Annotated in this window: 90 protein-coding genes, 2 tRNA genes and 1 pseudogene (2 of these 93 cut by a window edge); 54 read left to right on the top strand and 39 right to left on the bottom strand. The window is 38.1% G+C overall.

All coding sequences use genetic code 11. From position 1 onward, the window contains the following. The 5 genes from ccsA to K5G00_RS00700 all read left to right on the top strand — a co-directional run. Positions 1–1884: the 3' portion of a cytochrome c biogenesis protein gene (ccsA, locus tag K5G00_RS00720; RefSeq protein ID WP_238763360.1), read on the top strand. It extends 1185 nt beyond the left edge of the window; the window shows 1884 of its 3069 coding nt (coding positions 1186–3069); the start codon falls outside the window, past its left edge; the stop codon is at positions 1882–1884. A 251-nt stretch (positions 1885–2135) separates the two neighbouring features. Next, positions 2136–3923, top strand: coding sequence for an AMP-dependent synthetase/ligase (locus K5G00_RS00715; protein ID WP_238763358.1), 1788 nt, complete (start codon positions 2136–2138; stop codon positions 3921–3923). Positions 3924–4076: 153 nt separating this feature from the next. Then, positions 4077–5762 (top strand): hypothetical protein, encoded by a 1686-nt coding sequence (locus tag K5G00_RS00710; RefSeq protein ID WP_238763356.1) that lies wholly within the window; start codon positions 4077–4079, stop codon positions 5760–5762. A 58-nt stretch (positions 5763–5820) separates the two neighbouring features. Then, a complete protein-coding gene (locus tag K5G00_RS00705) occupies positions 5821–6381 on the top strand; it encodes a hypothetical protein (RefSeq protein WP_238763354.1) in 561 nt (186 codons plus the stop codon). Beyond that, complete coding sequence (locus K5G00_RS00700) at positions 6378–7565, top strand: permease (protein WP_238763352.1); 1188 nt, start codon at positions 6378–6380, stop codon at positions 7563–7565. Before K5G00_RS00705 ends, K5G00_RS00700 begins: the two co-directional genes overlap by 4 nt. Before the next feature lie 56 nt (positions 7566–7621). On the opposite strand, the gene K5G00_RS00695 is transcribed toward K5G00_RS00700, so the two are convergent. The 4 genes from K5G00_RS00695 to K5G00_RS00680 form a co-directional block, all read right to left on the bottom strand. Further along, positions 7622–8062, bottom strand: a complete 441-nt coding sequence (locus K5G00_RS00695) for a hypothetical protein (RefSeq protein WP_238763350.1) — start codon at positions 8060–8062, stop codon at positions 7622–7624. A gap of 121 nt (positions 8063–8183) precedes the next feature. Beyond that, entirely contained in the window at positions 8184–8594 is a 411-nt protein-coding gene (locus tag K5G00_RS00690; protein ID WP_394800848.1) for a rhamnogalacturonan lyase family protein, read from the bottom strand. 139 nt (positions 8595–8733) lie between these two features. Then, entirely contained in the window at positions 8734–8931 is a 198-nt protein-coding gene (locus K5G00_RS29985) for a rhamnogalacturonan endolyase family protein (protein ID WP_238763342.1), read from the bottom strand. Positions 8932–8987: 56 nt separating this feature from the next. Next, positions 8988–9638 carry an NAD(P)H-binding protein gene (locus K5G00_RS00680; protein WP_238763340.1) on the bottom strand — a complete coding sequence of 217 codons (651 nt, stop codon included), beginning with the start codon at positions 9636–9638 and terminating at the stop codon, positions 8988–8990. A gap of 180 nt (positions 9639–9818) precedes the next feature. Here K5G00_RS00680 and K5G00_RS00675 point away from each other — a divergent pair, with 180 nt between their 5' ends. From K5G00_RS00675 to K5G00_RS00665, 3 genes are all read left to right on the top strand, one after another. Then, complete coding sequence (locus K5G00_RS00675; RefSeq protein ID WP_238763338.1) at positions 9819–10655, top strand: sugar phosphate isomerase/epimerase family protein; 837 nt, start codon at positions 9819–9821, stop codon at positions 10653–10655. Positions 10656–10748: 93 nt separating this feature from the next. Then, on the top strand, positions 10749–12476 hold the full coding sequence (locus K5G00_RS00670) for an apiosidase-like domain-containing protein (protein ID WP_238763337.1): 1728 nt from the start codon (positions 10749–10751) through the stop codon (positions 12474–12476). 13 nt (positions 12477–12489) lie between these two features. Then, positions 12490–13884: a putative collagen-binding domain-containing protein gene (locus K5G00_RS00665; RefSeq protein WP_238763335.1), complete on the top strand. Its 1395-nt coding sequence runs from the start codon at positions 12490–12492 to the stop codon at positions 13882–13884. Positions 13885–13905: 21 nt separating this feature from the next. On the opposite strand, the gene K5G00_RS00660 is transcribed toward K5G00_RS00665, so the two are convergent. From K5G00_RS00660 to K5G00_RS00650, 3 genes are all read right to left on the bottom strand, one after another. Continuing rightward, positions 13906–14895 carry a sugar phosphate isomerase/epimerase family protein gene (locus tag K5G00_RS00660; protein ID WP_238763333.1) on the bottom strand — a complete coding sequence of 330 codons (990 nt, stop codon included), beginning with the start codon at positions 14893–14895 and terminating at the stop codon, positions 13906–13908. Positions 14896–14962: 67 nt separating this feature from the next. Continuing rightward, positions 14963–15943, bottom strand: a complete 981-nt coding sequence (locus K5G00_RS00655; protein WP_238763331.1) for a family 43 glycosylhydrolase — start codon at positions 15941–15943, stop codon at positions 14963–14965. Further along, complete coding sequence (locus K5G00_RS00650) at positions 15940–16779, bottom strand: alpha/beta hydrolase (protein ID WP_238763329.1); 840 nt, start codon at positions 16777–16779, stop codon at positions 15940–15942. Before K5G00_RS00650 ends, K5G00_RS00655 begins: the two co-directional genes overlap by 4 nt. Positions 16780–16957: 178 nt before the next feature. Between K5G00_RS00650 and K5G00_RS00645 the strand changes: the two genes are divergently transcribed. Beyond that, positions 16958–17452 carry a response regulator gene (locus K5G00_RS00645; RefSeq protein ID WP_238763327.1) on the top strand — a complete coding sequence of 165 codons (495 nt, stop codon included), beginning with the start codon at positions 16958–16960 and terminating at the stop codon, positions 17450–17452. Positions 17453–17512: 60 nt separating this feature from the next. Here K5G00_RS00645 and K5G00_RS00640 read toward each other — a convergent pair whose 3' ends face one another. Further along, a complete protein-coding gene (locus K5G00_RS00640; protein ID WP_238763325.1) occupies positions 17513–19183 on the bottom strand; it encodes a peptide MFS transporter in 1671 nt (556 codons plus the stop codon). A gap of 270 nt (positions 19184–19453) precedes the next feature. Here K5G00_RS00640 and K5G00_RS00635 point away from each other — a divergent pair, with 270 nt between their 5' ends. Both K5G00_RS00635 and K5G00_RS00630 read left to right on the top strand, forming a co-directional pair. Then, positions 19454–20974 carry an NAD(P)H-hydrate dehydratase gene (locus K5G00_RS00635; protein ID WP_238763322.1) on the top strand — a complete coding sequence of 507 codons (1521 nt, stop codon included), beginning with the start codon at positions 19454–19456 and terminating at the stop codon, positions 20972–20974. Positions 20975–21045: 71 nt separating this feature from the next. Beyond that, a complete protein-coding gene (locus K5G00_RS00630) occupies positions 21046–22155 on the top strand; it encodes a DUF4831 family protein (protein ID WP_238763320.1) in 1110 nt (369 codons plus the stop codon). A gap of 76 nt (positions 22156–22231) precedes the next feature. Here the strand turns inward: K5G00_RS00630 and K5G00_RS00625 are convergent, their stop codons facing one another. Next, positions 22232–23758, bottom strand: coding sequence for a peptide MFS transporter (locus K5G00_RS00625; protein ID WP_238763318.1), 1527 nt, complete (start codon positions 23756–23758; stop codon positions 22232–22234). 233 nt (positions 23759–23991) lie between these two features. On the opposite strand from K5G00_RS00625, the gene K5G00_RS00620 reads away from it, so the two are divergent. Continuing rightward, positions 23992–25458, top strand: coding sequence for an aminoacyl-histidine dipeptidase (locus K5G00_RS00620; protein WP_238763316.1), 1467 nt, complete (start codon positions 23992–23994; stop codon positions 25456–25458). 64 nt (positions 25459–25522) lie between these two features. On the opposite strand, the gene K5G00_RS00615 is transcribed toward K5G00_RS00620, so the two are convergent. Both K5G00_RS00615 and K5G00_RS00610 read right to left on the bottom strand, forming a co-directional pair. Beyond that, positions 25523–25948 carry a VOC family protein gene (locus tag K5G00_RS00615; RefSeq protein WP_238763314.1) on the bottom strand — a complete coding sequence of 142 codons (426 nt, stop codon included), beginning with the start codon at positions 25946–25948 and terminating at the stop codon, positions 25523–25525. Between the two features lie 50 nt (positions 25949–25998). Continuing rightward, positions 25999–26259 carry a TfoX/Sxy family protein gene (locus tag K5G00_RS00610; protein ID WP_238763312.1) on the bottom strand — a complete coding sequence of 87 codons (261 nt, stop codon included), beginning with the start codon at positions 26257–26259 and terminating at the stop codon, positions 25999–26001. Positions 26260–26487: 228 nt separating this feature from the next. Here K5G00_RS00610 and K5G00_RS00605 point away from each other — a divergent pair, with 228 nt between their 5' ends. The 8 genes from K5G00_RS00605 to K5G00_RS00570 all read left to right on the top strand — a co-directional run bounded on the left by K5G00_RS00605 (position 26488) and on the right by K5G00_RS00570 (position 34814). Further along, entirely contained in the window at positions 26488–27207 is a 720-nt protein-coding gene (locus K5G00_RS00605) for an ATP-binding protein (RefSeq protein ID WP_238763310.1), read from the top strand. Then, positions 27188–28363, top strand: coding sequence for a radical SAM protein (locus K5G00_RS00600; protein WP_238763308.1), 1176 nt, complete (start codon positions 27188–27190; stop codon positions 28361–28363). Before K5G00_RS00605 ends, K5G00_RS00600 begins: the two co-directional genes overlap by 20 nt. A 2-nt stretch (positions 28364–28365) precedes the next feature. Further along, complete coding sequence (locus tag K5G00_RS00595; protein WP_238763306.1) at positions 28366–29940, top strand: polyprenyl synthetase family protein; 1575 nt, start codon at positions 28366–28368, stop codon at positions 29938–29940. 52 nt (positions 29941–29992) lie between these two features. Then, positions 29993–30790 carry a prenyltransferase/squalene oxidase repeat-containing protein gene (locus tag K5G00_RS00590; protein WP_238763304.1) on the top strand — a complete coding sequence of 266 codons (798 nt, stop codon included), beginning with the start codon at positions 29993–29995 and terminating at the stop codon, positions 30788–30790. A 9-nt stretch (positions 30791–30799) separates the two neighbouring features. Continuing rightward, a complete protein-coding gene (locus K5G00_RS00585) occupies positions 30800–31744 on the top strand; it encodes a hypothetical protein (protein WP_238763302.1) in 945 nt (314 codons plus the stop codon). Then, complete coding sequence (locus K5G00_RS00580) at positions 31731–32414, top strand: ABC transporter ATP-binding protein (RefSeq protein WP_238763300.1); 684 nt, start codon at positions 31731–31733, stop codon at positions 32412–32414. The genes K5G00_RS00585 and K5G00_RS00580 overlap by 14 nt, the downstream gene beginning before the upstream one ends. A gap of 1 nt (position 32415) precedes the next feature. Continuing rightward, positions 32416–34212 carry a prenyltransferase/squalene oxidase repeat-containing protein gene (locus tag K5G00_RS00575; RefSeq protein WP_238763298.1) on the top strand — a complete coding sequence of 599 codons (1797 nt, stop codon included), beginning with the start codon at positions 32416–32418 and terminating at the stop codon, positions 34210–34212. A gap of 128 nt (positions 34213–34340) precedes the next feature. Beyond that, positions 34341–34814 carry a hypothetical protein gene (locus tag K5G00_RS00570; RefSeq protein ID WP_238763296.1) on the top strand — a complete coding sequence of 158 codons (474 nt, stop codon included), beginning with the start codon at positions 34341–34343 and terminating at the stop codon, positions 34812–34814. A 76-nt stretch (positions 34815–34890) separates the two neighbouring features. Here K5G00_RS00570 and K5G00_RS00565 read toward each other — a convergent pair whose 3' ends face one another. Then, the gene (locus K5G00_RS00565; protein ID WP_238763294.1) at positions 34891–37173 is read right to left on the bottom strand and encodes a S9 family peptidase; all 2283 of its coding nucleotides are present in this window, start codon (positions 37171–37173) and stop codon (positions 34891–34893) included. A gap of 464 nt (positions 37174–37637) precedes the next feature. Here K5G00_RS00565 and K5G00_RS00560 point away from each other — a divergent pair, with 464 nt between their 5' ends. Next, positions 37638–38651, top strand: a complete 1014-nt coding sequence (locus K5G00_RS00560; RefSeq protein ID WP_238763292.1) for a D-isomer specific 2-hydroxyacid dehydrogenase family protein — start codon at positions 37638–37640, stop codon at positions 38649–38651. Positions 38652–38831: 180 nt separating this feature from the next. Here the strand turns inward: K5G00_RS00560 and K5G00_RS00555 are convergent, their stop codons facing one another. The 10 genes from K5G00_RS00555 to K5G00_RS00510 form a co-directional block, all read right to left on the bottom strand. Continuing rightward, positions 38832–39929 carry an alanine racemase gene (locus K5G00_RS00555; protein ID WP_238763290.1) on the bottom strand — a complete coding sequence of 366 codons (1098 nt, stop codon included), beginning with the start codon at positions 39927–39929 and terminating at the stop codon, positions 38832–38834. Positions 39930–39939: 10 nt separating this feature from the next. Next, positions 39940–41364: a nicotinate phosphoribosyltransferase gene (locus tag K5G00_RS00550; RefSeq protein WP_238763288.1), complete on the bottom strand. Its 1425-nt coding sequence runs from the start codon at positions 41362–41364 to the stop codon at positions 39940–39942. Positions 41365–41586: 222 nt separating this feature from the next. After that, positions 41587–42861 (bottom strand): adenylosuccinate synthase, encoded by a 1275-nt coding sequence (locus K5G00_RS00545; protein WP_238763286.1) that lies wholly within the window; start codon positions 42859–42861, stop codon positions 41587–41589. A gap of 171 nt (positions 42862–43032) precedes the next feature. Next, on the bottom strand, positions 43033–43470 hold the full coding sequence (locus K5G00_RS00540) for a Fur family transcriptional regulator (protein WP_158863930.1): 438 nt from the start codon (positions 43468–43470) through the stop codon (positions 43033–43035). A 66-nt stretch (positions 43471–43536) separates the two neighbouring features. Beyond that, entirely contained in the window at positions 43537–45768 is a 2232-nt protein-coding gene (locus tag K5G00_RS00535) for a RelA/SpoT family protein (protein ID WP_238763284.1), read from the bottom strand. Between the two features lie 22 nt (positions 45769–45790). After that, on the bottom strand, positions 45791–46171 hold the full coding sequence (locus K5G00_RS00530) for a D-glycero-alpha-D-manno-heptose-1,7-bisphosphate 7-phosphatase (protein ID WP_317235530.1): 381 nt from the start codon (positions 46169–46171) through the stop codon (positions 45791–45793). 78 nt (positions 46172–46249) lie between these two features. Beyond that, entirely contained in the window at positions 46250–46831 is a 582-nt protein-coding gene (locus K5G00_RS00525) for a D-sedoheptulose-7-phosphate isomerase (protein ID WP_238763279.1), read from the bottom strand. Between the two features lie 87 nt (positions 46832–46918). Beyond that, positions 46919–47380, bottom strand: a complete 462-nt coding sequence (locus K5G00_RS00520) for an NUDIX hydrolase (protein WP_238763277.1) — start codon at positions 47378–47380, stop codon at positions 46919–46921. Next, complete coding sequence (gene miaA, locus K5G00_RS00515) at positions 47377–48285, bottom strand: tRNA (adenosine(37)-N6)-dimethylallyltransferase MiaA (protein WP_238763275.1); 909 nt, start codon at positions 48283–48285, stop codon at positions 47377–47379. The genes K5G00_RS00520 and miaA overlap by 4 nt, the downstream gene beginning before the upstream one ends. Before the next feature lie 100 nt (positions 48286–48385). Beyond that, positions 48386–48901 (bottom strand): plasmid pRiA4b ORF-3 family protein, encoded by a 516-nt coding sequence (locus K5G00_RS00510; RefSeq protein ID WP_238763273.1) that lies wholly within the window; start codon positions 48899–48901, stop codon positions 48386–48388. Positions 48902–49278: 377 nt separating this feature from the next. On the opposite strand from K5G00_RS00510, the gene K5G00_RS00505 reads away from it, so the two are divergent. Continuing rightward, positions 49279–50526: an ABC transporter permease gene (locus K5G00_RS00505; protein ID WP_238763271.1), complete on the top strand. Its 1248-nt coding sequence runs from the start codon at positions 49279–49281 to the stop codon at positions 50524–50526. A gap of 76 nt (positions 50527–50602) precedes the next feature. Here K5G00_RS00505 and gap read toward each other — a convergent pair whose 3' ends face one another. Further along, complete coding sequence (gap, locus tag K5G00_RS00500; protein WP_238763269.1) at positions 50603–51604, bottom strand: type I glyceraldehyde-3-phosphate dehydrogenase; 1002 nt, start codon at positions 51602–51604, stop codon at positions 50603–50605. 913 nt (positions 51605–52517) lie between these two features. Here gap and K5G00_RS00495 point away from each other — a divergent pair. Then, on the top strand, positions 52518–58901 hold the full coding sequence (locus K5G00_RS00495) for a T9SS type A sorting domain-containing protein (RefSeq protein WP_238763267.1): 6384 nt from the start codon (positions 52518–52520) through the stop codon (positions 58899–58901). Positions 58902–58970: 69 nt separating this feature from the next. After that, positions 58971–59711, top strand: a complete 741-nt coding sequence (locus tag K5G00_RS00490; RefSeq protein ID WP_238763266.1) for a nitroreductase family protein — start codon at positions 58971–58973, stop codon at positions 59709–59711. On the opposite strand, the gene K5G00_RS00485 is transcribed toward K5G00_RS00490, so the two are convergent. Genes K5G00_RS00485 through K5G00_RS00470 form a run of 4 tightly spaced genes read right to left on the bottom strand, consistent with a single transcriptional unit; the run spans position 59712 to position 63012 of the window. Beyond that, positions 59712–60437, bottom strand: coding sequence for a LytR/AlgR family response regulator transcription factor (locus tag K5G00_RS00485; RefSeq protein WP_238763264.1), 726 nt, complete (start codon positions 60435–60437; stop codon positions 59712–59714). It abuts the gene before it with no gap. Between the two features lies 1 nt (position 60438). Then, complete coding sequence (locus tag K5G00_RS00480) at positions 60439–61500, bottom strand: sensor histidine kinase (protein ID WP_238763262.1); 1062 nt, start codon at positions 61498–61500, stop codon at positions 60439–60441. Then, positions 61501–62211 (bottom strand): glycosyltransferase, encoded by a 711-nt coding sequence (locus tag K5G00_RS00475; RefSeq protein WP_238763260.1) that lies wholly within the window; start codon positions 62209–62211, stop codon positions 61501–61503. Positions 62212–62253: 42 nt separating this feature from the next. Beyond that, the gene (locus K5G00_RS00470) at positions 62254–63012 is read right to left on the bottom strand and encodes an SDR family oxidoreductase (RefSeq protein WP_238763258.1); all 759 of its coding nucleotides are present in this window, start codon (positions 63010–63012) and stop codon (positions 62254–62256) included. Positions 63013–63123: 111 nt separating this feature from the next. Between K5G00_RS00470 and K5G00_RS00465 the strand changes: the two genes are divergently transcribed. From K5G00_RS00465 to porT, 3 genes are all read left to right on the top strand, one after another. Next, complete coding sequence (locus tag K5G00_RS00465) at positions 63124–64164, top strand: AIR synthase-related protein (RefSeq protein WP_238763256.1); 1041 nt, start codon at positions 63124–63126, stop codon at positions 64162–64164. Continuing rightward, complete coding sequence (gene ubiE / locus K5G00_RS00460) at positions 64164–64895, top strand: bifunctional demethylmenaquinone methyltransferase/2-methoxy-6-polyprenyl-1,4-benzoquinol methylase UbiE (protein WP_238763254.1); 732 nt, start codon at positions 64164–64166, stop codon at positions 64893–64895. The genes K5G00_RS00465 and ubiE overlap by 1 nt, the downstream gene beginning before the upstream one ends. Positions 64896–64961: 66 nt before the next feature. Then, positions 64962–65723, top strand: coding sequence for a type IX secretion/gliding motility protein PorT/SprT (gene porT / locus K5G00_RS00455; RefSeq protein WP_238763252.1), 762 nt, complete (start codon positions 64962–64964; stop codon positions 65721–65723). Here porT and K5G00_RS00450 read toward each other — a convergent pair. Then, positions 65706–66497, bottom strand: a complete 792-nt coding sequence (locus K5G00_RS00450) for a TrmH family RNA methyltransferase (RefSeq protein WP_238763250.1) — start codon at positions 66495–66497, stop codon at positions 65706–65708. The genes porT and K5G00_RS00450 overlap by 18 nt on opposite strands. Before the next feature lie 90 nt (positions 66498–66587). Between K5G00_RS00450 and tamL the strand changes: the two genes are divergently transcribed. The 24 genes and pseudogenes from tamL to K5G00_RS30110 all read left to right on the top strand — a co-directional run. After that, the gene (gene tamL, locus K5G00_RS00445) at positions 66588–68918 is read left to right on the top strand and encodes a translocation and assembly module lipoprotein TamL (protein ID WP_238763248.1); all 2331 of its coding nucleotides are present in this window, start codon (positions 66588–66590) and stop codon (positions 68916–68918) included. Positions 68919–69041: 123 nt separating this feature from the next. After that, positions 69042–70412, top strand: coding sequence for a sodium-dependent transporter (locus K5G00_RS00440; protein ID WP_238763246.1), 1371 nt, complete (start codon positions 69042–69044; stop codon positions 70410–70412). A 175-nt stretch (positions 70413–70587) separates the two neighbouring features. After that, complete coding sequence (locus tag K5G00_RS00435) at positions 70588–71442, top strand: helix-hairpin-helix domain-containing protein (RefSeq protein WP_238763244.1); 855 nt, start codon at positions 70588–70590, stop codon at positions 71440–71442. Between the two features lie 118 nt (positions 71443–71560). Next, positions 71561–71752: a 30S ribosomal protein S21 gene (gene rpsU, locus K5G00_RS00430; protein ID WP_158863888.1), complete on the top strand. Its 192-nt coding sequence runs from the start codon at positions 71561–71563 to the stop codon at positions 71750–71752. Positions 71753–71789: 37 nt separating this feature from the next. After that, entirely contained in the window at positions 71790–72674 is an 885-nt protein-coding gene (locus K5G00_RS00425) for a tyrosine-type recombinase/integrase (RefSeq protein ID WP_238763242.1), read from the top strand. 12 nt (positions 72675–72686) lie between these two features. After that, positions 72687–72989: a ribosome hibernation-promoting factor, HPF/YfiA family gene (gene hpf, locus K5G00_RS00420; RefSeq protein WP_238763240.1), complete on the top strand. Its 303-nt coding sequence runs from the start codon at positions 72687–72689 to the stop codon at positions 72987–72989. Between the two features lie 256 nt (positions 72990–73245). Then, positions 73246–73318 (top strand) — tRNA-Gly (locus K5G00_RS00415). 61 nt (positions 73319–73379) lie between these two features. After that, positions 73380–73451 (top strand) — tRNA-Thr (locus K5G00_RS00410). A gap of 35 nt (positions 73452–73486) precedes the next feature. Then, positions 73487–74674, top strand: a complete 1188-nt coding sequence (tuf, locus tag K5G00_RS00405; protein WP_238763238.1) for an elongation factor Tu — start codon at positions 73487–73489, stop codon at positions 74672–74674. 132 nt (positions 74675–74806) lie between these two features. After that, the gene (gene secE / locus K5G00_RS00400) at positions 74807–74998 is read left to right on the top strand and encodes a preprotein translocase subunit SecE (protein WP_158863880.1); all 192 of its coding nucleotides are present in this window, start codon (positions 74807–74809) and stop codon (positions 74996–74998) included. A 20-nt stretch (positions 74999–75018) separates the two neighbouring features. Beyond that, entirely contained in the window at positions 75019–75567 is a 549-nt protein-coding gene (gene nusG, locus K5G00_RS00395) for a transcription termination/antitermination protein NusG (RefSeq protein ID WP_158863878.1), read from the top strand. A 20-nt stretch (positions 75568–75587) separates the two neighbouring features. Beyond that, on the top strand, positions 75588–76031 hold the full coding sequence (rplK, locus tag K5G00_RS00390) for a 50S ribosomal protein L11 (protein ID WP_238763236.1): 444 nt from the start codon (positions 75588–75590) through the stop codon (positions 76029–76031). Positions 76032–76045: 14 nt separating this feature from the next. Next, positions 76046–76741, top strand: a complete 696-nt coding sequence (rplA, locus tag K5G00_RS00385; protein ID WP_158863874.1) for a 50S ribosomal protein L1 — start codon at positions 76046–76048, stop codon at positions 76739–76741. A 12-nt stretch (positions 76742–76753) separates the two neighbouring features. Beyond that, positions 76754–77272: a 50S ribosomal protein L10 gene (gene rplJ, locus K5G00_RS00380; RefSeq protein ID WP_238763234.1), complete on the top strand. Its 519-nt coding sequence runs from the start codon at positions 76754–76756 to the stop codon at positions 77270–77272. A gap of 32 nt (positions 77273–77304) precedes the next feature. Next, the gene (rplL, locus tag K5G00_RS00375) at positions 77305–77685 is read left to right on the top strand and encodes a 50S ribosomal protein L7/L12 (protein WP_158863870.1); all 381 of its coding nucleotides are present in this window, start codon (positions 77305–77307) and stop codon (positions 77683–77685) included. Positions 77686–77796: 111 nt separating this feature from the next. After that, on the top strand, positions 77797–81606 hold the full coding sequence (gene rpoB, locus K5G00_RS00370) for a DNA-directed RNA polymerase subunit beta (protein WP_238763232.1): 3810 nt from the start codon (positions 77797–77799) through the stop codon (positions 81604–81606). A gap of 50 nt (positions 81607–81656) precedes the next feature. After that, the gene (gene rpoC, locus K5G00_RS00365) at positions 81657–85916 is read left to right on the top strand and encodes a DNA-directed RNA polymerase subunit beta' (RefSeq protein ID WP_238763230.1); all 4260 of its coding nucleotides are present in this window, start codon (positions 81657–81659) and stop codon (positions 85914–85916) included. A gap of 22 nt (positions 85917–85938) precedes the next feature. Beyond that, the gene (locus K5G00_RS00360; protein WP_158863864.1) at positions 85939–86265 is read left to right on the top strand and encodes a DUF3467 domain-containing protein; all 327 of its coding nucleotides are present in this window, start codon (positions 85939–85941) and stop codon (positions 86263–86265) included. A gap of 378 nt (positions 86266–86643) precedes the next feature. After that, positions 86644–87519, top strand: coding sequence for an electron transfer flavoprotein subunit beta/FixA family protein (locus K5G00_RS00355; protein WP_238763228.1), 876 nt, complete (start codon positions 86644–86646; stop codon positions 87517–87519). 25 nt (positions 87520–87544) lie between these two features. After that, positions 87545–88564 carry an electron transfer flavoprotein subunit alpha/FixB family protein gene (locus tag K5G00_RS00350; RefSeq protein ID WP_238763226.1) on the top strand — a complete coding sequence of 340 codons (1020 nt, stop codon included), beginning with the start codon at positions 87545–87547 and terminating at the stop codon, positions 88562–88564. A gap of 24 nt (positions 88565–88588) precedes the next feature. Further along, the gene (locus K5G00_RS00345) at positions 88589–90298 is read left to right on the top strand and encodes an acyl-CoA dehydrogenase family protein (protein WP_238763224.1); all 1710 of its coding nucleotides are present in this window, start codon (positions 88589–88591) and stop codon (positions 90296–90298) included. A 228-nt stretch (positions 90299–90526) separates the two neighbouring features. Then, on the top strand, positions 90527–90817 hold the full coding sequence (locus K5G00_RS00340; RefSeq protein ID WP_238763222.1) for a hypothetical protein: 291 nt from the start codon (positions 90527–90529) through the stop codon (positions 90815–90817). A 423-nt stretch (positions 90818–91240) separates the two neighbouring features. Then, positions 91241–92926: a 7TM diverse intracellular signaling domain-containing protein gene (locus K5G00_RS00335; RefSeq protein ID WP_238763220.1), complete on the top strand. Its 1686-nt coding sequence runs from the start codon at positions 91241–91243 to the stop codon at positions 92924–92926. A 404-nt stretch (positions 92927–93330) separates the two neighbouring features. Continuing rightward, positions 93331–99609: pseudogene (locus K5G00_RS30110) on the top strand (thrombospondin type 3 repeat-containing protein); the annotation flags it as partial. A gap of 99 nt (positions 99610–99708) precedes the next feature. Here the strand turns inward: K5G00_RS30110 and K5G00_RS00325 are convergent. The 3 genes from K5G00_RS00325 to K5G00_RS00315 form a co-directional block, all read right to left on the bottom strand. Next, on the bottom strand, positions 99709–100035 hold the full coding sequence (locus tag K5G00_RS00325; RefSeq protein ID WP_238763216.1) for a TfoX/Sxy family protein: 327 nt from the start codon (positions 100033–100035) through the stop codon (positions 99709–99711). An 8-nt stretch (positions 100036–100043) separates the two neighbouring features. After that, entirely contained in the window at positions 100044–102740 is a 2697-nt protein-coding gene (locus K5G00_RS00320; RefSeq protein ID WP_238763214.1) for a PAS domain S-box protein, read from the bottom strand. Between the two features lie 454 nt (positions 102741–103194). Beyond that, a complete protein-coding gene (locus tag K5G00_RS00315; RefSeq protein WP_238763212.1) occupies positions 103195–104091 on the bottom strand; it encodes a 3-keto-disaccharide hydrolase in 897 nt (298 codons plus the stop codon). Positions 104092–104505: 414 nt separating this feature from the next. On the opposite strand from K5G00_RS00315, the gene K5G00_RS00310 reads away from it, so the two are divergent. After that, positions 104506–104700, top strand: coding sequence for a hypothetical protein (locus tag K5G00_RS00310; protein WP_238763209.1), 195 nt, complete (start codon positions 104506–104508; stop codon positions 104698–104700). Between the two features lie 337 nt (positions 104701–105037). Here K5G00_RS00310 and K5G00_RS00305 read toward each other — a convergent pair whose 3' ends face one another. The 4 genes from K5G00_RS00305 to K5G00_RS00290 form a co-directional block, all read right to left on the bottom strand. Continuing rightward, on the bottom strand, positions 105038–105646 hold the full coding sequence (locus K5G00_RS00305) for an NAD(P)H-dependent oxidoreductase (RefSeq protein WP_238763207.1): 609 nt from the start codon (positions 105644–105646) through the stop codon (positions 105038–105040). A gap of 143 nt (positions 105647–105789) precedes the next feature. Then, complete coding sequence (locus tag K5G00_RS00300) at positions 105790–106635, bottom strand: class I SAM-dependent methyltransferase (protein ID WP_238763205.1); 846 nt, start codon at positions 106633–106635, stop codon at positions 105790–105792. Positions 106636–106879: 244 nt separating this feature from the next. Then, positions 106880–107641: an alpha/beta fold hydrolase gene (locus K5G00_RS00295; protein WP_238763203.1), complete on the bottom strand. Its 762-nt coding sequence runs from the start codon at positions 107639–107641 to the stop codon at positions 106880–106882. Positions 107642–107665: 24 nt separating this feature from the next. Beyond that, positions 107666–108769: a glycoside hydrolase family 43 protein gene (locus K5G00_RS00290; RefSeq protein WP_238763201.1), complete on the bottom strand. Its 1104-nt coding sequence runs from the start codon at positions 108767–108769 to the stop codon at positions 107666–107668. Positions 108770–109513: 744 nt separating this feature from the next. On the opposite strand from K5G00_RS00290, the gene K5G00_RS00285 reads away from it, so the two are divergent. Together K5G00_RS00285 and K5G00_RS00280 are read left to right on the top strand one after the other, a co-directional pair. Then, entirely contained in the window at positions 109514–110857 is a 1344-nt protein-coding gene (locus K5G00_RS00285) for a rhamnogalacturonidase (protein WP_238763199.1), read from the top strand. Between the two features lie 113 nt (positions 110858–110970). Then, positions 110971–112425 (top strand): aminoacyl-histidine dipeptidase, encoded by a 1455-nt coding sequence (locus K5G00_RS00280; RefSeq protein ID WP_238763197.1) that lies wholly within the window; start codon positions 110971–110973, stop codon positions 112423–112425. 55 nt (positions 112426–112480) lie between these two features. On the opposite strand, the gene K5G00_RS00275 is transcribed toward K5G00_RS00280, so the two are convergent. The 4 genes from K5G00_RS00275 to K5G00_RS00260 all read right to left on the bottom strand — a co-directional run. Continuing rightward, positions 112481–113080 carry a carboxymuconolactone decarboxylase family protein gene (locus K5G00_RS00275; protein ID WP_238763195.1) on the bottom strand — a complete coding sequence of 200 codons (600 nt, stop codon included), beginning with the start codon at positions 113078–113080 and terminating at the stop codon, positions 112481–112483. A gap of 11 nt (positions 113081–113091) precedes the next feature. Beyond that, positions 113092–114138: an AI-2E family transporter gene (locus K5G00_RS00270; RefSeq protein ID WP_238763193.1), complete on the bottom strand. Its 1047-nt coding sequence runs from the start codon at positions 114136–114138 to the stop codon at positions 113092–113094. Positions 114139–114197: 59 nt separating this feature from the next. Continuing rightward, the gene (locus K5G00_RS00265; RefSeq protein ID WP_238763191.1) at positions 114198–114446 is read right to left on the bottom strand and encodes a hypothetical protein; all 249 of its coding nucleotides are present in this window, start codon (positions 114444–114446) and stop codon (positions 114198–114200) included. Positions 114447–114525: 79 nt separating this feature from the next. Beyond that, positions 114526–115343 carry the 3' portion of a saccharopine dehydrogenase C-terminal domain-containing protein gene (locus K5G00_RS00260; RefSeq protein WP_238763189.1) on the bottom strand. It continues 514 nt past the right edge of the window, so the window shows 818 of its 1332 coding nt (coding positions 515–1332); its start codon lies beyond the right edge, outside the window; the stop codon is at positions 114526–114528.

Genomic DNA, 115343 nt, shown 5'->3' with positions numbered 1-115343 from the left:
TATAAATTTTTTCAGTCCTCCTACGATCAGGATGAACAGGGAACAATCCTCTCTGTTAATCACGATTTCGTTGGGACCTGGGTTACCTATATCGGGTACGCTCTTTTAATTATTGGAATTATTCTTTCACTGCTAAACAGATATTCATATTTCAGATTTTTAGCGCGTAAACTTCAACAGATTTCTGTAAAAACAGTTGTTGGAATTACATTGTTAACGGGCATATCAGTTTCAGCCTCGGCACAAACCGGGGTTGGTGCGGGGATTCCTGATATTCATGATCAGGTTGTAATAGATTTTAGTGAATTGTGGGTTCAGGGAGTTGACGGACGAATTGAACCAATTTCTACGCTTAACAGTGAAATCATCAGAAAGGTAAGCCGCAAATCGTCGTTATATGGGAAAACAGCTGATGAAGTAGTTTTAAGTATGATGACTTACCCTGAGATTTGGAGAACATTACCAATTGTGCGTGTTTCTGCAAAAGAATTGGCTGCAGAAATTGGAGTAAGCGGGAAATATGCAAGTATTCAACAACTTTTTGATTCGGAAGGAAATTACCTGATTGCGGATAATGTAAGAGCCGCATACAGCAAAATGCCTGCTTTTAGAAATCAATTGGAAAAAGAATACATCTATCTTGATGAGCGGGTGAATATTTGTTTTATGGTTTTTGGGGGTTCTCTTTTTCAGGTTTATCCCCGGGAACACCGCGATGATCCGTGGTATGCACCTGGTGCTGAAGCCACTGAATATTCAGGTGGCGATTCTATTTTTATAAAAAGCGGGTTCCAATTATTATTGCAGTCCATTGCCGGAAAACAAAATGCTGATGCGGTGGAGGTGCTGCAGGCTATCGGAAATTTTCAGCAGAAATATGGCGCTGAATTACTGCCGTCGCAAAGCAAAAAAGATATTGAGATTTTTTACAACCAGACAGATCCTTTTAAACGAATCTTTCCGTTTTACCTGATGTTTGGTTTTTTACTTCTGGTTGTACTGTTTATCAATATTTTCAGGCAAAGACCTCTGCCAAAATTTATTCGTATCATTTTCTTTGGGTTAATAGTCGTTTTGTTTTTGATTCATACCACCGGTTTAATAACGCGTTGGTATATTTCGGGTCACGCACCATGGAGTAACGGCTTCGAGTCGGTGGTTTATGTTGCCTGGGCTGCCATGCTGGCCGGTTTAATTTTTGGCAGAAAATATCCAATGGTTGTTGGAACGGCAGCGTTCCTCTCCGGTATTGCGCTGTTTGTTGCCCATTTAAGCTGGATGAACCCAGAGGTAACCAATTTGGTTCCGGTATTAAAATCGTACTGGCTTGCTATTCATGTGGCGATTATTACTGCCAGTTACGGTTTCCTTGGCTTAAGTATGTTTTTAGGCGTTATGACAATGATTTTAATCGTTCTTCGAAAAAAATCAAATGCCGGAAAGGTTTCAGGCTTTATTGAGCAGCTTACAACCATAAACGAAATGTCGGCTACGGTTGGATTGTATTTTTTAACCATCGGAACTTTCCTTGGAGGCGTTTGGGCAAACGAAAGCTGGGGGCGTTACTGGGGCTGGGATCCAAAAGAAACATGGGCGTTAATCAGTGTGGTTATCTACTCTTTTATTGTTCATATGCGTTTAATCCCTTCTTTAAAAGGTATCTATAATTACAGCATGGCTTCGATTGTTGGCTTTGCATTTATTTTGATGACTTATTTTGGTGTAAACTATTTTTTATCAGGCCTGCATTCCTACGGTAAAGGAGTAGTAGATGGTATCAGTCCTGCAGTTCCCGTTTCAATAGTGTTGTTGGCAGGTTTGCTTATTTGGGCGTATATAAAAGATTCACAATTTGAGAAGGAAAAAGCTCGAACTTCCAGTTGAGTCTTTGATTTGAACCAAAGCTATTTTTAAAAAGTGTGTGTAAATTAATTTTTAGTTTACATAAGATTTGTTTTTTTGAATAAAATGCTCTAAAATTCGATGCTGAAAAATGTAATTGTCTGTTTTTCAGTGAAAAAGTTTTGTTTTGACTGATTCCAAATAAGTTGGAAACTATTCCAGAGTATGAAATAACAGGCCAGACGAAGTGTCAAAACTGTTATATTTGACCATTTGACTTAACAATATTTAAAATGGGAATAGTGGTAACGCGTACATTTGACATCCTTGAGCGCTATTTAGAAGAATTTCCACGGGAAGATGCAATTGCCGGGAAAAAAGACGGTAAATGGTATACTTATTCAACGGCTGAATACAACGAAAAGTCTCATCAGTTTGCCATGGGGCTAATTGCATTGGGACTGAAAAAAGGAGATAAGATTGCGACAGTCACTACAAACCGGCCTGAATGGAATATCGCCGACATGGGAATGGCAATGATTGGTGTTATTCATGTTCCAATTTATCCCACAATAGGAGAGGATGAATACAAATATATTTTGGAACATTCGGAAGCTCAGATAGTCATTGTAGGAGATAGAAAACTGTTTGAAAAAATAAATCCACTTGCCAACCGGATTGCAGCGATTGACAAGGTTTTTACTTTTGAAGAAGTTGAAAGAGCAAAAAATTATCAGGAAATCCTTGAATTGGGGAAGGCCCAAAAGGATAAACTGGGCGATTCTTTGAAAGAAATCAAAAAATCTGTTTTACCCGATGATTTGGCTACTCTGATTTACACATCGGGAACGACAGGTGTTCCGAAAGGTGTGATGCTCACACAAAACAACCTGGTTTCAAATTTTGTTGCTCATTCCAAGATGCACCATCTCGGGAAGGATCATCGGGTTATTAGTTTTCTTCCGCTTTGCCATGTTTACGAAAGAAGCGTGAACTATCATTTTCAATATAAAGGCATGGGAGTTTATTATGTTGGTAACCTGTCGCAAATCATTCCTGCCTTAAAGGAGATAAAGCCTCACATGTTTAATTCTGTCCCAAGGTTACTCGAAAAGGTCTATGACGGATTTGTTTCAAAAGGGAAAGAGTTAACCGGGATTAAGAAGGCGATCTATTTTTGGGCACTTCGCTTACCAAAACATTTTGAATTCAATAAAAGATATAACCCGTGGCTTGCACTAAAGATCAAACTTGCCGATAAGCTGGTTTATTCCAAATGGAGAGAAGCGTTGGGTGGAAATATAGTATATGTTGTTTCCGGAGGAGCTGCTTTACAACCAAGAATTGCCCGCGTTCTGGGAATGGCCGGAATGTGGAATCTGGAAGGCTACGGTTTAACAGAGACCTCACCTGTTATCGCTGTAAATAATCCTGCTCTCGGCGAGATGAAAGTGGGGACAGTTGGGCCGATTTTGGAAGGCTACGAGGTGAAAATTGCCGAAGATGGTGAGATTTTGTGTAAAGGTCCGGGAGTGATGAAAGGTTATTACAAAGCGCCTGAATTAACTGCCGAAGTGATTGATGATGCGGGCTGGTTTCACACAGGTGACATTGGAATTCTGGATGAAGGTAAATACCTGAAAATAACCGACCGGAAAAAAGAAATATTTAAACTGTCGGGTGGAAAATATATTGCTCCGCAAATGATAGAAAACAAGCTTAAAGCCTCGCATCTGATTGAACAGGTTATGGTAATCGGAGCCAACGAAAAATTTGCAAGTGCTTTGATCTCTCCTAATTTTCCTTTGCTCCATGAATGGTGCTCTGATAATAAAATACTTTTTGAGAATAATAAGGAGCTAATTCAAAATCCGGAAGTAGTCGATAAGATTCAAAAAGAGGTGCAGCTGATTAACAAACAACTGGGTTCTCATGAGCAAATAAGCCGTATTCGTTTGGTTTGGGAGGAGTGGACTCCTGCAAGTGGAGAGTTGTCTCCTACATTAAAACTACGCAGAAATATGGTCGCTGTAAAATACCAGCATTTGATTGAGGAGATTTATTCGGTCGGCAAAGGTTAAAAAAGCTATTCAGCATAAATGTATGGAAAGAGGCTTTCGTTACTGATAGTCTCTTTTTATTTAACATTGTGGTAAATGCAAAATGCAGGTAAAAAAAATTAAGTTTTATTTTATCTTTGAGTCTTAATACCGTAATCAACTAAATTTTATATCATGTACAAAAGCAGAATTCTTATATTTTCTATTATAATATTTACTGTTGTTAATGCTCTTGCTCAAAAAAGGGGACAACCTCCTGTAAAGGCACCTTTTGAAAAGCTGGACTTATATTGTGTAAATGATTGGTGGGTGCATGCTGAAAAGATGAAAAACAATCCGAAAAGAATAATTGATGTTGATGTACCACGCGATAAAGTTGTTTGTTTTGGAATGTACACTGTACAAAATGGCGTGATGAAAATGACCGCCCAGCTTTTCCCTTTGTACCCGGACGAAAGCAGAGAAGTGATTTTAGAATTAAAAGAAAACGGAAAATGGCACAAAGTTGCCAGTGAAAAGGTCAACGATATTGGGTGGTCGGCGCTTTTCAGGATAGATAACTGGGACAATTCAAAAGATGTAAAATACCGGTTGCGACATGGAGAGAAAGCGTCTTTCGAGGGCTTGATCAGAAAAGATCCGGTTGAAAAAAATGAAATAGTAGTTGCATCATTAAATTGTAACTCAAACCAAACCCGGGGAGCAAGAGAAGAATATATCAGGAATCTAAGCTATTTAGATCCTGATATATTGTTTTTTGCAGGAGATCAAAGTTATGATCATAAGGAACATACGGCTGCGTGGTTACTTTTCGGTATTCAGTTTCGCGATATTTTCAGAGATCGGCCATGTATTACTATTCCGGATGACCACGATATCGGACAGGGAAATCTTTGGGGAGAAAGTGGCAAACAATCGCTTAGCCAGGCAGGTAGCGATGGTGGGTATTTTTTTCATCATGAATATATAAAAATGGTTGAACGTTGCCAGACCTCGCATTTACCGGATCCTTATGATCCCACCCCTATCGGGCAGGGAATAGGTGTTTACTACACTAATCTCACTGTTGGGGGAGTCGACTTTGCCATAGTTGAAGACCGAAAGTTTAAAAGCGGTCCTGCAGGCAAAATTCCGCAACAGGGACCTCGCCCGGATCATATCCGGAATCCTGATTATGATCCTGCAACAATTGATTTGGAAGGTCTTGTTTTGCTGGGAGAAAGACAGCTGGAGTTTCTGGATGATTGGGGTACACAGTGGGAGGGCGTAGCTTTAAAAGCGGTGCTTTCGCAAACAGGATTTTGTGGCGGTGCTTCGCGTCACGGTAATTTTAATAATTTGTTACACGCTGATTTAGATAGCAATGGATGGCCACAAACCGGCCGGAATAAAGCTTTGAAAGCCATCAGAAAAGCCGGTGCCGTACATTTAGCCGGAGACCAGCATATCGCTACCATCATTCACCATGGAATTGATGAATTTGGAGACGGCCCTTTTGCTTTTGTTGCGCCGGCAATTATAAATAATTATTACAGTCGCTGGTGGCATCCTGCCAATGACGAAAAAGGAGAAAACCAGGAACCCGGTAACCCCTTGCTGTATAACGGAGATTATCTTGACGGGATGGGGAATAAAATTACAATGGTTGCTTATGCAAACCCGGACGATGAATTTACCAGGGGCGGATTTGGATTGGTTCGTTTTGATAAAGCCGGGAAAAGCGTAACCTTCGAAAGCTGGGACAGGACTGCAGATGTAACAAAAAAGGATGCCAGGCAAATGCCCGGATGGCCCAGAACAATCAGGCAGGAAGGAACCAAAGATGGTTATCCGGTTTGGAAAATGGATCCATTAAAGTAATTAGTTTGAATTTGGGAGACAGAGGTACCGGAATATCTGTTTCAGAAAATCAGAAGGGATGAAAAAGTGGGGAATTGCCATATTGATAATTATTTTAATTGGTTTATTGTATTTTATCGAATTCAGCAAAATACAATCAGGCAACGAAAGTTCTGACGCAATGCCAACTCTTGATGACCTCACCTTTAATGAAGCAGATCAGAATTGGGAGTACTTCTATAAGGTCCGTGCGAATATTGTCGACGGAGAGAATGCAGAGTTTTCCATACCCAAAGAATTGCTTGAATCTCAGGGTAAAAGAATGGAGCTTACAGGTGCCGCCGTTTTTTTTAGTCCCGGGTGCCGCGCTGTGGATAACAAAATTGCTGTCCACACTTTTTTCCTTTATCCTACACTTGGATTGGCAAATGCATGCGTTCACCTTCCCGAAGTAGCCATGAGGTGGACCCTAAGAATAAATCTTAAAGAAGAATGGTTGGTTACAAGAACCGATATGATTCAGGCGGTTGTTAAGGTGCGGGGAACTTTCAGAATTGACACCCGAAAACCTTATGAATCGGCATTTTTTTTCGATGAAGCTGAAGTCGAATTTGTTTCGGAAGAGGAGGTGGGGCTTTGATATCAATACTTTTTAATACACTACTGGAATCGGCTCCGTATGTTGTTCTTGGTTTTTTTATTGCCGGGATAATGCGCTTTTATGTGCCCTCCAACATTTTAAAACAACATCTTGGAGGAAGGGATTCATCTTCACTTTTTAAATCTGTTGGAGTTGGTTGTATCCTCCCCCTGTGCTCCTGTGGTACCATTCCCCTGGGAATCGGACTTTTCAGAAGCGGTGCAACAATTGGCAATATGCTTGCTTTTATGACTTCCACACCTGTTCTTTCGCCTGTGCTAATTACAGTTTCGTTAAAATTGTTAGGTTGGAAACTGACGGTTACACTCGTTTTGGCAGCTGTTTTGGGGTCGTTGTTAATGGGGACAATTGGCAATAAAATTTTCAAAAAGCCTCAAAAAAAAATAAGTCGTCAAAAAAATTCTTCAAAGTATGAAAGAAGTGTTCGGGAAAAAGCACACAAATCAAAGTTATCAGGTACATTAAAATGGTCTTTTTTTGAATTGGGTTCTGATGTGAGTGTCGATATTTTAATCGGACTTTCAATTGCGTCATTGTTGCTTGCCTTTCTACCTTTGGAATGGATTTCAGCCTGGCTGGGGCAACAGGAATTATCAACCCTGATTTATGTGATTTTACTTGGAATTCCGGTGTATGCATGCAGCATTCCATCAATTGTGGTGGTGCAGGGATTGTTATTGCTTGGTGCTACACCCGGGGCTGCCATCGCATACATGATAGCGGGGCCAGCCACGAATCTTGGTGAACTAAATGCAATTAGAAAATCGATGGGAGGTAAACCTGCAACTTTCTACGCGCTTGCTTTAATCGTACTGGCGTTGGCTGCCGGTTTGATTACAGATCAGTTTGTTTTTCCTGATTATCAGTATCATGCATACCGTGTGCAAGGAGAACTGGTGGTAAAACAATGCTGCGTTCCGTTAATTTTTGGAGATTCAGTGGGTGGGCCAACTGAATATTCCATCCCGGCCTGGCACTGGCCTTTTGGGATTATCCTCGGTTTAATCATTATTTATGGTACCATTAAAAAAATACGATTTTTTGTTATTAATCCCTGTAAAGGCTGCAATTGGAAAACCTACGGTGCAGATGGCACATGTGGCTCAAAGTGTCATGTCCGCAGAAAGTATGAATTTTTCCGAAGGTTTCAGGCATCCGGCTAAAACCTATTCTTCTGGCAGCCTTATGTTTTTGAACTGATATTTTTTGACAATTTGATTTACATGAGGGCTCTGTTCCAGGGAATAGCGGCTAAAATCAAAATCAACCCAATCGTATAAAATATTGCTGCTAGCCTGTGTTTTTTTGATGGAGATACTGCTTTTTTTGATTTTGAACGACCGATATGCACGATTGCCAGCGCAATTATCATCATTAAAATATGTTCCACGGCGTAGAAACGTAAATCGGGATTGCTCATAGCCGCGCCAAAATCAGCAAATGCAGCTTTGGTTAACGGACTGACAAAGGCATATAAAATAATACCAACTAAAAACTGAACGTCCATAAAAATAACAAGGAGCAGTCCGGTTAAATTATCTGTTTTTTTCCAGTCTCTCTTTCCAAACCAGCCGGCGTAAGCTAAAACAATTGCCAGAACGAGGGCAAGCAATACTAACCAGCGAAACATATTATGCGTGTGAAGTAATCCTGTGTACATAGTCTTTAATTTATTTTGAATAGAAACAGGATTTTATTTGTTTGGTTCAAGTTTTTCTTTGAATTGGATATTATTTACGTTTTCTTGGGGATATAATCGACTGTGGCAAGTTCTTTTTCTGTCAATCTCTCGCGCATAGAAATTTCGGTCCATCCAGAATCTTTCCATTTTCATTCGCATAGTTTTTTGGCTGGTCACCAATGATTTTTCCAACACCGTCCTTTGTTCCGTCTGTCGTTTTGCATACTATTTCTGCTTCTCCGTCACAGTCTAAATCATACACTATAAATTCAGTGTAATGAGCTCCTGCCCGAATGTTCTTGCCGAGATTTATTTCCCACAGAAATGTTCCGTCCATTTTATAGGCCTGTAAAATGAGGTCGCTTGTAGGTTCGTTGTGCGAATTTTCGTGGTTTCGACCAGCTTGGTGTAGTACAATTTCGCAATCGCCGTTTCCGTCCAAATCGCCTGCCGATGTATCATTGTGATGATACCTCTCGGAAGTTTTTAGAAGAACATCAAAAAGAAGGATTGGGATAAACGTTGACTTTTAACGCTTGCCGGATATTTTCTTTTTCATTTAAAAATGGAATAATTGACTACGAATCATTTATTTTTCCTTCCGGAGCAATGAAACAAGTTTTGTTAGCTACCGGTTTTTGTGTTATTTTCTAATTGATCCGATAAATATTAAAAGCAGTATTTTTTGAATCATTGCCCAATAAACGCCAGCTGAGAAAAATGCTGTCAGCGTTTTTTACAGCAATGGCACCGCGATCCGGATTTCCCATTATTATTTGCGCAAAGGTGCCGTTTTTTGAAAACCAGACAATGGCAAAAGCAGCGAGATGAAGAGACGTTTTTTCCACATGGTTTTGAATGTTAGCCAGAGCATTAAAAATAATGATTTTTTTAAGGAAATCTGCTATTCAGCTAACCGGAGAACCTCATCGGCTTCCCAAATTGTTTTTTTCGACGTGGGTTTTAAAATTGCGTTTATCATTGCCTGTGCAACCGTTTTATCTTTAATGGGCCGATACTTTTTGAATACAAATTTAGTAAGTAAAAGGAGGATGGGGATTGAAATGATTTCTGCCGTACGCTTTTCTTTTCGATTTCCTGTTAATGAGGAGGGCCTTAGAATTGTGAGGTTTTTAAACCCTATTTTTGAAACAGCTTCATCAAGTTCTCCTTTCATCCGCGTATAAAAAATTCGTGAGTCTGTATTTGCTCCCACAGACGATACCAATACATAATTCTCGATGCCATTTTCTTTGGCTTTTTTGGCAAAATTCAGGTTAAATGTAAAATCTATTTCGTATTCTTTTTCCTTGCTGCCAGCCTGTTTTAAAGTGGTTCCCAGTGCCGAAAATAAAACGTCACCGGTCAAATGTGTCTTCCATGTTTGCTCATCGCCAAAATCAACAACCTGCTGTTCCAGTTTTGGATGTTGAATATTTGAGTCACGCCGGACAAAAATACGTACTTTTTCAAATTGTTCGTTTTCTAACAACAACGGAATGAGTTGGCTTCCTACTAAACCTGTTGCCCCGATAACATTTGCTATATATTTCATTTTTCGTTTTCTTTTGAGAACACCAATCAATACTAATAGTAAATGTCTTTAAAAAAACAAAAGAATAAAAGCGGTTACCCACTTTTTTGATTATTTTAATAACGAATAATTTGAAATTTGATTTATAATTTTTAGTAGATTTGCGTCATTCAAAAACCAACTTGACAAAAGTTTTTAATCATGAAAAAAATAGAAAAGATCTCTCTCGTTATTTTATTGTTCTTAAGTTCCGTTATCGTTAACGGTCAGGAACGTCCTGGTCCTCAGCCTGCACCCGAAACAGGTGAAAAGTTTAAACTGGGGATGGCTGGTTATACATTTGTGAATTTTGACCTGGAAACCACCTTGGAAACACTGCAACGTTGTGATGTACATTATCTGTGCATCAAAGATTTTCATCTCCCTTTAACGAGCACCGATGAAGAAATTGCTGCTTTTCATGCCAAGCTGAAAGAATACGATGTTACCGGTTATGCGGTTGGTCCATTGTATATGAGGTCGGAAGAGGCCATTGATAAAGCCTTTGAATATGCAAAAAGAGTTGGTGTAAAAACCATTGTTGGGGTGCCTACCTACGAATTGCTTCCATATGTAGATAAAAAAGTAAAAGAATACGGGTTCAATTACGCGATCCATTTGCATGGTCCTGATATTGAGGTTTTTCCTGATGCTGAAGATGTTTGGGACAGTGTAAAAGATTTGGATCCGCGCATGGGGATGTGTCTGGATATTGGCCACGATACACGAAACGGAAAAGACCCTGTGGCAGATTTGAAAAAATACCACACCCGTGTGTTTGATATGCATCTGAAAGATGTAACCGGAACGACAAAATTAGGCTATTCACTTGAAGTTGGACGTGGAATAATTGATTTTCCTGCACTGGTTAAAATGATGCGCAAGGTTGGTTATTCAGGTGTTATCAGTCTTGAACATGAAAAGGATATGAAAGATCCGTTTATGGGAATTGCAGAATCTATCGGCTATTTCAGAGGCGTGGTTGCCACTACAAAATAGAAAAAAATATTTCGAAAAAGGAGGGCCGGGTTTATATACCTGGCCTTTTTTGTTATATTTAGTTTTCAATTATTTAACCAATTAAACTTTAAAATGAAAAGAGCTTTTATCTCCGTACTTCTATCTTTGATTTTTATTACGCATGGTTTTGCGCAAAACACGATTGAAATTCAAGCTCAGGAAACCGACGCTTTTCCCATAATCTGGTCAAAATTTGAAATTCCTTTCATAAGCTCAAAAACGTACGATAATCCCATCTACGACGTCCGGGATTTTAAAGTGGTTTTTACCGCACCGTCGGGCAGGCAAAAAACGGTTCGGGGATTTTGGGATGGTGGAACCGACTGGAAAGTTCGGTTTATGCCCGATGAAATTGGAAAGTGGACCTGGAAATCGGAATGTACCGACACAGAGAATCAGGGATTAAATAAAGTGGAAGGAGATTTTACCTGCAATGGCAATAATCATCAGGAACTACTTTTTCAAAAAGGTACAATTCAGCACGAACCCGGAAAATACTACCTGTCATACAGCGATGGAACACCGTTTTTCTGGCTGGCATGTACGGCATGGAACGGTGCTTTAAAATCAACCGATGAAGAATGGCAGCATTACCTTAGTCAGCGAAAAGAGAATCATTACAATACCATTCAGCTGGTTACAACCGAATGGCGCGGCTGCGACAAAAATGCAGAGGGACTAACAGCCATTGAAGGAACGGGCCGGATTAAAATTCATCCGGAATTTTTTAAACGCATTGATAAGAAAATAGATGAAGCAAACGACAAAGGTCTGCTGGTTTCCCCGGTAATTTTATGGGCGCTTCTGATGGGACAAGGTCGTGAGTTGAGTCCGGGCTACACATTGCCGCTCGAAGAGGCTGTATTACTGGCAAAATATATTGTTGCGCGTTACCAGGGAAATCATGTGGTCTGGACACTGGGTGGCGACGGAAAATATTATGATGATCTGGAGCTAAAATGGAAGGAAATCGGGCGGAGGGTTTTTAACGACATCGACCATGCACCGGTTACCCTGCATCCTCACGGACGTTCTTTTGTAGGTGATTTGTATGCTCAGGAAGATTGGTACGATTTAATGGGATACCAATCGTCACATTCCAATCAGGAAGGTACCGTAAACTGGATTAACAAAGGACCCGTGGCGAAAATGTGGAGCAAACTTAAACCAATGCCCTATATTAATTTAGAGCCCAATTACGAAGAAATCGGTTTCCGAATTGACGCAACAGATGTAAGGAATGCAAGCTACTGGAGCATATTTGCTAATCCAATCGCAGGTGTAACTTATGGCGCAAATGGAATTTGGCCCTGGTTGCAACCTGGTGAGCGCATTTTAAATCACGGTGATACAGATGGTGTTACCGGCTGGAGAAAAAGTATAGAATTCCCCGGAAGTATACAAATGGGATATTTGGCCGAATTTGTAAATCAATTTGATTGGTGGAAGCTGTTTCCGGCAAATGAGATTTTGGAAAGCCAACCGGGCGAGGAGAAATTTAATCATTGGATTTCAGTTGTAAAATCGGCCGATGATAAAATAATAGTAGTTTATGTTCCAGACAAGAGTGATGTGAAACTATTTAATTCGAAGGGCTATGAATATTCTGCTCAATGGTTTAACCCGGCGACAAATAAGTATACAAAGGCAGATATTCTTCAACAGGAATTTGAAGATGTGAAGCGCGTAAATTTTGATTCGGGAGAAGCAGAAACAGTAACTGTCGCAAAAATTTCTAATACGATTCAATTTGCCCATAATTTTGAAAATGATATGATTATAGTGCTAAAGAAAAAATAAAAATTAAGCTGGTATGAAAATGAAGTGGATGTCTTTTTTTGTTGTTTTTCTTTTGGTACTATCTTTTGGGTGCAACAAAATTTCAAAAGACTTAAGAATTCAACCTTGGACTGAAGATCCCTGGTATTGGCAATATAAAGGAGAACCAGTAATGCTGCTTGGAGCCAGCAGCGATGATAATTTGTTTCAATGGCCAAATGAGATATTGATTCCCCATTTGGATTCGATGAAAACGGTTGGGGCAAATTATGTTCGAAATACGATGAGCGACCGGCAAGATAAGGGATTTGAATTGTATCCGTTTTTGCTGGTGGAAGATGGAAAATACAATTTGGATCGATGGAACGATGAGTATTGGCAAAGATTTGAAAACTTTCTTAAGGAGACTCAAAAAAGAGACATTGTTGTTCAGATTGAGGTTTGGGACAGGTTTGATTATTCGCGTAACAACTGGCCTCCCCATCCTTTCAATCCTAAAAACAACATTAATTATTCCATTGAGCAATCGCGGTTAGACTCGGTTTATCCCGATCATCCGGGAGCAAATAAACAACCTTTCTTTTTTACAACGCCCAAACAGCAAAACAATAAAATACTGCTAAATTATCAGTTAAAGGTTGTGGATAAAATGCTTTCGTATGCCTTAAATTATAATCATGTTTTGTATTGCATGGATAACGAAACTTCGGCAGAAGAAGAGTGGGCTGTATTTTGGGCGGAACATATTCTGGGAAAAGCAAAGGAGATTGGTAAAGAGATTTGTGTTACAGAAATGTGGGATAACTGGGACTTAAAATCGGAACATCACAAACGAACCTTTGACCACCCGGAAAGATATGCTTTTTGCGATGTGTCGCAGAACAACCAACAAAAAGGACAAGTTCACTGGGATAATTTTCAATGGGTGAAAAGCTATATCTTGTCAAATCCCCGACCGCTAAATACGGTAAAGACCTATGGCGCCGATGGCGGAAGACACGGAACTACCAAAGACGGACTGGAACGCTGGTGGCGACATGTTTTGGGTGGTGCTGCATCGGTACGTTTTCATCGGCCACCTTCAGGTCTGGGATTATCGAATTTATCAATGAATTCAGTAAAAGTAGCCAGAGAGATTGAAAATACCGTAAAATTATGGCAACTCCGGCCAGCTAATAATTTGCTCTCTGAACGTGGGGAAAACGAGGCGTATTTGGCAGCCTGGCCCGGTAAAAATTATGTTTTGTTTTTTACCAACGGCGGTGAAGTGAATCTCGACCTTTCAGAATTTGAAAAATCTTTCAGCCTTCAATGGTATAATGTGCGGAAAGGAAAACTGTTATCCGAAGAAAGGATTCGTGGCGGAAACCTTGTTCAGTTGAAAGCACCCGGGGATTTGGAATGGGTTGCTGTAATTTCAGGAAATTAAAACCAGCTTTTGTTGAGTAAATTAAAACTGTTTCATATACTCCAAAAAGATTTTTGCAGTTTTATCCATATTTTCGATGGAACCACCGCCGTCAAGCACCTCACACATTTCGTAAACCACCCATCCCTGGTAACCGATTTCTTTTAATGTTTCAAACCAGGTCTTGTAATCGATAATTCCTTTCCCCATCGGCACAGCGCGCATAGCTGCCTGTTCTGCCTTGTAATTGGTAAGGTTGTTTACATAGTTAAATCGTGGATGCACAACATAGTCGGCTGCAATCGTATTTATAATAAAGGGCTTCATTTTTATGATTGATTCCCTGAGTTCTCCTTTTGAAAGGCCTTCCAGTGTTGGAGACCAGGCGTCCCATCCGGCCAGAACATTGGGCATGTCCACCTCTTTTAATAACCAGTGCATTGCGTCGTGGTGAAGTGCAATGTCGTGATGGTTTTGTACAGCAAGCGTAACATTATATTCGGCGGCGAGTTTCCCCGCCATTTTTAATCCTGAAACCACTTCAGCATATTGTTTGTCGTAGGGAATTCCGGGACGTTCATAACCGGTAAATATACGTACCATGTTTGTTCCCAGATCGCTCGCCAGTTTAGCAATTTCGCCTACCCAGGCAGCCTGAATTTCAGCGTTTGGAATCCCGGGCTTATCAATCCCGGCAGTAAAATCGGTATAGCCCGCCAGCCCCACCAGGGTTAGTCCCAGAGAATCAATTTTAGCTTTTAGCTTTGCGCGTGCTGCTTTATCGTAATCGTGTGGCGATACATGCGGGCGTTTGGCGACAAGCATCACCCCTTCATATCCAAGTTCTTTTGCCTTGACCAGGAACTCATCTACAGTTAACTGTGTTTGACCACGCCATACGCCCAGATAACTCACCGAGTGTAAACAGGTTTTTACTTTAAAATTGGCAGGATTTCCAGTAGGAGCCTTTTGTGCAACAGATGCTATGCTCAAAAACAAAAAAGCAAAAATTATTGAATATATTTTTTTCATAATAAACAGTTTAGTTTGGTTCTCAAATTACTAATTTAAACTAGGTATTACAACCTCAAATAAAAAATCACATTTTATCCTTTAGGTATGGTCCGTTTTCATTCCAGAAAACTTCAATATTCGAAATATACCAGGTTTTTCCGTTGTCATTGTTTCCCTGGAAGAACAGATACGTTTTTCCACCGGAAGTTTCAAAAATATGTGGGTGGCCTGATTCGCTTTCGTTCCATTCACCTTTTTTTCCGTTTCGCAAAAAGGGTTGGTCTGAAATTTTCTCCCAATGGATTCCATCGCTGCTTTTTGCGACGCCAATTTGTTGTGGGGCATTATTGTATGAACCTGCATAAAACATATATAACTCGTTGCCTCTCTGAATAACGGAAGCTCCTTCAACACATTTTCCTTCCCAGTCGTATTGAGGGATCATAATCGGTGCATTTTTTGCTTGTTTCCAGGCTTTTTTTGTAAAATTTGAAGATCCTGGCGCCGTTGCAACTCCCTGCATCTGAATTTTGTAATCAGGATCACGGGTGGCAAAATAAAGAAAGTACTGATTCTTAAATTTTATCACTTCGGCGTCGATAGCCCGCCCACAGTTCCAGTCACCTTCAGGTTTAAAAATCGGGTTGGATTTGTCTCTTTCAAATGTAATTCCGTCATTTGAAATTGCATGGCAAATCGCATCGTCTTTTCCATTGCCATAAGTTTGGTAAAACAAGTGTACTTTGTTGTTGTAGACTCTGGCACACGGGGCGCAGAGACCTTTGCTTTCATATTCTCCGACTGGCGTAATTTCACCCACTTTTCCCCAGTGGATAAGATCAGTACTTTCTGCGATTCCTATGTTCCATCCATTTTCAGCGCCTGTTTTATTTGAATAAGGGGGAATTGAAAAGTACATCAGGTATCGTCCCTGTAATTCAATAACATGTGGATCTTTTGCAAAGGGAACTCCTTTTCTGGATATATCTCCATACATCATTTTTTCCTGTGCGACACCCGAAAAAAAAGAAAAGCTCACCAACAGAAAAGATACAATTTTTTTCATTTGTTAAGTGCTTTAATTTCCTGTAATAATATTTCAAAAGCCGGCGAAGCCATTCCTCCATGGTCAAAAGAATCCAGTTCGTAGAGTTTTGTTGTTGTATTCCCGGCTACTTTCATCATTCTCCACATGTAAGCATTTTCTTCGTAACGTCCAAGCATTTCCCGTTCCCGATCGCCGGTAATCAGAATCAAGGGAGGAGCATCCTTTTTAACGTAGTAGAGCGGAGCAAATTCATCAACCACAGGTTGCGTATCCGGGATACCGCGTTCTTTTCTAACTGTCATATGCGTAATGGTATGCCCGCTGAACGGAATAAGCATCGCAATTTCGTCGGCGTCAATTCCGAACTTGGCCAGCCATTTTTTATCCAGTCCAACCATGCTGGTAAGATAACCGCCCGCCGAGTGGCCGGAGACCACTATCTTTTCCGGATCGCCACCATATTTTTTAATATTTTTAAATGTCCAGGCAATAGCTGCCGCAGCATCTTCAAGATATTCAGGACATTTTACCCGGGGATGCAAACGATAGTTTACAGCCACAACGGAAATCCCCTTTTCTTTTAATTTTTCAGGAATAAATTTGTTTCCGGAGGTAATTCCACCTCCATGAAACCAAACGACCGTTGTATAGTTTTTTGTGTCAGGGTAATAAATATCGAGCCGGCAACGCTCATTTATATATGCATCCTTTTGCAGGGTTTCGGTATCTCTGTATAAAATATCTTTTTCAACCGTATAGTTTACTGATTTTGTTTCCTGCGCGTATAAAATCTGGCTAAAACTAATAAGGCCCAAGAGAAGAAATAATGGGAATAATTTGTATTCTTTTTGCATGATAGTTTGATTTTGTGTCACCAATATATAAAGATTTCTATGGAATTTAGTTGAAATACAGATTTTAATTCTGACACAGTTTTTCCCAATCTTAGACAATCATCCGTTTCGTATTCTTTTAAACAAATAATTGTTTTATTTTTAAATAATTACACATCCGTTTTTGTGATTTTTAAATATGCTTGAAGAAAACGAATATTTGATTTTTGTTGTTGAGAACAACAAAATATACAATCGTTTGGTTACCGAATATCTTAAAAGAAATGGTTTTCCTAACGTTAAATCACTCGTGTCGGGAGAGGAGTGTGTTCAAACTATTGAAGAGGGAATAAAACCGGATATTATTATTCAGGATTATTCTTTGGATGGGATCAACGGGCTGGAGGTATTAAAGCAGGTTAAAAAAATTAGTCCTCATTCCGAGTTTATTTTTCTTACCAGTAACGAGAATATGGAAGTTGCAGTGAATACCATCAAGTTCGGAGCTTTCGATTATATTGTAAAAGATAAACTGGCGTTGGAAAAGGTAGTTTACAAAATGCGCAAAATTATTTCCATGTTTAAACTACAGAAAAAGCACGGACAAACAAGAAAGGTTATGTACTTTTTTCTGGCTATGGTTGCTTTCCTGATTATTCTGGCATTTTTTTATTTTGTGATTGGAGTTTTCTGATAATTCGATGTTTTATAGGAAATTAAAAAGGTTGTGCAGAAAACACAACCTTTTTTTGAGTTATTTTTTTTCTGTGTACTCTTTCATTACACGGTTCAGCCAGGGCAGCATTGAAAAAATAAGAATTACTGAAACCATAGCTAAAAGTGCGTTGGTGAGAAAGAAAAATGCTTTGTTGTCATACGTTTGCCACATTCCGGATAATACTCCCGACAGTTTATTCCCGATTGAAGTTGACAAAAACCAGCCTCCCATCATTAATGCTGTAATTCTTGGCGGACTTAGTTTTGAAACCAGTGACAGTCCCATCGGGCTTAAGCACAGTTCTCCAACCGTTATTACGGCGTATGTTCCAAAAAGCCAGCCAGCCGACGCTTTTACTGCTCCGTTTTTGGAAGCAATAACTGCAAGAATCATCACAACTGCTGAAAGGGCTGTGATGACCATTCCCCAGCCAATTTTGGCAGGTGTTGTTACCGGGCCTTTTTTTCTTTTTCGCGCCAGAAAATTAAAAAAGCCAACAACCAAAGGTGTAAACAAAATGATAAACCCGGGATTTATGGATTGAAAGAGTTCCGTTGAAATCAGGTTTACTTTTCCCGTTTCCGGCCAATTTTCTTTGGGGAGATTGTCAAAATAAGGATCAGGCTTTAATTCAGTTACCGGGTGCCCAAACGCATCCAAAACCGGCGCTCCGTGTAAATCGGTTTGCTCAACTTCCCGCATATCTGTTGTTACCACCTGGTTAAGACTTAGCGTTTTTATCGGCTCTTCCAAAAGCTCGGGTACTTGTCGGTTGGTATAGTTTTCAGCCCAAACAGTTAAAGCCGCTCCGTTTTGATGAAAGATAGCCCAGAAAACGATAACCGAACCAAATACAGCCAGCAAGGCCTTAATTGGTTGTTTCTCTTTTTTTTCAGCCGTACGGTAGATATTAAAATAAAAGATTACTACAACCAGACTAAAGAATATAAAAGCATCGGTTGAATCGGAACTAAAAATATTACCGGGTATCATCCATCCAACGGTTCCAGCAACTGCAGCGGGCAGAAATAAGGTGTAGAGTATTTTTTTCATCGGCATATCGTCTTTGGTTGGGGGTGATACTTTATCAACCATTTTTATATTGTCAGTAAAAAACTGGCCTGTCCAAAACCAGATAACTCCGATTAACATTCCAACTCCCGCAGCAGCGAAAGCCCATCCCCATCCGTAGTTAATCCTCAGGTAAGCGGCAATAAAGTTGCAAATAAAAGCACCAATATTAATCCCCATATAAAATATATTGTAACCGCTGTCTTTTAAATCACGGTATTTGGGATTCGAATCGTAGATTTTACCCACCAGTGCAGAAATATTGGGTTTAAACAATCCATTCCCCATAATAATTAGAAGAAGTGATACAAAAAATGCAGTTTCATTGTTAATTGCCAATCCAAAATAGCCGGCTGAAAATAACAAGCCTCCAATGGTTATTGACAACCGGTATCCCAGGTATCTGTCAGCAAGAAGTCCTCCTATAAAGGGGGTTAAATAAACCAGCGCCAGGTATGAACCGTAAATATCACTGGCTTTTACTCCCGAGAAACCCATTCCCGGAAACTGACTGTCTTTGCTTTCAGTCATATATAAAAAGAAAATACCGATTAGAAGGTAAAAACCAAATCTTTCCCACATCTCGGTAAAAAAAAGGACCATTAATCCTTTCGGGTGTTTTTTTTGTTTTCCCATAATTATTCGTTTAGCATTATTTTGATTTCTTTCCCAAGTCAGCAAATATAAAAATCTTTTATCTTCAGAACATGAAATAGATCAGTACATTCCGACAAAATAGCATAGCTAAAGATTTTCGCGGCTTTTAACCCGGTTGATTTCTGTAATAATTTTTTTCGATTCATGGATTTGCATATTCACCGGAGCCTTATAATTTGCTTTTAATTTTTGTATTTTTATTTGTTTATAATAATAGTTATTTATTATTGAAATTTTTAAAGCACACGAATGAAACTTTTTACAACAAAACAAATAGCAGGAATAGACAAGTTTACAATTGAAAATGAACCCATTTCGGATATCGATCTAATGGAGCGGGCCGCACTGCAAATTACCCACTGGCTGGTAAAACGTTTTTCAACAGAACAGAAAATGGTATTTTTTGCCGGCCCGGGAAATAATGGAGGCGATGCGCTGGCTATTGCCCGTCAACTAGCCAATTTGGATTTTGTTTGCGAAGTTTTTTTACTCGATTTTGGGAAAGAGTTAAAAGGGTCACCGGCAATGAACTGGAAAGGCCTGGAAGAACAAAACAAAGTTAAGCTGGTGAAGTTTAAGGATGAAAGTGGATTTCCTGAACTTGGTTTAACTGATGTAATTCTGGATGGGATGTTTGGTTCCGGCTTGTCGAGGCCACTTGAAGGTTTTTCGGCAGCAATTGTTGGGAAGATAAATCAGCTTGAAAATACCAAAATAGCTATCGATATTCCCAGTGGCCTGATGGGCGAAGACAATTCATCAAATATTCCCGGAAATATTATAAAAGCTGATTTTACACTCACATTTCAGTTTCCAAAAATTAGTTTTCTTTTTTCTGAAAATGAAATATACACCGGAAGATGGGAAGCGCTTCCCATTGGTTTGCATCCCGGTGGAATGAAACAAACTCCCTCGAATATATTTTTTATTGAAGAAGAAAATGTAAAAAAGATTATTGTCTCCCGTTCAAAGTTTGCACATAAAGGCAACTTTGGACACGCATTGTTGATTGCCGGCAGCTTTGGAAAAATGGGGGCTGCCGTCTTGGCTTCCAGAAGTTGTTTAAGGGCAGGAGTAGGTTTGTTAACCACGCATATTCCACGTCTGGGGTACTCTGTCATTCAATCTGTAGTGCCTGAGGCAATGACCAGTATCGATCAACATGATGCAATTTTCACAGAGTTTCCTGATTTATCATCCTTTTCAGCCATTGGAGTTGGACCAGGAATAGATAAAAAAAGAAATTCGCAAAAAGCGCTTTGTGAACTTCTCGAAAAAGCCAAAGTCCCTTTGGTAATCGATGCCGACGGTTTAAATATTCTCTCGGAAAATAGCGAATGGCTGCAGAAGCTGCCTGGAAAATCTATATTAACTCCACATCCCGGTGAGTTTAAAAGGCTTGTTGGCAATTCATCCAATTCCTATGAAAGAATTCAACAACAAAAGGAGTTTGCACAAAAGTATCATACGATTGTGATTTTAAAGGGAGCTTATACAGTTATAGCGATGCCCAATGGACAACTGTTCTTTAATTCCACAGGGAATCCTGGAATGGCAACAGCCGGAAGCGGCGATACGCTGACCGGGATTTTGCTTGGATTACTGGCACAGGGAATTTCTTCCGAAGAAGCAGCAATTGCCGGTGTGTATCTGCATGGGCTTGCAGGAGACCTCGCTGCCCGGGAAAAGTCAGAGCCTGCCCTGATTGCGGGAGATATCACGGATTACCTTGGGAAAGCATTTATTGAATTAAATAAGGAGACAAATTAACTTTCAGAGAGTGATTTTTTCTTGAATTGCATAATAAATTCTCTATTTTTAGGTCTTTAAATAAAAAAGATATGAAGAAATTATTGATAAGCATTCTGGTTATTTCGATCGTTATTCCTGCTTTTGGACAAAGAAGAAAAAAGGATGACGAAGAAGCTGTTCCGACCTTTGTAGAGGGAATAGTATATGCCTTACCCCGGACAGGAGTGAGGGTATATGTAAAGGTCGTTCAGGAAAAATTTGTTCCCGGCCCTTATGCAGCATATGCCGAACAGTTGTTGGGAATTACAAATGCAAAAAACAGAGAGGCTGTGAAATGGAGTTTTGAAGACGTGAAAATGGAAACATTTGCTGAGCCTGATCCTGACCAGGTTTATAAAGCCCTGGGAGATGCTTCCTTTTTGCTTAATCTGACACCAGACGGACGTTTGGCGGGTATCAATTCAGAGTTTACTGCTGAGACTGGACCAACAGTGAAAAGCAACGAATTTATTACTACGCCAAAATATGATGATGGATTTTCATTTGAAAATTTTAATGACTCTCCGATGTATACAACAGGAGATTCCACAAATAATTTCAGACCGGTGAGAAAAACTGTTGAGGAGAAAGCGAGCGACGCCGCTTTGCGGGTGTTGGAATGTCGTTTAAATCAGTATGATATCGTTTCCGGTTTGCTTGATGAATTTCATCCCGACGGGGATGCTTACAGAATTAGTCTGAATGAATTAAAGCAGATGGAGAAAAATTACCTGAGTTTATTTACGGGGAGAACCACATATAGCCACGAAGTGTTTAGTTTCGATTTTGTCCCAACAGCTTCAGGTGGTAACGGTGAAATTATTTTTCGGTTTTCCGATGAAAAGGGAGTTGTTCCTTCCACTGATCTTTCCGGAAAACCTGTAATGTTAAAAGTAGAACCTCAGAATGACTTGGAAAAGAAGTATACAGGTCTTGTAAAATCGGATAATCCTGTTGCTGGTGAGAGTGGCGTATACTATCGTATGCCGGGAGTTGGAACAGTGAGTTTAATTTATGAGCTAAAAATCATTGCTTCTGTGCGGACAGCTATTGCACAGTTTGGTTCTGTTGCACCAGTGCCTGAAGAATTATTATTTGGCGATTATAGTTTGAAAATTCATCCGGAAACAGGTGCAATTGAATCGGTTTCGAAGAAATAATTTCGGAGAGATGTGAAAAAAATAAGACATAAAAAAACCGGCCAGCGCCGGTTTTTTTATGTCTTATTAAAATGTGTTATTTGATTCCGTGCATCATTCTTTTTAACATGGGCGCCATCAAAAACAGAATCGCCGCGATAATTGCTGACTGAATTGCAATTAACCAGAAAACCTGAATTTCCATTCCTAATACATCCTGCAGGCGAATCGATATTGCTTTCATTTGTGAAGCAACAAAGTTTCCAGCTGCCCATGAACCCATCCAGATTCCCATCATGGTTGATACCAGTTTTGGCGGGGAAAGTTTGGTAACCATCGACAGCCCAATCGGCGATAAAGAAAGTTCACCCCATGTATGGAACATGTAAACCATACCCAGCCACAACGGGCTCACCAATCTTACTTCTTCTCCGGATGTTGATTTTGAAAAAGCAATGGCCATAATTACAAAACCTAAAGCCAAAAAAGCCATTCCCAATCCAAATTTTTGGGGAGTACTGGGATTAAGCCTAACTCTGTCGAGTTTTACCCACAAAATGCTAAAAAGAGGAGCAAAAGCAACAATATAAAAAGCGTTTATACTTTGAAACCAGGTAGCTGGAATTTCCCAGTTTCCAACCATCCTTTGGGTATTGTCGCGCGCAAATATGTTAAATGTGGTTCCTGCCTGTTCAAAACCACTCCAGAAAAAGACATTAAACAAGGCCAGGATTAGAATAACTCCGACTCTCGACCATTCTGTTTTTCCTGATGTTCCTTTGAAAATACTGGATAAAAGGTAGAGTGTGCCACCAATAGCTACAACGTAAATAATGGTTTTACTTACCGCTGACGGCAAAACGCCCCAACCTACAATGACACCAAAAATAAGGCCTACCAAGCCTACGACATAAATCAAAATGCTTATCCAGTCTTTTATTATCAGGCGTACCCTTTCTGCTTTTACCTTTGGAGGCATTCCTATATAGCCAAGTGTGTGGCTGCGAACAAAAAACCATACTGTTCCAAGTATCATTCCAACACCCGCCGACAAGAATCCATATTGCCAGGCCACCTGTTCGCCCAATTTTCCGGCAACCAGTGGTGAAAGAAATGCACCAATATTTATCCCCATGTAAAAAATGGTAAAGCCACCGTCTTTTCTTGGGTCGTTGTTATCGTACAGTTCACCAACCATGGTTGAAATATTGGGTTTAAAAAAGCCATTACCTGCTATCAAAATCCCCAGTCCTGAGAAAAATAATGTTTTTCGTAATTCAACATCTACATCAGCTCCGTGAAGCCAGGCGCTTGAAGCCAGCAGAAGCTGACCAATGGCCATTGTTAAACCGCCAATATAAATTGATTTGCGTTGCCCAAGCACCTTGTCGGCTAACATTCCCCCGATAATAGGAGTTACATATACCAAACCGGTGAAAATTCCATAAATAGTAAATGCATCAAGTTCCGCCATTTCGAAACCACCGGAAGCAAACGTCGCAGTTAAAAAAAGCACTAACAGTGCTCTCATTCCATAATAACTAAACCTCTCCCAAAGTTCGCTGGCAAATAAAGTTGACAATCCAATCGGATGTCCGAAAAATGCCTTGTTCTTATCACTCATATTAATTTTTTTTGAAAGGGCTAAATGTATCAATTATATCATAACAAATCGTGGATGCATATCAGGTTTTACATTCTTTAACTGAAATTTTATACATTTTGCAAGGATTTTTTGCGAATTTTGACAAATTATTAATTTTTCCTTTTGTTTTGTTATCACATAAAAAAATAAGTATTGTAACAATTTTTGGTATTAAAGAAGCAGCAACAGAAATAAAATATTAAATCATAATCATGAATAATGAAATAAAAAGTATGGAGCCCCGGGAAGTCTGGGGCATTTTTGATCAGATGACAAAAATTCCACGACCCTCCGATCACGAGGAAGAAATTCAGAGTTGGGCGCATAATTTTGGGAAAAATTTGGGTTTGGAAACCTTTAAAGATGATGCAGGGAATATTATAATCCGTAAGCCTGCTTCACCTGGAATGGAAAAACGGAAAGGTGTAATTCTTCAGGGGCATCTCGATATGGTCCCGCAAAAAAACAGCAATAAAGAACACAATTTTGAAACAGATCCAATTGAAGCTTTTGTAGATGCTGACTGGGTAAAAGCCAGGGGTACAACATTGGGAGCAGATAACGGTATCGGGGTTTCTGCAGCCTTGGCAGTATTGGCTTCAAAAACAATTCAACATGGGCCTGTTGAGGTTTTACTTACAGCAACCGAAGAAACCGGCATGGACGGAGCAAACGGATTAGCTCCGGGCGTCCTTCATGGCGATATTCTTATTAATATGGATTCGGAGGACGAAGGTGAATTGTATGTAGGCTGTGCCGGCGGAGAGGATGCCAGTGCTTTGTTTTCCTACACAACAGAAGAAGTGCCCGCCGGTTTCACCGGGATGAAACTAAATGTAACCGGTATGAAAGGGGGACATTCGGGAATGGATATTTCACTGGGAAGAGGAAATGCCAATATGGTTTTTTTTCGTATTCTGAATGCGGCATACGGGAAACTTGGTGTGCGCCTGGCGAGTATTGATGGAGGAAGTTTAAGAAATGCTATTCCTCGTGAGGCTTTTGGTTTGCTTGCAGTAAACGAAGCGGATGTTGCAGATTTTGTAGCCTTGGTTGAAGAAATATCGGATACAATTAAAACCGAACTGGCTGTTACCGAACCCGATTTAAAGATTACTGTTGAGCAGGCAACAGTCCCTTCAGATTTGATAGATAAAAAAACACAGGTTCGTCTTACTTTGGCGGTTATCGCCTGCCCCAACGGGGTAGTTCGAATGAGCGACAGTATGGAGGGGTTAGTTGAAACATCAACAAACCTGGCTATCGTAAAATCGGATGCTTCAAAGAAAACCATTTTATGTGCTGCGTTGATGCGCAGTTCGGTAGATTCGGCAAAAGAGGATTTGGCTTCAAGAATCAGAGCCGTTTTTACCCTTGCCGGAGCTGAGGTGTCTTTTTCCGGTGCCTATCCCGGGTGGAAACCCAATATGGATTCACCCATTTTAAAAACGATGCAGGACGTCTACAATAAAAATTTTAAAAAGATACCTGAAATAAAGGCAATCCATGCCGGACTGGAGTGTGGAATTCTTGGAGGAAAATATCCGAACTGGGATATGATCTCGTTTGGTCCTACCATTCGTTTCCCCCATTCTCCTGATGAAAAAGTAAATATTGAATCCGTAAAAAAATTCTGGGACTTTTTGGTGGTGACACTCGAAAACATTCCTGAAAAATAACCAAACTAGGAAAGAATGCCGTCTTTGTAAAAAGGTGGCATTCTTTTTGGCTTGTAGATCGCAGCTATTCCAAAACCAAACTTCCCTTTTCATCAAACTTCCAGAATGGAGCCCAGGCAATTTCCCATGGATGATTGTCGGGGTCTGCAAAATAGGCATCAAAACCTCCCCAAAAGGTTTCGCGCGGTTCTACCAGAATTTTTGCGCCATTTTCTACGGCTGTATTAAACGTTTCAATTAACGCTTCTTTTGAATCCTGATTGATGGCCAGTGTTACCCCCGAAAAGCCGGATCGTTCAGATGGGATTTCGGCATCCTTCGCCAGTTTGTCGAGTGGATATAACGCAAGCACAATTCCTCCGTGATTAAAGAAAACAATATTTTCGTCACTTCCGTTGGCCGGTTCCCAGCTGAAAGCATTTTGGTAAAAAAAACTGGATTTTTGCAGGTCTTTTACACCTAGAGTAACAATATTTAAACGTGGTTTCATTTCGCTAAAGTTTTAATTTGTGATTTCTGTGTGTTCTTGGTTATAGCTCTTTATTTCAACTTTTTCATTCTAAAAAATCCGCGCAATTCTTCTTTCCGGTTAGACGATAAATTGTGCCAGCGGATTCCCTGGATGGCTCCCTCCAAAGCACAGAGTTTGCTAAAGCAAGCCGTTTCGTCATTGGTCAGAATGCGGACAAAAGCGCTTTCTGTTCCTACCTCCCGCAGCTCTTCGGCGGAAGTAATTCCAACCTGTTCCAACTCATTTTCCAAAACTTTGCTGATGTTGGGTAAATCGCTTAGTTTTTCCATTTTGTTTTTTATCAAATATACAATCTGGCAGGATATAAATTTGACAGTTTTGATTTAAAAATTAGCTTTTGTTCTAAATTTGTCCCATTCAAACTCTTTTCTGTCGTATTCATTTTACATTTGTCTAAAATTTTGGTTATTTAGTTGCGTTAACCAAAGGAGGTTATGGAAAAAAAATCATGTGTTCTTTTTTGTCGCTGTAAAGCTCAGGTCATTTCTCCGGAAACAATGAATGTAATCCTAGGTGGCGTAAAAAATCTCGATGTAGATCTTTTTGAGTTGCAGGATTTATGTGCTTTGACCATCAACGAAAAAGAGGTGTTAAATACCATTGGAAAAGAATTTCAGCAAAAGATAATTGTGGCCTGCTATCCGCGGGCAATTAAAAATATGTTTCTGCAAAACGGGATTGATTTTGGTGATTTTGAGGTGCTGAATTTTAAAGAATTGTCGGCTGACAAGATTTTATCGAAGTTGGAGAATGATTTTAAAATTGAAAAAGGCGAAGCTCGTTATCAGGTTCAGATTACCGATTTGGATGTGCCGGCGTGGTTTCCCGTAATTGATGAATTGTTGTGTTCTAATTGCGGAAAGTGCGCTCGATTTTGTTTGTTTGGCGTTTACAGTTACGATAAAAAAAAGTTGAATGTAGTTGATCCGCTGGCCTGTAAAAATGGTTGCCCGGCATGCGGAAGAACCTGTCCGACTTCTGCGATTATGTTTCCTCGTTTGGCTGAAAACACAGTGCTGGCAGGAGACGAACCCAACGGAAAAAAGGTGTCGATTGATAAAGGAAGTTTGCTTACGACATTGAATGCGCGCAATCAGAACCGCCGGAACATTTTCCGGCAGGGAGTTGTTGAACAAGCAGAGGAAGAACGCCGAAAAGCACTGGCCGAGTTTAAACTGGGAATGGATTTTACAAAGAATGATAAAAAGGATTCTTAAAAATACAGATAGAAGGTGTTTGTACAAATTTGTGTACAACATGGGAGTAAAAGGTTCGCTGAGTTTTGCGCGTTATCAAAAAAGACTGAAGAACGGCGATTTTTTCCCGGCTTTTCATTTTATTTCGGTTACCGACGATTGTAATCTGAATTGCCAGGGCTGCTGGGTGACACATAAAAAGAAAAATGCCCGCATGTCGCCGGAAACATTGAACCGGATTATCAAAGAGACCAAAGCAAAAGGTTCCTATTTTTTTGGAATTTTAGGTGGCGAGCCATTAACATACAAACCTCTTTTTGAGGTTCTGAAAAAGCATCCGGATTGTTATTTTCAGTTGTTTACAAACGGGACATTACTTACGCCGGAAGTGGCGGAAGAGTTGCGGAAATTGGGAAATGTAACACCGCTTATCAGTTTTGAAGGTGATGAAGTGGTGGCGGATGTTCGCCGTAGGGGAAAGAATGTTTTTCGCCGGACCGTGGAAGCGGTTGAAAATGCCACTAACTCAGGATTAATTACCGGTGTGGCTATGAGTGTTTGTAAATCCAACATGGATTTGGCACTTTCTGCTGATTTTATCAAATCGCTGATTCAGAAAAATGTGGCTTACCTTTGGTATTATATTTACCGCCCGGTAGGAGCCGATTCAACTGTTGAACTTGCGCTGGATAAAGCTGAAATTCAGAAGCTTCGGCAATTTATGGTGGATGCACGCTCGCAGTTTGATATTGCGATTATTGATGCATATTGGGATCAGGATGGAAACGGACTTTGCCCTGCAGCAACCGGATTGAGTCATCACATCAATGCATCGGGTTTTGTAGAACCTTGCCCGGTTATTCAGTTTGCCGCTGAGAATGTTGAGGATAAATCGCTTGAGAAAATATATAAGGAATCGGTTTTTCTGGAAGCTTTAAGAAATGAAATTTCTAAGAAAACATCGGGATGTGTAATTATGGAAGACCCTAAATGGCTGGTTGAAACGACCGAAAAATACCATGCAAAAGATTCTTCAGGAAGAGAAAACGAGGCCGAACGTTTAAAAGCGATGCCACTTGTTCCAAGCCACGGTTCCGGAACTCCTGTTCCTGAAAAAGGGTGGATTTACCGCTTTGCAAAAAAACGAGCATTTTTTGGATTGGGAGCATACGGATAAAAATGGCAGTAAAAAAAAGACGCATATTAAAAGTTCCAAAAGACAAGCAAATCCGTGAATTGTTGCGGAAAGAAGTTGCTGTGTTTGCTGCTGAAAAAAATATTTTGCCACCGGCTTCATTTGAGTTGCTGGAGAGCGGTTCGAAAGAACTTTTGACGCATTTAAATCTGGATGAAGAATTTCTGGATTTTACCATTGTTTTACTGGGAAATGAAACATGGCGCGACGTAGTGAATGCAACACCTTTCAATCGACGACTTTTATTGTTGCCACAGTGTCTGCGAAATAATCTGCAATGCAAAGGTGTGTTTGATGAGTTGGGATTAATTTGCGCAGGCTGCAAAGGTTGCCAGATTGACGATATTCTCGGAAGGGCAGAGGAGTTGGGATATTCAACACTTGTGGCCGAAGGAACTACGGTTGCCATTGGTTTGGTGGAAGAAGGTTCTATTGATGCAGTGATTGGCGTAAGTTGTATGCCGGTGTTGCAAAATTCGTTTGACCCGGTTTCACGCGCTGCAGTTCCGGTAATCGGGCTGCCACTTTTGTACGATGGTTGCAAGAATACTTCCCTCGACTATGAATGGCTTTTTTCAGAAATTGAGCAGATTACAGATAAAACAGAATTTCAGCCACTTTCCGTCTCGATGATAAAAAATCAGGTACAGGAATATTTTTTGGAGGAAAGTTTAGCCCGATTTTTTCAGGGGAATACAGATACCGAGAAACTGGCTTTAAAAACGATGGCGCTGGGCGGACAACGCATGCGGCCGCTGTTGGCCTTGCTTACGTATCAATCATATACAAAGGAAATTTCCGAAGAAGTGCAATCGGCGCTGGCTGTGATTATTGAGTGTTTTCACAAAGCATCGTTGGTACACGACGATATTCAGGACGAGGAGGATTTTCGTTATGAGCAACCGGCCTTGCACAAAACTGTTGGAGTGCCCGTTGCAATTAATATTGGCGATTATTTAATTGGCAAAGGTTATCAGCTACTGGCCAGTGTGCCTTGCGATGCAAAAGTTAAAGCGGATTGTTTAAAAGTGGTGGCTACATCGCATTTAAATCTTTCGGAAGGGCAGGGCGCAGACATTCTTTTGCAGCAAAACATTGCGCAAAAATCGGTGGATGAAATTCTGCGGATTTTTGAACAGAAAACCGGTGAAGCAGTGAAAGTAGCATTAATGACTGGCGCGATTACTGGAAATGCCGCGGAATCCGAACTTCAGATCTTATCTGAATTTGCTGAATATTTTGGAATTGCCTATCAAATTCGTGACGATTTAAATGAGCTCCGCGAAACCAATCACCTGAAACATGCTTTCGATTTTCCATTTTTGTTGTCGTTGTTGAAACAAAGTATTAACGGTCATTCTCCTACTTTTTCAGACATTATCAAAACCGAAAATTTTGATGTTTTGCTTGAGAGTTTTGAACAACACAACACCGAAATTACAGCCGACAAATACCTCGCTGACTACGTACAAAAATGTTACACGAAACTGGATAAACTTCAAAATAAGAAATTACGCCTAAGTTTATACGGAGTTATGGGAAAAGTTTTTAAATCCTAAGGTGAGTGGCCCGAATTCATACCAACCCGTTTATCGTCAGTTTATTTCTGAAATGGAAAAAGGATTTTTGTTGCTCAATAAAGCGAGTAGGGCAGAAGTCGCTGAATTCATAAGAACACAACAACATAAAAACGGAGCTTTTACAGATCGCGCCGGAAGTCCCGATTTGTATTATTCGTTGTTTGGATGCTGGCTCTCCAAAGGGTTAAAATTGAATGAGCAGTTAACAAAATTAAGTCAACATATTTCGACTTTTCAGCACGATGAAAAAAAGGTAATCGATAAATTTTCTTGGTTGTTAATTCTTTTGTCGCTGGAGGAGGAGAAATTTCAAAAGCCATCCTTTTTTGAGTTGCTTCGTTGGCTTTCAAAAAGTGGAAAGAATGTAAATACAGCCTACCGATTTTTTCTGTTTGTGCTCAGTTTTGATGCTTTGTTCGGAAAAAACAGCGTCGTCTATTTTTTCGTGCGGATATTTTTGAAATTCTACAAACTACCCGAAGATTTACCGTGTAGTTTTTCTGCCGCGCTGTTAATGGCTAAATTTTTAACTGGGAAAAATGTGAAACATGAAGCTGAAAACTTGTTGCATTATTTTGAAAAAGGGGAAGGATTTAAAGTTTTTCCGGAACAACCGAATGCTGATTTGCTTTCGACGGCAGTTGCGCTTTTTACTTTGAAAACAATTGGACAGGATTTACGGGTACTTGCACCCGATTGTCTGGATTTGGTTCAGGGAAATTATGAAAATGGCGCTTTTTTATCGGGCGACGGAGATTCTTCCCGCGATTTGGAATATACTTTTTATGGTTTGCTAACTTTGGGAGCGCTTTCAAAAAATGAGCATTGATTTTATTGCATGATAAAAGCTCTATTAACTATACGACTAAAACAAATATCCAGAGGAATCGTCGGAATCGGCCTGTTTCGGATGCTTTTTTTAATTGCGCTGCTTGCCTTTGCCGGTTTTGCTTTGTATGTTAAAAGCGCTGATGAGGTGGTCTCAAAATACATCAGTATCGGATTTTTACTTTTAGTGTTTTACGTTCAGGTAAAAAGGGAAGACAAATTGTTTCTGAAAACGCATTTCTCTTCGTATAAAATGTTGCTATTTTCAGAATATCTTGTGTTAGCACTTCCGGTAATCATTTGTTTTTTGATTCATAAACAATGGATTGCATTAAGTTTTCTGGCGGGTCTGGTAATTGTTCCGAGCATCGATTTTAAAACAAGATATTCCAACTTAAATACCAAGCTTCAAAAGTTAATTCCAGTCGATGCTGTTGAATGGAAATCGGGAGTTCGGAAACATTTTTTTGTGATTGTGCCACTATGGATTATTGCAGCGGGAACCAGCTTTTTTATTGGAAGTGTGCCTATCGTAATTTTTGTTTTTGGGATTTTAATTCTTGGTTTTTTTGAAAAGTGCGAGCCCTACCAGGTTTTATTGGCTTATGAAATAAACGCCTCAAAGTTATTGAAGTTAAAAATAAAGCGACAAATTCAGTTGTTCTCAATTCCTGTTTTGCCGTTGCTTGCTTTATTCGTTTTGTTTCATCCTGAAAACTGGTACTTTTCCGTGGCTGAATATTTGATTTTTTGTAGTCTTTTGGTTTTCGGCATTACAGCAAAATATGCTTTTTTTAAATCAAATGAAAAATCTCCTGCAGCTCAAACTTTCGTTGCAATTGGCACGGTTGGAAGTATTATTCCTGTTTTTCTTCCTGTCGTTTGGTTTTTAACGGTTTGGTTTTATATAAAGTCAGTAGATAATCTGAATTTTTACTTAAATGATTACAATTAGCAATCTTACCATATCATACAACGGAAAAAAAGTTATCGACGATTTGAATCTGTCGATGAAAGAGGGTTTTATTCATGGCATTGTTGGCTTGAACGGAGCGGGAAAAACTACGCTTTTAAATACGTTGTTTGGGTTAAAAAAGGCAGATGCAGGAACGATGCTTTTTGATGATCATAAATTGAATAAGAAAGCCGTTGCGTATTTGGTAACTGAGAATTTTTTCTACTTGAATATTACCGGGCGTGAGTATTTAAATCTGTTTAAAAACGATGCTTTTAAAACGGAAGAATGGAACCGGCTTTTTGGGCTTCCTCTCGATCGGATTATCGATGGTTATTCAACCGGAATGAAAAAGAAACTGGCCTTGTTGGGAATTCTGAAACAAGATAAGTCGTTAATGATTTTGGATGAGCCATTCAACGGATTGGATATCGAAACAAACCGGATAATTCGAATGATTTTGTTGCGTTTGAAAGAGAAAAATAAGACCATAATTGTAACTTCTCATATCATTGAGACTTTGACAAATTTGTGTGATTTTATTCATTATTTGGAGGGAGGTGTTATAAAATTTACGAGAGATAGAAGCGGTTTTTCTGAATTTGAACAGGAAGTTTTTGCGAAGATTGAAAATGACAATCTTGAACTGATTAATGAATTGACGAAGTAGAATGGACAGCAAAATATTACAAGATAAAATAAATGAAGTTGGGCGATTTGTAGCCTCGGAATTAAAGCCCGAAGGTTTTTGGGAAGGACAGCTTTCTTCGAGTGCACTGGGTGTTGCTGTAGCTGTTGCGGCTTTACATTTTGATGATGCAAAACGGAATTCTAAAGAAATTCAGAAAGGGATTTTGTGGCTGCGAAAAAATATAAACCCCGACGGAAGTTATGGAGACACGCCGGAAAGTCCAGGGAATGTAAGTACAAGTTTACTGGTTTATGCGGCTTTGAATTTATATTCTGCAAAAGAAAAGTCGGTAAAAGAAACGCAACGAAAAATTGCTGTTTATTTGAACTCGTTGAAAATTGATGTGAATTCGCCGCAAGTAGCTGAATTTATTTTGGCGCATTACCAAAAAGATTACACGTTTTCGGTACCTATTTTGGCCATGTGCGGACTTTGCAACGTTCCGGGCGAAGACGCGTTTAATCACATTCCTCAATTGCCTTTTGAACTTTCTTTATTGCCCCGGCGCTTTTACCGATTGCTGAATTTAAGCGTGGTGAGTTATGCTATTCCGGCCTTGGTAGCCGTTGGAATTGTAATTTTTAAAAAGAAAAAATCGAATCTTTTTTGGCGAATAATTCGGAAGTTTTCTATTCAAAAAGCAATGAAGATTTTGCATAAAATGTTGCCTGAAAGTGGTGGCTTTCTGGAAGCAATTCCTTTGACTGCCTTTGTTGCTTTAAGTTTGATAAATTCAGGTTTTGCTGAAACCGAGGTGGTAAAAAAGGGAATTCAATTTTTAAAACGAACGCAACGTGAAGACGGCGGCTGGCCAATTGATGTGGATTTATCAACCTGGGTAACTTCGCTTTCCGTAAAAGCATATCGTGAGAATCTGAACGGATTTTTAACGACTGATCAGCAAGATAAAATTGCGGATCATTTTAAATTGATTCAGAATATTCGAGTTCATTCGTTTAATGGAACTGGCCCGGGAGGTTGGGGCTGGACCAACTTCTCAGGTTCCGTTCCTGATGGAGATGACACGCCCGGAGTTATTCTGGCACTGTTAAAACTTCAACCCAAAGAAATGGTGAAGAATGAAGTGTTAGCTGGTGCAAAATGGTTAAAAGAATTGCGAAATAACGATGGTGGTTTTCCAACTTTTTCGAGAGGTTGGGGCAAATTACCGTTTGACCAGAGTTGTTCGGATTTGACCGGGCACTGTTTATTGGCGGTTTCCTTAGTTCTGGAAACTTACAGGGATGAAATGGAAAGCAAAGATGTTCGAATCCTGGAAGACATTTTTACCAGGGCGTTGAGTTATCTGGAGAAGGAGCAATCGGAAAACGGAAGCTGGCTACCGCTTTGGTTTGGCAACCAAATGAACGATGGACATTTGAATCCGGTTTACGGAACAGCAAAAGTAGTGACGTATTTAAAAGATGCTGCGACACATCAATGGCATTCTGAAAAAATAAAACAGAAGTTGGAAATGATGATTCAGAAAGGAAACGATTTTCTGATTTCGCTTCAAAATAAAGACGGTAGCTGGGGCGGTGATAAAAATATTCCGGGTACCATTGAAGAAACTTCGCTGGCGATTTCAGCAATTATTTCAGAAGGAAACAAGGAAATTTGTGAATCCGGTTTGTTTTGGCTTGAAAAATATATTCAGAGAAACGGATTTAAATCAGCACCCATTGGACTGTATTTTGCCTCGCTTTGGTACGACGAAAAAATGTACCCGGTAACTGCGTATTTGGAAGCTTTAAACAGGGTATCTGCAATAAATTGATGATAAGCTGTTTTAAAATATAATCAAATATTCCGCTTAATATTTTTTTAACATTAATTTTAGAAACGGAAATCAGAGCTAATAAAAAGACTGATTAATCTTTTTACCGTTTAAGCTGTTAATGAAATATGGGAAAATTTAATCCAAAAAATTTTCGGGCCAGTTTAATTTCTGAATTTCAGAAGTTAGATGATATTCTGGAAACCTTTCAAAATCAGTTTAAAGATGAGGTTTGGCATTCAGTAAACGAAGCTTATCCGGGTGTTGTTTATAATGAAGAGTTAGAGGAACTGATTTTGACCTATGCAAATCAAATATTTAGTACTGCCGAGTCTGTGTGCGACAAGGATAAGAATTACAACGAAGTTCGTTTAGCGGATGAGGTTAACATTATGAATAAGATGGTGGATAAACTTTCTGAGGAAAATAAAGATAATCGGGAGCTGGCATCTCGAATTCACCAAGAAGCAAAAAAGATGATGGTGAATTTTTATCCGAATGTGATGGATTTGTCTGCAGATGGGTTTCGTTTGCTTGAAAAATATTCGTTGATGTACAATATTTTTTTTGTTGGAGGTTTTTCGAAATTTACAGCGCTTTAGAATTGAAATTTGTTTATACCACAAGTATAAAGAGAAAGGCTTTCGCTGCAAATGAAAGCCTTTCTCTTTTCGTCTGTTATCTGTCGATATCAATATCCGTTTTTATGAGTCGTTTCCCAAAATCGCTGCTGTTCATTTTTGGGGGCTTAATATTCATGACATGATTTATAAAGTAGTTACAAATTCTTCGTTCGCCATATTCACCTCCCCATTCGTGACCTTTTCCGGGAAGCATCAGGAAATCGAATTCTTTGTTGGCTTTTATCAGCGCATCGCAAACCTGGTAGGTCGAAGCGGGATCAACATTTTTATCCATCTCGCCAACTACCAGCATTAAATCGCCTTGCAAACGGTAAGCATTGTCAACATTTGAACTGCCTGAATATTCCGGTCCTATGGGCCATCCCATCCATTGTTCGTTCCACCAGATTTTGTCCATCCGGTTATCATGGCATCCACACACAGAAACCGCCACTTTATAAAATTCGGGGTGAAAAAGAACTGCTGCAGTTGAGTTCTGTCCGCCGGCTGATTTTCCATAGATTCCAACTTTGCTGATGTCCATAAACGGATATTTTTTTGCTGCGTCTTTCATCCAAATAATACGATCGGGGAAACCCGCGTCTTTGATGTTCTTCCAGCAAACATCATGGAATGCTTTTGAACGGTTGGAAGTCCCCATTCCATCGATCATAACCACAATAAAACCAAGTTCAGCCAACGACTGGCGACAGCGGTTGTAGTAAACGCTAAAATCTTTGGGAACAAAACTTCCGTGCGGGCCGGCATAAATATATTCGATTACCGGGTATTTTTTTGAAGCATCAAAATCAGATGGTTTTAGGAATACTCCCCAGATATCGGTTTCGCCATCGCGGCCTTTTGTTGAAAATACCTCTGGTTTTTTCCAGCCTGTTGCAAGTAGTTGGCTGATATCTGCTTTTTCAAGCGGCATAATCTCTTTTCCTGTTTCCGCATTGCGTAAAATCGTAGTTGGAGGCACATCTACCTTAGACCATGAATCGACCATGAATTTATGATTCGGAGAAAAACTAACACGGTGGTTTCCGTTTTCCGGTGTCAAAAGTTTCTGTCCGGAACCATCAAAATTAATGCTGTAGTAGTATAAAAAATAAGGGTCGCCACCTTCTTTTCCGCTGGCAGCAAAAACAATTTTTTTGTTAAGCGTATCAACAAATTCTACGCGGCGCACAACCCATTCTCCCTTTGTGATTTGATTTTTCACTTTTCCGGTTTCGCCATCATATAGATACAAATGGTTCCATCCGTCGCGTTCCGAAGCCCAAATGATCTCTGTTCCGTCATTTACATCATAACGGTATTTTTTGCTGCTATAATCGATGAAGGAGGGTTGTGTTTCATTAATCAGCACGCGGCAATTTCCGGTTTTTGCATTCATCTCAATTACCTGGTAAACCTGGTGTCCGCGTTTGTTGTATTCAAAAGTCAAACTTTCGCTGTTGTTTCGCCATTGTGGCCTTCCAATATTGTATTGGTTGGGAATCATTTCTTTGCACGAAGCTATCATTGTTTTCCTGGTTACATCAAAAACGCAGGGATAACTCTGAGGAAGAGCATCACCCGGTTTATAATATTCGATGGACGAATACTTGGGTTGAATTTGATCTTCCGGTGAGGATTCAATATAATTTACCATATGCTTTTCTGCCGGTTGATAAAGGCTGGAGACTAGTTTTTTTGAATCGGGCGACCATTGGATAAATGACGAATAATAAAGTCCGATACCGCCGTCGTAACTTAGTTGTGTTGTTTCTCCGGTTTCTTTGTTTTGAACCCAAACATTATAGTCCTGAACAAATGCAGTCCATTTGCCGTCAGGAGATTCTACCGGATCGTTACCTCGCAGGTCTCGCCGTCGCATCGACCATGCCGGACGCCCAGGCTTTTTGTATGGTTCCTTAATGGATAATTTGTAAGATGGTAATAAACCAGTCCAAACATTTTGGTCATATACAAACGTAAACTCCTTTAAATTATCAGACGGATGAATGTCTGTTATTTCTTCACGTGTAATGCTTTTTTTACTGATTATTGAAAGTTCTGAAATAAGTTTATTTACGTCAAGTAGTTCTGTCTTTTTCTTTCGCTCTGCTAAAACGGTATAATACTTTTCTCCGTCTTCTGTTTGAACGCTGTACCAAAACGACGGAGAATCTTCAAACCAGTGCGGCTCAAAATAGCCGTGAAGAACTTTGTCCTTTGTAAGTTCTTTAAATGCGTTGTAACGGTCGAATTTTTCCGCAATATTTTGCGCTTTTGCCGCTGAAAAAAAAGTCAGGCATAAAAGCATCGGAATAATTTTTGTAAAATATTTCATCTTTTCAAATTTTGTGTTTAATCTGTTCTTTTTGGAAACTTATGATTTTCTAATTGTTAATTTTATGAATATGTATTTGTTTTTTTGTTAGCTTATTTGTTTATTTTTTTGCTCTTTAAAAATATACAGACGTTTTTTTTGTAAGAATGATATTTATTAGTGATTGGGGCAAAAGATAATATGGACAACACTTTTTCCAAGAAAATATGCTTCGGGTCGGAATTTGCATCAGTATTTGTAAAAAGAAGATCATCTGGCTTAACGATAATTGTTGGCAGAAATTATTTCCAATTTTTGATTCCTGTTGGAAAAAAAGATGAAAATTGACAATATAAAAAATTCCGCAGTTGCTGTAGCCCAAAAGTGAGAAGACTATTTAAACAAATTATTAATCCCGCACTTGTTTTAATGCGATAGCCATTCGCTGGTTTTATTTTTGCCTGCAAGTTTAAAGTAATTGGTTAATGAAAATTGAGACAATGGGAAGAACTAAGATTCAGATTACAGCTTATGAGCTTAGAGATGACGAAAGAATATTTTTTGAAGAACAGGCAAAAGCACTTAACATTCATGTGCTTTACACTTCCGGGGTGTTGAGCGACAGCTCACTTGATTTGGCAGAAGGAAGCATCGCCGTAACTATTTTAGGGCATAGTTTGATTGATAAAGGCCTGTTACAAAAGCTACACAAGATGGGAGTTAGAAGTATTGCTACCCGTACCATTGGATACAATCATATTGATGTGTCGGCTGCCAAAAGCTTAGGGATTAAAATTAGTACCGCCCGTTATGCGCCAAACGGAGTCGCCGATTATACTGTAATGCTGATTCTGATGTCCTTGCGCAAATATAAGCAGGCTATGTATCGCGCAAATATAAACGACTATTCTTTACCAGGTTTGCGTGGTAAGGAACTGAGAAATCTTACTGTTGGTATAATCGGGACAGGAAGTATTGGTGAACAGGTAATTAAAAATCTCTCCGGATTTGGATGTGAAATTTTGGCACACAGCAATTCAAAAAAAGAACATATTGAAGGACTGGCAAGCTATGTATCTTTGGATGAGTTATACAAAAAGTCGGACATAATAAGTTTTCATATTCCGTTAAAGGAAGAAACCCGCCGGATGGTAAATGCTGATGCAATAGAAAAAATGAAGGATGGCGTTATTTTAGTGAATTGCGCCCGTGGTGAGTTAATGAATATACCAGATGTTGTTAAGCGAATTGAAATGCAGAAAATTGGTGCGCTGGCCTTGGATGTTTTTGAAAATGAAACCGGGATATACCACCTCGACCGTAGGAATGATATTATCAGCAATCGCGATATGGCTTACATGCGACAGTTTCCCAATGTGATTATGACACAGCATATTGCATTTTATACTGATGCCGCAGTAAGCAGTATGGTGAATTGTGCACTGCAAAGCATTATTTCTTTTGTCGAAACCGGAGCCAGTAGGTATGAAATTATATAGAAAAGTCCGGGAGGGAAATATTGTCGTTTGCCGTTGATTGGGATTTTTAAATCAGAGTCAAAAAAGAATAAATGTAGACTGTTTTTGGAGTAACTTTTTTTAGTGTTTTTATTATCGCAGGTTGATAATACTCATATTTTGAATATTGTACAATATCCAGGGGCTATATTTTTTCAATTTCTATGAGTTTACCGTAAGAATTTCTTCTCCTTCGGTTGTGAGATATTTTTTTGCCAGATTGGCCGTAAGACAGGAGTGAACAGGAATAACCTCAACCAGATCGCCTACCTGGAAATTTTTAAATTGTGCTTGTGTAACTTTCAAGATTCCGTGTTCCTGGGAGAGTTTTGCAACATAATTCAAAGGCGGAAGTAACTTTTTTTCACCATCTTTTTGAATGACAATTCTTCCGAACATTTTTTTTCCATCGATGTTTGCAATCGAATCCTGTGATAAATGAACCGCCCCTCCATAGATAACAATTTCGTTACGTGAAAGCTGTTTGGCTACAACGGGACAAATCATTCTTACAGCGATGTCCTTGTAATCACACACTCCAAGGTTTTCCATCATCAAATCGTAAAAAATGAAATTCCCGGGTCTGATTTCATCAACATCGTTAAAATTAGTGCACAGGGTGTTTGAAGGTGTATCCCCCATACTAATTTCAATTTTTGGAAAATCAGTTTTATATCTCTGTTTGAGTGACTTCATTTTTAACAAAGCATCGAAATGGCGGCTAAAAATCTCGTTGGTTGAGCGTGCCTGGTATGTGTGCCCTGTATGTGTTAAAAAGCCTTTCAAAGTGATTTTTTTATTCTGAGAAAAGCAGCTGATAATATTTTCGATGATACCGGTTTTTGAAGGTGCTATTCCGGTTCGGTTATAACCGGTATCTATTTTAATATAAACTCCTATCGGATACCTTATTTTTTTAATAAGAATTTGAGCTGCATCGAGGTTTTCAACAAGGATATTTAATTTTATATTAGCCGCCAGACGATTAATGTTTGTTATCTCGAGCACATTAACCGGGAATGCAATTGTAATATCCTTCCAGCCGTTTGTTGCAAAATATTCCGCCATATTTACCGACGAAACCGTTATGGCGTCAACATCAAAAAGCTTAAACCACTCACCTATTTTTGCAGACTGGTGTGTTTTAAAATGAGGCCGAAAGCGCATTTTGTTTTCGCTCGCTTTTTTAGCCATCCTTTCAATGTTACGCAAACAAATCTCTTTATCTACAACAAATGTTGGTCGAATAATCTCGGTCATAGCAGCTAATTCATTTATTTGTTTTTAATTGTGTCGCTAAGTTATTTCTGGTTTCCATCAGTTTTTTTGAAATTCCTACTTTGTATAAATGAGGGCTGATAAAACGTTTATGTTCATTGGGAAGGAGTTTTGCTCTTTCCAAAAGATAGTTGTGAATTTCAACAAGAGATTTCTTTTTGAGTAGGATGCTTCCGTTTTCAACAACTTTGTGAAGTAGTGGCTCAAATGAACAATCCTGAACAGAGGTGAATTTTTCAGGGTAAACCGGATGGTAGAGTATCTTCACATCTTCAATGTTTTCTTCTTCAAGTAAAACGGCGTCTCTGTAAAAGTTTCCTTCACTGTCGGAAAAACGGTAAACCTGTTTTTTGCCCGGCAAAGTTACTTTTTCTATATTTTCAGAGATTTTCATTTTTGGTTTGTCTCCAATTTTTGCCAATTTATAAACTCCGTCTAAGGCTGCGTCGGGTTTTCCTGTCGCAAGTTCGGTGCCAATACCAAAAGCGTCGATAGCTGCATTTTGTTCACTTAAAAGACTTTTAACGACCAACTCGTTTAATTGATTTGAAGCTATAATTTTTACATAATCGAAACCAGCTTCATCAAGCATTTTTCTTGCATGAATACTTAAGAATGCTAAATCTCCGCTGTCGAGCCTGATACCAAATAAACGGTTTCCGGCTTTTTCCATTTCCCTTGCAACCTTAATCGCATTTGGAATTCCCGATTTTAGCGTATCAAAAGTGTCGACCAGTAAAATTGTGTTTTCGGGATGAATTTTAGCATAAGCACGAAAAGCTTCCAACTCAGTATCAAAGCTCTGAACCCAGCTATGCGCCTGTGTTCCGCTTACAGGGATATCAAAAAGTCTTGCGGCCAGCACATTTGAGGTGGATGAAGCCCCGCCAATAAATGAAGCGCGGCTGGCATGAATAGCCCCTAATCCCTGTGCCCTTCGCATTCCAAAATCTGAAAATATTTTTTTGCCTGAAACCAGTTTTATACGAAAAGCCTTGGTGGCAATTAACGACTCAAAATTCAAAATATTTAAAAGTAAACTTTCAATAAGTTGGCATTCAATTAAATTTCCATCGATGCGTAAAACCGGTTCGTTTGGGAAAATAACTTCGCCTTCATTTACGCTAAAAATATCGCCGCTGAACCTGAAGTCTTTCAAATAATTAAGGAACTCAGTTTTTAGTCCTTGTTTTTCCAAATATTCAATATCTGAATTTTCAAAAGAGAAACCGGACAAAAGACTAAGAAAATTTTCCAGACCTGCAAAAACAGTGAACCCGCCTTTAAATGGATTGGTACGGAAAAAATAATCGAAGGTGGCAGTCTGCTCCTTTTTTCCACAAAAAAAATAGCCTTGTGCCATTGTTAATTCATAGAAATCAGTATACAATCCATACTGTCCTATTGTCGGGTACATAAAGTTCTTTTTTAGAATGCTTAAATATAACTAAGTTTCAACGGGAATAAAAGAATGTAATACTAATAATTTATGAAGTTTTACTGGCTTCTGTGAATTTTTTTACTAATCTAAGAGTAGCTAAACGCGTTTCTTTCTGTTTAATTCCAAAGCTGAAAATAAAAAAATCCTTTATTTTAGAAAATAAAGGATTCGTATTTATTTGATAATGACTTGTTTCTGTTATTTTTCAAGGAAAATCGTTTGTTCACGATTTGGTCCAACCGATGCAATTGAAACCGGAATTCCCATTTCTTCTTCAATAAAAGAGATGTAATTATTCAGTTCTTCGGGAAATTCATTCTGGCTTTTGATTTTTGTTAAATCGGTTTGCCAACCGGGAAGTTCAACATAAATTGGTTTTACATCGTCTGTCAGTTCAAAAGGGAAATGTTCTACAACTTCACCGTCAATTTCGTAACCTACGCAAACCTTTATGGTTTCAAATTCATCCAGTACATCTGCTTTCATCATAATTAGTTCCGTTGCACCATTTAACATTACCGCATATTTTAACGCAACCAAATCGAGCCATCCGCAACGACGCGGTCTTCCCGTTGTTGATCCGTATTCATGGCCGGCGTCCCGCAATTTTGTTCCTGTTTCATCAAATAGTTCGGTAGGGAATGGGCCCATTCCAACACGAGTGCAATAGGCTTTGAATATACCGAATACCCCACCTATTTTTTGTGGTGCAATTCCGAGTCCCGTGCAAGCGCCTGCGCAAATTGTATTCGAACTGGTTACAAACGGATAAGAACCAAAATCGATATCAAGAAGTGTTCCCTGAGCACCCTCAGCAAGAACCGATTTATTTTCCAGCAGGAGGTTGTTGATCATGTGTTCGCTGTCAACTATCTCGAACGATTTTAACATCAGGATCCCTTCAAACCAGTCTTTTTCACATGCGTTAAGTTCTGCTTCAAAATCGTATTTAAAGAACTCTTTTAGCATAACCTTGTGGTTCTCGATCCGGGAGCTGTATTTTTCTTCAAAATTGATAAAAAGGTCACCAACGCGCAAGCCTTCCCTTCCAATTTTATCTTTGTAGGTAGGACCAATTCCTTTTAATGTTGAGCCAATTTTTGTTTTCCCTTTCTTTTTTTCTGAAGCCGCATCAAGAATACGGTGAGTGGGTAAAATTAAATGTGCTTTTTTTGAAATATAAAGGTTTTTGGAAATGTCGAATCCAATTTTTTTCAAGGATTCAATTTCTTTTTTAAATACAATAGGATCAATTACAACCCCATTTCCAATAATATTTACTTTATTTTCTCTGAAAATCCCTGACGGTATTGTGTGTAAAACCTGTTTTATATTGTTGAATTCCAAAGTGTGCCCTGCGTTAGGTCCGCCCTGAAATCGGGTTATTACATCGTATTTAGGTGTCAATACATCAACAATTTTTCCTTTTCCCTCGTCGCCCCATTGCAGGCCTAGTAATACATCTACCTTCATTAGTGATTTGATTTTATTTTACACACAAAACCGTGAAAATTTAATCTCTCCGATAAAATTTTCACGGCTTTCTATTTAAGCACTTAAAAGTACAAATATTTTTTGTTTACATGAATAAAAAAACTTCTTACCAACAGGATTTTATATAATGGTAAAATGGAACAGTTTTTTCTATTTTATATTCTCCCCGTAAATATAGAGTGTATGATGCGACAGTTTAAAATTATTTTTCAGACATGCATCTTCAATTATTTCTCTTATTCGCGGATCATAAAATTCAACCACCTTCCCATTGCTTGTATCGATCAGGTGGTCATGTTGCATGGTTGCAAAAGCCTTTTCAAATTGAGCAATATTTTTTCCAAACTGGTGTTTAACCACCAATTTGCAATCCAACAATAAATCAATCGTATTATACAAGGTAGCTCTACTCACCCTGTAATTTTTATTTTTCATTGAAATATACAGAGACTCAATATCAAAATGCCCTTCTCTTGAATATATCTCTTCAAGAATTGCGAATCTTTCCGGTGTTTTCCGATGCCCGTTTTTTTCAAGGTAATCGGTAAACATATTTCTAACAGTCTCTCTGGTTTTCTGGCTATTCATAATTAAACCAATTTTAAATAGGCATCAAAAATAAAAATTTTTTTTGATTTTATAGAATGATTCTAATTAATCGTAAAGTTTTTCCACTCGGGAAACTGTGTCAATTCCTTTTATCCTGGTTAAGCGGCTAATAAGGTTATTTAAATCGTCGGTATTATGGATATAAAGGAAGAGATCACCTTCAAAAATTCCCTCATTTGTGTCGAATTTAACAGAACGCATGTTTATATTGTGTTCCTTTGAAATTACATTTGTGACTTCATTAACTATCCCAACTCTATCAAAACCATCCAGCCGGAGACGGGTTAAATATGACTGACGTTTAAATTTTGTCCACTCAGCAGTAATTATTCTTTCGCCCTGGCTTGAAAGAAATTTTTCCACTTCTTTGCAGCCGGTTTTATGGATGATAATATGTTCGTCGGAACTGATGTATCCGATAACCTTTTCTCCGGGAATTGGATTGCAACATTTGGCCAGCGAGTATTTTACATTGTCCTGACCTTCTTTTAGTATAAAGGGCTTTTTCCTGTCGATACTTTTGCCGGTTTTTTGAGTGTCTTTTTCTACATTTTCCGGTTCATCTTTTTTCTTTCGGCTAAAAGTGATGTTCCAGTATTTTACAAGTTTGTTTTCAGACTTTTTACCCAGAATTTCATCTACTCCTTCCATTTCCAAAAAACCCATTCCAACTTCAGAATATAACTGTTCCTTGTTGTTGAGGTTAAAATGTGCAATTATTTTTTTTAAATTATTGGATGTGAGCGGAGCATTGGCGTTTTTTATCGCCTCTTCAACAATCTCTTTTCCTCTCTCAATGTGTTCTTTTTTTTCAAGCTTAAAAGCGTCTTTAATTTTAGCCCGGGCTTTTGCTGTGGTGGTAAATTTTAGCCACTCCAGTTTTGGAGTTTGGTTTTCTGATGTCAATATTTCAACCTGATCGCCATTCTGCAGCACATGACTTACAGGTACAAGTTTCAGATTTATTTTTGCACCAATACATTTGTTTCCCAAATCAGTGTGGATATCGTAGGCAAAATCAATAATGGTTGATCCCTGCGGCAAAGTTATCATATCACCTTTTGGGGTGAATATGTTGATTTCAGTAGAATATAAATTGAGTTTGAAATCATCAAGAAATTCGAATGCGTCTGATTCAGGATTTTGAAGGTGGTCGCGGATCCGCTCAATCCAGGTTTCCAGTTCACTTTCGTATGTGCTTATGTCTTTGTAGCGGTAATGAGCTGCAAAACCACGTTCTGCGATTTCATCCATTCGTTCTGTCCTTATCTGAACCTCGACCCACTTACCCTGTGGTCCCATAACGGTAACATGCAACGATTCATACCCGTTTACTTTTGGCATGGTAATCCAATCGCGAATCCGGTCGGGTTTGGGTTTGTAGATGTCTGTTACAATGGAGAGTACGTCAAAACATTGCCTTTTTTCTGAAATATTGGACTTGGCTTTTATCACTATCCGAATGGCAAGCAAATCGTATATTTCGTTAAACGACACACCTTTCTTTTTCATTTTTTGCCAAATGGAGTAAGTCGATTTTAAACGATGAGAAACCGAGCACTCTATGTTTTCAACGTTAAGTTTCTCGTTGATTGGCTTTATGAATTCGTTGACAAGGTAATTTCGTTTTTCTTCCTGGTTGTGAAGCAGATAAATAATCTGATTGTACTCTTCAGGATGTTTGTATTTAAAACTGAGTTCTTCCAGTTCATTTTTGATGGCATAAAGCCCTAAACGATGGGCAAGCGGGACATACAGAAACAATGTTTCACCTGCAATTTTAATTTTTTTGTGAGGCATCATCGAGTCGAGCGTCTGCATGTTGTGTAAACGATCAGCAATTTTTATCAGAATAACTCTTACATCGTCAGACAACGTCATCAGCATCTTTTTGAGTGTTAGTGCCTGACGGGAGTCAAAATCGCCTGAAAGTTTGGTCAACCCATCTACAATTTTAGCCACTTTTTCGCCAAACATATTTTCAATGTCGGCAACGCTATATTCGGTGTCTTCAACCACATCGTGCAAGAGTGCCGCACAAATTGAAGTTGCCCCCAAGCCAATATCTTTTGCGATAATTTTTGCTACAGCAATAGGATGAATAATGTAGGGCTCGCCGGATTTTCGTTTTATGCCATCGTGTGCAGCATTGGCAAAACGAAAAGCTTTTTCAATTCGCTGCATACGCTCCTCGTCAAACTTGTCCTGAATTACTTTCAGAAAATCCTGATAGCGATCTTCTATATAACTTATTTCTGATTTTGTGAAATGCTGCACTCTTAATCGTATTAAAAACTAGTTATTCCCTTAAAACATCCTGAATATATAAATTCTTTCCTATTCCTGCTTTTTTGCCCGCTAAAAAATCTCTTTTTTTGTCGCCAATCAACACTGAATTAACAGGACTGATATTATAGGTCGCAATTGCTTGTAAAATCATTCCGGGATTTGGTTTTCTGCAATCACATTCACCCGTGATTTCCGGGTGGTGGGGGCAATGATAAACATTCGTAATGTAAATCCCTTCTTGTTTAAACTGGTTTATCATCCAACGAGTCAGTACTTCATAGTCAGTTTCTGTGTACATCCCACGTGCTATTCCGGATTGATTTGTAACAATAAAAATCAAAAAACCTTCTTTCTGGTAGTCGGAAATAAGATCAAAAATGCGGGTATAAATTCGAAATCTTCAATCTTGTAAACATAATTTTTTTCGATGTTTATTGTCCCGTCTCTATCCAGAAAAAGTGCTTTGTTTTTACCCCTCATGCCCAAACATCTCTTTTTCCACAACTTCACAAATTACATGCCCTATTAAAAGATGCATTTCCTGAATTTTGGGAATGATAGTGGACGGAACCTGAATTAAAAAGTCAGATAGTTGTGTTATTCTGCCCGCGTTTTTTCCTGTAAAACCAATAGTAATAATTTTATTTTCGCGAGCTGCATTAAAAGCCTGAACAATATTTTCAGAATTTCCTGAAGTGGTAAGACCGATTAAGATATCGCCCTCTTTACCAGCTCCGGCCACATAACGGGAATAAATTTTGTCAAAAGAATAATCATTGGCCACAGCAGTTATGTATGAGGAATTTACATGTAATGCTTCTGCGGGCAATGGGTGGCGGTCTATGTAAAACCGGCCTGATAATTCAGCAGCCAGGTGCTGTGCATCTGCTGCGCTTCCGCCATTTCCGCACAACATCACTTTTTTTCCGGTATTAAAACACCGAACAACTTCGTTTACAACATTGTGAACCGACTCTTGCAGCTTAGAATCGCTTGCAATTGCTTTGATAATTTTACCTGTCTCAGATAAAGATGTCTGTAACTTTCTCATTTTAACCCCCTGTCTTAAAAATCAGGTGAATTGTCACCTGATAAGTGAATAAAGTTCAAAGTAAAATTCCGCAATTTTTAATGAAACTCAAATAGCAAATGCCAAAATTAATTTTTCAGCAACGATTTTATCAATTGGGAAAGTCAAATTATTTTCTGAAAGCTGGTTAATTTTTACCCACCGAAAACTTTGTTTTCCATTTTCCATTTTTTCAAAATCGAAGGGTTTAGTTGAAATTTTGAATTTTATTGGTTTCTTTAGCTCCGCCCTGTAATAAATGCTTATGAGTTGATGGTTTTCGTAGAAAAGCGCTTTTTGATAAAAGTCGGTGGTGTAGAAATGTTGCAGTTTTTTTATCTCCTGATTATTACATTCTTCTCGAAACTCTCTTTTTAAACAGTCAACAGGTCCTTCTCCAAATTGAAGCCCGCCGCCGGGGAATTTTGTCATTTTTATCCCCAGTTGAAATTCATCAGTAATCAAAACTTCATTATTCTCGTTGATAATTAAACCATAAACACGAATTACAAAATTGCCGGCTCCACTCATTTTTTTGAAATTTGCTTTTTGATAGTCTCAATTATTTCTTGCTGCTGGTGAGGTTCAAACCATTTAGTTTGAGTATCTTTTTTAAACCAGGTAATTTGTTTGCGGGCATAGCGGCGTGAGTTTCTTTTTATCAGTTCAATTGCTTTTTCTCGTGATATTTCTCCATTGAAATGAGCAAACCACTCACGATATCCAACAGTGTTCAAAGCATTGTAATGTTTTAGGTGGTAAACACTTCTTGCTTCATCTTCCAGTCCGGCCTCAATCATTTTATCAACTCGTTGGTTGATTCTGGCGTGTAATGTTTCTCTTTCGCAATTCAGCCCTATTTTCACAATTTGAAACGGGCGTTCTTTTTGGGGGCTGGTTCTGAACGATGAAAAAGTTTTCCCTGTCGTTAAACAAACTTCCAGCCCGTGGATAATACGTGCTGGGTTTTTTAGGTCTACAATATTATAATAATCCGGGTCTAGTTTTTTTAATTGTAACCTCAGGCTTTCAATACCCTCGGTTTCGAGCCTGCTTTTTAATTTTTGTCTGATTTCCGGATCAGCATCGGGCATAACATCGATACCTTTGCAAACTGCATCTATATACAACATCGAACCACCAACCATTATTACATTGTTGTATTTTTCAAACAGGTTTTTCAGAACACTTAATGCTTCGTTTTCATATTTGCTGGCGTTGTAGTCGTCGGAGACTGAGTGAGAATGGATAAAATGATGTTTGGCTAACGAAAGCTCTTGGGATGAGGGCACAGCGGTTCCGATGGAAAGTTCCCTGAAAATCTGGCGCGAATCTGCTGAAACAATTTCAGTGTTAAAACACCTTGCCAAAGTAATCCCTACCTTCGTTTTCCCGATACCGGTAGGACCTGTTATTATTATTAATGTTTTAAGCATTTTTATGTGGCAAAGAAAGAACAAAAAAAAGACTGCTCAAAATGAATTGAACAGTCTGAAATTTGTTACTAAATTAATTTAATCTCTACAATCTTGAACTTTAAAAGTCATCCATCTCACCAAAAATCTCGGTGTAATCTTCTAATTCACCAAAATCCATATAAACTTCTTCTTCTCGAATTGTTGACAGTTCTCTTTCGTTGGTTTCATTACCAAGAATTTGAACTGGAGATTTTCCTTCTTTAAGGGTGACTAACGGTTCATTCAGATTTCGTTCCATAATAATTCCAGTTAGTTCTATATAAAATGATCTGTCGTTAAAAAAATCAAAAGTGTAGATGAGTTTTTGTTCTTTTGAATTTATGAGTTCAGATAATTTAGTTTTCTGCATGATAAAATAGGCTGCTCCGTTAAATCCCAGATCAAGCATTGATATTTCTTTTTGCTTCCTCCACATTTTATCGGAAATAAAAAACGAAGCCAACTGATAAGATTCAAAACCCAAACAATTTTGTATTGTCTTATGAAAATCGAAAAAAGTATGCTTTTCGTCTAATTGGATTTCCAAATGAAAATCTGTGGATTCCTGAGACTGTATTTTAAAGTGATAAATCATAAACTTTAAAATCTATGGAGTTCAAATTTTAAAGGAATTTTTGCAAAATGCAAGTAAAATGAAGTTCGCTTGTTAGATAAAATTGATGAGATGGATATTTAACAGAATAAATAATATTGTCTATTTTTTAATCAAAAAACTGATATAGAACATATTTAGCTTTATCTTTTATCGAATAAATGACTAAAATTAGACGTGAAAAAGCTTTTTTTAAAAAATGTTAAAAAAGTTTAAGCAGGGAAAATTATCGAACAAATCCGTCGTCTGTTCGTCAAAAATCGTTAAAATTCAATTTGATTTGTTTGTAATTTAACAGGTATTTTAGCAACTAATAGTTGAAATGAATTTTCTAACTTGCACATGAAAAACAGAAAAGGATGCGCAAAACAACTTTATTTGCTGAAAATATCAGGATTGCTCTTCATTCGATTCGTTCAAATATTTTGAGAACTGTTCTTACTGTTCTTATAATAGCTGTCGGGATTACTGCACTTGTTGGGATATTAACTGCAATCGACTCTATAAAAAATTCAATTACAAAAGAATTTACTTTTATGGGTGCCAATACTTTTTCTATAAGCAGCAGGGGGATGCGTGTTCAGGTTGGCAACCAAAGATACAGAACAAGGAATTACAGCTATATCTCGTTTTATCAGGCTAAAGAGTTTAAGGAAATGTTCGATTTTCCGGCAACAACTTCTATATCCGTAAGTGCAACTGAAGCTGCAACTGTTAAATATGCTTCTGAAAAAACAAATCCAAATATTTCAGTGCGTGGAATTGACGAAAATTATTTGTTTACTGCCGGATATGAAATTGAAGAGGGCAGAGGTTTTACGGTACAGGATATTAGTGGTGGCAGAAACGTAGTTTTAATCGGCAGCGATTTGGCGAATCGTTTATTTAAGGGAGGCGTTAATCCTTTGGAAAAGATAATTAGTATTGGTGGCGGAAAATACAGGGTTGTTGGTGTATTAAAATCAAGGGGGAGTGGATTTGGAGGAGGTGGAGATTTGGTTTGTTTCCTTCCATATAGCAATACAAGGAGCTATTTTGCCCGTCCTAAAATGAATTTTAACGTTCAGGTTAAGGTTGAACAACCTGAATTAATTGAAGCAGCAACAGGACAAGCTGAAGCAACGTTCAGAATAGTTCGGGGACTAAACCCGCTGGATGAAAGTGATTTTAATATTGAAAAGAGTGATAACCTGGTAAATATATTACTTGAGAATATTAAAAATATTACATTGGTTGCAACAATTATAGGTCTGATAACTCTTTTGGGCGCAGCAGTTGGCCTTATGAATATTATGCTGGTTTCGGTTACTGAACGTACACGTGAAATTGGCGTCAGAAAAGCGATTGGTGCAAAAGGAACCACGGTAAAACAACAATTTTTGGTTGAAGCTATTATAATTGGTCAGATTGGTGGTTTCCTCGGAATTATTCTCGGCATTGTTATGGGGAATATCGTTTCAGTAATAATTGGGGTTTCTTTTATTATTCCCTGGATGTGGATCGTTATGGGAGTAATTCTTTGTTTTGTCGTTGGAATTATTTCGGGCTACTATCCTGCGCAAAAAGCAGCACGCCTTGATCCGATTGAGTCTCTTCGCTACGAGTAAAAAGATTTTTGTTAAAAACAAAAAAGGATGTCTTGTAAGACACCCTTTTTGAATTTATATAAATCAATTTTTTGATTTATTTTACTGAGTCCATGTATTCAATCAATTCACAAACTTTTGCCGAGTAACCCATTTCATTGTCGTACCATGAAACAACTTTTACAAAGTTAGGAGTCAATGAAATACCAGCGCCTGCATCGAAGATAGAAGTGCGTACATCACCAACAAAGTCGTTAGAAACAACAGCATCTTCAGTATATCCAAGAATTCCTTTTAATTCGCCTTCAGAAGCATCTTTCATTGCTGCGCAAATTTCTTCATAAGAAGCACCTTTTTCCAAAGTAACAGTTAAGTCAACAACTGATACGTCAGGAGTAGGAACACGGAACGCCATACCAGTAAGTTTTCCATTCAATTCAGGAATAACTTTACCTACAGCTTTAGCCGCACCGGTAGAAGATGGAATAATATTTTGGCCGGCACCACGACCACCTCTCCAGTCTTTCATAGAAGGACCGTCAACAGTTTTCTGAGTAGCGGTTGTAGCGTGAACAGTAGTCATCAAACCTTCTTTTATACCGAATTTGTCATTTAGTACTTTAGCTACAGGAGCCAGACAGTTTGTAGTACAAGAAGCGTTTGAAACAAAAGTCATGTCGTTGGTGTATGATTTATTGTTTACACCCATAACGAACATCGGAGTATCGTCTTTTGAAGGAGCTGACATTACAACTTTTTTTGCACCGGCGTCGATGTGACCCTGAGCTTTTTCTTTTGTAAGGAATAATCCTGTTGATTCAACAACGTATTCAGCACCTACAGCACCCCAGTTAATATCAGCAGGGTTTCTTTCGGCGGTAACGCGGATTTCATTACCGTTTACAATCAGTTTGCCATCTTTTACTTCAACAGTACCATCGAACCTGCCATGAGTAGAATCATATTTTAGCATGTATGCCATATAGTCAACGTCGATAAGATCGTTGATAGCTACTACCTGTACAGTTCCTTTGGCAACTGCCTGACGGAAAACAAAACGGCCAATTCTTCCAAAACCGTTAATACCTATTTTAATCATAGTTGAGAAAGTTTTAATTATTTAATTGAAAATTATCCTAAATATTTAATTTACAGGATTTAAATTCTGTTGTCATCTGTATTGCAAAGTAAATACTATTATTTAATTGTATCAAATCGAATTTTTATTTTCAAATGAAAAGCTTTTAACCTTAATGATAATTTAAAAATTGTACCATATCAAGATTGCAAAATTTGTGTCCATTATTGCGTCGTTTTGCAAATACGAAAATCTCAAAGGGGTATTTTTTGTTTAATTGTTTTGCTGTTAGAGTTTTATGGAGTTTTTAGAAATTATTCTGGAAATTATTCTGGAAAAATTAGAAGATTTTAACTCGTCGGTACACATCCCGGTTTATCAATTTGAGTCTGAATTTGGGTATAAGCGGGGCATTTACATGTTTTGCACGAAATAAAAAAGAAAAACAAGGGTAAAACAATAACTAGAAATAATTTAGAATGATTATTTTTTATTTGTTTAAAAACAGATGTTTTTTTGCCAGCTACAAATTTGAATGATTTTAGAAGCATAATTTTCACTTGAATTACAATTAAAAAATATGAAATCAGCGCTTAAACTTTGATGTAATAGCGAAAAAAAAAAGAATTTATTGCAGAAAATTCAAAAAATAAATTTAAAATTGTAGAATTATTAAAAATTAGGCTGACCTTGAATTAAAGTAGCACTTAAAATCGTTCAAACCTTAATGTTCTTTAATGAAAGGGCTATGTATAACAGGTGTTAAAATATTCTATTTTATGCAACATTTAGTTTGTACATTGCTGATAAATTTTATACGTTTGTAGAGTTTAGTAAAAAACGAAAAAGACACTATTGGTGTGGAATTGATATAAAGAATTAAATAAATTAAATCACAATCAATCAATTAAGTTCAATTTTAAAAAGAAATGCTATGAGAAAAACATTTACTCAGCTTATTAGTACAGTGCTGTTGGGGATGTTGGTATTACTGACACCTCGTGGGGTTATGGCGGTAGACGGCGAACCTCAGACAACACTGGAAACTTATGCGGAACAAGGGGTCACGGCTTGTTATAGTCTGGATAACCTTTATGACGTTGAAGTTTCAGTACGCGATTTCGTAAAAATTAAGGAAATGGAAGTGTACCTGACTTATCAGGGTGACATTTTCGATTTTGTTGATTTTACATTAGACACGGATGTGTCTACGCAACTTTCAGGTTTGATGGTTGAAAAAATCGCAGGTACCAGTGTAGATACATTGAAGTTTACCTGGTCGTCGACAACTCCAACCGATATTCCTAATGATGCAACGCATCTTATTAATGGTAAAGAAACAACTGTTATAGGTTTACTCCAATTCAAAGTAAGGAATTTCGGGTACAATACAGCTTTTGATTTTGCCACAACATTGGAATGGGTTGAAGCAAAAAGCGAATATCTTTATGCTGCAGGAGGTTCAGAACAAGTTTTAACAGGTGCTTACACTGACGGAGATTTAACTGTTTCGGTAACTCAGGATTTAAGAACTATTACTGTAACACCCGACGCTGAATCAATGTGTTCTGGCGATCCGGTAAATGTTACTGTTGAGCCTGCAGGTTTTGAATACGCCTTTAATTCTATGGCTGAAGCAGATTTTTCTGCTGAGAATGTAGGTAATTCTGCTCCCGGAGACAACTATGTGGTCGTAAAAGATGAGAACGGTTGTGTATCATTGGTTAAGCATTATACTATTGCAGATCCTGAACCAGTAACTTTTGAATATGTTGAAACTCCTGCCGCTTGTAATGGTGGTAACGGTGCGATACAGTTTGTAAATGTTGATGGCGGAAGCGGCAATTATAGTTATATTGTTATTCCACAGGAGGAGATAATGGAAGTTGGTTTAGCATATGTAGTTGGTGGTGGAGATGAAACCGTTTTGGAACCTTATACATTTAACACACCAAAAATTCAACGTCCGGCAGGGATGTATTTTATTGCTGTCCAGGATGATAATGGTTGTGTTGATTTGTTTGATTTCAATGACAATGAAACAATTGATGAATCTTGGGAGCTAGCCACGATTTTCGAACCTTTTCCAATTGGTGCTAATGCATATGTTGAAAATAATGTTACTTGTAACGGAGGAAACGATGGCGTTATCGAAATAAGCACTTTAAGTGGTGGGATTCCTTTTGAGGATGAAAATGCCGGACCAGATTTTTACAAAGTTTCTGTGAATGGCGGACCAATCCAGAATGTGCCGGTTTCTAGTAATGGTTTGGTATTGGCTGACGAATTAACTGCTGGTCCTTATGTTGTTACTGTGATGGACAGTGCTTGTATCCAAACGATATCGCTTACTGTTACTGAACCTTATGAAACAGCATTCCATGTTGACTATGACGATGTTGCATGTAATGATGAAACTCCTGACGGAGCCATTTGGGTAGATTATGTTTGGATGGTTGATCCGGCAGGAAACGATACTTTAACCGAAGCTGATCTTTCGGGATATACTTTTGAGGTTTTCGATCCGCAAGGTAATTCTCTGGGAAGTGATGATGTAGTAGGTGGTATTGTAGAAAATTTAGCGCCAAACTATTACAGCGTTGTATTAACAAATGCTGACGGTTGCGAGTTCGATTATAAAAACGAAAGCAACCTGAATAAAAATATTGTTCCTTTAATGGATCCTGAAGAGATTTCTTACGACGTAAAAGTTGATGCGGTTGTTTGTAAAGGATCATATACAGGGAAAATTACAGTTTATAGTTACAGCGGCGCAGATAACTACCTGTTCAGTTTGGAACCGGATGCTGATCCATTAGTAGCTTCTGACTGGCAAACATCTCCTGTTTTTGAAGATTTACCAGCGTGCGATACTACAGTATATGTAATGGATGCCGATAATCCTGACGCATGCGTTATATCTCAGCCTGTTTCGGTAACTGAACCAGCTGTTGGTTTAGATGCTAATGTTGGTAGAATCGTTTCTCCGTCATGTCCTGGAGGAAATGATGGTAATGCTACTGTTTTTGCTGGTGGTGGTTGGCCATTCCATGATGCAAATGGAGAGCCTTATTATGAATATGCATTAGATAACTCTCCTGATTGGGTAACGAATCCTAATTTTGCTGTAACAGAAGGAGAAGATGAAGATATGCACGTGATAAGAGTAAAAGACTCTTTAGGATGTATCATTACAAGCGAGCCTTTTGCTGTAGATTCTGTAGATCAGATTCTTATTAGTGTTTACGATGAAGATGATGACAATTACATCTATTGTAACGCAGGTACAGAAGAGTTGACTGTAGTTATCGATCAGGAAGCTCATGAATATTACGATACTCACGAATATACCTACTATATTGCTGACAATGAAGATATGACAGGTGCTGCAACATTTGTACCTGAAAATGCTGGTTTTGAGGCTACTCCTGATAAATTTGGAGCAGGTACTTATTATATAGTAGTAGAAGATCCTGAAATGTGTGCTTCCGAGCCGGTAATGATTACGATAGAAGAAGGCGAAGAACTTGAGTTAGTAGAACAAACTCAGGAAAACGCTACTTGCTATACGTGGTGGGACGGACAAGTTACCTTAAAAATGACTGGTGGAAGTCCTTTCGCTGATGGTACCCGGTATAAATATGCAGTAAAAAATAACAATATATTTAACACAGGTGCTACAATTTTATGGAATGATTTCTATAATGAAGATGCTGCTAACGATAGTACAGTAACTATTCAGTTGCAAAAAGGCAAATACTATATTGGAGTAATAGACTCATGTGGTACAATAGCCGGACCATACGAAATTGAAGTTACAGGTTATGAAGAAATTGCGATTAGCGATTATGATGTAACACCTGTTTCCTGTTACGAAGCTGCTGATGGTGAAATTGACCTGGCAGACTATGTAACCGGAGGAAATGAAACATATACTTATACTTTGTCTGGAGGTAATTTGGCTGACGATGTTGAACAAACTACTCCGTTATTTACAGGGCTGGAAGCTGGTACGTATACTGTATCGGTAACAGATACTCATGAATGTCCGGCAGACGAGGTAATTGTAGTTGTGGAAACACCCGACCCACTTGTTGTGACATTTGATTCACTGTATGTAAGTTGTGCTGGTGAAGAAGATGGCGAAATTACGATTATAATTGCTGGTGGAACTGGTGGTACTTATGGAGTAGGTGGTTCAGATCCTGATTATGAAGAAGACGGAAAAAGCTACCGGGTTGTTATTAACAACACAGACTCAGAAGGTACAAGCTACGGAACATATACTTTCCCTGATGATGTAAATCAGAGAACTTTCCAGGTTGCTGCTGGCGAATATGAAATATATGTTTATGCTGCTGATGAAAGTTGCGCTTTTGGTCCTGCTATCGTAACCATTGAAGAGCCGGATGTTTGGGATGTTACTGCTATGCCAACAGACCCAAGCGACTGTGAAGAAGAAGATGGTTCTATTGAAGTAACTGTTAACGCAGGTGGATGGGCCGGAATGGATTATGAATATAAATTAAATGACGGAAACTGGATGTCCGATGCTAATAACGACAGCGTGTATACATTTGACGGTGTTGGGTTCGGAACGCATTGGGTATATGTTCAGAATGTTCCTGGTCAGGTATGGGATTCAGAAGATCCTGAAATCAAAACAACAGCATGTATCGACTCATTTACTGTTGTAATCAGTGAAGCATCACCATTTACTTATACTGTTGACGTAGAAGACGTAACTTGTTATGGAAAAAACAACGGTAAATTCATTATTACTAATGTTGAAGGAGGAAATGGTACTGAAGGTTATCAGTTCCAATTGGTTAATTCAGAAAATCCAGCTGTTGATGAAGATAATTGGTTACCGTTAGATATTAACGGACAAGATAGTTTTGCTACTGAGTTTACTTTCGATACTTTGGCGTATGGACATCATACTTTGTATATACGTGACGATGCCGGTTATACATTATCTAAATGTCAGGCTGCAGAATCATGGCAAATACGTCAACCTGATAGTTTGATGATTACTGATACCGAATTGTTAACTGATATCGTTTGTTTAAGCGACAGCACTGCATCATTCGAGATTCATGTAACAGGAGGTACCGAGCCTTATATGTTTGCTTATACCAAATCTCAGGTAACTCCGGATCCGGAACATCCTTACCAGAATATGCCGGATTCAGAAGCTGATGTATGGCAGTTGAGCCCTGTATTTACTGATATTCCTGCAGGAACGTATATTGCGTGGGTTAAAGATGCAAATGGTTGTGATGTTGTAGGTGGTGAGTTGAATTTACAAGGTGAAGAAATGGATCAACACCGTGTGAGCGTTGGTGCAGACCTGATTCCGGTTGTAGCTGAAGACGTATGGTCAGAAGCAGCTGATTGTTTCAACGAACCGTCAGGTACAATCACCGTTTATGATGTTGAAGGTGGAAATGGCGGACCATGGAGTTTTAATGTTGTAGGTTTGGCATGGGACGGAACTACAGTTGTTGATACGCTTTATTCTCCGGATGACTATACAATGCAAGAAGGCGCTTATATGTTAGAAGGTCTTTTAGCTAGTACAACTGGTTATTACAATAATAAAAACGAATCGTCAGCTCTTAAAAGTGCGAGCGAAATAGATCCAGCTGTTAATAAATACGCTGTATATGCAATTGATGCATCTGGATGTCCGACTTTCATTGACAGTATATATGTAGGACAACCTGAAGAGTTCAAGATTGACCTTGTTGTTCAGCAAGACGCATTTGTTTGTCATAATGATTTATCAGGAATTGTTGATATAATTACTGTAAGTGGAGGGGTAGCTCCATTTGAATACCAAGTATACCGTGACGGAGCTTTGGTTCGTAACTGGACCGATAATCCATCTCACGTAGTACAAGCTGGTCATACTTATAAAGTTGTTGCTTTAGATAATAACGACTGTAGAACTGAAGTTGAAAGATACATCGACAGCCCGGACTCTATTGAGGTGGCAATGGATCGTAAATATTGTTACGGAGATGATATGCCAGCTGTTAGTATCAGTGTGACAGGTGAAGAAGGTCGTGAATATCGCGTTCTTTATCAGGAGATATTGGACGGAGATGATGATGATGAATGGATCGTTTACAACGAAGGAACAGATGCTGAATGGTTCTTAGGTTCAGTTGATGTTAACGATATTTTCGAATTTGATGGAGAAGGTACAGACGATCACCATTATTCTGTTAAAGTTCAAGACGATTATGGATGTGAATCTGAAGAAAGTATATTCACGTTCGACCCAGTTACATCTGAACTTGAAATCGATGACTTAACTATCGGTGAAACAGTTGATTGTGAAACACCAATCGAAGTTGTACCTGATGGAGGTTCAGCACCGTACACATTGTATGTAAACGATGTCGCGATGGAAGGAATGACTGCTACTTTGGCGTCCGGAGTTTCAGAAGTTAAAATTGTAGACAGTCACGGATGTGAAGTTGTAGAAATGGTCGAAGCAATTTGTGAAATGACAATAGCTGAGGTACAGAGCGAAGCAGCTGCTTCAGAATATGTTGACGAAGTTGTTAAAATTTCGGGTACTGTTTCTGCTATTGGTGACGGAGAATTCTACGTACAGGATGATAACGCTGCTTGGAGTGGTATTTTAATTGTTTCTGATAGCGTTGTCGCTGTTGGTGATGGTGTTGCTGTTACAGGTCTTGTTGCTGAAGTAGATGGAGTAACTGCCATTACTGATGCTACTGTTGAGGTAGTAGCTGCCACATTAACTGTTGAAGCTATTGAAGTGTTACCGGAAGATGTAGCTGATGAAATGTACGAAAGTGTATTGGTATATGTACATGGTGTTCGTGCGAACGCTGCTGATTCTGAAACAGGAATATGGACTGCGTACACAGAAGAAACAATTGTTGTTACAGTTGATACTGTGTTGTACATGTCTGTACCGGTTGAAGGTCACTTCTACGATGTAACAGGTATCGTGAACGGAATGAGCGATGCTTTCTATATTGAACCAAGAATGGAAGATGACGTAGTTGATCTTACTGAGACTGGTATAGAAGGACCTATTACTGGAGGAACTATAGAATTTAAGGTTTATCCTAATCCATTTGATGACAGGATTACTATAGACAATAACGATAAATTGACGAGAGTAATTATTAGTAATATTGCCGGTCAAAGAGTTATGGATATTGAATATCCAAGTCATGAAATCCGTACTGCTAAATTGGTAAGCGGTGTTTACTTAATCAGAATGTTTACTGAAGAAGGAAATACTCAAACCAAAACGATGATTAAAAGGTAATACCGAATTGATTGATTAAAAAGGGGAAGCTTTTAGCTTCCCTTTTTTATTTTATATAGAAAAGAAAAAATGGAATTGTTAAACAAACATGTTACAATTAGAAAGTTCAAAGAAAATGCTATTGAGGATGAACTTTTAAAATCGATTATTTACTCTGGCACAAGGGCATCTACTACAGGAAATATGCAATTGTACAGTGTTGTGCTTACTAAGGATAAAACTCAAAAGGAGAAGCTTGCTCCTTTTCATTTTAATCAGCCTGTTGCAAAACAAGCTCCTGTGCTTTTAACATTTATAGCGGATTTTAATCGTTTTGTAAAATGGTGTGAGTATCGGGATGCACAACCCGGCTACAATAATTTTTTGTCGTTTTTTACTGCTGCTATTGATGCTTTGCTGTTTGCTCAAAATGTTTGTATTGCAGCTGAGAACAAAGGACTGGGGATTTGTTATCTTGGTACAACAACTTATAATGCACAGGAGATTAGTGAAGTATTGGAATTACCTAAATTGACGTTTCCGGTTACTACAGTTGCATTGGGATACCCCGATGAGCAACCGGGTTTAACAGATCGTATTCCTCTTGAAGGTATTTTACATAACGAGAAATATGAGGATTATCCAAAGGAAATGATTGATGAGCTCTATTCATTTAAAGAGAACTTAGAAACGTCAATACAATTTATCAAAGAGAATAAAAAAGAGACATTAGCGCAGGTTTTTACGGATATTCGCTATAAAAAGGCTGATAATGAATTCTTTTCGGAGAAGATGCTGGGCTTTTTGAAGCTGCAGGGATTCTGGGGCTAATTATTCAGCAAGAAATGTATTTATATAGTTTAAGAACTCTTGTCGGTAGCTATTCCCGATTGGAAGTTTTGTTTTGTTGATAACGACCATGTTCCCTTCAACCAAATCTATTTTTGATAATGAAATGATAAATGATTTATGCGTTCTGTAAAATTGTTTTTCAGGGAGCAGTTCAATTATTTTTTTCATGGAAAGGTTGGTGACTATTTTTTGGTCGGTTAAATGGATTCGAATATAGTCTCCCAAACCCTCTATGTACAGAATATCAGTATAGTTAACCTTGATGGTCTTTTTATTCGATTTTATAAATAGAAAATCGTTGTTGTCCTTTTTTTCAATGTGATGAGAACTCGCTGCTTCCCGTTTCAGTTGCAACAGTTCTTCAGCCTTAAAAATAGATTTACAAAAACGGTCAAAAGAGAATGGTTTTTTCAGGTAGTCAATAGCATCGAGTTCAAAACCTTCCAAAGCATATTCCGAGTATGCAGTGGTGAAAATCACGAGCGGAGCATCTTTTAAGTTACGTAAAAATGAAATTCCTGAAAGCTTCGGCATATTTATATCCAAGAAAATAAGGTCAATCTCTTTTTCCTGTAATGCTTGATGAGCACAGATTGCATCATTACAAGTTCCTTCAATTTTTAGGGAGGGAAGCTTTTTCGCATATTGTTTGATAACATTCTGCGCCAATGGTTCATCATCGATTATTAGTGCCTTAATTTCCATTTTATTTAAGTTTTAGTTGAAGGTGTACTGAGAATATCTGATTTTCTTTTTTTGTTGTTAATGAATAGTCGTTTTGATGATATAACAATTTTAGTCTTTGTTTTACATTACTGATTCCGATTCCGGAGTTCTTTCGGTTCCAGTTTTCCCTTTCTTCAAAATTGTTGGAAATAGCAAAATCCAAAATGCCTTCTTTTTCAAAATTAAATTTAATTTCAATAAAGTCCTCTCCTTCATTTCCTGGCAATCCATGTTTAAAAGCATTGTCAATAAATGGTTCGAATAGTAAAGGTGCGATTTTTGATGATGGTATTTTTCCTTCTATTTTATACTTGATTTGTATATTTTCGGGAACCCTGATTTTTTGAAGGGTGATAAAATTATTTACAAATTCTATTTCTTTTTCCAGGGAGATATATTTTTCTTTGGATTCATAAATTATATGTCGCATTAAATCAGACAGTTGAAGAATCAAATCAGGTACTTTATCCGATTTTACTAACGCTAGTGAATAAATATTATTAAGAGAATTAAAGAGAAAATGCGGATTCAACTGGCCTTTTAATGTTTTTAATTCAGCTTCCAGTTTTTGTTGCTCTATTTTCGCCAGTTTAAAGTTTAAATCCTGGAGTGAAAACCACTCTTTTATAAATTTAAGAAAGGAAGTAACCGCCACATAAATCATAGATGCAAAAAAGTAAGCTGAGTGCAGATTTACGTCGAATGATGTAAAGCGCTCTTTAAAGTTTAAAGCATTTCTTAAAGGAAAAAGGAGTAAAAATTGGATAATTAGACTCGAAAGCGTGAGAAGAATAATGAGCCAGAAAATGTAGAAAATATAATTCTTCTCTTTTAAGAATTTAGGAATTAGGAAATATAAATTGACATAAACCGCAACTGCAAATCCAATATTGGTAATCAGAGCTTTTGCCAGGGTTACAAGGTCAAAATGAACACGTTTTTCGTTAAAATAGAAGAATGAAAGCATTAATGCAATGCTGGCCAGCCAAAAGATAACATGGCCTCCAATTTTTAGTCGGTTATATAACACAGTCCTTGGCATCTATATTCGGTCGCGTTTGTTAATTATTTTTTTCAGATAATATAAAACCGGGTTCGTATATTTGAGATTCTTCCATGGACGGCTCGAATGAGGAAGGTGTAAAACCTCTAATCCTTTAGCCAGGTAGTTTTTGAAACCAAGTTTTTTTGATTGTCGGCTTATAAACACGTCAAACCAGTCCTTATTTTGCGAAAGATTTTGAAAATCGAATCTTTCAAGCAGAGGTGTTGAAATGAGTGTACAACAGAAACTTAAACTGTGCGAAGTGTCAACTATATGATTACTTTTCTTTTTCTCAAAGGTATAGGGGAAATTATACTTTCCTGATTGGTCAACGGTTATGGCTCCGAAAAGACCAGTTTTTTCGTGTTTCCCGGAGAGTTTTATTAAGTCGTCTAAAGTGTTTTTTTGAATTACAACGTCTGATTCAACGATAATTAGAGGACTATTATTTTCCAAAGCCTTTTTCTGCGCCATTTGAAGCACCAGTTTATAGTTTGGCGAAGGAGTAGAAGTGACATCTTCCAGATGAATTAGTTCAAAACCTAGTTTGGTCCTTATTTTTTCCAAATATGATTTTGTTTCGGGTTTACTAAAATCATTAAAAACAAAATATTCAAAATCTCCTTTTGCTTTTGAAATGGCTTCAATGGTTTTTTTTGTTGTTTCCAGCGAATCTTTTACCGGAGTTATGACAATAGCTTCTGACATTTTTTATTTTTCTGGAATACAAAGGTAGCACAATTTATGTGTTTATTTTCTGTAAAATTCACGGCTGAACGCCTGTGCTGTCGGCATAACGAGAATATCATCTATGTTTACATGTGCCGGACGGGTGAGAATAAAAAGTATAGTTTCAGCAATATCCTTTGCAAAAAGTGGCGTAAACCCTTCATAAACCTTATCTGCCTTTTCCTTGTCTCCTTTAAACCGGACGAGCGAAAATTCAGTTTCAACAGCGCCGGGTGAAACTGAACTTACTTTGATGCCGTGTTTTAGCATATCAAGTCTCATTCCCTGTGTAAGCGACTGAACGGCATGTTTGGTTGCGCAGTATACATTTCCCATTGGGTAGGTTTCTTTTCCGGCAATTGAGGAGATATTTACAATATGCCCTGAATTTCTCTCTGTCATTTTTGGTGCAATAAGTCTGGTAATATATAGCAATCCCTTGATGTTTGTATCGATCATTTGTTCCCAATCGTCAACTAACCCTTCCTGGACAGTACTCAGTCCAGCAGCCAACCCGGCATTATTTATAAGCACGTCAATGTTCATCCATTCTTTTGGTAAGCTTTTAAAGGCATCCGTCGTCTTCTCCCGGTTTCTTATGTCAAAAACCAGTATATGAACTTTGCATTCTGAGTTGCGTGTTATTTCATCTGCCAGCTTTTTTAGTTTTTCTTTCCGGCGGCCTGTGAGGATTAGATTAAAGTCGTTTTTTGACAAAAGTCTCGCTGTTTCTTCTCCGATTCCAGCTGTTGCTCCGGTTATTAATGCTGTTCTTTTCATATTCTTCCTATATTCTAATTATCCCCGAAATTAAAAAAAAGCTCTATTTTTATGGAAAAATCGTGTACTTAATTACCTTTGCTTTGCTGAATTATGTAATAACTGAGCTGTATGAATGAGATTGTTGAAAAAGAAAAGGAATTTACTATTGATTCCATTCCGGAACCAGAAAATATTGAGGATGTTATTTTTTCCTTAATGGTTAATCCAAATTTGTCTTCGATAAATTATTTTAATGATTTTAGTGAGATGAATATCTCTCCCGATTCGATTGGAGATAGTGATACTGACGAAACAGGGTTGTTTGATATTGATGCTTCGGGAACTTGTATGGCGATGAGTACACATGCGTTTCATCATCATTTGGAAAATGATCCGCAAATTGCAACAGAAATTTTGGTTTCCAGGGCGGCACGTAAGATGTTATGTTTTGGTGCAACTCCAATTGCAATAAGCGCATTTTTGTACCATATCGATTTTGCTGATCCGAATGGGCAGTTTATTGCATCGGGGGCAAAAAAGGGGTTGGAGAATGCAGCTCAAAAGTTCAACCTCAAAATCTCGGATAGGAAAATAAGATTTGATCATTTCTCAGAACACGGCCCGGTTCCCCCAACGATTATTGTTAGTATGATGGGGGCAATTGAAAAACGTGAGCAGATAACGTCGCATAAATTTGATAAAAAAGGCAACAATATTTTTATGATTGGCCGTTCGGTAGATGATGTCGGCTCATCTGAATATCTTGAATTTTATCACGGAATAGTAAATTCTCCGCTTCCTTCTTTTAATATAGATAATGAGTTGAAGATTCAAAATGCGCTTAGAAAATTACATGAAAAGGATTTAATACAAAGTGCAAGTCCGATTGGTAAAGGCGGACTTTTCTTTACTTTGCTTCGCTCTGCAATACCTAACGGACTTGGGTTTGACATAACTACAGACGCAGAGATTAGATTGGATTCTTTTCTTTTTGGAGAGTCAATGGGGAGAATTTTAGTGGATGTGGATTCTGAGAAAGAAGACGATTTTGTAGACGTTTTAACTGAATTTAAAATTCCGTTTTTTACTCTTGGCCATGTAACAAAAGGTGAAATCAGAGTAGACGACATTTCTCTTGGATTTATTGATAAAATGACCACTGGTGTTTAATGGCAGCTCTTCCTTATAAAGATTCAGATCAGGGGAAAAAAGTGCAGGTTGAGGAGATGTTTGATAATATCTCTCCAAAGTATGATCTTTTAAATCATCTGCTGTCAGCAAATATCGATAAAATTTGGCGGAAGAAGGCGGTTAACAGGCTTCGTTCATCCAACCCGAATATGATTATTGATATTGCAACCGGAACTGGTGACTTTGCAGTAGAAGCCACTAAAATTAAAAATTCAAAGGTTACCGGTATCGACATTTCTGAAGGAATGTTGGAGGTTGGCAGAAAAAAGATTCAAAAAAAAAATCTTACTCAACGTATTGAATTTATTAAAGCCGACTCTGAAAATCTTCCCTTTTCGGATAATACTTTTGATGCTGCATTAGTAGGTTTTGGTGTTCGCAACTTTGAAAACCTTGAAAGGGGTTTACGAGAAATAAGCAGGGTGCTGAAACCAGGCGGTGCGTTTGTTGTATTGGAATTTTCAAAACCGCGCAAGTCACCATTTAAAGAGATTTATTATTTTTATTTCACTAAGATTTTACCGGCGTTGGGGAAAATTGTTTCGAAAGATAACCGGGCATATACATATTTGCCGGAATCGGTAAATGAATTTCCCGATGGCGATAATTTTCTCATGATATTAAATAAGGTTGGTTTTAATGATGCAAAAGCTTTTCCGCAAACTTTTGGAATCGCAACGATTTATCAATCGTTTAAAGTAAAGAATTAACAAAGGAATACAATAAATTGTGCATTTCGTTGTTCTTTTCAAAAGAAAAAGTAGTTAATTAAATCAGTGAAGAAATTTATCATTTTCATATTATTTATCCTGTTTGCTTGTTTCGGTTTCTCGCAACAGCAAAAAGTAAATTTTCTAACTACTTTTGACGATAAGTTGGTTCATTTTGGCTTTACACTTGGAGTTAATACACTTGACTTTGCCGTTGTGAATTATAGGTCGATTGGCGATAATCCCGGTTTTGAACCGAAAATCTGGCAGCTCGATAATCCACAGATAACCGGTACCAGACCGGTTCGCTCCGATGTTGCTGAAGTTGTTCCCGGTTTTACGGTAGGGATTGTTTCCAGTTTACGGTTAGGCCGCGATTTTAATCTCAGGTTTCTGCCAGGCTTATCTTTTGGTGAGAGAAAGTTGACGTACAATATCGACGTGTGGGATATTTATAACGATCAGCCGATGACCTACTACTCCGTCAAATCAACCTATCTCGATTTTCCTTTGCTTATAAAATATAAAGCCCGCAGAATAAATAACGACAGGCCTTATGTGATTTTTGGCGGTGCCTACCGGCAAGATATTTCAAGAACAGCGGAGGAAGATTTAGTCAGCTTAAAAAGTGGCGGTTTATACGCCGAAATGGGGGTAGGATGGGATCATTATTTTACTTTCTTCCGGTTTTCCATTGAAGCAAAAGTTAGCTTGGGGTTAAACAACCAACTTGGTCCGCCTCCGGCTGATACTCAACGGCAATATTATTCGCAATCAATAAAATCACTGCGATCAAATATCTTTACACTTTCATTTCATTTCGAATAACATTCCGGCTAACTGCTGACGTCTGAATTCGCTACAAACTATTCCGGTAGCTACTGCAACATTTAATGATTCTGCTTTATTATTATTGATTGCAAAATGAGGAATCATAATTTTTTTATCAACTCCATATTCATTTTCTTTTCTTATCCCGTTTCCTTCATTGCCCATAATTAGAAGTGTTCTTTCCGGGAGCATTTCTGCGTAAATGTTTTCTCCTTCCAAAAAAGTCCCTGTAATTTTTATATTTGAACTTTTCGCCAAACTATATATTTTTTCAAACGGGCTGTAAATAACTTGCGTTCTGCAGATTGATCCCATACTTGACTGAACAACTTTTGGGTTAAAAATATCTGCTGTATCGGGCGAGCAAAAAATGTATTCAATGCCAAACCAGTCACTTATTCTGAGTATTGTGCCTAAATTCCCCGGATCCTGAATACCATCAAGAAAAAGCGATAAATTATTTTCCAGTTTTCCTGGTAGTTTATTTTGGGGTGGAATTTCACACAGAGCAATACAATTTTGAGGACTTTTTTGAAAACTGGCTTTTTTAATTTCCGCAGTGTCTGCTTCTGTTACTTCTTGAGCGTGATTTGAATTAATTTTATTGCTGGTAATAAACGATTGTGTTGCAAATAGATGTATAATATTTATTTTTGATTGGATAACATCCAAAACATTTTTATCTCCTTCAACCAGGAATAAATTCTCTTTTTTTCGGTATTTTTTTTGTGAAAGTGAATGAATAAGTTTAATCGTATTTTTACTAATCATCTAAAAAATTGTATTGTGTTGAAATATTAGTAGTAAAGTTACTGTTTCTTAATAAAACACTTCATTATTTTTGGGAAATAAAACAATTGGATGAACAGACGCGAGAATCTTAAAAAACTGGGATATCGACTTGCAATAGCAGTGATTGCAGGTATTTTTTTATTGGCATGTTCACCGGTTAAGTTCGTTCCCGAAAATAGTTACTTGTTAAATAAAGTTGAAGTAGAGGTTGATAATGCCGAAATAAACAAGGATGAAGCAAAAGCTTATGTCAGGCAAAAGGAAAATTATAAGATTCTTGGATTTGCAAAATTTCATCTATGGCTTTATAATCTCTCTTCAAAAGAAAAAAGTGATGGATGGCTAAAACGTATTGGGGAGCCGCCACAGATTTATAATGAGGCTTTGGCTATTCAGTCAGAAGGACAATTAAAGCAATATTTAAATAACAGAGGATATTTTCATGCAAGTGTAGACCAGAACGTTGAATACAATGATAAAAAACAAAAAGCCAACGTAACTTACTCGCTTGAAACAGGAGAAATCTACCGAATCCGGGATATCAATTATCATTTTAGCAATATTGAATTGCGTAGGCTTTTTATGAGTGATAGCTCCAGGACACACATAAAACCAGGTACTGCTTTTGATTATTATATGCTTGATAAGCAGAGGTCTTCAATCGTTGACTTGTTTAGAAATAACGGATATTATTATTTTGCAAAAGAAGATGTTAGTTACCTTGCCGACAGCAGTAGGTTTGAAAAGGAGATTGTACTCGATTTATATGTTGGCGATAACCGCAATAGCTCCGATGATTCAGCAAAAGTTTTCACTCCCTATTTTTTTAATAACTTTTATGTTTCAGTATTGCCGGGTACCGCACCTTTGAATGATGTCCAGCAGTTAAATTCATTTACTGATACACTTTGGACGGATAACTTCACCGTTTATAGAAATAATCAAATAAAATACAAACCGTTGTTGTTTGAGAGGTCCTTGCAAATGAAAAAAGGAGATCGCTATAGTATTTCAGATGTTGAAAGCACTTTCAATTCATTTAATCGTCTTCGGCAATTTCGCTTTATTGATATTCAGTTTCAAGAGCCTCAAATGGAAAAAGATACCAATTTGCTTGATTGTTTTATTCGTTTAGCTCCTTTAAGTAAACAATCTACATCTTTTGATATTGAAGGCACAAATACATCTGGTAACATGGGGATTGCAGGTAATATAAATTATCAGCACCGTAACTTGTTCCACGGTGCGGAAGTGTTGAATATAAAATTACGAGGTGCGATGGAAAGGCTTGCAAACAGAGAGTCGGAATATTTTAATACACGTGAAGTAGGAGTTGAGTCCAATATAACAATTCCCAGACTTTTAGGTCCGGGGAATATTATTGGATCTTTTAAAAGTTTTATGCCAAAGACTGTTTTTACGTTGGGATATAATTTTCAGCGAAGGCCGGAATACACAAGAACAATAGCGAATGTTAAGTTTGGCTACGAATGGATGAGATCTGAAACATTCAGGCAAACCTTGAACCTGCTCGATTTTAATATGGTCAATTTATACCAGTTCGATCCTGAATTTATTGCAAACATAGAGGATTTGTATATCAAAAGTAGTTTTACGGACCATCTCATTCTTGCATCCAACTATTCTTTTACTTATAATACTCAGGGTTTAAATTCGAGTAAAGGGTATAGTTATTTGAAATTAAATGTTGAATCTGCCGGGAACCTTTTAAGCCTTGCATCATCTTTAACCAATCAGCCCAAAGTGCAGGTGGTGGATACTTTTGGGGTAGGAACAAGCGAATATTATCGGATTTTTAGTACACGTTTTGCTCAGTATGTCAAGTCTGATGTTGAGTTTCGGTACGGCTATACAATTGACAAATATAATACTTTGGTTGCAAGAGCCTTTTTAGGGGCAGGCGTTCCCTACGGAAATTTTGATGTTTTGCCCTTTGAAAAGAAATATTTTACCGGTGGTGCAAACGGGATTAGGGCCTGGCAAGTGCGTTCGCTTGGGCCAGGTACATACAAGGCATCTAAAGATACATATCCCAACCAATCTTCAGATATTAAACTGGAAGCTAACCTTGAATACCGTTTTAAATTGATTAGCTTTATAGAAGGGGCTTTATTTTTGGATGCAGGTAATATTTGGGCCATAAATAAAAAGGATAACAGAGAGGGTGCCCTTTTTGAGTTTGATAAATTCTATAAACAACTGGCTTTTGGGACAGGAACCGGTTTACGATTCGATTTTAATTATTTTATTTTCCGACTGGATTTGGGGATGAAATTACGGCAACCTTCTGATCGTTTTACTGATGGTTGGATTATTGGCAACAGATCGTACAAAGCTGACGATTTTAACCTTTCATTTGCTATTGGTTATCCATTTTGATAATCTTTTTAAAAACAATATGCGTTACACTGTTTCAGGAATAAAATTTTTTGCATTTTTGGGACTTTAAATTTTGGATTATGAAAATAGTCCGCCTTTTTATTTCATTTTAATAGTTAGGTTATGTCGGAAAATAATAAACAGTTACAATTACGCGATTCATTTGGTTCTAAGTTTGGTGTAATTGCAGCTGCTGCTGGATCAGCCGTTGGATTGGGGAATATCTGGAAATTTCCATACATAGCCGGGATTTATGGAGGCGCTGCATTCTTGTTTGTTTATTTGGCTTTTATTGTTGCCATAGGGTTGCCGGTAATGCTCTCTGAGTTAATTATAGGTCGTGGGTCCAGAAGAAATGCCTTTGGTGCGTTTAAAGTTTTAGCTCCGGGAACACCCTGGCGCTACATTGGGATTTTGGGTGTAAGCGCTGCATTTCTGATTTTGTCGTTTTACGGTGTCGTAGCAGGTTGGAGTGTTCAGTATATTGTTTTGTCGCTGGAAAACGGATTCTCAAATAAAACGCCCGACGAAATATCTTCACTTTTTACTACCTTAATTGAATCTCCGATAAAACCAGTATTATTGCAACTTTTCTTTATGTTGTTAACAGGTGCAATTGTAATTATCGGGATTAAAAAAGGTATTGAAAAATACACTAAAATTTTAATGCCCATTCTTGTTGTAATATTAATCTTCTTATGCATAAAAGCAGTATCTCTTGAGGGAGCCAAAGCAGGGCTTTTATTTTTGTTTAAACCCGATTTTTCAAAACTAACAGGAGACGGTATTTTAAGTGCACTGGGGCATGCTTTTTTTACATTGAGTCTTGGTATGGGAACGTTAATTACTTATGGTTCTTATATTAAAAATGATAATAACCTGGTGAATACAGTTATAAATGTTACGGTTGCCGATACTGTAATTGCTATTCTAGCTGGGGTTGCCATTTTCCCTGCCGTTTTTGCTTTTGGAATTGAGCCAAGTGAAGGACCAGGATTGATTTTCATTACGCTACCCAACGTGTTTCACCAAATGCCTGGCGGATATATTTTTTCAATTTTGTTTTTTGTTCTTCTTTCTGTGGCTGCTCTCACGTCGGCTATTTCAATTTTGGAAGTTGTGGTAGCCTACTTTAAAGAAGAATTTAATATGGGAAGAAAGGCTTCAACAATTTTGGCCACGATACTTATCTCAATACTCGGTATTCTTTGTTCCTTGTCAATGGGGGTTCTTTCTCCATATACATTTTTTGGTCTAAACATATTCGATTTAATGGACTGGATATCTGCAAATCTTCTTTTGCCAATAGGTGGATTGTTTATTGCATTGTTTGTAGGTTGGTTTTTGGGAAGAAAGAAAGTGAAAGAAGAGGTTTCCAAAGGTGGGAGCTTATCTGGAATATTTTTGTCAGCATTTTTGTTTTTGGTAAAATTTATAGCTCCGATTGCCATTGCAATTGTTATGCTGAATAAAGTAGGTTTATTGAGGTTCTAAATTTGTCCTTTTTCCCATTCATTTAAATAGTTATTTGCCATATTCTGAATAGGTATTTAGAAGAATAATTACTATTTTTCGAATAACCTACGCTTATTGTAAGATGAGTAAATTCTCAAACAAATGGCTTAAATCTTATTTTGATTTCTCCAAAAAAGATCGAAACGGAATAATAGTGCTAAGTATATTGATTCTCACAGGTGTCATTATAAGTATTATTATTGACTATTTCCCTCCAAAAAACAATACAGATATTGCGGAATTTGAGATGGCACTGGAAGAATGGGAAAACAGTCAAATAGACACAGAAAATACACTATCGCTTTTTCTATTTAATCCAAATACGATTTCTGAAAAATTGCTTGATTCGCTTTTATTGCCAACTTATGTAAAAAGAAATCTTGTTAACTATAGAAATGCAGGAGGAAAAATTAAACGAATTTCTGATTTCAGAAAAATTTATGGGATGAACGATAGTATCTATTCTGTTATTAAAGATTATATTATTGTTCCGAAAACAGAACAGGTAGCCAAAAAGTATATCCCAAATACAACGAGTAAACATGAAACCGAAAATTTGAATTTGGTTGAAGAAAACGAAGCGACAAGTTTTCAACAGTCATCTCCTGTATTCGTTGTTGAACTAAACAGTGCCGATTCAACCGAATTAGTCAGATTGAGTGGAGTCGGGCCGGTGTTTGCTTCTCGTATAGTGAAGTACCGCAATTTGTTGGGTGGTTTTTACAGAAAGGAACAATTGCTTGAGGTTTACAATTTCCCGGAAGAAACCTATGAAACTTTGGCTAACAATATTTCCGTCGACAGTTCCGCAATTAATCAAATTCGGCTAAACTTCGCCGATTTTTCTGATTTGTTGAGGCACCCCTACTTGAACAAAAAGCAGGTTCAAACGATTATTAATTACAGAACAACGAATGGGACGCTTAAATCAGTTGAGGATTTATTTTTAATGAATCTTATTGATTCTGTAACATTTATAAAGGTAAGTCCCTATTTAAGCTGTCGTTAAAAAGATTTAAATCAAATTTATTACATAGGAATTATTATTTTTTTCCTTTAAATTTGATAAACAGTGAATAATTTCTAAATTTGCGCCTCGATTTTAAAAAATGTAAACCGAAAAGGATATGATAATTATTCCGGTAAAAGAAGGCGAAAATATTGAAAGAGCTTTAAAAAGGTTCAAAAGAAAGTTTGAAAAAACGGGTGTGATCAAAGAGTTACGCGATCGTCAGAAGTATACAAAACCTTCGGTAAAAAGAAGGGAAGAGTTGAAAAAGGCTATCTACGTGCAAGGGTTACAGCGTCAGGAAGACTAATTATTTAGTGGTTCCTGGTTAATTGTGAAGGAGATTAATGAACTATCAGGAATCGTTTATTAACTATCTGAAGTATGAGAAGAGATATTCTCCTCATACTGTTACTGCATATAAAAATGACCTCGATCAATTTGTGTTGTTTTGCACAGAAGTGGTCGGGGAATTTGATGTTAATAGGGTCGATTCGAAATTGGTAAGGAGCTGGATTGTTTCGTTAATGGGAAAAAATACAGCTCCTCGTTCTGTAAGCAGAAAAGTTACCACTGTTAAAATCTTCTTCAAGTATTTAATGAAGGAACAGGTTGTTGTTGCTAATCCGGCTGTTAATTTGCCACTTCCAAAGATTAGAAAAAAATTACCCAATTTTTTGGAGGAAAATAATCTGCATCATCTTTTAGATGACGGTTTTTTTACTTACGATTTCAGAGGTGTGAGGGATAAGCTGATAATAACTTTGTTATACGGCACAGGAATAAGGTTAGCTGAACTTCTACATCTTAAAGATTCTGATTTTGATACAAGAGGATATTTAATTAAAGTTTTGGGAAAACGGCAGAAGGAAAGAATAATTCCTTATCCACGGAGTATAAACAACCTTTTTTTTCAGTACATAGAAATTAGAAATGAAACAATTGGATTTTCGCCGGAATGCCTATTGGTAACAGAGAAGGGGAAACCAGTTTACGAAAAGTTGATTTACAGGGTGGTTAAAAGTAACCTCGAAAAAGTTACTTCGTTAGAGAAAAAAAGTCCGCATGTATTACGACATACATATGCAACTCATTTGTTAAATAAAGGTGCGGATTTGAACGCTGTAAAAGAATTGTTAGGACATGCGAATTTGGCAGCTACACAGGTTTACACGCATACAACCTTTGAAAAGCTGCACGATATTTATAAACAAGCCCATCCAAGGGGTTAAAAACGTTTTATTATGGAAGTAAAAATTAATTCAGTACATCTTTCACCAGATAAAAAGTTGGTGGATTTTATTAATAAAAAAGTAAGCAAGTTGGATACTTTTTTTGATGGAATCATTAGTGCTGAGGTTACACTCAAAGTTTTGAAACCCGAGGTTTCTAATAATAAAATTTCTGAGTTAAAACTTTCGATCCCTTCCAACGGATATTTATTTGCAAAAAAACAGGCAGATACCTTCGAAGAAGCTACTGATTTAGTAGTGGATGCTATACGTAAACAGTTGACAAAATATAAGGAAAAACTCAAAAATAAATAATTTGAAAAATTGCTGTTTTTATTTTTAGTTTTTTAAAATAATATTTTTACATTTGCAAACCCTTTTGGGGGCGTTCCAGAAACTGCTGAAATTAAAGTAGTTTGCTTTTGTAGATGGGAGTTTTACGATTTTAAAAATCGGCTCATTTTTGAAAGGACAGCAAAAAATTGATTTTATTTTTGGTAAATTATTTTTATTTGTTTGTAGTTTCGAGAAATTATGTAATTTTGCACGGCATTTTTGCAAAATAATGATTGCGGGAGTAGCTCAGCTGATAGAGCATTAGCCTTCCAAGCTAAGGGTCGCGGGTTTGAATCCCGTCTCCCGCTCATATTTAGGAGATTGGAGTTATAAATAATATTTTTAGCTCCCGTCTCTTTATGTATTAATGCCGGAGTAGCTCAGGGGTAGAGCGCATCCTTGGTAAGGATGAGGTCACGAGTTCAATTCTCGTCTTCGGCTCAATTGATTTAGAAAAATAATTAAAAATTGCAGTTATGGCTAAAGAACATTTTAATAGGGACAAAGAACATGTCAATATTGGTACAATCGGCCACGTTGATCATGGTAAAACTACCCTGACCGCCGCCATTACAATGGTTTTGGCAAAGAAAGGTCTTTCTGAAATTAAATCATTCGATTCAATCGATAATGCTCCTGAGGAAAAGGAAAGGGGTATTACTATTAACACTGCTCACGTTGAGTATCAAACAGCAACTCGTCACTATGCGCACGTTGACTGTCCGGGACACGCCGACTATGTGAAGAACATGGTAACTGGTGCCGCTCAGATGGACGGTGCTATCATTGTTGTAGCTGCTACTGATGGTCCTATGCCTCAGACTCGTGAGCACATCCTTTTGGCTCGTCAGGTAAACGTTCCTAAGTTGGTTGTATTCATGAATAAAGTGGATATGGTTGATGATGAAGAACTTTTGGAACTGGTTGAAATGGAAATTCGTGAATTGTTGGATTTCTATGAATTCGACGGCGATAATACTCCGGTTATTCAAGGTTCAGCATTAGGTGCAATGAACGGTGAGGCAGAATGGGAAGATAAAATTATGGAGTTGATGGATGCAGTTGATAGCTGGATTCCGCTTCCTCCACGTGATATCGACAAACCATTCCTGATGCCAGTTGAAGACGTATTCTCTATTACTGGTCGTGGTACTGTTGCTACAGGTCGTATTGAAACAGGTGTTATTCATACAGGTGATGAATTACAGTTGATTGGTTTGGGTGCTGAAGGCCGCAAAACAGTATGTACAGGAGTTGAAATGTTCCGTAAAATTTTAGATGACGGTCAGGCTGGTGACAACGTAGGTTTGTTGCTTCGTGGTGTTGACAAAAAAGAAATCAAACGTGGACAGATATTGGCAAAACCTGGTTCAATTACACCTCATACTAGGTTTAAAGCTGAGGTTTATGTATTGAAAAAAGAAGAAGGTGGACGTCACACTCCGTTCCACAATAAATACCGTCCTCAATTCTACCTACGTACACTTGATGTAACAGGAGAAATTCATTTGGAAGAAGGTCGTGAAATGGTTATGCCTGGTGATAACGTATCAATTGAGGTTGAATTGATTTACCCGGTAGCTATTAATGTAGGTTTACGTTTTGCAATCCGCGAAGGTGGACGTACTGTTGGTGCTGGTCAGGTAACTGAAATTATTGAATAATATATTACACATATATTCAGAAGTAGTCTTGGGTCAAAAACCCAGGACTACTTTACGGTTGATACTCAGTTGGGGAGTGGTTGTAAACAGTAAGTTCGATTCTTACCTTCCGTACAAAAAAGAATCTGAAGAATGAAACTAAAAGTATATTTACAAGAGGCCTACGATGAATTGGTACATAAAGTAACATGGCCTACTTGGAAAGAGCTACAAAGTAGCGCATTGGTTGTAATGGTTGCTTCCTTAATTATATCACTCGTAATTTTCGTTATGGATCTGTCATTCAGAAACATAATGGATTTTATTTATGGATTATTTTATTAATCAAAAATCCTTAGAATAAAATGAGCGAAAATAGTAAAAAATGGTATGTTCTTCGTGCTATAGGTGGTAAAGAGAAGAAGGTAAAAGAATATATCGAAAACGAAATCGCAAATGGAGATCTGAAGGGTTTTGTTGATCAGGTTCTGATACCTACGGAAAAGGTTTATCAAATCCGGAACGGTAAAAAAATCAGTAAGGAAAGAAACTTTTTCCCGGGATATGTTTTAATCGAAGCTGCGTTAGTGGGTGAAGTTGCACATACACTAAGGAATTTTCCAAATGTTATCGGGTTTCTTGGCGACACCAAAGGTGGAGATCCGGTTCCGATGCGGCAAAATGAGGTTAACCGAATTCTGGGAAGAGTAGATGAACTTGCTGAAACCGGAGAGGAATTGAATATTCCTTACGTGGTAGGAGAAACTGTAAAAGTAATCGACGGACCATTCAACGGCTTCAATGGAACCATTGAGGAAATCAATGAAGAGAAAAAGAAGCTGCAGGTAATGGTGAAGATTTTTGGACGTAAAACTCCTTTGGAGCTTAGCTTTATGCAAGTGGAAAAGGAATAGTAACGCTTTAATTTTTTGTTATGGCGAAAGAAATTGCTGGATTAATTAAATTACAGATTAAAGGTGGTGCGGCTAACCCTTCACCACCGGTGGGGCCAGCATTGGGTGCCAAAGGGGTAAATATAATGCAGTTCTGCAAACAGTTTAATGGTAGAACACAGGATCAGGCAGGTAAAGTGCTCCCTGTTATCATAACGGTTTATGCAGACAAGTCGTTCGACTTCATTATTAAACAGCCTCCGGTGGCAGTTCAATTGCTCGAAGTAGCAAAGCTTAAAAAAGGATCGGCAGAACCACACGTAAGTAAAGTTGGTTCTGTTACCTGGGAACAGGTAAAACAAATTGCCGAAGGCAAAATGGTCGATCTGAATTGCTTTACTGTGGAATCAGCTATGAGAATGGTTGCTGGTACTGCCAGAAGTATGGGAATCACTGTAAAAGGTGCTTCACCATTCAATAACTAAATAAATCTTTTACGATGGGCAGAATTACGAAAAATAAAAAAGCTTCTCAGGAGAAACTCGAAAAAGGAAAAGCTTACACAATTGAAGAAGCGTCGGAATTGGTAAAGGAAATTACCTTTACAAAATTTGATGCCTCTGTTGATATTGATGTAAGACTCGGAGTTGATCCAAGGAAAGCTAACCAGATGGTTAGAGGCGTAGTTTCTTTACCCCATGGAACTGGAAAAGAAGTTCGCGTTCTGGCTTTGGTAACTCCTGATAAAGAGGACGAAGCTAAAGAAGCCGGAGCTGATTTCGTAGGATTAGATGAATACGTAGATAAGATTAAAGGCGGTTGGACGGATGTTGATGTTATCATTACCATGCCTCCTGTTATGGGAAAAGTCGGACAGTTAGGACGTATTTTAGGCCCCCGTGGCTTAATGCCTAACCCAAAGAGCGGAACCGTAACAATGGAAATTGGTAAAGCAATCAGCGAAGTAAAACAAGGTAAAATTGATTTCAAGGTCGATAAATTTGGTATTGTTCATACAACTATTGGTAAAGTTTCATTTACCGCAGATAAAATTAAAGACAATGCCGTTGAATTTATGAATACCATCATGAAATTAAAACCGGTTGCCGCAAAAGGTACTTATGTAAAAAGTATTTATCTCTCCAGTACCATGAGCCCTGGTATTCAAATAGAACCCAAGTCGATTGCAGAATAAAAAGGAGTAAAAATGAAGAGTTCAGAAAAACAAGTTATTATTAATAATTTACAAGAACAAATTGATTCTTACAGCCATTTTTATCTGACCGACATTAGTGGTTTAAATGCTGAGAATACCAGCGATTTAAGGAGACAATGTTTTAAACAAGAAGTAAAACTGGTTGTTGTTAAGAATACACTACTACGTAAAGCTTTGGAAAGTTCAGCTAAGAACGCCGAAGAAATTTACGATGCACTTAAGGGCAATACAACAGTAATGTTTTCTGAAAATGCAAACGTGCCAGCCAAGTTGATCAAAGACTTTAGTAAAAAGCATAAAAAGCCGGTGTTAAAGGCTGCTTATGTTGAAGAATCAATTTACGTGGGAGCAGATCAATTGGAAGCACTTATTGCAGTTAAATCTAAAAACGAGCTTATTGCAGATGTTGTTGCTCTGTTACAATCACCAATGAAAACTGTTCTTGGACAGTTACAGTCGGGTGGTACTATTATACACGGTGTTCTTGATACACTGAAAGAGAAAGAATAATTTTTTTGAAATAATTTAATAAAAGTAATAAAATGGCAGATTTAAAACAGCTTGCAGAAGAGTTAGTAAACTTGACTGTTAAAGAGGTTAACGAATTAGCTGGAATTCTCAAAGATGAGTATGGTATCGAACCAGCGGCTGCAGCAGTTGCAGTAGCAGGTCCGGCAGCTGGTGGCGGCGAAGGTGAAGCTGCTGCAGAACAAACTGAATTTGATGTTATTTTAAAAGCAGCCGGACAGTCTAAACTGGCTGTAGTTAAGCTCGTTAAAGAACTTACTGGATTAGGTTTGAAAGAAGCTAAAGCAGTAGTAGATGAAGCTCCAAAAGCTATCAAAGAAAAGATTTCTAAAGACGAAGCAGAAGCTTTGAAAAGTCAATTGGAAGAAGCTGGAGCAGAAGTTGAAGTTAAATAATCGCATTAAGACCTTTTTAAAAGGGTTATCTGGTTTAGAATCTTACCAGCGTAGGATTCTAAACCTTTTTGTGTATTTATATTTTATATAATTATTAACCTGTATAAATACATGTCAGTATATACAAAAAACGAGAGGATAAATTTCTCCTCAACACAAACGAGGTTTGATTATCCTCACTTCTTAGAAGTACAAGTTAAATCATTTAAGGATTTTTTTCAGTTAAGAACCACTCCTGATAACAGAAAGTCGGAAGGCCTGTTTCGTGTTTTCGAGGAAAATTTTCCCATCACTGATACACGGAATAATTTTGTGTTGGAATTTCTGGATTATCAGGTAGATCCGCCAAGGTACACAATTGCAGAGTGTGTTGAGCGCGGCTTAACTTTTAGTGTGCCTTTAAAGGCAAAATTAAAGTTGTATTGTACCGATCCGGAACACGAGGACTTTGATACTGTTGTTCAGGACGTATACCTCGGAACTGTGCCATACATGACCGACAGAGGTACCTTTATTATAAATGGTGCTGAAAGGGTTATCGTTTCGCAGTTACACAGGTCTCCCGGTGTGTTCTTTGGTCAAAGTTTACATGCCAACGGTACAAAACTTTATTCAGCACGTATTATACCTTTTAAAGGTTCGTGGATTGAGTTTGCAACCGACATTAACAGTGTTATGTTTGCTTACATCGATAGGAAGAAAAAACTTCCTGTTACCACATTACTGCGTGCCATCGGTTATGAAAGTGATAAGGATGTTCTTGAAATATTCGACTTAGCCGATGAAGTAAAGGTTTCGAAAACAGGACTGAAAAAAGTTGTTGGTAGAAGATTAGCTGCCCGTGTATTAAAGTCGTGGATTGAAGATTTTGTTGATGAAGATACAGGCGAAGTTGTTTCTATCGAGCGTAACGAAGTTATTATTGATCGTGAAACAATTATCGAAGATGATCACATCGAAGAAATCTTGGAATCTGGAGTCAAAACAATTCTGTTGCATAAAGATGATCAGAATCAACAGGATTTTGCTATCATTTACAACACACTCCAGAAAGACCCATGTAACTCGGAAAAAGAAGCAGTCCTTCATATCTATCGTCAGTTGCGTAATGCCGAACCACCGGATGAAGCAACTGCACGTGATGTTATCGACAAACTTTTCTTTTCAGATAAAAGATATGATCTCGGGGAAGTTGGACGTTACAGGATTAATAAAAAATTAGGACTGAACGTTGATTCCGAGAACAGAGTTCTGACTAAAGAAGATATTATTGAAATTATCAAGCATCTTATTCAGTTGGTAAACTCAAAAACAGACGTAGACGACATCGACCACCTAAGTAACCGTAGGGTTAGAACTGTGGGCGAACAAATGTATAACCAGTTTGGAGTTGGTTTGGCACGTATGGCTCGTACCATTCGTGAAAGAATGAATGTGAGGGATAATGAGGTTTTCACACCTATCGATTTGATTAATTCAAAAACTTTATCATCCGTTATTAATTCATTTTTTGGAACCAACGCGTTGTCGCAGTTTATGGATCAAACCAATCCACTTGCTGAGATGACGAACAAACGCCGTATGTCGGCACTTGGGCCTGGTGGTTTGTCTCGGGAAAGAGCAGGCTTCGAGGTTCGTGACGTACACTACACTCACTACGGGCGACTTTGTCCTATTGAAACACCGGAAGGACCAAATATCGGTTTGATTTCGTCGTTGTGTGTATTTGCTAAAATAAATGACCTTGGTTTTATCTCTACTCCTTACCGTAAGGTGGAAGATAGCAGAGTTGACCTAAGCGACGATGGTGTAGTTTATCTGACTGCTGAGGAAGAAGAATCACAGATTATTGCACAGGCAAATGCTCCTATTGATGAAAACGGGTATTTTATTAATCAGAAAGTTAAATCAAGACTTGATGGCGACTATCCTGTCGTAGATAGAGAAGATGTAAAATTGATGGACGTTGGTCCAAACCAGATCGCGTCTGTAGCAGCTTCTCTGATTTCGTTTCTTGAGCATGACGATGCCAACCGTGCTTTGATGGGATCGAACATGATGCGTCAGGCAGTACCTTTATTACGCCCGGAAGCACCTATTGTAGGTACCGGACTTGAAGGAAGAGCTGCAGCCGATTCTATGATTCTGGTTAAAGCTGAATTTGACGGTGTTATTGAATACGTAGATGCCAATCAGATCATTGTCCGTTACGACGTTACTGATGATGATCGTTTTGTAAGTTTTGATCCGGAAGTAGTTACATATACTTTGGATAAATATACAAAAACAAACCAGGGTACTACGGTTGATCTGAAGCCAATTGTAGAAAAAGGGCAACGTATCAGGCAGGGCGAAATCCTTACAGAGGGGTACGCAACAGAAAAAGGCGAACTTGCATTGGGGCGAAACCTTATGGTGGCGTTTATGCCATGGCAAGGGTATAACTACGAAGATGCGATTGTAATTTCAGAAAAGATGGTTCGTGAAGATGTGTTTACTTCTGTTCATGTTGATGAATACAGTCTTGAAGTTCGCGACACCAAACGAGGAGTTGAAGAATTTACATCGGATATTCCCAATGTTAGTGAAGAAGCAACACGGAATCTGGACGAAAATGGTTTGATTCGGGTTGGAGCCAATGTAAAACCCGGAGATATTCTGATAGGTAAAATTACGCCAAAAGGAGAATCAGATCCGTCACCGGAAGAAAAGTTATTACGCGCAATTTTTGGTGATAAAGCGGGAGATGTAAAAGATGCATCGCTAAAAGCTTCTCCTTCATTGTCGGGTGTTGTAATCGATAAAAAACTGTTCTCCCGGGTTACCAAAGACAAAAAAGGTAAAGCTACCAAAGCATTGTTGGATCAGATTGATGAGAAGTTTGATCGCGATATTGCAGCATTACGTGTAAAACTAGAAGACAAGCTTTTTACTCTTACTGCAGGTAAAACTTCTCAGGGAGTTAAAGACTATTATGGAACTGAAATTATTTCCAAAGGAGTAAAATTCACGCTGAAACAGTTACAGGAGCTTGATTATTTGAACGTTAATCCATCAAAATGGACAACAGATAAAGATAAAAATGATCTGATCTTCAGGGTGATTAACAACTTCATAATGAAGTATAAGGAAGCTGAAGCCGTTTCACGCCGTGAAAGATACAATGTTACAATTGGTGACGAACTTCCTGCAGGGATTATTCAGTTAGCAAAAATATACATAGCAAAAAAACGTAAACTTCAGATTGGTGATAAAATGGCCGGTCGACACGGAAACAAAGGTATTGTATCTCGTGTTGTTCGACAAGAAGATATGCCATTCCTTGCCGATGGAACACCTGTTGATATTGTATTGAATCCGCTGGGTGTGCCTTCAAGGATGAACCTTGGACAGATTTATGAAACTGTGTTAGGCTGGGCCGGAAAAGAATTGGGAATTAAGTTTGCTACGCCAATTTTTGATGGTGCATCAATAGAGGAGATTACAGAATACACTGATAAAGCAGGTGTGCCAAGATTTGGTGAAACCAGGCTTATCGATGGTGAAACAGGTGAACCATTTGACCAGCCGGCTACAGTTGGTGTTATTTACATGATGAAACTGGGGCACATGGTGGAAGACAAAATGCATGCTCGTTCTATCGGCCCATACTCACTTATTACTCAGCAGCCATTGGGTGGTAAAGCACAGTTTGGTGGTCAGCGTTTTGGTGAGATGGAAGTTTGGGCGCTTGAAGCATTTGGCGCTTCTCATATTCTGCAGGAAATCCTTACCGTTAAGTCCGATGATGTAATGGGTAGGGCTAAAGCATACGAATCGATCGTTAAAGGTGAACCAATGCCACAACCGGGTATTCCTGAGTCACTAAACGTATTGTTACACGAACTCAGAGGTTTAGGCCTCAGCGTAAGGATGGAGTAAAATCCACCGATAATGAATTGGTTCTGTTATAATGATTTTTAATTAGTATTATGGCATTCAGAAAAGATAATAAAGCAAAAAGTAGTTTTTCTAAAGTTTCAATAAGTCTTTCATCTCCTGAAGAAATTCTGGAAAGGTCGTTTGGCGAAGTATTGAAACCGGAGACAATTAACTACAGAACATATAAACCTGAGCGGGATGGTCTTTTTTGCGAGCGGATTTTTGGGCCCGTAAAAGACTACGAATGCCATTGCGGTAAATACAAACGAATCCGCTATAAAGGAATTGTTTGCGACCGTTGTGGTGTGGAAGTTACAGAGAAAAAAGTGCGTCGTGAAAGAATGGGGCACATTTCGCTGGTTGTGCCTGTTGCACACATTTGGTATTTCAGATCGTTACCAAACAAAATTGGTTATTTGTTAGGTCTTCCAACCAAAAAACTTGATTCCATTATTTATTATGAACGATATGTTGTAATTAATCCTGGGGTTAAATCAATTGATGGAGTGAAAGAGCTTGACTTCCTGACAGAAGAGGAATATCTTGATATTTTGGATACGCTTCCAAAAGACAACCAGTTCCTTGACGATGATGATCCAAACAAATTTATTGCGAAAATGGGAGCCGAAGCTTTGTATGAAATATTAAGCAGGCTCGATTTGGATGATCTTTCTTATACACTTCGTCATAAAGCAAATACCGAAACTTCGCAACAGCGTAAAAACGAAGCGTTGAAACGTTTGCAGGTTGTTGAAGCATTCAGGGCAAGTAAAAACCTGAACCGTCCGGAGTGGATGATTGTTCGCGTTGTTCCTGTAATTCCTCCTGACCTGCGCCCGTTGGTTCCGCTTGATGGTGGTCGTTTTGCAACATCCGATTTGAATGACCTTTACCGAAGAGTAATCATTCGAAACAACCGTTTAAAACGATTGATTGAAATTAAAGCGCCTGAGGTAATTTTAAGAAATGAAAAACGAATGCTGCAGGAAGCTGTGGATTCGTTATTTGATAATTCAAGGAAAGTAAATGCCGTAAAAACCGAAAATAACCGCGCATTAAAATCACTTTCCGATAGTTTAAAAGGGAAACAAGGTCGTTTCCGCCAGAATCTTTTGGGAAAACGTGTTGACTATTCTGCACGTTCTGTAATTGTGGTAGGTCCTAAATTACAAATCCATGAATGTGGTCTTCCAAAAGATATGGCAGCTGAGTTATACAAACCTTTTGTAATTCGGAAACTGATTGAAAGAGGGATTGTAAAAACGGTAAAATCGGCCAAAAAGATTGTTGACCGAAAAGATCCTGTTGTTTGGGAAATTCTTGAAAATGTATTAAAAGGGCATCCGGTGATGTTGAACCGTGCGCCCACATTGCACCGATTGTCAATTCAGGCTTTTCAACCTGTATTAATAGAGGGGAAAGCAATTCAGCTGCACCCGCTGGTTTGTACAGGATTTAATGCCGACTTCGACGGCGACCAGATGGCTGTTCACTTACCGCTCGGAAATGCGGCGATTCTGGAAGCACAATTATTGATGCTTGCTTCGCACAACCTTTTGAACCCCGCTAACGGTGCTCCGATTCAGGTTCCGTCGCAGGATATGGTTCTTGGTTTATATTATATGACCAAGCCGCGTAAAGGCTCAAGAGGGGAAGGAATGACATTTTATTCTGCCGAAGAAGTATTAATTGCTTATTACGAAAAAGTAATTGATCTTCATGCAGTAATTAAAGTTAAAGTTGAAGACGTAGACGAAAATGGCGCGTATTTCAAACATATTATCGAAACTACTGTCGGTCGTGTTCTTTTCAATGAGTATGTTCCAAGAGAAGCTGGTTATATAAATCAGTTACTTACTAAAAAGTCACTTCGTACAATTATCTCAGATGTATTTAAGAAATCTGGAAATGCGGTAACTGTTGGATTCCTCGACGATATCAAAAACCTTGGATACAATATGGCTTATCGCGGTGGCTTATCGTTTAACCTCGATGATGTTATCATTCCTGAAGATAAGGAAGGAATTGTTGGCGATGGTTATGCAGAAGTAGAAGAGGTTATCAGCAACTACAATATGGGATTCATTACCAATAATGAAAGATATAATCAGGTTATTGATATTTGGACTCATGCAAACTCAAAGCTTACTCATTCAGTGATGAAGACGTTGAGCACAGATAAACAGGGATTTAACTCTATTTATATGATGCTTGACTCTGGTGCCCGTGGATCGAAAGAGCAGATTCGTCAGCTTTGCGGAATGAGGGGATTGATGGCAAAACCACAGAAATCAGGATCAACTGGTTCCCAAATTATTGAGAACCCGATTTTGGCCAACTTTAAAGAAGGTCTTTCGGTGTTGGAGTACTTTATTTCAACTCACGGTGCGCGTAAAGGTTTGGCTGATACCGCATTAAAAACTGCTGATGCTGGTTATCTTACACGTCGTTTGGTTGATGTTGCTCAGGATGTTATCATTTCTGAAGATGACTGCGGAACATTGCGTGGTTTGGTAGCAACTGCAATTAAAAACAACGAGGAAGTTGTTGCTTCGCTTTTCGACCGAATTATTGGCCGTACATCAGTTCATGATATCTATCACCCGTTAAACGGAAATCTGATTGTTAAGTCAGGTGACGAAATTACCGAAGAAGTAGCAAATGTAATCGAAGAATCTCCGATTGAGAGTGTCGAAATTCGTTCGGTTTTAACTTGTGAATCAAAAGTTGGGGTTTGTGCAAAATGTTACGGCAGAAACCTGGCTACAGGTAAAAAAGTTCAAAAAGGTGAAGCTGTAGGGGTAATTGCTGCACAGTCGATTGGTGAACCCGGAACACAGCTTACATTACGAACATTCCACGTGGGTGGTATTGCAGGTAACATTTCAGCACAATCGCAGGTTGAATCAAAATACGATGGTTATGTTGAAATTGAAGAACTTCGTTCGGTTGAGCGCAAAGACGATGAAGGAAAAGGAATAGATATCGTAGTAAGTCGTTTGGCTGAATTAAAAATTATCGATAAAAATACAAATATTCCTTTGTCTACTCACCCCATCCCATATGGTTCAAAATTGTATGTGAAAAATGGTGAGGAAATAAGAAAAGGAAAATTGATATGCGAATGGGACCCGTTTAATGGTGTAATTATTACCGAATTTGACGGAACCATTGAATTTGAAAATCTTATTGATGGTATTACTTTCAGGGAAGAATCAGATGAACAAACTGGTTACAGTGAGAAAGTAATTATCGAAACCAGGGATAAAACCAAAAACCCGACGCTGAAAATCATGGATAAAAAAGGCGAGATGATACGCTCATACAACCTTCCGGTTGGTGGTCACATTGCCGTATCCAATAATCAGGAAGTTAAAGCGGGTACTGTTTTGGTTAAAATTCCTCGCGCTGCTGGTAAAGCAGGTGATATCACTGGTGGTTTGCCACGTGTTACCGAGTTATTCGAAGCTCGTAATCCTTCAAATCCGGCAGTAGTTTCGGAGGTTGATGGTGAGGTTTCTCTGGGGAAAATCAAACGAGGTAACCGCGAAATTATCGTTACGACCAAAAATAACGACGTTAAGAAATATCTGGTACCACTTTCAAAACAGATTTTGGTTCAGGAGAACGATTATATTCGGGCGGGAACATCGCTTTCCGACGGAGCTACAACTCCTTCTGATATTTTGGCTATTAAAGGTCCGACAGCAGTTCAGGAATATATTTTGAATGAAGTGCAGGACGTTTACCGCATGCAGGGTGTGAAAATTAATGATAAACATTATGAAATCATTATTCGCCAAATGATGCGGAAAGTTGAAATCGATGACCCGGGTGATACCCGCTTCCTTGAAAAACAGGTTGTTGATAAAAACGAGTTTATCTCTGAAAATGACTGGATTTATAACAAAAAAGTTGTTATCGAGTCCGGTGACGCAGAAGGTTTGAGGTCAGGTCAGATTATCTCTGCCAGAAGATTAAGAGATGAAAATTCTCAGTTGAGGAGAAGAGATAAAAAACTGGTTGAAGCGAGGGATGCAATCCCCGCAACTTCAAGCCAGATTCTTCAGGGGATTACCAAAGCGGCGTTGCAAACACGCAGTTGGTTATCAGCAGCTTCCTTCCAGGAGACAACAAAAGTCCTCAATGAAGCAGCGATAAACGGTAAAACCGATTATCTCGACGGATTGAAAGAAAATGTAATTTGCGGTCACCTAATTCCAGCCGGTACAGGGTTGAAGGAATATAAAAATCTTGTAGTGGGGTCAAAATCAGAATATGATCAGTTGATCGACTTGAAAAGATCCTAAATAGAGTAAAAAGAGCAACATCATGGATGATAAAAAACAAAAAGGACAACAATTAAATATTGAATTGAGTGAGGACGTTGCACAGGGGGTGTATTCGAACCTTGCAGTTATAACACATTCAAGTTCAGAATTTGTTGTTGATTTTGTTCGGATAATGCCGGGAGTGCCAAAAGCAAATGTGAAGTCACGGATAATTTTAACTCCGGAACACGCCAAACGTTTGTTAATGGCTTTGCAGGATAACATAAAAAAATATGAGTCTATTCACGGACCTATAAAAAATGTGAAACCTGGCAATGATTCAATGATGCCGCCCATGAATTTTGGCGGGCCAACTGCTCAGGCTTAATAAAGGATTTTATAAAATATGTAAGAGGAATCATTTTTTTGGTTCCTCTTTTTTTATAATAACTGCTGCAAACCCTTTCTTTCTTAATTAAAATAAATATAAATAACAAAGTATCGCATTAGGCGGGAATTTTAGAAATATTTGTTTGATTGTTTTAAAGTCAATATTTAAAAGGGTTTAGGGCTGTGTTTTTCAAATAGAAAAGCATGAAAAACCGCGTTTTGTTTGGCAATGAAGCAATTTTTCTGAACCTCGGTTTAGGTGTCTTGATTTCTTTAGAGTGAATATTTATATTTGCCTCTCTTCTTGCCAAAAGCAAAAGAGTTTCGTGTTTTCCTCAAAGCAAAAATTTAGAAAACTTAATTAAATCAAGTATAGATGAAAGCTTACAACATTATTGTTTTGGCCAAACAGGTTCCTGATACGAGGAATGTTGGCAAAGATGCAATGAAAGCTGACGGGACGGTTAACCGCGCTGTACTTCCGGCTATTTTTAACCCGGAGGATTTAAATGCGCTGGAACAGGCTTTACGGATTAAAGATAAATTTCCCGGAACAACAGTTAAAATTCTTACAATGGGACCGGGACGTGCCGCAGATATTATTCGCGAAGGTTTATATCGTGGCGCTGACGGAGGTATTTTGCTTACGGACAGGGCATTTGCCGGGTCTGATACTTTAGCTACTTCGTACGCCCTGGGGCAGGCTTTAAAAAAGATTGAAAACGTAGACCTGGTGATTGCAGGTCGTCAGGCAATCGATGGAGATACTGCACAGGTAGGGCCACAGGTTGCTGAAAAGTTAAATATGCTTCAGGTGACTTATGTTGAAGAAGTAAAGGAACTTAAGAATAATACGATCGTATTAAAACGCAGGTTGGAAAGAGGTGTGGAAACTGTAAAATGTCCGCTGCCTCTGGTGATTACAGTAAATGGTTCAGCTCCGGAGTGCAGGGCACGAAATGCCAAGTTGTTAATGACCTACAAAAGAGCAAAAACAGTTACCGAGTTGCAAAAAGAAAATGAGGACTATACACATCTGTATAACGATCGGCCGGAGTTAAATATTCCGGAATGGACGGTTAACGACATTGAAACAGACAAATCTCAATTGGGGTTGACTGGTTCTCCAACCAAAGTAAAATCCATTGAGAATGTCGTACTTCAGGCAAAAGATTCCAAAATTATTTCAGACAACGATGCAGATATTGAAAATATGATGCTTGAACTTATTGAGAGTCATACCATCGGGTAGTTGTACCTTTGTAAATTAGAAAGAAATGAATAACGTATTTGTTTATTGCGAAATAGAAGACGGCCAGGTAGCCGAGGTAAGTCAGGAATTGCTGACCAAGGGTAGAACGCTGGCTAATGAATTAAAATGTAAACTGGAAGCGATTGCCATTGGCCATCAACTTGAAGGTATTGCTGATCAGATAATTCCTTATGGCGCGGATACGCTGTACCTGGCAGACGATAAAAGGTTGTATCCTTACCAAACGTTGCCACATACTTCAATCATCGTAAACCTGTTTAAAGAAGAAAAACCTCAGATTGCCCTTATGGGGGCTTCGTCCATAGGCCGCGATCTTGGTCCCAGAGTGTCTTCTGCATTGCACAGCGGTTTAACAGCCGATTGTACGAGTTTGGTCATTGGCGAACATTACGATAAAAAAGCGGACAAAAAGTATGAGAATTTGCTGTACCAGATTCGTCCTGCTTTTGGAGGAAATATTATTGCCACCATTATAAATCCGGATTGCCGTCCACAAATGGCAACGGTTCGCGAAGGTGTAATGAAAAAGAGCATTATTGATCCGAAATACAAAGGGAAAACAGTAAAACTTGATGTGTCGAAATATGTGAATGATACCGATTTTGTTGTCGAAATCATTGAGCGGCATATGGAAAAAAGTAAGTTGAATATCAAAGGTTCTCCTATTATTGTTGCCGGTGGTTACGGCGTTGGTTCTAAAGAGAATTTCCAGCTTTTACATGAACTTGCCGAAGTATTAGGTGGCGAAGTTGGTGCATCCCGCGCAGCAGTCGATGCGGGCTATGTGGAACACGAAAGGCAAATTGGTCAGACTGGTTTAACGGTTCGTCCAAAATTATATATCGCTTGTGGTATTTCAGGGCAAATCCAGCACCGTGCGGGAATGGAACAATCGGCCCAGATTATTGCAATTAATACCGATCCTGAAGCGCCGATTAATTCCATAGCAGATTATGTGATTACCGGAGATATTGCTGACATCGTTCCAAAGATGATCAAGTATTATAAAACGAATACAAAATAGTGTTGACATTTAATATGAACTAAAATGGCAAATTATTATACAGATAACAGCGACCTAAAATTCCATTTGAACCACCCGTTGATGGAAAAGATTGTTCGCTTAAAAGAACGGGATTTTTCTTTTAAAGATGAATTTTCATTTGCTCCGATGGATCATGAAGATGCTCTCGACAGCTACGATAAAGTGCTGGAGATTGTGGGTGAGATTTGTGGAGACATTGTTGGCCCGAATGCAGAAAGTATAGATGCAGAAGGACCCCAGGTAGTTGACGGACATGTTATATACGCCCGCGGGACACAGGAGAACATTGATGCACTAAACAAAGCTGGGTTGATGGGAATGTCATTGCCTTATAAATATGAAGGTCTTAATTTTCCGATTGTACCATATATTATGGCGGCTGATATCGTTTCGCGTGCCGATGCAGGCTTTGTAAATATTTGGGGATTGCAGGATTGTGCTGAAACCATCAACGAATTTGCTTCGGAAGAACAAAAGGAAAAATATCTGCCGCGTGTGTGCAAAGGCGACACGATGGCAATGGACCTGACCGAGCCTGATGCAGGTTCCGATTTGCAGGCAGTTCAGTTAAAAGCTACCTGGGATGAAAAGAAGAATGTTTGGTTGTTAAATGGAGTAAAACGTTTTATCACCAACGGCGACGGAGAAATTTCTCTTGTGTTGGCGCGTTCAGAGCCAGGAACAAAAGATGGGCGTGGACTTTCGATGTTTATATACGATAAACAGCAAGGTGGAGTAACCGTTCGCCGTATCGAACATAAAATGGGAATCATTGGCTCACCCACCTGTGAGCTGGTTTTCAAAGATGCTCCGGCTGAGTTGGTTGGTTCACGGAAATTGGGGTTGATTAAATATGTAATGGCATTGATGAACGGCGCTCGTCTTGGAATTGCTGCCCAATCAGTTGGTGTTAGTGAGGCTGCTTACCGCGAAGCAATAGAATATGCCAAAGAAAGAATGCAGTTCGGAAAGGCAATTATTCGTTTTCCTGCTGTCTACGAAATGCTCTCTATGATGAAAGCTAAACTGGATGCCTCAAGAACCTTGTTATACGAGACAGCACGTTTTGTTGATATGTATAAAACATACCAGCATATTTCCGAAGAACGTAATCTGGAAAAAGAAGAACGTGCAGAAATGAAAAAATATCAGCGTTTGGCCGATGTATACACCCCGCTAGTAAAAGGAATGGCAAGTGAGTACAGCAACCAACTGGCTTACGATGCTGTTCAGATTCATGGCGGTTCGGGTTTTATGAAGGATTATCCGGTGGAACGTATTTACCGCGATGCCCGAATTACCTCAATTTATGAAGGAACAACACAGTTACAGGTAGTAGCTGCTATTCGCGGTGTAACAACCGGTGTTTTTCTGAACCAGATTCGGTACTATGAATCTCAGGCGGTTTCACCTCAACTTGAATACCTGAAACGTTCGCTGATTATTCTTACTGATGAGTATGAGCAGGCAGTGAAAAAAGTAACTTCAACAGACGACAACGAGTTTGTCGATTTCCATGCCCGCCGTTTGGTTGAAATGGCCGGACACATTATCATGAGTTATTTGCTGTTGCTCGATACAAACCGCGATGATTCATTCCTGCGTTCAGCCAAAAATTACATTACTTTTGCCAAGGCGCAGGTAAAATCACATGCTGAATATATCCGGGTTTCTGAGTTAAGTGATCTCGGAACTTATAAATTCGAATTGTAGTATTTTAAAATACATATTCCCTTAAGAAGCTGCTTTTGTCAACGTATGAAGGCGGCTTTTTTTATGGTTCCCATTTGGCACCATCTTTGTCTTAATTCAGAAAAATCAAAAATCATGAAAAAAGTTTGTTTTATATTGTTAGCAATTTCCATTGCCGCTATCGTAAATGCTCAAAATTCGGATTCTCTGAAAATAAAAGTAACCGGAGATTTTATTTATATTGATTAATTGTGCAGAACCGCAGCAGATAATAATTTTGATGATGAAACCCTGGTTGACATGGTGGTTGTTAAAAAAGAACTAATTACATCGATTGTCGTTCAGTTAGACCCTCCCGGAAGGAAAGAGGAAGAAAATATGGTTGTGGTTACTACCAGTGAAAAAATTGTTTATCCGGAAGCCGGAGTTGATTCAAAAGCTATGAGTAATGCCTATAAACCTTATAAATTTTTCTTTGATAATGAATCTTTAGCAAAATCGTTTGCTTTGGAGATAATGAAGATTTGTGCCAAAGATTAATAATTTTTTTAGATTTAGGCACTTATTTTTATAAAAAACCGGAAGGTTGACTTTTCCGAAGAATCTGTTAAAGCCACATGCAGAGTACATTTGGGGTCTGAACTAAGTGACCTAGGAGCTACAAATTAGAATTGTAGAGCTTGATAATAAGCTATTAGTACAGAGTATTTAGTATTATTATAAAATGGCAAAGCCACTTCATCTTTTGAGGTGGCTTTTGGGTTTTTAATGTAAAGACTAAAACGTTTGAGATATTTGTCCAAGTCTTCTTAATCTCGGAAAATGAGTTTGAGTTGGAGAAGAAGATGGAAATTATTATTTCATTAACAATGAAATCTATCGTTTTATGAGGTCGTGAATAGATAAAGAATTATTTTTAGAGGCATTATTACCCGAGAGTCAAAGAGGACTAGCCCAATTTAGATGGATTTGTTTTATAACCATATAGTTAGAATAATTTTTGTTTTTTTTTGTGTATCTCCTGTTGAACTGTTTGCTGACAGGCAATCTGATTACTCAGAATCACTAACATCAGTTCAGTATTTAATTGAAAATAGAATTCAGGATATCTCAGACCTGGAGTTGACCAATGCACCATTTACAACCTATGGAAATGAACTATTAAATCCAAATGAATATTACTGGTTCAAACTCACATTTAGTAATCAGGTTTTAGAGTGTGAGTCGTATTTTATTCATTTTAACGATTTTTTTTCTGAAATTCAACTGATACAACTTTTCCCTCAAGGCAGAATCACAAAATACATTGGCGGAACTCATATTCCGCTTTCAATCCGTTCTTTTAAAGGTTTCTTCAAAGACAAAGTTTTATTGGAAAGAGCTAAAGGAAATGTAACCGTAGTTTATTTAAAAGTAAAAAGAGAAGGTTACGAAACATATTCGTTTCCTTCTGTTAAAATAATTCCGGTAAAAAAATATCAATATTTCAGAACTAAGACCGATATAATTCAAAGTTTTTTCACCGGCGTTATTGCTATATTATGCCTCTTTAATTTGGTTCTTTTTCTCTTAACCCGCGAAAAACTTTATTTGAGTTATTTTGTCTATATAGCTATTGCAAGTTTATATTTCTTTTTTTATTACGACTATATCGAATTATTTTGGTTTCCTAAGCACCCTTTGGTAAATAAACTCTTCTTTTTTAGCATTGTTTTAGGGCAGCCGTTTTACTTCTTTTTTCTCTACTATGCTTTAAACGAAGGAAACCAGAGGGACTACAGGAAGTTGATTTTTAGATATGCCTTTGTAGTTTTATCGTTAAGTATTATAATTATTATTATTTCGCTTTTTAGATATAATATAGCTGTTCACATTGGTGATGTCTTGTCGGTTTTGAATGGTATCACAATTGTTTTAATATTTTTCCTACTTGTTCGTAAAGTGCCGCTTGCTGTAAAAATAATTCTTTCAGGTTCATTATTTTTGGCGGCAGGTGGAGGTGCGGCTATAATTACCAACTTGTTTTATATATCTGCCGAGCACATATACATATACCAGGCAGGGTTTTATATTGAAATACTATTATTTGCAATCGCAATAAACTTTGCTCATTACAATGAACGGCTGATTAGAATAAAAAGACAACTTGATATTGCTTATTTAAAAAATGAAAAGCTTGAAAAGGAAAGAGAGCTTGAAGAGCTGAACAAGACTATCGATAAAAAGAACCGCGATTTAACCTATAAAGCCATCGTTATTTCACAAAAAGAATCGATGCAAAAAACTGTTTTGAAGCAGCTGTCAAAGCTGAAAAACCAGGAAAAAATTCAAAAGAATCAGCTGCTGGAATTAATGTCAAATTTGAAATCAAACACAAACAATAATCACTGGAACGAGTTTGAAAGTCATTTTGCCGCTGTTCATCCGCATTTTTATAACGCGCTAAATAAGAAATATCAAAACTTAACTGCCAGCGAAAATAAACTTTGTGCATTTATAAAAATGAAACTTTCTTCAAAAGAGATAGCGTTAATTACAGGAAAAAGTCAGCAAAGTGTTGATGTGGCCCGAAGTCGGCTGCGCAAAAAGATGGGATTGGAAAATCATGAAAACTTATATGCCGTGGTTTCTGAAATAGAAATTAAGTAGATTATTTATTTTTTTCTGTTTTTATTCGCAATCTTTAATAGACCAGGACAAAATTCCCAATATTTCTCAATTATTTTCAATTAAACAGCAAAAGTTAAGATTTTGTTAGGTATGTTTTGCCTCCTCTAATAGCCAATACTGCTAGATTTACCGTGGTTAAATGTGTGAGTTTGTAATTAAGAAAAATAAAAACCGGGAATCATGGATCTGTCATGCCTTTTTTTAGGGGGTAGTATATTTCGTCCTTTTTGTTATTCAACAAATCGGAAATTTTTCACGAATCAATATCCTTTTCAGGTTCTGATCAAAATAAGTTTATCAGTAGTAAATAAAATCTGAGAGATAAGCTTGTACAATATTGAATAATGTAAAAAATATTTTGTTTACCAATAATATCTAAAAATATGAAAAATTTATTTACCCATTCATTTTTTCTGCGCTTATGCGTAATAGTTATTTGCTTTTTGGGACTTACAAAGAGTATGGTCGCAGCTGAACCTAATTACGACCTATATATAATTGATAATCGTGACGGAGAACTCTCTCTTGTTGCTGATATAGGACCAAGTATATATGATGCGTCCGAATACATTACCGTACAATTTGTTATTTCCAGTAAATCCAGACCGTTATCAAAAACAACAGCTTTAGATACTCTGGATAATCCATATTTTCCGTATTACCGTTTTACAGATGTAGATGTTACCGATTTTTATCCGGGTGAAGAAATAAGCGTTACAATGAAGGTTAATTACTGGTACATGAGATTTAATATATATCATACATCCCATCCTTTTTCTGTTTCAAAAAATCATACTCTTCAAGTTCCGGCTGTTTATATCGAAGAGTGCTCGTCATGTTACAGCGACTTTATTAAAGTTAAGGTACACGACAAACATTTATGGGCCTATGAGAAATCGAGTAAAATGAGGCTTTACAAAGAAAATGCCGATGGAAGTACAAAATGGCTCGCATTACTGTTTGATAATAACTCAGGAGTAAGCAATGTTGAAGTTGATGAAGAAAACGACTGTTTCTATTTTTACCATCGAGGTCTGTCAGCAGGAGATATTTTTAATTATGAGCTTCAGGCGTGTTATTATAAAATTTTGCCCAATTATGGTGACCAGTTAGATGTGGATGGTTGTGCGATGCGTCATTATACCGATTACTATCCTTATGAAGACTACGATGACGATGACCATGAAACGGGCGAATGTTTTGAAATGAATCTACAGGCTAGTACCGATAAGTCACAATCAATTGTTCTGAATTGGAATAAAACAACTGCACCGGAAGTTACCGGCTACGTTGTTGAACGGCGAACCTATGATTATGTATATGATAATTACCGTGAAAGTTACAATGACTTACCTTCACTAACAAGCGCTGCAGACGAAAGTTCCTCGATCGTGCCCGGTTACTATTATAATTATCTCGTTACCTCCATACCAGAGGGCTATCTTCGCGACTCAACAAATGGAAGGCTTTTACCTGACGGCATAATATCAGGAAAAGTAGTCACCAATTCTGAGAGTGGGCTGCCCAATGTTAAAGTGATTGCCAAACGTATAGGCACTGTTGAGTCGGATACCACCACTTATTATTCTACAATGACAAACGGGCAGGGAAAATTTTCAATTGATAAAGTTTACTATAACGAAAGTTCTGATTTTGTAGTCTATCCTGTATTGGAAGATCATAATTTTGATCCTTCAAAAGATACTGTTTCATTGACAACTGCTCATAACCAGGAAACAGGTATGAGATTTAAAGATACCACGTCGCTTATAGTACAGGGAAAGGTACTACAAAGGACACCTGCTGGAAATTACCCTTTATCCGGCGTAGATATTTTATTGGACGATGACAACAGTCAGGGGTTTGTAACTGATTCGGCCGGTAATTTTGCAGTGGCAATTTTAATGGCAGGGCAGCATAAACTTACTCCGGCTCTGGATTCTCATTTGTTTTCCCCTCCGTCAGTAACATTGAATATTTTAGACAATGAAGAAGGAGTTAATTTTATTGATACCACAGAATTTAAACTCGATGGTTATGTTTCTGCAAGCTGTAATACTTATATAGGGCAGGCAAAACTCCGCATTTCCGATGTTGACGGATATTTTAGTATGCTGGTAGAAACAGATGCAACCGGTTACTATTCAGTAGATTTACCGGCTCGAAAATACACAATTGATATGGAATCGTTTATTTCCGTCGATCAGGATATGATAGCGGCCAACGATGTATTGGCATATTTTAAACCCGACAGTATAGATCTTACATACCATGACACCAGTTATAATGCAACTTATATACTCCCTCCAAAACTTGATATTGACTGGGGGGACAATAAATCTTCATCATGCGGTTTAATTATTATGGAACAGGGAGATACAAGTGATGTTGTTTTTCACGTTACCGAAGAGTTAAACGGACAAGTGTGTGATGCTAATGGCGGTTATATTGTTGTAAAGCAAAATATTGAATCAGAAAATTTTTCTTACGACACATTGTTTTTTGAAGACGGGATTGACACTTTGACAATAGTCCCGGGTAAACCTAAAATTACCGGAGACTTTCTAAAAGAATTTTACGCAACCGTTTATTTGGGTAATAACGAAGTTTCTTCGGGTAAAATAGATATACTGGTTGTTGGTAACAATCCCCGGGATAATACATTTACCACTGTTACCCCCTCCATGCCTTTTCTCATTCTACACGACCCACCGGGAGACGCAAGTTACAGTTATCTTGAAGAAAGTACGACCATCGAAAACTCCATGAGTTTTAGCACGCTCAAGGACGGAGCTGTAAATGCTTGGTCCGAGGCGAGGCTTGGGGTAAAATTTGAAGCAGGCTCAGGGTTCCTTAATACCGAAACTGAAATCTGGGGCTCGGTTGGTGTTTCTACAACTATAGGTGCAACATCAGTTGAAAATAACGAATTGATTTATATAGTTACCAACACCGAACGGTTTGAAACATCAAGTGATGAAATTACCGGCGCTGATGGAGATGTATATGTAGGCGGGGCGCTAAATTTGATTTATGCCCTCACGGATGTCATAACCTACGACTACAATAATTGTGAGCCGGTAAAAAGTACTGAACTTATTGTTGCCCCGGATGGGTTTAACACAACTTTTATGTATTCAGAAGAACATATTTCCCAAACCTTAATTCCTCAATTGGAAGAATTGGCATATTATGAAGAACTGGATGGCGATGATTTGGAAGCAGAAAGATATTTGACCCAGGCTGATGTATGGCGGCAAATGATAGAAAATAACCACGACAATATTAAAAAAGCAGAGTTTGTAGAGAATGTATCCTTTAGCTCTGGTGTAAATTACGAATCATCTGTTGAGTCGTCTTCAACCCGTTCAATGAGTCTTGAGTATACAGTATATGTTGATGCAGAGGTTGCTGCGGAGGCAGGATGCTTGGTCGGCGGTTCCGGCGGTTCTGCAGGTGTGGGCGTTTCTGTTAAAGCTGAAATTGGCGAATCAAGCACCGCCACGGAAACAAATTCACAAACGGTTGGTTATGTTTTGCAGGATGACGATTCAGGCGATTATTTTAGTGTTGATGTTTTGAAAGACCAGGTTTACGGTACACCGGCTTTTAATACCGTAGCAGGTCGTTCGAGTTGTCCTTACGAAGAAAAAACACAACATCGCGAAAGACTTCAATTAGAAGCTGACGTTTATAACCAGACACTTTCGTCGAATACAGAAAGAGGAGTTTTTGTTCTTGAGCTAACAAACCTCAGCGACAGTAATGAAGACCAGGTTTATAATTTAATGTTCGACGCTACCAGCAACCCCGATGGAGCAGTTGTTACAATAGGAGGGAACACCGTTGGCGGTGGAGAAAAAATACCTTATAGTATCCCGGCGTTCGAGTCTGTCTTTGCAACAGTAACCATTGCGAAAGGCCCTTTAAAAACAACAGCTTATCCCGGTTTGAAATTTACGCTTGAATCAGAGTGTGAAAGCGATATTTCTGATGATGTTTATCTCAGTGTTTTCTATCCTTCTGAATGCAGTGATCTGACAATTGCTTCAGAGAAAAATGTTATTACGGAAGATGTTATGATATTGACACTTTCTGATTATGACACAGCAACTATAGATTATTGTTTTATTGAGGTTCGTGAAAAGGATGCTACTTTTTGGACGACATTGAAAGAGGTTTTGGTGGAAGATTTAAATGAGAATGCTACAGATATTGTTGTTCCTGTCTATAATGTTGAAGATGGTGATTTTGTTTTCAGGGCAGAAATAACCAATGGAGGTTCGGAAAACTACTCAAATAGCATAGAAGTGAAGGTCGACAGAAATGCTCCGGAAGTGATGGGTTATCCACGTCCATTATCTGACAATCTGCTAAATGAAGATTACATTTATGTAGCTTTTAATGAAGCTATTGGTTGTAATCAAATTAATGAAGATAATGTCAAATTTTTAAATGTAACTCAAGGATATATCCCGGTAGATATACAATGGGGGTGTTCCGACAGCATGCTTGTTTTCAATTCTTCATTTACCGGTGTTGACAATGGTGATTACCTTTTAATAAAGCTAACTGGTGTTAGCGATTTATACGGAAATATAAACACCGATACAATTGTCTGGGGCTTTGCTGTTGACGATATTAATGCCTATCTCAATAACGGAGATAAGGATTCCGACGGAGATGACATTGTTGATGCAGCAGATAATTGTACTCTTGTTTACAATCCAGGACAGGAAGATGTTGACAATGATGGTATTGGCGATGTATGTGATGATGATATTGATGGGGATGGCATTCCAAATAATGTTGATAATTGCCCAACGATAGCAAATGCTGACCAAGCAGATTATGATGGCGACGGAGAAGGCGATGCCTGCGATTTTGATACCGACAACGATGGAATAGAAGATGATGTTGACAATTGCCCGTATGTGCAAAACGCCGACCAAAACGACACAGATAAAGACGGGAGCGGAGACGTATGCGACGATGATATTGACGGGGACAGAATAATAAACGACATAGATAATTGTCCGTATGCCGCAAATTCAAACCAGAACGATGTCGATAATGACGGAATTGGTGATGTTTGTGATGATGATATTGATGGTGATACGGTTCTGAATGACGATGATAATTGTCCTTATGTGTCAAACTTAAATCAGGAAGACCTTGACAACGATGGCATTGGTGATGTTTGTGATGAAGATATTGACGGTGATGACGTTCTGAATGGCGACGACAATTGTCCTTTGGCAGTTAATACCGACCAAACAGATTCTGACGGCGACGGAATTGGTGATATTTGTGATGACGATATTGATGGAGATGGAGTATTAAATAGCAATGATAATTGTATTTATGTCTTCAACTCAGACCAGACGGATACAGATAGCGATGGAATTGGTGACGTGTGTGAAAATGACGCTGATGCAGATGGTATACCCGATTCGATGGACAATTGCCCTTTCGTACAAAACACCAATCAAATTGATACAGACAATGATGGTATTGGAGATGTATGTGATGATGATATTGATGGCGACGAAATTTTGAATGATATTGATAATTGTCCATATACTTCAAACAAAGAACAGATTGATACTGATGGCGATGGTACTGGAGATTTATGTGATGAAGATATAGACGGCGATGGCATTCCTAATAGTACTGATAACTGCCCAATAACTCCAAATAGTGGGCAAGCAGATTTCGATGGAGACGGTATTGGGAATGTTTGCGATGGTGACCTCGATGGCGATGGTGTTTTAAATGATTCTGACAATTGTCCTTATGTAGCCAATGCAGATCAGGCCGATGTAAACAATAACGGAATTGGCGATATTTGTGAAAATGATTCCGATGGTGATGGGATTCCCGATGTTACCGATAATTGTCCGTTGACCGCAAATGCTGACCAGGCCGATGCAGACAAAGATGGTGTTGGAGATATCTGTGATAACGATATTGACGGAGACGAAATTCTGAACGTTTACGATAATTGTCCATTGGTATTTAATTTATATCAGCAGGATTCTGATTACGATGGGATAGGAGATATGTGCGATGATGATATTGATGGAGACGGAATTGTGAATGAGCTGGACAATTGCCCAGTAACGCCCAATAATGATCAAATCGACACCGATGGAGATGGGCGGGGAGACAGCTGCGACGGAGATATTGATGATGATAATGTATTGAATAATAACGACAATTGCCCGTTTGTTGTTAATGAACTTCAGCAGGATTCTGATGCTGACGGAGAAGGAGATGAATGTGATGACGATATTGACGGCGATGGAGTGTTAAATGAATATGATAATTGCCCGTTAACAGCAAACGCCGATCAACTTGATGCTGATAATGATGGAGTGGGAGATGTTTGCGAAGCTACATCTGTAATCATTATGGATGAGGAACAATTTGCTTGTGAAGTCTATCCAAATCCATTTAATAATACAGTCTCTTTAAATATTATTTGTGAGAAAGCAGAGGAAATTAGAATTGAATTCTATGATCTGCTTGGAAAATTAAAAATTTCAGAAAAAGTTCGGTTAGTAAGGGGAGAAAACACCCGTGTTGTAAGAACCCGGGAATGGGAATCAGGACTATATACTTATCGATTAATTGGGAAAGAAAATCTAATTGTTGGAAAAGTGATTAAAAAGTAGAGCTGACCGTAGTGTTGGAGAAGCCACTTCGTTTTTCGGGGTGGCTTTTCTTGTAAAAAAGAGATACAAGTTTTGGAACCGGACTTATTTTTTCCTTTTTTTTGCTTTGGGTTCCGGCAGTTCTTTTACGCTTATCCTAACCAGTTCACTTAACCATTCACGGTCGTCTATTTTGTCTTCAATCAGAAAACTTGGCTTGGCTCCGGGATAAGGCGGCGCTTCAATTGTATCTCCAATAAATGTTCTGCCGGCAGCGGTGGGTTTTATAAAAAGTTTGTTATCGCAAATTAGTGCAAACAATTTGCCACCGGAGTAAATTCCATATTCTCCAAACATCGTTCGAAAACTAATTTCTCCGGCGTTTTCAATTTGGTCAACTATAAATTCAACAAAATTCTTGTCTGATGACATTCGATATTTTATGTTGTATATTCTTTTAAATGACAATAAAAAGTTGTGCCCTTATTTATTTTACTTTCCACCCGAATGTAACCTCCATTTTTTTCCACAATATTTTTTACAATATAAAGCCCCATTCCGGTTCCTTCCACTTTTGAAGTGAATCTTTTGAAAGGTTTAAATAATTCGGAACCGGCATTTTTGAGATTAATGCCAATTCCATTATCTTCTACGCTCAAAAGCACCGATTTTTCTTCTTTTATGGTTGAAATTTTCACAAATGATTTTTTTGCTTCAGAAGCGTATTTTATTGCATTGGAAACCAAATTACGTAAAATACTAACCAGATGGGCTTCAATAAAATGAATTTCAGGAGCATCCTCAAAATCGGTCTCAATTGTTCCCTGAAAATTGGTAATCTGATTGCTTAATTCTGCCGCAACCTCTTTCCAAACCTTTATAAATCTGATTTGTGCAATGGCTAATTCCTGTTTTGTTTGAATACTTACGGCTTCCATCAACCCGTCAACCGTTCGTTTTAAACGAATGGTCGTTGGTTCTAACATTTCAACAAGCGTAAGTTTGTCTTCCGGTGCTGACTGTTTTACAAGTTCATTAATATCAATGAGGTTCTGGATAGGAGAGCGAAGGTCGTGCGCAGCTATTTTAAAAAAATCTTCAAGTACATCGTTTAGTTTCGTCAGGTGGTTATTTTTTTCTTCCAGTTGCAATTCTATTTTTTTTCTGTCGGTAATATCAAGATTAATTCCCGCCCAAGAAACGATTTTATCATTGTCATCTTTTATAGGCATTCCGATGGCCAGTACCATTTTTAATTCGCCATCTTTAGTTAAAAATTTATGTTCATGTTCAAAACGATCACCTGTATTTACAGAGGCCATCCATAAATCCATTACTTCTTGTTGTTGTTCGGGAACTAAGGTATCAATCCAACCAAAATCCTGTATTTCTTCAAATGACTTCCCTACCATTTTACAAAACGACTCACTAATATGAATTGTCTTTCCTTCAGCATCAGTTGCCCATACTCCATAATCAACCGATTCACCCATTATACGGTAACGTTGTTCTGATTCAGCGAGTGCCTGTTTGTCCAGTGCCAGCTGTTTCAACAAATATTCGCGTTCTACTTCAGCATTTTTTTGTTGGGTTACATCTCGTACAACTATTACTGCGCCGGTAATTTTTCCGTCGTTTGAAATGATCGGACCGAAACTGTAACTGCCCACCCATTTTTCGCCGGTGTCTTTTCTTAATAAAATATATTCAGCATTTGTGGCTGATTTGCCCTTTAAAGCTTTTGTTCCAGGCCAGTCTTTAACCGGTGCAGGGCTTTCATCAGGGAAAAAAAGTGCAAGAAATTCGTTATAATCCGCAAGTACATTCGGGCACTCTTCTCTGTTTTTAAATCTGTGAAAGGTAACAAAAGCGTCATTGTAATAAAGAAGCTTGAGCTCGGGATCAAAAATAAATACAGCGTCAGTCATACTGTAAAGAGCAGCTTTTATTGTTTCCTGGCTTTGTTGTAATTCTTTTTGAGCCGCCTTTCTTTCACGATTGTCAATGCCGATTCCAACCTGTCTGCCGTCTTCCAATTTTACGTTTGCCCAAATGGTTTCGATTTCGTTGCCTCCTTTCCCTGTCATAACAAAATCCTTAAATCCAGGTTGTAACGACTGCATAAACATTGCAGCTTTTTTTCTGTATTCAGGATCCGGATAAACAAGTTCCATTATATTTTTTTTCCTGATATCAACTTCACTCCAGCCGGTTATCCTCTCAAATTCTTTGTTAACATCTATTTGTTGCAAATCCGGGTTATAAATGGTAATCATCGCCGGGACGCTGTCGAAAATGGTTTGAAGTAGTACATTGTTACTTTCAAGCTGATCTTTTAATTGTTTTCTTTGTGTAATATCAAGCATCGTAGTAATGATAGTCCTATCCTCGCTTTTTTTTAGCAGTTCACTTGATATAAGCACAGTTAAAGTTTTGCCAGAGAGGTGGTGCAGTTTCGTTTCAAAATTTCTTACCGATCCCGTTTTTTTTATGATTTGAATAAGTCTATCCCGGTCATTTGGATCGGCATACAAGTCAATTGAAAGCGTTGTTGCCCCAGTAATATTTTTACGGGTTAGCCCTGTAAGTTCGAAAAAGGCATCATTCACATCATATATTTTTCCGTTGTCTAGATTGCTTATAATCATTGAGTTTGGGTTCGATTTGAAGGCACTTACAAATTTTTCTTCATTTCTGCGCAATTCTTTTTCAGCTTCAACTCGTTCCGTAACATCATGAATAATAGAAAACAATGTTGGTTTTTTATTTATGTTGTAAAGCGAAGTATAAACTTCTACCTGCCGTATTGTCCCGTCGGCAATCCGATGCGGGAAAATAAAATAATCCTTTTTTCGCTGGGTTACTTTCTTTCTTTCTCTTTTTATTTCATCCGGAGACAGCATGTTGATGTCTTCAATTTTTAAGGATAAAAGTTCTTTTTTAGGGTACTTGTAGAATGCTACTGCCGCTTCATTAGCGTCTACAATTTGTCCGGTTTCCTGCTCAATCATAAGCATTATCGCCCGGTGGGAATTAAACATCTTCCTTAATACTTTTTTATCAGAAACATCGAGAAACCTTTTCAGATTTTGATTTTCTTCCTCGAGCTTTTTAATGTAATCTTCGGTTTGATTCATTCTTAATACAAATAGGTGTCAGAGTGTTGAATTTTTTATAATATATGAAAAATTGAGAAACTATGCGAATTTTTTATTGTTAATATTTTGTAAGTCTGGTAGTTGAAAAGACTGATAAATGAGATTGCAGTTTTAGATAAAATAACACGCTTCGCAGGAAGATTGAGTTATTGATTTCCAATAATAAATTTTTTTTTATCATATTTCAAACCCCGTTTTCTAAATAAAACCTGTTTTTCCTGTTTTTGTTTTTAGCGGTTTGGATTTTTGGATTTATTTCGCCTAATCTTCGCAGAGGTTTATCTCCAGAAAAAGACAACAGTTGATTTTTTCAGATGGTTTTTATATATAGGTGTTAGTTTAGTGTGTGCAGATGTATTGCCAAATATTTAAAAGACCAATAGAGAAGTTTTCCAGAATTTAGCTCAGACTCAATACTACTTTTTAGGAAAGCTTAATATTTGCATTTTTCAGGCTCGTTTTTAATATAATACGGTTTGTAATTTTTCGCTGTTTTATCCATACAGCCGCAAAGATTTAACAATTTTATATTTTTGAAATCAATAGGATGACTTTCAGCCTGTAAAGCAATATATCCTTCCGTAAGGATTTCACCTTCACGTGCCAGCCAGTTATTTTTACTTTCTGTTATTCCAAAATTTTGCCAGTCATTATCGATGTCGGCATTTATAAATCCTTTTGTAATTTGCGGTTTTTGAAAGGCTAAGACAGTGTCACCTTCAACAATAAACGTCATTTTTTCGCCGCCAAGAACAATTGCTTCAACATGTATCCACTGGTCACCATTATATGTTTTTGATGTAGAATTAATACAGTGGTTAAAATTTATAGAATCTCCCATTTCGACGGCAGTGCCCGGCGTACAAACATTGGCAGTGGTGCGTTCTCCCTGGTTAAGTCCACCCAGAAGCTGCAATTCTATTGAAACCGGAAAATCCTGCCCGTAGTCGTTGCTCTTCGCCGATTGCGAATGTAACATAACACCGCTGTTTCGGATATTCCAGGTTGCACCTCCTTTTAGCTGTTCGCCAACAAAACGGTAGTCAAAACTTAATTTGTAGTGCGAAAAAGGTTCCTTATAGTACATGTGTCCGAAATAGTCCTCAAATTCATAGTAGTTATCATAACGAATACGAATCATACTATCTTCTACCACAAATGTTTCTTTATAGTTTTGATCAACCGGAATTCCGGCAATTTTAATTTCCCAGCCTGTTAGATCGGTTCCGTTAAATAGATTTATCCAGTCTTCTTTTGGGACAATACTTGTATTTTGCGATTTCGAAATAGTAGAAACGAAAAGAAATAGTAAGATGAAAAGCTTTTGCATTATTGAGATAAATTGATTTAGATTCCGGTAAAAGTAGTAAAAGTTTCAAATACTGCATATTCAGTTTTTTTTGTTAGATTGAGTATTTTTACTCAAACTTTGAAACAAAGTGTGTTCTTGAAGCTAATCGGTATTATTCCGGCATCTGGAGATTAAGGTTAATATTTGAATTTTCTCTTTTCGGTTTTGTTTGCTGGGCGTTGTTTGATTTGGAAGCACAAATAGCGGCTGTAATTTTTTTATTGTTTTTGTACTAAAGAAAATATAGAAGCTCTAAAAAGGAGTCCTTGTTCAGTTTGAAAAGCGATAGTGGGGTTTCGCTTGAATAAAAGCTATAGACAAAGGAGCTTGTAAAAAGAAATAAAAATTGTTGTCAATAGCGTCACAGATGCAGTTCTGTGTAATTTGAGCATAATGGATTCAAATTTTCCTGTACTCAGTATTGATCCTGACAAAATAATCACTAAAACAGATGCAATAGCCAAACTTATTGATGTGACAAATAAGCTTGTCTTTCCATCGTTTTTTGAGAAGTGTATCATCAGTATAATAGTGAGAATTATAAATCCGAATGTTGCTAGTTTGTGGATGGTAAAAGTTCCCGATTGAAAAGGTTTTCCGGTTTTGTGTAAAATTATTCCAAAGATGATGGACAAAACCGTCAGGCTGCTATTGACAAAAATTTTTGTTGTGATTTCCATTGGTGTATTTTTTGGATTCGTTTTTATTACAAAAGTAATGAACACCTTGTGGAGGAATGTTTGATAAATGTCAAAAAAAAGGCATCGCTTATTGGTTCTCCTATTACTTCGGACTACAATGTTGGTTGGAAGGAGGGGCTATTTTAACATTCCTGTTTATAAATATTTCCAGGAATTTTTTACAAAAATATTCAGGTACGGTGCTGTTTTTTTTGAAGTTGCGGTAAACAAGAATTGCAGTTTTTTTACTCAAATTTATTCGCCAGGGGAAAAAAACTACCGACTGTTGTTTTTACTTCATCCAGCCAGTACTTTCTCTCCGTAGTTGTACTGGTAACAATTATGCGAAACATTTTACGATAAAACTCTTTAACTCCACATAAATCAAAAATACAGTTTTTCCAGAGTGTTTCCAATGGGTCTAAAAAGATATTATTTTCTCTTTCCTTACTTGTGTTTGATGTATTGAAAACCACAGCAGTTTTGGCTTTCAGTAACCCAACCGGAACTCCTTCGCCTCCATCTTCTTCTTCAAACTCATAGGCAATTCCGGGTCTGATAACACGGTCGATCCAACCTTTTAAGAGGGCAGGCGGTTGTCCCCACCAGTTGGGATGAACGATAATAATTCCATCACTTTTTACTAAATCTTCACAATGCTTTTTTATAATCTCATCAATCACTCCTTTTTTAGGAATTTCAGGGGTGTTTAGCACCGGATCAAAATTCTCCCGGTATAAATCGTGAAAGATAACGGAATGTTCATTTTCTATTAGTTGCTTTATACAGGTTTGGGCTATTGCATAGTTGAAACTATTTTTATCAGGGTGAGCAAGTACAACTAAAATATTCATAATACCGGTTAGTTTGATTTTTAAGCGAGTAAAAGTAGTATTTTCTTTAGTGGGTGAAAATTGAAATTGACTTTAAATTAATTTCCGGTTCAATAAAAAAAGTAACCGGAAGAACCTGGTCTCTGGTCCTTCCGGTTAACATTTTATTTTGTGTTTTTTACTACACAGAAAATTACCTGCTCACCATTCCACAAATCTCCTGAAGGAAGGACATTAATATAAAAATTAAACTGTTTAAATCCAGACTGTAAAAGTTCATTTTTAATATCTGTTTCGGAAAAGAAATGGGTGTAAAAGCGATAAATTTTTGGGGTTTCATATCCATTGACGATGATGTGTTGATAGAGAATAACCTTTTCATCTGTATAATGAAATGACTCTGAAAGTGCTAAATAAGGCTTATCACTCCAGAAACCTTTTTCCTGTGCCTCCCAGCTTCTGGGAAAAATTTTTTGTTCCAGTTTTTGGTCGTTATTCACATCGAAAATAAGAGTTCCGTCCGGTTTTAACCATGTTTTAATATTACTTAAAAGCTGTTTTCTTTCGCTAGGTTTTAATACACAATAATCAGTATAAATGAGAATTACCAAATCAAACTGGTTTTCTTCCAGTTGAAGATTACGATAGTCTTCATTTTTATAGCAGATGTTAAGTTGCTTTTCTTCCGCCTGTTTTTGTGCGTATTCAATAGAATTTTTTGAAAAGTCAACCGCAGTAACTTTGTGCCCCTTTTGTGTAAAGAGCTCTGAATACAGACCCGGGCCGCAGCCCAGATCCAGAATTCTGAGAGACGTTTTTTGTACTTGTCCCAAAATCCAGTCAGTGGTTTTTTTAATGGTGCTTCCCTTGCGACTTGCCAGGTCAATTTCGGTATCAAGGTGAACCTGTAGTAATTGTTCGGAAATATAGTCGTTGGTCCACATTACATCAGTGCCGGGTGTATACAGTTCCGGTTTTTTTGTGTATGTGCTTATCTCTTTGATATTCATTTTTATTCTTTTTAATGATAGATTTAATGATTGACGACAAATGTTGCTTTGTCGGTCAACGTAAATTTTGAAAATTTTATAATGAATTTTTTGAAAAGCACGAATGTATATGAATAACTTTTCTACATCAGTAAGTGCTTTTCATTTTCCCCGGAAGGGATTTTTGATACGTTTTTTCTCTTTTTGAAAGTAATGCAAAAGTAGCAAATGTTTTTTATTTTATTAATGTTGAGGGGCAAGATATTTAGTAATCTGTTCTTTCAATCAACTCTTTTATCCAATTTATGGTTAATTCTGCGTGGGCTAAATGTGTGTAATGATCTCCTTCTAATTCAACAAGCTTTGCATTTGCAAAACCCTCAATAATATCAGGTTGATATTTCGACCATTCCAATTGTTTTGCTGAGAGTAATATTATTGGCATGTCTTTCGGGATTTTTAAATTGTTCATATAATTCAGGTTGGGAATAAATTGGTACCACTCTTTTCTGTATTTTACTTTAAAACGGCTTTCGTACCATTCCGTGCCACCTTCGATGTATTTTTTCAGCTTTTTTTTGCTCATACTTTTCCAATATGATTCTGCGCTCGGATCGAGCAATAACATTCCTGAAACTTCCTCGGGGTACTCGTATGCAAAATAACGATCGATAAGTCCCCCCAACGAATGCCCAACCAAAATATAAGGAGGTTTGATATTTTCTTTTTTCAGAATGCTTTTTAGTTCGGATACCATATTGGGGATGCTTCGTTCCTGGCGGGAAAGATCAGATTTTCCAATATCTGCGCGGTCGTATAAAAATACCTTTGCAAATTTTGCAACCGAATCCGGAATTGATTGCCACACCTCCAGGCTATCGGACATACCATTTTCAAACAAAACAGTAATGTCTCCGTCTCCTAATGTTTTTATGCGGAACTTTTGTCCGTCAATGTCTGTAAATCTTTCCTGGCTTGTTGCTGCCAAAGAAATTACAATCAGGATGTTTGCGAAGAAGGTTTTCATATGTGGTCGATTTTGGTTAATCTGCTAATCCAAAACCTGCGGGGTGGTTGTAGGTCCGTGTACAAGTAATTTTCCATCATTTGTTACTTCCATTGCATCAATAAAAACCACTCTTTCCTGTCCCGATGCTTTGGTTCTTCCGTGGTACACGCAATACATTTTTTTACCGTCTTTCGACCAAGTAACGCTGTTGTGCCCGGTTCCCGTTACTTCACCACCCTGTTCTGTATTTTTTTGTAAAACCGGATTGTTATCTGCTTTTGTAAAAGGTCCCAGCGGACTTTTGGATGTTGCATATCCTAGGGCATAATTTTTTCCGGCATAAAAATTAGCTGAATACATCATGTAAAAGGTTTCATCTTTTTTGAAAATGTATGAACCTTCAGTCCATCGGCGATTTACTTCACCCGATGTTACCGATCTGCTTTCCCATTCGGTTTGTTTGTTATCCATTTTCACCGGCGGCCGAAGCAATAGAACCGGATCGCCAATTATTCCGGAGAAATCAGGCTTTATTTCTACTCCGTAAACCCAGCTTTCCTCAATTTCTTCAAACAGATTCTGTTTGCGAGCCCAGTCGGCTACTTCGCTTTCTACCGCGTGTTTATAACAGCAGCGTGAATAGTACATGAAAACTCTGCCATCGTCGGTAAACAAAAGGTTGGCATCAATTATGGGATATCCCGGATTAAAAACAGGTCCATTGCTGATTTCTTTAAAAGGGCCGGTTGGTTTATCGGATGCAGCTACACCAATTCGGAAATTTTCAAGCTCGTTTGTTGGATTTTCTTTCCACTGCGCACTAAAAAACATGTAAAATTTTCCTTCGACTTCATATACTTCAGGTGCCCAGAAATCACCGATTCCCCATGAATCTTCTGTATTCCCCTTGTAAACCTGGCCTTCTTCTTTCCAATGCACCAGATCGTCAGAAGAACAAACCCTAAAACCATCTTTTACACCTCCCGTTCCGTACATATAATATTTTCCGTCGGATGCTTTAAGAACATAGGGATCTCCAAAAGCTACATCCAGCGGGTTGGAGTATTCTGTTTTTGATTTTTTCTCCGTACAACCTGATAAAACCAGAAAGGCGATTATGCCTGAATAAAGAAGCAATTTTTTCATGTAGATTTTTAGTTAGCAAAATTATTTCGACTAAAATAGTATATTTTTCTTGTTGGAGTATTTGTTTTGCATATTTCCGAAATCTGCAAATCTTTAAAACTGCTTACATTCAACCAGAAAGACGGTTTGGGCTAAACTATGTCAATTCGTTTTGCTTTTCCTTGTGTCATTTTGAGTTGTAGTCCCTACAATGGACAGTGTTCTCTGTTGTGGACTACGTGTGTTTCTTTTATGTTGTGATAAGTTGTTGTGGGCTAGTTTTTTATGTTTTTTGGCATGAAACTGGTATTTGCTTTACAGCTTTATGAAATGATTTTTCAAAAGTAAATAGGAACAAATATGAATAGAAAAATTGTAATAAAAATAGCGATAGGGATTGTGGTGGTTCTGGAAGATATACTTAAGAGGTTGATACTTGGAGAGAGTGACAGAGCCCTTGTATATGTGTCTGTGGAGTCCGGTTTGTCCGGATTTCATAGGCCTTTACGTAAATAGTAAAATTGGTTGGTAGGGTGAAAAATAAGAATATGCGTTTGATAAGCTAACTTTTATGAGGAAGCTTGAGTCCGTGATGATTGGAAATTATTTCCCTGATTCACGGACTTTTGTTTTGTGTAAAAGCCGAAGGATTTAACTCTTGACTTTCTTTTTTTTAATATGAATGAATAGGGGTTTATTGTACCATTAACTCTAAATTTTATACTTTTATCTTCAGAATAAAAAGAACCCAAAAGAAACAGAATAATGAGTATTCTATTTAAAAGATATTTTGTAAGCAGGTTATTAGTTTTTCTTATTTCCATTTTCACAATTATTTCGTGTCAGCAGAAGGTAAGAGATACTTTTCCGGATGGAACCGCAATCCCTAACTGGTTTTCGGACACCACAAAAATAGATGTAACAATTCTTGGAAAAATGTATTTAGTTTCCGATTACGGAGCTATATCAGATGATTCTACTTTGAATACAGAGGTCATTCAGAATCTTATCAATCAGGTTTCGGCAGAAGGAGGAGGGGTAATTGTTATTCCGAAAGGAGCTTTTCGCAGTGGGGCTCTCTTTTTTAAAACCAATACACATTTGCATTTGGAAGAAGGCGGAATTTTAAAAGGTTCAGACGATATTTCTGATTATCCAATGCAGGCATCGCGGATGGAGGGACAGAATCTTGAATATTTTCCCGCGTTGATAAACGCATACAATGTTCCCGGTTTTACTATAACAGGTAAAGGAACAATTGACGGAAACGGAAAAAAATATTGGGAAGCTTTCTGGCAACGTCGAAAAGAAAATCCACAATGTACCAACCTGGAAGTTTCACGTCCTCGACTGGTGTTTATTTGGGGCTGTGATAGTGTTTATATTCAGGATGTGCACCTGCAAAATACCGGTTTCTGGACCACACATCTTTATCAGTGCAATTATGCAAAAATATTGGATGTATACATTTTTGCTCCGCGCACACCAATACCGGCACCTAGCTCTGATGCCATCGATTTGGATGTTTGTTCCAATATTTTGGTTCGAGGCTGCTATATGTCGGTGAACGACGACGCTATTGCATTAAAAGGAGGAAAAGGGCCGTGGGCCGATAACGATCCTGATAATGGGGAAAATACGAATATTCTGATAGAAGATAACACCTTTGGATTTTGTCATTCAGCGCTTACGTGTGGGAGTGAGTCCATCCACAACCGAAATATTCTTATGCGCAATTGTAAAGTTGATGAGGTTGCTCGTTTGATTCATTTGAAAATGCGGCCGGACACACCTCAGAAATATGAGTATATAACGATGGAGAACATAGAGGGAAACGGCGTAAATTGTATTTATATTCGTCCTTGGACCCAGTTTTTTGATTTAAAAGGCCGCGAAACGCCACCGCTTTCCGTTTCGGAAAATATAACCTTTCGGAATATAAAAATGAAGGTGAAGAGTTTTACCAACATTGGAATAACGGAACATGATCGTTTGCAAAGCTTTACTTTTGAAAACGTAGAGATTGAGGCTGAAAATCCGGGAATTGACACCGCTGTTTTTGATGGAATTGTGTTAGACAATGTGGTGGTTAACGGCAAACTTTTGTAAATTTTTAAACGCCAGGAACAGAGGATTTTCTTGATAGTGAGTATTCTTGTTCTTTATGATGAGTATCTGTATCAGGCTTGATTTTTTGTCAATTTTTAAAAGAAAATTGCACCATGAATAAAATACTTGCGCAGTTGAACCCCCAGCCTTTATTTGATTATTTTGAACAAATTTGCCAGGTTCCCCGACCTTCCAAAAAGGAAGAAAAGATAAGGCAATTTTTGCTCGATTTTGCAAACAACAATAGTTTAGAAGCTAAAACAGATAAAGTCGGGAATGTTTTAATTTCAAAACCGGCAACACCAGGAAGAGAAGATGCTCCCAAAGTTATTTTACAAACTCACATGGATATGGTGTGTGAGAAAAATAGCGATAAAACTTTTGATTTTGAAAAAGATGCGATAGAGCCAGTGCTGGAAGATGGTTGGGTAAAAGCCAACGGGACTACATTGGGAGCCGACTGTGGAATTGGGATTGCAGCTCAAATGGCGGTTTTAACCTCAAAAGAAATAAAACATGGCCCGCTGGAATGTTTGATTACTGTAGATGAGGAAACCGGACTTACCGGTGCTTTTTCATTAAGACCTGGTTTTATGACAGGTTCTGTGTTGCTTAACCTGGATTCGGAAGATGAAGGGGAGATTTTTATCGGTTGCGCCGGCGGAATTGATACCGTAGCTGTATTGTCGTTTGAAGGAGGTATGATTTCTGAAAAATCTACGTCTTTGAAACTTTCTGTTTCAGGTTTATTGGGCGGTCACTCCGGCGATGATATTCATAAAAACCGTGGAAATGCCAATAAAATTCTGAATCGTTTTTTGTGGAGGGCATCCGGGGATTTTAAACTTCGTTTAGCTGAATTTAATGGAGGAAACTTGCGAAATGCTATAGCACGCGAGGCTTTCGCCTTAGTTGTCATTCCCGAAGATGAAAAAGAGAGTTTTCTAAGAAGTTTTAATAAATATACTAAAAAGCTTAAATTTGAATATAAGCTATCTGAACCAAATCTGAAACTGAATGCAGAAGAAAGCGAAACTCCGGAATTTGTTATTGATGAGGAAACACAATATAATTTGATAAATGCAGTAAATGCTTGTCCTCACGGAGTTTTGGAAATGAGTACACGAATGGAGGATATGGTAGAAACTTCTACAAATTTAGCTTCCGTGAAATTTTTGGAGGACAATAGAATTTATATAACAACCAGTCAACGCAGTGAATTGGAAAGCCGTAAGTTTATGGCAGCCGGGATGGTTGAGTCGGTTTTTAAACTCGCCGGAGCAGAAGTTGAACACACCGATGGCTATCCCGGATGGACTCCAAATCCCGATTCCAAAGTTTTAAAGATAACTGTTGATTCCTATAAAAAACTGTTTGGAGTTGAGCCGGTTGTTCGGTCAATTCACGCCGGTTTGGAATGTGGCTTGTTTTTGGAAAAATACCCACATCTCGACATGGTTTCTTTTGGTCCGACGATAAAGGGCGCTCACTCGCCAGACGAACGCCTGGACATTCACACCACCGGAAAATTTTGGGATCACCTGGTGGATGTATTGGAAAAGATATAATCAAAAAATATTCTATTAATATTTTCAGAAGAATTTGTGAACCGAACAACTGCAACTAATAAGTATGTTTTCCCGGAGTCCAGCCTTTTGGGGAAAGCAGTTTTTCACCTGATTCATTTGCATCTGTTTCGAGCTCGGTTCCCATTGAATCGTTCCAGCGGTTGAGGTAGCCAAAAAGTGCAATCACACCGGTAATTTCCACAATTTCACCCTCATTCCAGTATTTTCTGAGTTTTTCAGCCACTTCATCATTTACAGAATTTGGGACTGTGGAGGAAGTAAATGCAAAATTGAGTGCTGCTCGTTCAGCTTCCGAAAAGGCCGGGTGGGTTTTAAATTCCCATATATTTTGCAATTGTTCTTCTTTTGCACCGTAGCGTTCTGCAGCCCGTATGGCATGGGCCTGACAATATTTGCAACCTGCTGTGTTGCTGCTGATATAGGCAATCATTCTTTTTAAAGCGCTGGTAACACGCCCCTTATTTTCCATTACTGCTTTATTCATTTCTATAAATGCGTAGGCAATTCGCGGGCGGTGATGCATGGTTTTTATACTGTTCGGGCAAAAGCCCAGTGTCTCCTCATAAAATTCAATTAGTTTCTGTAGTTCAGGATCTTCGATTCCTTTTTTTGGAAATACCAGTGGTTGTCTCATAGTTCGTTAACTTATTTCGGATCTACAGGTATTTTTATATTTCCTTTTTGACTTAATAAAATTGCAAACGGACGTGTCCCCGGGAATTCAGACATAATGATAATTAAAATTACAGTTATCGGTACACTGAGTAACATACCAATCACTCCCCACATCACACCCCAAAGTGAAAGCGTTAAAAATACAACCAACGGACTTATATTGAGTGTATTTCCCATGACTCGAGGCTCCACTAAATTTCCTACAATCAATTGGATTGCTCCAACAATTGCCAAAACCAACAAGCCGGGTGTGAATTCACCAAACTGGAGGATAGCAAAGATAGCGGGAAAAATAGTAGCTATAAGAGAACCAATTGTAGGAATAAAATTCAAAATAAAAATCAGAAAGGCCCAGAAAAGCGGGGCATCAATACCAATAAGAAGCAAAACAAAGTAGCTCAAAAATCCGGTAAGTAAACTTACCAGTGTTTTTAATGCAATATAATTGCCAATGGAGTGATCTATTTTGTCAATCATTTCATTTACCTGGTCATATCGCTTTTTATCCGGATACATGGCCCTAACTTTTTTGGGGAAAATGGGTTCCTCCAGCAAAAGAAAAACCAGGTACAGGAGCACTGTGAATGCATCGCCAAATACTCCGGTGAGAGCTGAGAATATTTTGGACAAAATATCTCCAAAATTCAGGTCTTTTGCAAAATCATTTAGCATCGTCATCAGGTCCACATCAAACTGTTCGTTTATCGACTGAGTGATTTTATTCACGTTCTTTTCATAAACCGGGAGTGTTTTTGAAATGTGCTGTATATTGGCTGAAATCATTTCCACAGCAAAAAGCAGGAAGCTCAGCAACAGTATTGAGGAAATAAGAGTCAGAATCCATTTTGGCCAGCGCCTTATAAATTTAACTTTCGAAAGGATTTTTTTTATTACCCTTATCATAAACCAGAACAGAATGGCCAGAATGAAAGGGATAATAATCGATTGGGCATAAATTAATACCACAACCACTGTTATTACAATAAGAAAAATGTAAATCTTTTTTGATGTTTCCATGAACAGGTTTTACGGCAATATTTGCATTATTCGTAAAGGTAATAATAATGAAATAATTTTTAGGAAATATAGTGTTGCTCAATAAAATCGTGGATTTCCTGCCATTCTTTATCAAAACTGGTTTTAGGCATTGGTCTTTGCGCCCGGTAATACCAGTAGGAAGCATTGCTTAAATCAGGTTCTTTTCTGTGAAGATATGCATGAATCCAATATGCGTCCCTGTTCCCAACATCCTGAACTAATTTGTGTGCTCCATCCCAATCACCATTTTTATCCAATTCCAGTGCCTTCAATAATTTATCTTTCATGACTCAGTTATATATCCGATGTTAAAAAATATACGCGGAATCAATTGTTTGGTTGCCAATATTCGAATGAAAAAATTGTTTATCCCAATTGTTCTGATACGGGTAAGCCCCAGTCTTCCACCATCGCAATTCCAAGTTTTTCCAGTTCGTTTAAAACCGGCTCGTAAATTGATTTTGCTACAGGAATATGCACCCCGGTATCTTTAATCTTTCCTTCCAGTATCATTTTTACAGCTATTGCGGCGGGTAGCGCAACAGTCCGGGCTATAGACGTATCCTCTTTGGTTGCATAATCCAGTAAATGCGATTTGATAACTTCTGTTTTGCCGTTCGCTTTTTCAACAAGAAATGAATGCAACATTATTACCATGTCACGCGCTCCGTCAGGTAGCATCATCTTTTTTAACATCAGGTCGGCAGTTAAGTCAAATGTGCTTCCCTCTTTTAACTGGATTCTTTCTCTGCTGAACAGTCCCAGCCATTCCATCGCAACAATTGCCGGACTGAGCAAATCCAGTTTTAATTTTTCCGCAACTTTTTCCTTTACCCGTGCCGGGTAAACATTTATATTTTCAGCAATAATATCGCAATATGCTCTTCCTTTGAAGTCCTTCTTTTCGTAGCTTACCATTCCCAGTGCTTTTATAGCGTCCAGTGTTTCGCACCAGTTTGGGTAACGGAATGTCCCGCGAAACATCGTTTCAATATCGGGTAAATTGTATATATCAATATAAGCCAGCGAATCGCGGTTGGGGTAAACTTCCATTCTCCCAACTTCGGGAAAATCAATCTGAAGTGGATTTTTAAAGAGATTTTCAGTTGGAATCTCAACAATTTCTCCCTTTTTAAGAAATTTGGCTCCATTGTTTCCGGCCATAATTACACCGTGGGGGGACC

Source organism: Maribellus maritimus (assembly GCF_022267315.1).
GTDB classification, from domain to species: domain Bacteria; phylum Bacteroidota; class Bacteroidia; order Bacteroidales; family Prolixibacteraceae; genus Draconibacterium; species Draconibacterium maritimum.
This window is presented reverse-complemented; position numbering and strand designations above follow the sequence as displayed.

Bases quoted from the DNA above. Each gene is read 5' to 3' on its own strand.
- K5G00_RS00715 (WP_238763358.1), top strand. From the start codon at position 2,136: ATGGGAATAGTGGTAACGCGTACATTTGACATCCTTGAGCGCTATTTA.
- K5G00_RS00710 (WP_238763356.1), top strand. From the start codon at position 4,077: ATGTACAAAAGCAGAATTCTTATATTTTCTATTATAATATTTACTGTT.
- K5G00_RS00705 (WP_238763354.1), top strand. From the start codon at position 5,821: ATGAAAAAGTGGGGAATTGCCATATTGATAATTATTTTAATTGGTTTA.
- K5G00_RS00695 (WP_238763350.1), bottom strand. From the start codon at position 8,062: ATGTACACAGGATTACTTCACACGCATAATATGTTTCGCTGGTTAGTA.
- K5G00_RS00680 (WP_238763340.1), bottom strand. From the start codon at position 9,638: ATGAAATATATAGCAAATGTTATCGGGGCAACAGGTTTAGTAGGAAGC.
- K5G00_RS00675 (WP_238763338.1), top strand. From the start codon at position 9,819: ATGAAAAAAATAGAAAAGATCTCTCTCGTTATTTTATTGTTCTTAAGT.
- K5G00_RS00670 (WP_238763337.1), top strand. From the start codon at position 10,749: ATGAAAAGAGCTTTTATCTCCGTACTTCTATCTTTGATTTTTATTACG.
- K5G00_RS00665 (WP_238763335.1), top strand. From the start codon at position 12,490: ATGAAAATGAAGTGGATGTCTTTTTTTGTTGTTTTTCTTTTGGTACTA.
- K5G00_RS00660 (WP_238763333.1), bottom strand. From the start codon at position 14,895: ATGAAAAAAATATATTCAATAATTTTTGCTTTTTTGTTTTTGAGCATA.
- K5G00_RS00655 (WP_238763331.1), bottom strand. From the start codon at position 15,943: ATGAAAAAAATTGTATCTTTTCTGTTGGTGAGCTTTTCTTTTTTTTCG.
- K5G00_RS00650 (WP_238763329.1), bottom strand. From the start codon at position 16,779: ATGCAAAAAGAATACAAATTATTCCCATTATTTCTTCTCTTGGGCCTT.
- K5G00_RS00645 (WP_238763327.1), top strand. From the start codon at position 16,958: ATGCTTGAAGAAAACGAATATTTGATTTTTGTTGTTGAGAACAACAAA.
- K5G00_RS00640 (WP_238763325.1), bottom strand. From the start codon at position 19,183: ATGGGAAAACAAAAAAAACACCCGAAAGGATTAATGGTCCTTTTTTTT.
- K5G00_RS00635 (WP_238763322.1), top strand. From the start codon at position 19,454: ATGAAACTTTTTACAACAAAACAAATAGCAGGAATAGACAAGTTTACA.
- K5G00_RS00630 (WP_238763320.1), top strand. From the start codon at position 21,046: ATGAAGAAATTATTGATAAGCATTCTGGTTATTTCGATCGTTATTCCT.
- K5G00_RS00625 (WP_238763318.1), bottom strand. From the start codon at position 23,758: ATGAGTGATAAGAACAAGGCATTTTTCGGACATCCGATTGGATTGTCA.
- K5G00_RS00620 (WP_238763316.1), top strand. From the start codon at position 23,992: ATGAATAATGAAATAAAAAGTATGGAGCCCCGGGAAGTCTGGGGCATT.
- K5G00_RS00615 (WP_238763314.1), bottom strand. From the start codon at position 25,948: ATGAAACCACGTTTAAATATTGTTACTCTAGGTGTAAAAGACCTGCAA.
- K5G00_RS00610 (WP_238763312.1), bottom strand. From the start codon at position 26,259: ATGGAAAAACTAAGCGATTTACCCAACATCAGCAAAGTTTTGGAAAAT.
- K5G00_RS00605 (WP_238763310.1), top strand. From the start codon at position 26,488: ATGAATGTAATCCTAGGTGGCGTAAAAAATCTCGATGTAGATCTTTTT.
- K5G00_RS00600 (WP_238763308.1), top strand. From the start codon at position 27,188: ATGATAAAAAGGATTCTTAAAAATACAGATAGAAGGTGTTTGTACAAA.
- K5G00_RS00595 (WP_238763306.1), top strand. From the start codon at position 28,366: ATGGCAGTAAAAAAAAGACGCATATTAAAAGTTCCAAAAGACAAGCAA.
- K5G00_RS00590 (WP_238763304.1), top strand. From the start codon at position 29,993: ATGGAAAAAGGATTTTTGTTGCTCAATAAAGCGAGTAGGGCAGAAGTC.
- K5G00_RS00585 (WP_238763302.1), top strand. From the start codon at position 30,800: ATGATAAAAGCTCTATTAACTATACGACTAAAACAAATATCCAGAGGA.
- K5G00_RS00580 (WP_238763300.1), top strand. From the start codon at position 31,731: ATGATTACAATTAGCAATCTTACCATATCATACAACGGAAAAAAAGTT.
- K5G00_RS00575 (WP_238763298.1), top strand. From the start codon at position 32,416: ATGGACAGCAAAATATTACAAGATAAAATAAATGAAGTTGGGCGATTT.
- K5G00_RS00570 (WP_238763296.1), top strand. From the start codon at position 34,341: ATGGGAAAATTTAATCCAAAAAATTTTCGGGCCAGTTTAATTTCTGAA.
- K5G00_RS00565 (WP_238763294.1), bottom strand. From the start codon at position 37,173: ATGAAATATTTTACAAAAATTATTCCGATGCTTTTATGCCTGACTTTT.
- K5G00_RS00560 (WP_238763292.1), top strand. From the start codon at position 37,638: ATGAAAATTGAGACAATGGGAAGAACTAAGATTCAGATTACAGCTTAT.
- K5G00_RS00555 (WP_238763290.1), bottom strand. From the start codon at position 39,929: ATGACCGAGATTATTCGACCAACATTTGTTGTAGATAAAGAGATTTGT.
- K5G00_RS00550 (WP_238763288.1), bottom strand. From the start codon at position 41,364: ATGTACCCGACAATAGGACAGTATGGATTGTATACTGATTTCTATGAA.
- K5G00_RS00545 (WP_238763286.1), bottom strand. From the start codon at position 42,861: ATGAAGGTAGATGTATTACTAGGCCTGCAATGGGGCGACGAGGGAAAA.
- K5G00_RS00540 (WP_158863930.1), bottom strand. From the start codon at position 43,470: ATGAATAGCCAGAAAACCAGAGAGACTGTTAGAAATATGTTTACCGAT.
- K5G00_RS00525 (WP_238763279.1), bottom strand. From the start codon at position 46,831: ATGAGAAAGTTACAGACATCTTTATCTGAGACAGGTAAAATTATCAAA.
- K5G00_RS00520 (WP_238763277.1), bottom strand. From the start codon at position 47,380: ATGAGTGGAGCCGGCAATTTTGTAATTCGTGTTTATGGTTTAATTATC.
- miaA (WP_238763275.1), bottom strand. From the start codon at position 48,285: ATGCTTAAAACATTAATAATAATAACAGGTCCTACCGGTATCGGGAAA.
- K5G00_RS00510 (WP_238763273.1), bottom strand. From the start codon at position 48,901: ATGATTTATCACTTTAAAATACAGTCTCAGGAATCCACAGATTTTCAT.
- K5G00_RS00505 (WP_238763271.1), top strand. From the start codon at position 49,279: ATGCGCAAAACAACTTTATTTGCTGAAAATATCAGGATTGCTCTTCAT.
- gap (WP_238763269.1), bottom strand. From the start codon at position 51,604: ATGATTAAAATAGGTATTAACGGTTTTGGAAGAATTGGCCGTTTTGTT.
- K5G00_RS00495 (WP_238763267.1), top strand. From the start codon at position 52,518: ATGAGAAAAACATTTACTCAGCTTATTAGTACAGTGCTGTTGGGGATG.
- K5G00_RS00490 (WP_238763266.1), top strand. From the start codon at position 58,971: ATGGAATTGTTAAACAAACATGTTACAATTAGAAAGTTCAAAGAAAAT.
- K5G00_RS00485 (WP_238763264.1), bottom strand. From the start codon at position 60,437: ATGGAAATTAAGGCACTAATAATCGATGATGAACCATTGGCGCAGAAT.
- K5G00_RS00480 (WP_238763262.1), bottom strand. From the start codon at position 61,500: ATGCCAAGGACTGTGTTATATAACCGACTAAAAATTGGAGGCCATGTT.
- K5G00_RS00475 (WP_238763260.1), bottom strand. From the start codon at position 62,211: ATGTCAGAAGCTATTGTCATAACTCCGGTAAAAGATTCGCTGGAAACA.
- K5G00_RS00470 (WP_238763258.1), bottom strand. From the start codon at position 63,012: ATGAAAAGAACAGCATTAATAACCGGAGCAACAGCTGGAATCGGAGAA.
- K5G00_RS00465 (WP_238763256.1), top strand. From the start codon at position 63,124: ATGAATGAGATTGTTGAAAAAGAAAAGGAATTTACTATTGATTCCATT.
- ubiE (WP_238763254.1), top strand. From the start codon at position 64,164: ATGGCAGCTCTTCCTTATAAAGATTCAGATCAGGGGAAAAAAGTGCAG.
- K5G00_RS00450 (WP_238763250.1), bottom strand. From the start codon at position 66,497: ATGATTAGTAAAAATACGATTAAACTTATTCATTCACTTTCACAAAAA.
- tamL (WP_238763248.1), top strand. From the start codon at position 66,588: ATGAACAGACGCGAGAATCTTAAAAAACTGGGATATCGACTTGCAATA.
- K5G00_RS00440 (WP_238763246.1), top strand. From the start codon at position 69,042: ATGTCGGAAAATAATAAACAGTTACAATTACGCGATTCATTTGGTTCT.
- rpsU (WP_158863888.1), top strand. From the start codon at position 71,561: ATGATAATTATTCCGGTAAAAGAAGGCGAAAATATTGAAAGAGCTTTA.
- K5G00_RS00425 (WP_238763242.1), top strand. From the start codon at position 71,790: ATGAACTATCAGGAATCGTTTATTAACTATCTGAAGTATGAGAAGAGA.
- hpf (WP_238763240.1), top strand. From the start codon at position 72,687: ATGGAAGTAAAAATTAATTCAGTACATCTTTCACCAGATAAAAAGTTG.
- tuf (WP_238763238.1), top strand. From the start codon at position 73,487: ATGGCTAAAGAACATTTTAATAGGGACAAAGAACATGTCAATATTGGT.
- secE (WP_158863880.1), top strand. From the start codon at position 74,807: ATGAAACTAAAAGTATATTTACAAGAGGCCTACGATGAATTGGTACAT.
- nusG (WP_158863878.1), top strand. From the start codon at position 75,019: ATGAGCGAAAATAGTAAAAAATGGTATGTTCTTCGTGCTATAGGTGGT.
- rplK (WP_238763236.1), top strand. From the start codon at position 75,588: ATGGCGAAAGAAATTGCTGGATTAATTAAATTACAGATTAAAGGTGGT.
- rplA (WP_158863874.1), top strand. From the start codon at position 76,046: ATGGGCAGAATTACGAAAAATAAAAAAGCTTCTCAGGAGAAACTCGAA.
- rplJ (WP_238763234.1), top strand. From the start codon at position 76,754: ATGAAGAGTTCAGAAAAACAAGTTATTATTAATAATTTACAAGAACAA.
- rplL (WP_158863870.1), top strand. From the start codon at position 77,305: ATGGCAGATTTAAAACAGCTTGCAGAAGAGTTAGTAAACTTGACTGTT.
- rpoB (WP_238763232.1), top strand. From the start codon at position 77,797: ATGTCAGTATATACAAAAAACGAGAGGATAAATTTCTCCTCAACACAA.
- rpoC (WP_238763230.1), top strand. From the start codon at position 81,657: ATGGCATTCAGAAAAGATAATAAAGCAAAAAGTAGTTTTTCTAAAGTT.
- K5G00_RS00360 (WP_158863864.1), top strand. From the start codon at position 85,939: ATGGATGATAAAAAACAAAAAGGACAACAATTAAATATTGAATTGAGT.
- K5G00_RS00355 (WP_238763228.1), top strand. From the start codon at position 86,644: ATGAAAGCTTACAACATTATTGTTTTGGCCAAACAGGTTCCTGATACG.
- K5G00_RS00350 (WP_238763226.1), top strand. From the start codon at position 87,545: ATGAATAACGTATTTGTTTATTGCGAAATAGAAGACGGCCAGGTAGCC.
- K5G00_RS00345 (WP_238763224.1), top strand. From the start codon at position 88,589: ATGGCAAATTATTATACAGATAACAGCGACCTAAAATTCCATTTGAAC.
- K5G00_RS00335 (WP_238763220.1), top strand. From the start codon at position 91,241: ATGGATTTGTTTTATAACCATATAGTTAGAATAATTTTTGTTTTTTTT.
- K5G00_RS00325 (WP_238763216.1), bottom strand. From the start codon at position 100,035: ATGTCATCAGACAAGAATTTTGTTGAATTTATAGTTGACCAAATTGAA.
- K5G00_RS00320 (WP_238763214.1), bottom strand. From the start codon at position 102,740: ATGAATCAAACCGAAGATTACATTAAAAAGCTCGAGGAAGAAAATCAA.
- K5G00_RS00315 (WP_238763212.1), bottom strand. From the start codon at position 104,091: ATGCAAAAGCTTTTCATCTTACTATTTCTTTTCGTTTCTACTATTTCG.
- K5G00_RS00310 (WP_238763209.1), top strand. From the start codon at position 104,506: ATGGATTCAAATTTTCCTGTACTCAGTATTGATCCTGACAAAATAATC.
- K5G00_RS00305 (WP_238763207.1), bottom strand. From the start codon at position 105,646: ATGAATATTTTAGTTGTACTTGCTCACCCTGATAAAAATAGTTTCAAC.
- K5G00_RS00300 (WP_238763205.1), bottom strand. From the start codon at position 106,635: ATGAATATCAAAGAGATAAGCACATACACAAAAAAACCGGAACTGTAT.
- K5G00_RS00295 (WP_238763203.1), bottom strand. From the start codon at position 107,641: ATGAAAACCTTCTTCGCAAACATCCTGATTGTAATTTCTTTGGCAGCA.
- K5G00_RS00290 (WP_238763201.1), bottom strand. From the start codon at position 108,769: ATGAAAAAATTGCTTCTTTATTCAGGCATAATCGCCTTTCTGGTTTTA.
- K5G00_RS00285 (WP_238763199.1), top strand. From the start codon at position 109,514: ATGAGTATTCTATTTAAAAGATATTTTGTAAGCAGGTTATTAGTTTTT.
- K5G00_RS00280 (WP_238763197.1), top strand. From the start codon at position 110,971: ATGAATAAAATACTTGCGCAGTTGAACCCCCAGCCTTTATTTGATTAT.
- K5G00_RS00275 (WP_238763195.1), bottom strand. From the start codon at position 113,080: ATGAGACAACCACTGGTATTTCCAAAAAAAGGAATCGAAGATCCTGAA.
- K5G00_RS00270 (WP_238763193.1), bottom strand. From the start codon at position 114,138: ATGGAAACATCAAAAAAGATTTACATTTTTCTTATTGTAATAACAGTG.
- K5G00_RS00265 (WP_238763191.1), bottom strand. From the start codon at position 114,446: ATGAAAGATAAATTATTGAAGGCACTGGAATTGGATAAAAATGGTGAT.